The sequence below is a fragment of the Thalassovita sp. ABM4_323 genome, assembly GCF_056158665.1.
Genome location: NZ_JBSWTS010000007.1, coordinates 2,071,353 through 2,184,608, shown reverse-complemented (window position 1 = coordinate 2,184,608; position 113,256 = coordinate 2,071,353). Strand labels below are relative to the sequence as shown.

Annotated in this window: 108 protein-coding genes, 4 tRNA genes and 1 other RNA gene (2 of these 113 running past the window's edge); 29 read left to right on the top strand and 84 right to left on the bottom strand. The window is 60.6% G+C overall.

The window, feature by feature from the left end:
- Positions 1-2,028, bottom strand: partial view of a malate synthase G gene (locus tag ACXADQ_RS13240; RefSeq protein WP_475321242.1) — the 5' portion only. It extends 129 nt beyond the left edge of the window; 2,028 of the gene's 2,157 nt are visible here — the first part of the coding sequence; its start codon is at positions 2,026-2,028; its stop codon lies beyond the left edge, outside the window.
- Between the two features lie 201 nt (positions 2,029-2,229).
- Between ACXADQ_RS13240 and pepN the strand changes: the two genes are divergently transcribed.
- The 7 genes from pepN to ACXADQ_RS13205 all read left to right on the top strand — a co-directional run bounded on the left by pepN (position 2,230) and on the right by ACXADQ_RS13205 (position 10,733).
- Positions 2,230-4,782 carry an aminopeptidase N gene (pepN, locus tag ACXADQ_RS13235; protein ID WP_475321238.1) on the top strand — a complete coding sequence of 851 codons (2,553 nt, stop codon included), beginning with the start codon at positions 2,230-2,232 and terminating at the stop codon, positions 4,780-4,782.
- Positions 4,783-4,909: 127 nt separating this feature from the next.
- Positions 4,910-5,353 carry a hypothetical protein gene (locus ACXADQ_RS13230; RefSeq protein WP_475321234.1) on the top strand — a complete coding sequence of 148 codons (444 nt, stop codon included), beginning with the start codon at positions 4,910-4,912 and terminating at the stop codon, positions 5,351-5,353.
- 28 nt (positions 5,354-5,381) lie between these two features.
- On the top strand, positions 5,382-6,119 hold the full coding sequence (locus ACXADQ_RS13225) for an SDR family oxidoreductase (RefSeq protein WP_475321230.1): 738 nt from the start codon (positions 5,382-5,384) through the stop codon (positions 6,117-6,119).
- Positions 6,120-6,285: 166 nt separating this feature from the next.
- Positions 6,286-7,596 (top strand): hypothetical protein, encoded by a 1,311-nt coding sequence (locus ACXADQ_RS13220; protein WP_475321226.1) that lies wholly within the window; start codon positions 6,286-6,288, stop codon positions 7,594-7,596.
- 91 nt (positions 7,597-7,687) lie between these two features.
- Entirely contained in the window at positions 7,688-9,202 is a 1,515-nt protein-coding gene (gatB, locus tag ACXADQ_RS13215) for an Asp-tRNA(Asn)/Glu-tRNA(Gln) amidotransferase subunit GatB (RefSeq protein ID WP_475321222.1), read from the top strand.
- A 27-nt stretch (positions 9,203-9,229) separates the two neighbouring features.
- Positions 9,230-10,189, top strand: a complete 960-nt coding sequence (locus tag ACXADQ_RS13210) for a hypothetical protein (RefSeq protein ID WP_475321217.1) — start codon at positions 9,230-9,232, stop codon at positions 10,187-10,189.
- Between the two features lie 88 nt (positions 10,190-10,277).
- Entirely contained in the window at positions 10,278-10,733 is a 456-nt protein-coding gene (locus ACXADQ_RS13205; RefSeq protein WP_475321213.1) for a thioesterase family protein, read from the top strand.
- A gap of 17 nt (positions 10,734-10,750) precedes the next feature.
- Here ACXADQ_RS13205 and ACXADQ_RS13200 read toward each other — a convergent pair whose 3' ends face one another.
- Complete coding sequence (locus ACXADQ_RS13200; protein WP_475321210.1) at positions 10,751-11,020, bottom strand: hypothetical protein; 270 nt, start codon at positions 11,018-11,020, stop codon at positions 10,751-10,753.
- A gap of 143 nt (positions 11,021-11,163) precedes the next feature.
- Here ACXADQ_RS13200 and ACXADQ_RS13195 point away from each other — a divergent pair, with 143 nt between their 5' ends.
- Positions 11,164-11,646 (top strand): DUF4177 domain-containing protein, encoded by a 483-nt coding sequence (locus tag ACXADQ_RS13195; RefSeq protein WP_475321206.1) that lies wholly within the window; start codon positions 11,164-11,166, stop codon positions 11,644-11,646.
- 163 nt (positions 11,647-11,809) lie between these two features.
- The gene (locus tag ACXADQ_RS13190; protein ID WP_475321202.1) at positions 11,810-12,433 is read left to right on the top strand and encodes a DnaJ domain-containing protein; all 624 of its coding nucleotides are present in this window, start codon (positions 11,810-11,812) and stop codon (positions 12,431-12,433) included.
- Here the strand turns inward: ACXADQ_RS13190 and msrB are convergent, their stop codons facing one another.
- The gene (msrB, locus tag ACXADQ_RS13185; RefSeq protein WP_475321198.1) at positions 12,434-12,898 is read right to left on the bottom strand and encodes a peptide-methionine (R)-S-oxide reductase MsrB; all 465 of its coding nucleotides are present in this window, start codon (positions 12,896-12,898) and stop codon (positions 12,434-12,436) included.
- A gap of 216 nt (positions 12,899-13,114) precedes the next feature.
- On the opposite strand from msrB, the gene cobS reads away from it, so the two are divergent.
- Positions 13,115-14,086 (top strand): cobaltochelatase subunit CobS, encoded by a 972-nt coding sequence (gene cobS / locus ACXADQ_RS13180; RefSeq protein ID WP_475321194.1) that lies wholly within the window; start codon positions 13,115-13,117, stop codon positions 14,084-14,086.
- Between the two features lie 132 nt (positions 14,087-14,218).
- Positions 14,219-14,614 (top strand): hypothetical protein, encoded by a 396-nt coding sequence (locus ACXADQ_RS13175; protein WP_475321190.1) that lies wholly within the window; start codon positions 14,219-14,221, stop codon positions 14,612-14,614.
- Here the strand turns inward: ACXADQ_RS13175 and ACXADQ_RS13170 are convergent.
- Complete coding sequence (locus ACXADQ_RS13170; RefSeq protein WP_475321186.1) at positions 14,611-15,384, bottom strand: hypothetical protein; 774 nt, start codon at positions 15,382-15,384, stop codon at positions 14,611-14,613. The genes ACXADQ_RS13175 and ACXADQ_RS13170 overlap by 4 nt on opposite strands.
- A 145-nt stretch (positions 15,385-15,529) precedes the next feature.
- Here ACXADQ_RS13170 and cobT point away from each other — a divergent pair, with 145 nt between their 5' ends.
- The 3 genes from cobT to ACXADQ_RS13155 are packed head-to-tail and all read left to right on the top strand — an operon-like array spanning position 15,530 to position 19,626.
- Positions 15,530-17,407 carry a cobaltochelatase subunit CobT gene (gene cobT / locus ACXADQ_RS13165; RefSeq protein ID WP_475321184.1) on the top strand — a complete coding sequence of 626 codons (1,878 nt, stop codon included), beginning with the start codon at positions 15,530-15,532 and terminating at the stop codon, positions 17,405-17,407.
- Between the two features lie 16 nt (positions 17,408-17,423).
- Positions 17,424-19,226 carry an aminopeptidase P family protein gene (locus ACXADQ_RS13160; protein WP_475321180.1) on the top strand — a complete coding sequence of 601 codons (1,803 nt, stop codon included), beginning with the start codon at positions 17,424-17,426 and terminating at the stop codon, positions 19,224-19,226.
- A gap of 55 nt (positions 19,227-19,281) precedes the next feature.
- The gene (locus ACXADQ_RS13155) at positions 19,282-19,626 is read left to right on the top strand and encodes a DUF427 domain-containing protein (protein ID WP_475321178.1); all 345 of its coding nucleotides are present in this window, start codon (positions 19,282-19,284) and stop codon (positions 19,624-19,626) included.
- On the opposite strand, the gene ACXADQ_RS13150 is transcribed toward ACXADQ_RS13155, so the two are convergent.
- Entirely contained in the window at positions 19,623-21,311 is a 1,689-nt protein-coding gene (locus tag ACXADQ_RS13150) for a chloride channel protein (protein ID WP_475321175.1), read from the bottom strand. The genes ACXADQ_RS13155 and ACXADQ_RS13150 overlap by 4 nt on opposite strands.
- 86 nt (positions 21,312-21,397) lie before the next feature.
- On the opposite strand from ACXADQ_RS13150, the gene ACXADQ_RS13145 reads away from it, so the two are divergent.
- Complete coding sequence (locus tag ACXADQ_RS13145) at positions 21,398-22,771, top strand: FAD-binding oxidoreductase (protein ID WP_475321172.1); 1,374 nt, start codon at positions 21,398-21,400, stop codon at positions 22,769-22,771.
- Positions 22,772-22,779: 8 nt separating this feature from the next.
- On the opposite strand, the gene recN is transcribed toward ACXADQ_RS13145, so the two are convergent.
- The 13 genes from recN to ftsW form a co-directional block, all read right to left on the bottom strand.
- Positions 22,780-24,429 (bottom strand): DNA repair protein RecN, encoded by a 1,650-nt coding sequence (gene recN / locus ACXADQ_RS13140; RefSeq protein ID WP_475321168.1) that lies wholly within the window; start codon positions 24,427-24,429, stop codon positions 22,780-22,782.
- 22 nt (positions 24,430-24,451) lie between these two features.
- Positions 24,452-25,297 carry an outer membrane protein assembly factor BamD gene (locus tag ACXADQ_RS13135; protein WP_475321163.1) on the bottom strand — a complete coding sequence of 282 codons (846 nt, stop codon included), beginning with the start codon at positions 25,295-25,297 and terminating at the stop codon, positions 24,452-24,454.
- Between the two features lie 123 nt (positions 25,298-25,420).
- The gene (lpxC, locus tag ACXADQ_RS13130; RefSeq protein ID WP_475321159.1) at positions 25,421-26,341 is read right to left on the bottom strand and encodes a UDP-3-O-acyl-N-acetylglucosamine deacetylase; all 921 of its coding nucleotides are present in this window, start codon (positions 26,339-26,341) and stop codon (positions 25,421-25,423) included.
- A gap of 209 nt (positions 26,342-26,550) precedes the next feature.
- A complete protein-coding gene (ftsZ, locus tag ACXADQ_RS13125) occupies positions 26,551-28,209 on the bottom strand; it encodes a cell division protein FtsZ (protein WP_475321155.1) in 1,659 nt (552 codons plus the stop codon).
- A 362-nt stretch (positions 28,210-28,571) separates the two neighbouring features.
- Positions 28,572-29,906, bottom strand: coding sequence for a cell division protein FtsA (gene ftsA, locus ACXADQ_RS13120; protein ID WP_475321151.1), 1,335 nt, complete (start codon positions 29,904-29,906; stop codon positions 28,572-28,574).
- 6 nt (positions 29,907-29,912) lie between these two features.
- Positions 29,913-30,779 carry a cell division protein FtsQ/DivIB gene (locus ACXADQ_RS13115; protein ID WP_475321147.1) on the bottom strand — a complete coding sequence of 289 codons (867 nt, stop codon included), beginning with the start codon at positions 30,777-30,779 and terminating at the stop codon, positions 29,913-29,915.
- On the bottom strand, positions 30,767-31,681 hold the full coding sequence (locus tag ACXADQ_RS13110; RefSeq protein WP_475321143.1) for a D-alanine--D-alanine ligase: 915 nt from the start codon (positions 31,679-31,681) through the stop codon (positions 30,767-30,769). Before ACXADQ_RS13110 ends, ACXADQ_RS13115 begins: the two co-directional genes overlap by 13 nt.
- 96 nt (positions 31,682-31,777) lie before the next feature.
- Positions 31,778-32,701, bottom strand: a complete 924-nt coding sequence (gene murB, locus ACXADQ_RS13105) for a UDP-N-acetylmuramate dehydrogenase (protein ID WP_475321138.1) — start codon at positions 32,699-32,701, stop codon at positions 31,778-31,780.
- Complete coding sequence (locus ACXADQ_RS13100; protein WP_475321134.1) at positions 32,688-32,951, bottom strand: DUF2484 family protein; 264 nt, start codon at positions 32,949-32,951, stop codon at positions 32,688-32,690. Before ACXADQ_RS13100 ends, murB begins: the two co-directional genes overlap by 14 nt.
- Entirely contained in the window at positions 32,948-34,135 is a 1,188-nt protein-coding gene (locus tag ACXADQ_RS13095; RefSeq protein ID WP_475321131.1) for an APC family permease, read from the bottom strand. Before ACXADQ_RS13095 ends, ACXADQ_RS13100 begins: the two co-directional genes overlap by 4 nt.
- Before the next feature lie 87 nt (positions 34,136-34,222).
- The gene (gene murC, locus ACXADQ_RS13090; protein ID WP_475321128.1) at positions 34,223-35,623 is read right to left on the bottom strand and encodes a UDP-N-acetylmuramate--L-alanine ligase; all 1,401 of its coding nucleotides are present in this window, start codon (positions 35,621-35,623) and stop codon (positions 34,223-34,225) included.
- A 4-nt stretch (positions 35,624-35,627) separates the two neighbouring features.
- Complete coding sequence (locus ACXADQ_RS13085) at positions 35,628-36,722, bottom strand: UDP-N-acetylglucosamine--N-acetylmuramyl-(pentapeptide) pyrophosphoryl-undecaprenol N-acetylglucosamine transferase (protein WP_475321126.1); 1,095 nt, start codon at positions 36,720-36,722, stop codon at positions 35,628-35,630.
- The gene (gene ftsW, locus ACXADQ_RS13080) at positions 36,719-37,885 is read right to left on the bottom strand and encodes a putative lipid II flippase FtsW (protein WP_475321124.1); all 1,167 of its coding nucleotides are present in this window, start codon (positions 37,883-37,885) and stop codon (positions 36,719-36,721) included. The genes ACXADQ_RS13085 and ftsW overlap by 4 nt, the downstream gene beginning before the upstream one ends.
- A gap of 157 nt (positions 37,886-38,042) precedes the next feature.
- On the opposite strand from ftsW, the gene ACXADQ_RS13075 reads away from it, so the two are divergent.
- The gene (locus ACXADQ_RS13075; RefSeq protein ID WP_475321121.1) at positions 38,043-39,218 is read left to right on the top strand and encodes a BaiN/RdsA family NAD(P)/FAD-dependent oxidoreductase; all 1,176 of its coding nucleotides are present in this window, start codon (positions 38,043-38,045) and stop codon (positions 39,216-39,218) included.
- A gap of 42 nt (positions 39,219-39,260) precedes the next feature.
- Here the strand turns inward: ACXADQ_RS13075 and murD are convergent, their stop codons facing one another.
- The 9 genes from murD to ACXADQ_RS13030 all read right to left on the bottom strand — a co-directional run bounded on the left by murD (position 39,261) and on the right by ACXADQ_RS13030 (position 50,248).
- Positions 39,261-40,691 (bottom strand): UDP-N-acetylmuramoyl-L-alanine--D-glutamate ligase, encoded by a 1,431-nt coding sequence (gene murD / locus ACXADQ_RS13070; protein ID WP_475321119.1) that lies wholly within the window; start codon positions 40,689-40,691, stop codon positions 39,261-39,263.
- Between the two features lie 133 nt (positions 40,692-40,824).
- Positions 40,825-41,907 carry a phospho-N-acetylmuramoyl-pentapeptide-transferase gene (mraY, locus tag ACXADQ_RS13065; protein WP_475321116.1) on the bottom strand — a complete coding sequence of 361 codons (1,083 nt, stop codon included), beginning with the start codon at positions 41,905-41,907 and terminating at the stop codon, positions 40,825-40,827.
- Between the two features lie 36 nt (positions 41,908-41,943).
- A complete protein-coding gene (locus ACXADQ_RS13060; protein WP_475321114.1) occupies positions 41,944-43,377 on the bottom strand; it encodes a UDP-N-acetylmuramoyl-tripeptide--D-alanyl-D-alanine ligase in 1,434 nt (477 codons plus the stop codon).
- Positions 43,374-44,858, bottom strand: a complete 1,485-nt coding sequence (locus ACXADQ_RS13055) for a UDP-N-acetylmuramoyl-L-alanyl-D-glutamate--2,6-diaminopimelate ligase (RefSeq protein ID WP_475321112.1) — start codon at positions 44,856-44,858, stop codon at positions 43,374-43,376. Before ACXADQ_RS13055 ends, ACXADQ_RS13060 begins: the two co-directional genes overlap by 4 nt.
- 31 nt (positions 44,859-44,889) lie before the next feature.
- A complete protein-coding gene (locus ACXADQ_RS13050) occupies positions 44,890-46,674 on the bottom strand; it encodes a peptidoglycan D,D-transpeptidase FtsI family protein (RefSeq protein ID WP_475321110.1) in 1,785 nt (594 codons plus the stop codon).
- A complete protein-coding gene (ftsL, locus tag ACXADQ_RS13045; protein WP_475321107.1) occupies positions 46,671-47,009 on the bottom strand; it encodes a cell division protein FtsL in 339 nt (112 codons plus the stop codon). Before ftsL ends, ACXADQ_RS13050 begins: the two co-directional genes overlap by 4 nt.
- Entirely contained in the window at positions 47,009-47,986 is a 978-nt protein-coding gene (gene rsmH, locus ACXADQ_RS13040) for a 16S rRNA (cytosine(1402)-N(4))-methyltransferase RsmH (protein WP_475321102.1), read from the bottom strand. Before rsmH ends, ftsL begins: the two co-directional genes overlap by 1 nt.
- A complete protein-coding gene (gene mraZ, locus ACXADQ_RS13035; RefSeq protein WP_475326078.1) occupies positions 47,986-48,480 on the bottom strand; it encodes a division/cell wall cluster transcriptional repressor MraZ in 495 nt (164 codons plus the stop codon). The genes rsmH and mraZ overlap by 1 nt, the downstream gene beginning before the upstream one ends.
- A gap of 691 nt (positions 48,481-49,171) precedes the next feature.
- Positions 49,172-50,248 (bottom strand): Mrp/NBP35 family ATP-binding protein, encoded by a 1,077-nt coding sequence (locus ACXADQ_RS13030; protein ID WP_475321097.1) that lies wholly within the window; start codon positions 50,246-50,248, stop codon positions 49,172-49,174.
- 264 nt (positions 50,249-50,512) lie between these two features.
- Between ACXADQ_RS13030 and ACXADQ_RS13025 the strand changes: the two genes are divergently transcribed.
- Positions 50,513-50,731: a DUF1127 domain-containing protein gene (locus ACXADQ_RS13025; protein WP_475321093.1), complete on the top strand. Its 219-nt coding sequence runs from the start codon at positions 50,513-50,515 to the stop codon at positions 50,729-50,731.
- 456 nt (positions 50,732-51,187) lie between these two features.
- Here ACXADQ_RS13025 and ACXADQ_RS13020 read toward each other — a convergent pair whose 3' ends face one another.
- Positions 51,188-53,812, bottom strand: coding sequence for an ATP-dependent helicase (locus ACXADQ_RS13020; RefSeq protein WP_475321089.1), 2,625 nt, complete (start codon positions 53,810-53,812; stop codon positions 51,188-51,190).
- Positions 53,813-53,929: 117 nt separating this feature from the next.
- Between ACXADQ_RS13020 and ACXADQ_RS13015 the strand changes: the two genes are divergently transcribed.
- From ACXADQ_RS13015 to ACXADQ_RS13000, 4 genes are all read left to right on the top strand, one after another.
- Positions 53,930-55,060 carry an alpha-hydroxy acid oxidase gene (locus tag ACXADQ_RS13015; protein ID WP_475326077.1) on the top strand — a complete coding sequence of 377 codons (1,131 nt, stop codon included), beginning with the start codon at positions 53,930-53,932 and terminating at the stop codon, positions 55,058-55,060.
- 277 nt (positions 55,061-55,337) lie between these two features.
- Complete coding sequence (locus tag ACXADQ_RS13010; RefSeq protein ID WP_475321084.1) at positions 55,338-58,775, top strand: pyruvate carboxylase; 3,438 nt, start codon at positions 55,338-55,340, stop codon at positions 58,773-58,775.
- A gap of 166 nt (positions 58,776-58,941) precedes the next feature.
- Positions 58,942-59,016 (top strand) — tRNA-Gly (locus ACXADQ_RS13005).
- Positions 59,017-59,194: 178 nt separating this feature from the next.
- A tRNA-Gly gene (locus tag ACXADQ_RS13000) sits at positions 59,195-59,269 on the top strand.
- Positions 59,270-59,389: 120 nt separating this feature from the next.
- Here ACXADQ_RS13000 and ACXADQ_RS12995 read toward each other — a convergent pair.
- The 5 genes from ACXADQ_RS12995 to ACXADQ_RS12975 all read right to left on the bottom strand — a co-directional run bounded on the left by ACXADQ_RS12995 (position 59,390) and on the right by ACXADQ_RS12975 (position 64,344).
- Complete coding sequence (locus tag ACXADQ_RS12995; protein WP_475321080.1) at positions 59,390-59,899, bottom strand: CarD family transcriptional regulator; 510 nt, start codon at positions 59,897-59,899, stop codon at positions 59,390-59,392.
- Positions 59,900-60,177: 278 nt separating this feature from the next.
- Positions 60,178-60,516 (bottom strand): ferredoxin FdxA, encoded by a 339-nt coding sequence (gene fdxA / locus ACXADQ_RS12990; RefSeq protein WP_420566943.1) that lies wholly within the window; start codon positions 60,514-60,516, stop codon positions 60,178-60,180.
- A 49-nt stretch (positions 60,517-60,565) separates the two neighbouring features.
- Positions 60,566-60,940 (bottom strand): RNA-binding S4 domain-containing protein, encoded by a 375-nt coding sequence (locus ACXADQ_RS12985; protein WP_475321075.1) that lies wholly within the window; start codon positions 60,938-60,940, stop codon positions 60,566-60,568.
- A 7-nt stretch (positions 60,941-60,947) separates the two neighbouring features.
- Complete coding sequence (locus ACXADQ_RS12980; protein WP_475321073.1) at positions 60,948-63,740, bottom strand: helicase-related protein; 2,793 nt, start codon at positions 63,738-63,740, stop codon at positions 60,948-60,950.
- A 31-nt stretch (positions 63,741-63,771) separates the two neighbouring features.
- The gene (locus ACXADQ_RS12975) at positions 63,772-64,344 is read right to left on the bottom strand and encodes a tetratricopeptide repeat protein (RefSeq protein ID WP_475321069.1); all 573 of its coding nucleotides are present in this window, start codon (positions 64,342-64,344) and stop codon (positions 63,772-63,774) included.
- Between the two features lie 70 nt (positions 64,345-64,414).
- Between ACXADQ_RS12975 and ACXADQ_RS12970 the strand changes: the two genes are divergently transcribed.
- Both ACXADQ_RS12970 and ACXADQ_RS12965 read left to right on the top strand, forming a co-directional pair.
- Positions 64,415-64,705: an SCP2 sterol-binding domain-containing protein gene (locus ACXADQ_RS12970; protein ID WP_475321065.1), complete on the top strand. Its 291-nt coding sequence runs from the start codon at positions 64,415-64,417 to the stop codon at positions 64,703-64,705.
- Positions 64,706-64,709: 4 nt separating this feature from the next.
- On the top strand, positions 64,710-65,672 hold the full coding sequence (locus ACXADQ_RS12965; protein WP_475321060.1) for an alpha/beta fold hydrolase: 963 nt from the start codon (positions 64,710-64,712) through the stop codon (positions 65,670-65,672).
- Positions 65,673-65,675: 3 nt separating this feature from the next.
- Here ACXADQ_RS12965 and ACXADQ_RS12960 read toward each other — a convergent pair whose 3' ends face one another.
- Positions 65,676-66,503 (bottom strand): fumarylacetoacetate hydrolase family protein, encoded by an 828-nt coding sequence (locus ACXADQ_RS12960; protein ID WP_475321056.1) that lies wholly within the window; start codon positions 66,501-66,503, stop codon positions 65,676-65,678.
- Positions 66,504-66,617: 114 nt separating this feature from the next.
- Between ACXADQ_RS12960 and ACXADQ_RS12955 the strand changes: the two genes are divergently transcribed.
- The gene (locus ACXADQ_RS12955) at positions 66,618-68,438 is read left to right on the top strand and encodes a M3 family oligoendopeptidase (protein ID WP_475321052.1); all 1,821 of its coding nucleotides are present in this window, start codon (positions 66,618-66,620) and stop codon (positions 68,436-68,438) included.
- 18 nt (positions 68,439-68,456) lie between these two features.
- Here the strand turns inward: ACXADQ_RS12955 and ACXADQ_RS12950 are convergent, their stop codons facing one another.
- Complete coding sequence (locus tag ACXADQ_RS12950) at positions 68,457-68,885, bottom strand: YqaA family protein (protein WP_475321047.1); 429 nt, start codon at positions 68,883-68,885, stop codon at positions 68,457-68,459.
- Between the two features lie 147 nt (positions 68,886-69,032).
- Between ACXADQ_RS12950 and ACXADQ_RS12945 the strand changes: the two genes are divergently transcribed.
- On the top strand, positions 69,033-69,482 hold the full coding sequence (locus ACXADQ_RS12945) for a YHS domain-containing (seleno)protein (protein ID WP_475321043.1): 450 nt from the start codon (positions 69,033-69,035) through the stop codon (positions 69,480-69,482).
- A 3-nt stretch (positions 69,483-69,485) separates the two neighbouring features.
- On the opposite strand, the gene ACXADQ_RS12940 is transcribed toward ACXADQ_RS12945, so the two are convergent.
- The 4 genes from ACXADQ_RS12940 to ACXADQ_RS12925 form a co-directional block, all read right to left on the bottom strand.
- The gene (locus ACXADQ_RS12940; protein WP_475321038.1) at positions 69,486-69,839 is read right to left on the bottom strand and encodes a VOC family protein; all 354 of its coding nucleotides are present in this window, start codon (positions 69,837-69,839) and stop codon (positions 69,486-69,488) included.
- A gap of 3 nt (positions 69,840-69,842) precedes the next feature.
- A complete protein-coding gene (locus ACXADQ_RS12935; protein WP_475321033.1) occupies positions 69,843-70,145 on the bottom strand; it encodes a DUF4389 domain-containing protein in 303 nt (100 codons plus the stop codon).
- A gap of 75 nt (positions 70,146-70,220) precedes the next feature.
- Positions 70,221-71,117, bottom strand: coding sequence for an RNA polymerase sigma factor RpoH (gene rpoH, locus ACXADQ_RS12930; RefSeq protein ID WP_475321029.1), 897 nt, complete (start codon positions 71,115-71,117; stop codon positions 70,221-70,223).
- Positions 71,118-71,298: 181 nt separating this feature from the next.
- Positions 71,299-72,324: an RluA family pseudouridine synthase gene (locus ACXADQ_RS12925; RefSeq protein WP_475321025.1), complete on the bottom strand. Its 1,026-nt coding sequence runs from the start codon at positions 72,322-72,324 to the stop codon at positions 71,299-71,301.
- Between ACXADQ_RS12925 and ACXADQ_RS12920 the strand changes: the two genes are divergently transcribed.
- Positions 72,323-72,634: a DUF6476 family protein gene (locus ACXADQ_RS12920; RefSeq protein ID WP_475321020.1), complete on the top strand. Its 312-nt coding sequence runs from the start codon at positions 72,323-72,325 to the stop codon at positions 72,632-72,634. The two genes, ACXADQ_RS12925 and ACXADQ_RS12920, sit on opposite strands and share 2 nt — an antisense overlap.
- A 21-nt stretch (positions 72,635-72,655) precedes the next feature.
- Here ACXADQ_RS12920 and ACXADQ_RS12915 read toward each other — a convergent pair.
- Positions 72,656-72,732: transfer RNA gene (locus tag ACXADQ_RS12915), tRNA-His, on the bottom strand.
- An 81-nt stretch (positions 72,733-72,813) separates the two neighbouring features.
- Complete coding sequence (locus ACXADQ_RS12910) at positions 72,814-73,296, bottom strand: GNAT family N-acetyltransferase (protein ID WP_475321015.1); 483 nt, start codon at positions 73,294-73,296, stop codon at positions 72,814-72,816.
- A gap of 77 nt (positions 73,297-73,373) precedes the next feature.
- Here ACXADQ_RS12910 and ACXADQ_RS12905 point away from each other — a divergent pair, with 77 nt between their 5' ends.
- A complete protein-coding gene (locus ACXADQ_RS12905) occupies positions 73,374-73,562 on the top strand; it encodes a DUF6324 family protein (RefSeq protein WP_475321011.1) in 189 nt (62 codons plus the stop codon).
- Here the strand turns inward: ACXADQ_RS12905 and ACXADQ_RS12900 are convergent.
- From ACXADQ_RS12900 to ACXADQ_RS12875, 6 genes are all read right to left on the bottom strand, one after another.
- Positions 73,559-73,990 carry an MmcB family DNA repair protein gene (locus ACXADQ_RS12900; protein WP_475321007.1) on the bottom strand — a complete coding sequence of 144 codons (432 nt, stop codon included), beginning with the start codon at positions 73,988-73,990 and terminating at the stop codon, positions 73,559-73,561. The two genes, ACXADQ_RS12905 and ACXADQ_RS12900, sit on opposite strands and share 4 nt — an antisense overlap.
- 310 nt (positions 73,991-74,300) lie before the next feature.
- Entirely contained in the window at positions 74,301-74,630 is a 330-nt protein-coding gene (locus ACXADQ_RS12895; RefSeq protein WP_475321002.1) for a hypothetical protein, read from the bottom strand.
- A 165-nt stretch (positions 74,631-74,795) separates the two neighbouring features.
- Entirely contained in the window at positions 74,796-75,290 is a 495-nt protein-coding gene (gene nusB, locus ACXADQ_RS12890; protein ID WP_475321000.1) for a transcription antitermination factor NusB, read from the bottom strand.
- Positions 75,287-75,838: a 6,7-dimethyl-8-ribityllumazine synthase gene (locus ACXADQ_RS12885; RefSeq protein ID WP_475320996.1), complete on the bottom strand. Its 552-nt coding sequence runs from the start codon at positions 75,836-75,838 to the stop codon at positions 75,287-75,289. Before ACXADQ_RS12885 ends, nusB begins: the two co-directional genes overlap by 4 nt.
- Position 75,839: 1 nt before the next feature.
- On the bottom strand, positions 75,840-76,982 hold the full coding sequence (gene ribB, locus ACXADQ_RS12880) for a 3,4-dihydroxy-2-butanone-4-phosphate synthase (RefSeq protein WP_475320991.1): 1,143 nt from the start codon (positions 76,980-76,982) through the stop codon (positions 75,840-75,842).
- Positions 76,983-77,078: 96 nt separating this feature from the next.
- Positions 77,079-78,044: an MBL fold metallo-hydrolase gene (locus ACXADQ_RS12875; protein ID WP_475320987.1), complete on the bottom strand. Its 966-nt coding sequence runs from the start codon at positions 78,042-78,044 to the stop codon at positions 77,079-77,081.
- A 384-nt stretch (positions 78,045-78,428) separates the two neighbouring features.
- Between ACXADQ_RS12875 and ACXADQ_RS12870 the strand changes: the two genes are divergently transcribed.
- A tRNA-Cys gene (locus ACXADQ_RS12870) sits at positions 78,429-78,502 on the top strand.
- A gap of 226 nt (positions 78,503-78,728) precedes the next feature.
- Here ACXADQ_RS12870 and ACXADQ_RS12865 read toward each other — a convergent pair.
- From ACXADQ_RS12865 to ACXADQ_RS12845, 5 genes are all read right to left on the bottom strand, one after another.
- Complete coding sequence (locus ACXADQ_RS12865) at positions 78,729-79,709, bottom strand: class I SAM-dependent DNA methyltransferase (protein WP_475320983.1); 981 nt, start codon at positions 79,707-79,709, stop codon at positions 78,729-78,731.
- Complete coding sequence (locus ACXADQ_RS12860; protein ID WP_475320978.1) at positions 79,681-79,881, bottom strand: Com family DNA-binding transcriptional regulator; 201 nt, start codon at positions 79,879-79,881, stop codon at positions 79,681-79,683. The genes ACXADQ_RS12865 and ACXADQ_RS12860 overlap by 29 nt, the downstream gene beginning before the upstream one ends.
- A 149-nt stretch (positions 79,882-80,030) precedes the next feature.
- A complete protein-coding gene (locus ACXADQ_RS12855; protein WP_475320974.1) occupies positions 80,031-84,254 on the bottom strand; it encodes a hypothetical protein in 4,224 nt (1,407 codons plus the stop codon).
- A gap of 12 nt (positions 84,255-84,266) precedes the next feature.
- Positions 84,267-87,605 carry a host specificity factor TipJ family phage tail protein gene (locus ACXADQ_RS12850; RefSeq protein WP_475320972.1) on the bottom strand — a complete coding sequence of 1,113 codons (3,339 nt, stop codon included), beginning with the start codon at positions 87,603-87,605 and terminating at the stop codon, positions 84,267-84,269.
- On the bottom strand, positions 87,602-88,045 hold the full coding sequence (locus ACXADQ_RS12845) for an NlpC/P60 family protein (RefSeq protein WP_475320967.1): 444 nt from the start codon (positions 88,043-88,045) through the stop codon (positions 87,602-87,604). Before ACXADQ_RS12845 ends, ACXADQ_RS12850 begins: the two co-directional genes overlap by 4 nt.
- A 117-nt stretch (positions 88,046-88,162) precedes the next feature.
- On the opposite strand from ACXADQ_RS12845, the gene ACXADQ_RS12840 reads away from it, so the two are divergent.
- Positions 88,163-88,447: a hypothetical protein gene (locus ACXADQ_RS12840; protein ID WP_475315706.1), complete on the top strand. Its 285-nt coding sequence runs from the start codon at positions 88,163-88,165 to the stop codon at positions 88,445-88,447.
- Between the two features lie 93 nt (positions 88,448-88,540).
- On the opposite strand, the gene ACXADQ_RS12835 is transcribed toward ACXADQ_RS12840, so the two are convergent.
- The 32 genes from ACXADQ_RS12835 to ACXADQ_RS12680 all read right to left on the bottom strand — a co-directional run.
- Positions 88,541-89,068 carry a hypothetical protein gene (locus ACXADQ_RS12835; RefSeq protein WP_475320962.1) on the bottom strand — a complete coding sequence of 176 codons (528 nt, stop codon included), beginning with the start codon at positions 89,066-89,068 and terminating at the stop codon, positions 88,541-88,543.
- Positions 89,065-89,487, bottom strand: coding sequence for a hypothetical protein (locus ACXADQ_RS12830; protein WP_475315700.1), 423 nt, complete (start codon positions 89,485-89,487; stop codon positions 89,065-89,067). The genes ACXADQ_RS12835 and ACXADQ_RS12830 overlap by 4 nt, the downstream gene beginning before the upstream one ends.
- Positions 89,484-93,134: a phage tail tip lysozyme gene (locus tag ACXADQ_RS12825; RefSeq protein ID WP_475320957.1), complete on the bottom strand. Its 3,651-nt coding sequence runs from the start codon at positions 93,132-93,134 to the stop codon at positions 89,484-89,486. Before ACXADQ_RS12825 ends, ACXADQ_RS12830 begins: the two co-directional genes overlap by 4 nt.
- Complete coding sequence (locus ACXADQ_RS12820; protein ID WP_475320952.1) at positions 93,131-93,406, bottom strand: DUF1799 domain-containing protein; 276 nt, start codon at positions 93,404-93,406, stop codon at positions 93,131-93,133. Before ACXADQ_RS12820 ends, ACXADQ_RS12825 begins: the two co-directional genes overlap by 4 nt.
- A 98-nt stretch (positions 93,407-93,504) precedes the next feature.
- Positions 93,505-93,876, bottom strand: coding sequence for a hypothetical protein (locus ACXADQ_RS12815; protein WP_475320947.1), 372 nt, complete (start codon positions 93,874-93,876; stop codon positions 93,505-93,507).
- A gap of 155 nt (positions 93,877-94,031) precedes the next feature.
- A complete protein-coding gene (locus ACXADQ_RS12810) occupies positions 94,032-94,958 on the bottom strand; it encodes a phage tail tube protein (RefSeq protein ID WP_475320945.1) in 927 nt (308 codons plus the stop codon).
- 183 nt (positions 94,959-95,141) lie between these two features.
- Positions 95,142-95,573, bottom strand: a complete 432-nt coding sequence (locus ACXADQ_RS12805; RefSeq protein ID WP_475320943.1) for a phage tail terminator protein — start codon at positions 95,571-95,573, stop codon at positions 95,142-95,144.
- The gene (locus ACXADQ_RS12800; RefSeq protein WP_475320941.1) at positions 95,573-95,998 is read right to left on the bottom strand and encodes a gp436 family protein; all 426 of its coding nucleotides are present in this window, start codon (positions 95,996-95,998) and stop codon (positions 95,573-95,575) included. Before ACXADQ_RS12800 ends, ACXADQ_RS12805 begins: the two co-directional genes overlap by 1 nt.
- Positions 95,998-96,264, bottom strand: a complete 267-nt coding sequence (locus ACXADQ_RS12795; RefSeq protein ID WP_475320938.1) for an Acb2/Tad1 domain-containing protein — start codon at positions 96,262-96,264, stop codon at positions 95,998-96,000. Before ACXADQ_RS12795 ends, ACXADQ_RS12800 begins: the two co-directional genes overlap by 1 nt.
- A gap of 65 nt (positions 96,265-96,329) precedes the next feature.
- A complete protein-coding gene (locus tag ACXADQ_RS12790; RefSeq protein ID WP_475320934.1) occupies positions 96,330-96,800 on the bottom strand; it encodes a hypothetical protein in 471 nt (156 codons plus the stop codon).
- A gap of 64 nt (positions 96,801-96,864) precedes the next feature.
- Positions 96,865-97,818: a major capsid protein gene (locus tag ACXADQ_RS12785; RefSeq protein ID WP_475320930.1), complete on the bottom strand. Its 954-nt coding sequence runs from the start codon at positions 97,816-97,818 to the stop codon at positions 96,865-96,867.
- 11 nt (positions 97,819-97,829) lie between these two features.
- Entirely contained in the window at positions 97,830-98,168 is a 339-nt protein-coding gene (locus ACXADQ_RS12780; RefSeq protein ID WP_475320925.1) for a hypothetical protein, read from the bottom strand.
- A 12-nt stretch (positions 98,169-98,180) separates the two neighbouring features.
- The gene (locus tag ACXADQ_RS12775; RefSeq protein WP_475320921.1) at positions 98,181-99,317 is read right to left on the bottom strand and encodes a hypothetical protein; all 1,137 of its coding nucleotides are present in this window, start codon (positions 99,315-99,317) and stop codon (positions 98,181-98,183) included.
- 270 nt (positions 99,318-99,587) lie between these two features.
- The gene (locus ACXADQ_RS12770; protein WP_475320916.1) at positions 99,588-100,166 is read right to left on the bottom strand and encodes a phage virion morphogenesis protein; all 579 of its coding nucleotides are present in this window, start codon (positions 100,164-100,166) and stop codon (positions 99,588-99,590) included.
- Between the two features lie 103 nt (positions 100,167-100,269).
- Positions 100,270-101,793, bottom strand: a complete 1,524-nt coding sequence (locus tag ACXADQ_RS12765) for a PBECR2 nuclease fold domain-containing protein (RefSeq protein WP_475320914.1) — start codon at positions 101,791-101,793, stop codon at positions 100,270-100,272.
- A 62-nt stretch (positions 101,794-101,855) separates the two neighbouring features.
- Complete coding sequence (locus tag ACXADQ_RS12760) at positions 101,856-103,205, bottom strand: phage portal protein family protein (RefSeq protein WP_475320912.1); 1,350 nt, start codon at positions 103,203-103,205, stop codon at positions 101,856-101,858.
- Positions 103,202-104,860 (bottom strand): phage terminase large subunit, encoded by a 1,659-nt coding sequence (gene terL / locus ACXADQ_RS12755; protein ID WP_475320910.1) that lies wholly within the window; start codon positions 104,858-104,860, stop codon positions 103,202-103,204. Before terL ends, ACXADQ_RS12760 begins: the two co-directional genes overlap by 4 nt.
- Positions 104,857-105,360, bottom strand: coding sequence for a DUF1804 family protein (locus ACXADQ_RS12750; protein WP_425094272.1), 504 nt, complete (start codon positions 105,358-105,360; stop codon positions 104,857-104,859). The genes terL and ACXADQ_RS12750 overlap by 4 nt, the downstream gene beginning before the upstream one ends.
- Positions 105,347-105,586 carry a hemolysin XhlA family protein gene (locus tag ACXADQ_RS12745; RefSeq protein ID WP_475320908.1) on the bottom strand — a complete coding sequence of 80 codons (240 nt, stop codon included), beginning with the start codon at positions 105,584-105,586 and terminating at the stop codon, positions 105,347-105,349. The genes ACXADQ_RS12750 and ACXADQ_RS12745 overlap by 14 nt, the downstream gene beginning before the upstream one ends.
- 12 nt (positions 105,587-105,598) lie before the next feature.
- Positions 105,599-105,823, bottom strand: a complete 225-nt coding sequence (locus ACXADQ_RS12740; RefSeq protein ID WP_475320904.1) for a hypothetical protein — start codon at positions 105,821-105,823, stop codon at positions 105,599-105,601.
- Positions 105,823-106,593 carry a glycoside hydrolase family 19 protein gene (locus tag ACXADQ_RS12735; protein ID WP_475320900.1) on the bottom strand — a complete coding sequence of 257 codons (771 nt, stop codon included), beginning with the start codon at positions 106,591-106,593 and terminating at the stop codon, positions 105,823-105,825. The genes ACXADQ_RS12740 and ACXADQ_RS12735 overlap by 1 nt, the downstream gene beginning before the upstream one ends.
- Before the next feature lie 73 nt (positions 106,594-106,666).
- Positions 106,667-107,041 carry a helix-turn-helix domain-containing protein gene (locus tag ACXADQ_RS12730; RefSeq protein ID WP_475320895.1) on the bottom strand — a complete coding sequence of 125 codons (375 nt, stop codon included), beginning with the start codon at positions 107,039-107,041 and terminating at the stop codon, positions 106,667-106,669.
- On the bottom strand, positions 107,031-107,732 hold the full coding sequence (locus ACXADQ_RS12725; RefSeq protein WP_475320891.1) for a hypothetical protein: 702 nt from the start codon (positions 107,730-107,732) through the stop codon (positions 107,031-107,033). Before ACXADQ_RS12725 ends, ACXADQ_RS12730 begins: the two co-directional genes overlap by 11 nt.
- A gap of 2 nt (positions 107,733-107,734) precedes the next feature.
- Positions 107,735-108,184 carry a phage protein GemA/Gp16 family protein gene (locus tag ACXADQ_RS12720; protein WP_475320888.1) on the bottom strand — a complete coding sequence of 150 codons (450 nt, stop codon included), beginning with the start codon at positions 108,182-108,184 and terminating at the stop codon, positions 107,735-107,737.
- Entirely contained in the window at positions 108,184-108,387 is a 204-nt protein-coding gene (locus ACXADQ_RS12715) for a hypothetical protein (protein WP_475320883.1), read from the bottom strand. Before ACXADQ_RS12715 ends, ACXADQ_RS12720 begins: the two co-directional genes overlap by 1 nt.
- A 152-nt stretch (positions 108,388-108,539) precedes the next feature.
- Positions 108,540-108,731, bottom strand: a complete 192-nt coding sequence (locus ACXADQ_RS12710) for a hypothetical protein (RefSeq protein ID WP_475320880.1) — start codon at positions 108,729-108,731, stop codon at positions 108,540-108,542.
- 8 nt (positions 108,732-108,739) lie between these two features.
- Positions 108,740-108,812, bottom strand: an RNA gene (locus ACXADQ_RS12705) — hammerhead ribozyme type II.
- 1 nt (position 108,813) lies between these two features.
- Positions 108,814-109,464: a DUF3164 family protein gene (locus ACXADQ_RS12700; RefSeq protein WP_425094264.1), complete on the bottom strand. Its 651-nt coding sequence runs from the start codon at positions 109,462-109,464 to the stop codon at positions 108,814-108,816.
- Positions 109,448-109,831 (bottom strand): MarR family transcriptional regulator, encoded by a 384-nt coding sequence (locus ACXADQ_RS12695; protein WP_475320878.1) that lies wholly within the window; start codon positions 109,829-109,831, stop codon positions 109,448-109,450. Before ACXADQ_RS12695 ends, ACXADQ_RS12700 begins: the two co-directional genes overlap by 17 nt.
- Positions 109,816-110,406: a hypothetical protein gene (locus ACXADQ_RS12690; RefSeq protein ID WP_475320874.1), complete on the bottom strand. Its 591-nt coding sequence runs from the start codon at positions 110,404-110,406 to the stop codon at positions 109,816-109,818. Before ACXADQ_RS12690 ends, ACXADQ_RS12695 begins: the two co-directional genes overlap by 16 nt.
- Complete coding sequence (locus tag ACXADQ_RS12685; RefSeq protein ID WP_475320868.1) at positions 110,403-111,176, bottom strand: AAA family ATPase; 774 nt, start codon at positions 111,174-111,176, stop codon at positions 110,403-110,405. Before ACXADQ_RS12685 ends, ACXADQ_RS12690 begins: the two co-directional genes overlap by 4 nt.
- 35 nt (positions 111,177-111,211) lie before the next feature.
- Positions 111,212-113,256, bottom strand: the 3' portion of a protein-coding gene (locus ACXADQ_RS12680; RefSeq protein ID WP_475320864.1) for a transposase. It continues 220 nt past the right edge of the window; 2,045 of the gene's 2,265 nt are visible here — the last part of the coding sequence; its start codon lies off the right edge, out of view; it ends in the stop codon at positions 111,212-111,214.

Sequence of the window (113,256 nt, the reverse complement as noted above, 5' to 3'; positions counted from 1 at the left end):
CATCGGGCGATAGGACGGATCACCGGCGTTCTGTTCATCCACAACCACAGCCATCTTTTGCAGCGCCTCCATCACACGCGATTCGGATACGATTCCGTGGTGCAACCAATTGGCCAGCGCCTGAGAGGAGATCCGGCAGGTCGCGCGATCCTCCATCAAGCCAACGTCATTGATGTCGGGCACTTTCGAGCACCCAACCCCCTGATCGACCCAGCGCACCACATAGCCCAGAATGCCTTGGGCGTTGTTTTCCACCTCACGCGTGATCTCGTCATCGCTGAAGTTGCGCCCCGTGGCGACGGGAATGGTCAGCAGATCCTCTAGCGTGCCGCGCGCACCACCGGCCTTCAGCGTGTCCTGACGGGCCAGAACATCGACCTTGTGGTAATGCGTGGCGTGCAGCGTGGCGGCAGTGGGCGACGGCACCCAGGCACAATTCGCGCCCGACCTCGGATGGCCGATCTTGGCCTCCAGCATGTCCGCCATCAGGTCGGGCATCGCCCACATCCCCTTGCCGATCTGGGCCTTCCCCTGCAACCCGCAGGCCAGACCGATATCGACATTGCGATCCTCATAGGACGTGATCCAGGGGGTCGATTTCATCTCGCCCTTGGGCAAGAAGGGGCCGGCCTCCATACTGGTGTGGATCTCGTCGCCCGTCCGGTCCAAAAAGCCGGTATTGATGAAGGCGACCCGCGATTTGGCGGCCCGAATGCATTCCTTGAGGTTGGCCGAGGTGCGACGCTCTTCGTCCATGATGCCCAGTTTCACCGTATATTGCGGCAGGCCCAGGATTTCCTCGACCATGGTGAAAATCTCGTCGGCAAAGGCGACCTCTTGGGGGCCATGCATCTTGGGTTTGACCACATAGACCGACCCGGCGACCGAATTGCGCGGCCCATCGGTTTTCTTCAGGTCATGCATGGCGATCAGCGTGGTGCAGAGCGCGTCCATCAATCCCTCGCCGATCTCAAGCCCGTCGCGATCCAGAATGGCCGGATTGGTCATCAGGTGGCCAACATTGCGCACCAGCATCAGGCTGCGGCACTTGACCAACAGAGGCGCGCCGTTGGGGTCGGTATAGGTGAAATCGCCGTGCATTTCCCGGGTAACCGTCTGGCCACCCTTTTCAAAGGTTTCAGACAGATCGCCCTTCATCAGGCCCAGCCAGTTGCTATAGGCCAGCACCTTGTCGGCCGCATCCACGGCGGCGACGCTGTCCTCGCAATCCATGATCGCGGACATGGCGGATTCAAGGTTCACGCTGGCGATGCCCGCCGGATCGGTCTCGCCGATCTGATTGTCGGGATTGACCAGAATTTCGATGCCCAGACCATTGTTTTTAAAGAGGAACATTCCCCAACCGTCAGGCTCGGCATGGCCGGCATATTGTGTGGGGTTCTGCAAGGCCACCGGGCGGCCCTTGGCCTCGATCACCAGCGCATCCCCATCGACGGCCAGCTTGTCGACATCCGCCCAGACCGCCCCCGCCAGGGGCAGCGCCTGATCCAGAAACGCCTTGGCCCATGCGATCACACGGGCGCCGCGATCCACGTCATAGGCCCCGCCCACAGGCAAATCGCCCAGCGCATCCGTGCCATACAGCGCATCATACAACGAGCCCCACCGCGCATTCGCCGCGTTCAGCGCAAAGCGCGCATTCATGATCGGCACCACCAGTTGCGGACCGGGGATTTGGGCGATCTCGGGGTCTACATTCTGGGTTTCGATCTGAAAATCAGGGCCCTCGGGGACAAGGTATCCGATCTCGCTCAGATAGGCCTGATAGGCCGCGGGATCATGGGCCTGCCCGCGCCGCGCGATGTGCCACGCATCCAGTTTTTGCTGCATTTCCTCGCGTTTTTGCAGCAAATCGCGGTTTTTCGGTCCCAACTCATGGGTGAGACGCGACAATCCGGCCCAGAAATCGTCTGATGAGACACCCGTCCCCGGCAGCGCATCACGCTCGATGAATTCCACCAGCTCGGGCGCGACGTGCAGCCCGTATTTATCGATGCGATTGTCCATTGTGATCCCCCATGTCAGCCATGTTCTTGATCCTCAATAGAACGGAAGTTTCCTATAGGCAACAATTCTGGTCAAAAGTTTTTACCAATTCAGGCCAAGCTGCTTCAAAAATTGGCGAATAATCAAACCGGTGCGACCCCCATTGAAGCCCGCCCGCGTTCCTCCTAACGTCGCTCCAAAATCATGCATCCCGAGGCCCCGATGAAAGACGCAGCTCCCCAGACCATCTATCTGTCCGATTACACGCCCTTCGGGTTCATCGTGGACAGTGTCGCGCTGACATTCCACCTGTCCCCCACGGCAACCCGCGTGCAATCGCGGATCGCGTTCCGCCCCAATCCCGAAGCTTCTGATTGCGACTTCTTTTTGCATGGCGAACAGTTAAAGCTGATCAGCGCGGCGATTGATGGCACCCCGGTGACGCCCGAACTGACTGATCAGGGCCTGCGTTGCGACGTGCCCGACACGCCCTTTGTCTGGGAGGCCGAGGTCGAGATCAGCCCCGCCACCAACACCGCGCTGGAAGGGCTGTATATGTCCAACGGCATGTACTGCACCCAATGCGAGGCCGAGGGCTTCCGCAAGATCACCTATTACCCCGATCGCCCCGACGTCATGAGCGTTTTCACCGTGCGGATCGAAGGCACCGAGCCTGTTCTGCTGTCCAACGGCAACCCCACGGGTCAGGGCGAGGGCTGGGCCGAATGGCACGATCCGTGGCCCAAACCCGCCTATCTGTTCGCTTTGGTTGCGGGCGATCTGATCAACCATCCCGACCGTTTCACCACCAAATCCGGCAAGGATGTGGAGCTGAACATCTGGGTCCGTCCCGGCGACGAGGGCAAATGCGCCTTTGGCATGGACGCGCTGAAAGCCTCGATGGAGTGGGACGAAGATGTTTACGGGCGCGAATATGATCTGGACATTTTCAACATCGTCGCGGTGGATGATTTCAACATGGGCGCGATGGAAAACAAGGGGCTGAACATCTTCAATTCGTCCTGTGTGCTGGCCTCGCCCGACACCTCGACGGATATGAATTTTGAACGGATCGAGGCGATCATTGCCCATGAATACTTCCACAACTGGACCGGCAACCGCATCACCTGCCGCGATTGGTTCCAGCTGTGCCTGAAAGAGGGGCTGACGGTGTTCCGCGATGCGCAGTTCACTGCTGACATGCGCTCGGAACCAGTGAAGCGGATCGAGGATGTGATCGCCCTGCGTGGCCGCCAGTTCCGCGAAGACAATGGCCCCCTGGCCCACCCCGTGCGCCCCGAAAGCTTTGTCGAGATTAACAACTTCTACACGGCCACCGTGTACGAAAAGGGTGCCGAACTGATCGGGATGCTGAAAACGCTGGTCGGGGACGCGGCCTATGCCAAGGCGCTGGACCTGTATTTTGACCGCCACGACGGCGACGCCGCCACGATCGAGGATTGGTTGCAGGTGTTCGAAGACGCCACCGGCCGCGATCTGACCCAGTTCAAGCACTGGTACAGCCAGGCCGGCACGCCGCGCCTGTCTGTCAGCGAAGATTTCGCCGATGGCACCTATACCCTGACCTTCCGGCAGGACACACCGCCCACCCCCGGGCAAGATGTCAAAGACCCGCGCGTCATCCCCATCGCTGTGGGTCTGTTGAACCCCAACGGGGACGAGGTGCTGCCGACCACCGTGCTGGAGATGACGCAGGCCGAGCAGTCGTTCCAGTTCGAAGGGCTTAGCGCGAAACCGGTGCCCTCGATCCTGCGCGAATTCTCGGCTCCGGTGATCCTGCAACGCCAGACCAGCAACGCCGAACGCGCGTTCCTGATGGCGCACGACACCGATCCTTTCAACAAGTGGGAGGCCGGGCGCGCGTTGGCGCGGGACGGTCTGATCCGCATGATCCAAGAGGGCGCGGCCCCGGATGACGCCTATCTGGAATCGCTGACGGCCGTGCTGCGCGACGACACGCTGGACCCGGCCTTTCGCGCGCTGGCCACAGGGCTGCCCAGCCAGGACGAACTGGCCCAGACCCTGTTTGACCTGGGCCAGACGCCTGACCCGCAGGCGATTTGGCAGGCCGTAGAGACCCAGAAACAGGCCATGGCGCAGCATATGCAGGACCTGCTGCCGCGCCTCTATGCGCAATACCAGGTCGAGGGGGCCTATCAGCCGGATGCCACTCAATCGGGCGCGCGGGCGCTGGCCAACACGGCCCTGTCGTTGATCACCCGCCTGGATGGCGGCGCACAGGCGCAGAAGCAATACGACTCGGCCGACAACATGACTCAGCAATTGGCCGCGTTTGGGTGCCTGTTGTCCGCGGGCAAGGGCAAGTCCGCCACGCAGGCCTTTTACGATCAGTGGAAACATGACCGTCTGGTGATTGATAAATGGTTCTCGATGCAGATCGTGCAGGCAGATCCCGATCAGGCCGTGCAGGTCGCCGCGTCCCTGACCCAGCACCCGGACTTTACCATGAAGAACCCCAATCGGTTCCGCGCAACGCTGGGGGCGCTGGCCATGAGCCCCGCAGCGTTTCACCATGCCAGTGGCGCAGGCTATGCTCTGCTGGCCGACTGGTTGATCAAGCTGGACCCGCTGAACCCGCAAACCACCGCCCGGATGTGCACCGCTTTCGAGACCTGGAAACGCTATGACACGGATCGGCAAGCTTTGATCGGGGCGCAACTGGACCGGATCCTGGCCCAGCCCGATCTGAGCCGGGACACGCAAGAGATGGCCGAACGTATACGAAAGGCGTAGACCCCGCCAAACCATACGCAATCGAACTGAAGCAAGCCTGTCACATTCGCGTCAAAAAGCCCTGAAACCGGGGTTCAGAGCTGTATCTTAACCACATCTTTTCCATCGCATCTGTCATAATTTCATCATGAATTGGCTACACGAATATCATTGGCGCGGGTTGGATCCGCTGCATTTGGGGGCGGGCCTCGTGATTGCTCTGCTCTGGGTGATGTTGTTCGCCGTGGCAAAGCTGTTGCCTGTCTGGCAGATGATGCTGTTGATTGGCGGGGTTGCCGTGCTGACGGCGTTCTATTGGCAACGCCTGCTCAGCCGGAAACGCTCGGGGGCGTGGCTGACCGAAAGCCATCTGAATGTGTATTACGGCAGCAAGCATTGGTCCTTTCCGCTGTCGGGCATCCATGCGGTTGGTGCGCGCTCGGCGCCGTTTTATGCGCGCCCGCCGCATCTGGAGCTAACGGGGGGGCGGCGCGTACATCTGCCGCTGACCTGCTTGCCCGCCGCGCATGAATTGCGCCGTTGGTTTGATGGAAAACCCGTGCGGGTTGACGCCAAGGTGACTTTGTCCTGAACTGCGCCCCAGGCGCGAGGACACGACCATGACCAAACACAGCATTCTGATCACTGGTGGCAGCACTGGAATCGGCGCAGCGACCGCCCGGATGGCGGCCCGGCGCGGCCATGACGTGATCCTGACATACCGCAGTGACCAAGCCAGTGCCCAAGCCGTGGCAAACGAGGTGCAGGCCGCGGGACAGTCGGCTCAGGTCATTCGATGCGACGTGGCTGACCCCGACCAGATCGAGGCCATGTTCGAGGCCATCGCACCGCACACTCCGCTTCATCTGGTGAATAACGCCGGGATCGTCGCCCAGGCCGCGCCCGTTGCCGAAATGACCGCCGCGCGCGTCAACGCCATGTTTCAGATCAATGTGGTCGGGGCGATGATGGTGGCCAAAGGCGCCATCGCGCATATGCGGCGCGCCGGTCAGAGCGGCCATATCGTCAACCTGTCATCGGTTGCGGCCCAGTTGGGGTCGGCCAATCAATACGTGGACTATGCGGCCTCGAAGGCGGCGATCGACACGTTCACCATAGGATTGGCAGACGAGCTGGCGCCCGAAGGCATTCGTGTCAACGCGGTGCGTCCCGGCCTGATCGAAACCAGCATCCATGCCAAAGGCGGCCAGCCCGACCGGTTGGAGCGCCTGTCACATATGGTTCCCATGGGCCGATCCGGCGGCGCGGACGAGGTCGCCGAGGCCATTTTGTGGCTGCTGAGTGATCAGGCCTCGTATGTGACGCGCACCCTGCTGGACGTGGCGGGCGGGCGCTAGGCGCCTGATCGGCGACATGACCTTAGGGCAGCTTCGCCCGAGAGTTGCTACGCTATTTCCCGAAAACCAGCCACACTTGGCCATGTTTCGGCCAAAAACATGCGGCCATATAGGGGGAAATCACAGGCAAGGCGACTCTGCTATCGCCTCCCAACCGGAAGACCGAATGAAGCATCTGCTGCCCAAACGCACAAACCTGAAGCTGCGCGCCCCCAAGATCCTGCGGCGCTCGCAGCAGCCCGAGGCCCCGGCCTTGCAGGTGGCGCCCGCGTCGGCACCTCCGGGGCCGATGCCGATCCGGTTGCAACGCGCGCTGGACATTCCGGTCACCGATACCAGCACCGAACAGTCGCGTCGTGAATACGTGATCTCGCGCGGGCAATTCCTGGCCCGTCAGGACATGTGGGACGAACTGGGCACCGAGCTGCGCCACCACGACCGCACCCGCGCCCGTACCAAGGCCGATATGCCGCTGGCGGACCTGCTGGCCTATGGCGCGCGCTCGGATGTAGTGGAACCGTTGGTGCGTCAAATCCGGTCGGGCCGCGTGAACCCGGGGGAGGTCGAAAGCCTGCCCGCGCTCGAGCATCTGGAATTCGCACTGGACGACAGCCCCAAGGATTACGGCGTTGCGCTGGTGGTGCTGCATGCGCTGATGGATGTGGCCTGGGCCTTTCATGCCGTCGAAACCAACACGGGACTAAAGACCTCGGGCCTGTCAAAACACAGCTCGAAGGCTTTTCAGGCCTGTATGATCAGCGCCGGGGACATTCTGGATCGCTTTGATGCGTTCGAACAAAACAGCCCCGCCCTGGCGGCGGCGCGTTGCAAACTGCTGCCCAGTCAGGAAAGCCCAGAAAGCCGCGTGGTGGACGATTACGAGGACCTGATTGATCTGGATCCCCACAATCCCAACCACATGCGCGAATTTGGCCGGTTTATGCTGCCGCGCTGGTTTGGCTCGCATCAACAGCTGGAAATTCAGGCCCGCCGCATGTCCGCCCTGACCCAGGACATCTGGGGCGCTGGCGGATATACTTGGACCTGTCTGGACGCGCTGAAACTGGACCCGGACGTTCTGGAAATGCTGGAACCGGACCTGTTCATCGAAGGCATGCGGGACATCCTGGACCGTCGCCAGGATCAGCACACGGCCAACCTGTTTGCGGCCTTCTGCTCGATCACGCTGAACGCACGCAAACTGCGCAACAGCCCGTATCAGGATCAGCTGACCGCCCTGCGCGAGGCCTTTGACTGGATTTTGCAGAACCACCTGCGCGAGGTACATCCGCTGGTCTGGGCGCTGGCCGAGCAGGATCAGATGGCCGAAGAGGCGCTGATCTATAGTGAAAAGCTGGCCGAAGAGGGGCGCGGCAGCGCGTTCCGCCGGATCTCGCGTCATTTCGAGACCGAAATCCGCAACGGCGCCCGTGTGGTGTTTGGCGAACAAGGCCCACAAATTGTGCCGCGCGGATAGGCGCAAGGCGCAAACCTCGCCTTGCCCTCTTGCCCCTTGCGCACCCCTGCCCTAGAACGCGGTGGAATTGCTGTGACAAAGGGCGGATACGATGCTGGACCTGACCTATGAGACCCCGAAACCCAAGGTGATTGCCGGAGCCAAGCACGATTGGGAACTGGTGATCGGTATGGAGGTGCACGCGCAGGTCAGCTCGAATGCGAAACTGTTCTCGGGCGCGTCGACCAAATTCGGGGCTGAACCCAACTCGAACGTGGCCTTCGTGGACTCGGCCATGCCAGGCATGTTGCCCGTGATCAACGAATACTGCGTGGAACAGGCCGTGCGCACGGGTCTGGGCCTGAAGGCCGAGATCAACCTGTGGTCCGCCTTTGACCGCAAGAACTATTTCTATCCGGATCTGCCGCAGGGCTATCAGATTTCGCAGCTGTATCACCCCATCGTGGGCGAAGGCGAAATTCTGGTCGATATGGGCCCCGGCGTCGCTCGTATTGTGCGGATCGAACGCATTCACCTGGAACAGGACGCCGGGAAATCGGTGCATGACATGGATCCGAACATGTCGTTTGTGGACCTGAACCGCACCGGTGTGGCCCTGATGGAGATCGTCAGCCGCCCCGACATCCGTGGCCCCGAAGAGGCCGCCGCCTATGTCACCAAGATGCGCCAGATCCTGCGCTACCTGGGCACCTGTGACGGCAACATGCAAAACGGCAACCTGCGCGCGGATGTGAACGTGTCGATCTGCCGTCCCGGCGCCTACGAGAAATACCAGGAAACGCAGGATTTCTCGCATCTGGGCACGCGGTGCGAAATCAAAAACATGAACTCGATGCGCTTTATCCAGGCCGCGATCGAGGTCGAGGCCCGTCGCCAGATCGCCATCGTCGAAGCCGGCGGCGAGGTCGAACAGGAAACCCGCCTGTATGACCCGGACAAGAACGAGACGCGCTCGATGCGGTCCAAGGAAGAGGCGCATGATTACCGCTACTTCCCCGATCCCGACCTGCTGCCTCTGGAGATCGAACAGGGCTGGGTCGATGACATCGCCGCCTCGCTGCCCGAACTGCCGGACGAGAAGAAAGCCCGCTTCATGGGGGATTTCGGTCTGTCCGAATATGACGCCAGCGTGCTGACCGCCGAAGTGCCCAACGCGGCCTTTTTCGAAGAGGTCGCAGGTGAGGCAGGCGACGGCAAGCTGGCCGCCAACTGGGTCATCAACGAGCTGTTCGGACGTCTGAAAAAAGAAGATCACGACATCACCGAAAGCCCGGTCTCGCCCGCGCAACTGGCCGCGATCATCAAGTTGATCAAGTCCGACGCCATCAGCGGCAAGATCGCCAAGGACCTGTTCGAAATCGTCTATACCGAAGGCGGTGACCCCGAACAGATCGTTGAAGAGCGTGGCATGAAGCAGGTCACGGACACTGGCGCCATCGAGGCCGCCGTGGACGAGATCATCGCCGCCAACCCCGCGCAGGTCGAAAAAGCCAAGCAAAACCCGAAACTTGCAGGCTGGTTCGTGGGTCAGGTGATGAAAGCCACCGGCGGCAAGGCCAACCCCAAGGCTGTGAACCAGTTGGTTGCGCAGAAACTGAGCCTCTGAGCCCAAAGGCCTGTTCTGGGGAAGGGTTTGAAGATAATCCTGCATCTGGGCCCGCATAAAACCGGGTCCACCACGATTCAGAGGAATTTTTTCGCCCTCAAGAAGACCTTTGCGAATCAAGGTATTCAGTTTGTTGACAACGACGCGGCATTTGATCATCTGTACTCGGCCTTCTTGAAGAATCCTGAAACATACTTTGGGAACAAGTCCTCGGGGCTTTCGCCAGAACAGCTGCGTGAGCGCGATGCGAAAGTTCTTGAAACGCTTTATGCGCGACTGAACACGTTGCGGTCTACCGCCATCCTTTCCAATGAATTTCTGTGCATGCTGGACCCGGAGGAGCACGCAAAACTGCACCAGTTTCTGGCTCAGCATGGAGAGGTCCATGCGCTCTATTATTATCGGGAATTGCTGCCGTGGATGTCATCCAACTGCCAGCAGATGGCCAAAATTGGGCTTTTCTCTCGCCCCTCTCGCTATCAAGAAGCTGTTAAACGCTTGCACGAATTTCCGCTGCGAGTCGCACGCGAGTACGGTGACAAAGCGCATTTTATCAAGTTCGAGGATGCCACCAGGCAGGGGATCTGCAACAGCTTGCTTCGCGAGTTCGGATTGATTGATTTTGACAGTCTGGGCCTGACCGAAACGCATGAAAACGAGTTTCATTCCGACAATGCCGTGCGGGCAATGTATTTGTATATCTTGCAGAACCCGATTGGATCTGAGTGCTGCGACCCCGAGAAAATCGCCGAGCTTTGCGCACTGCCTGGCGAGAAGTACCAGGTCGATGGACTGCGCAAGGTTGAAATCCGAGACTATGCGCACAAACGCTTAGAAATCTCCGAGAAACTTGGATTTCGGTTAGCCCCACCAGAAGGCATCCCGGTGGCAAAAAATATGGACCTCAAAAACGCTCGCCAAATCTGGCCATATTTGTCGATATCACAACGCCTGAAAATGCTGGTGCGACCCTTTCTGCGCAGATGATCAAGCTCTGGCCTTGTGTGTCTCACTTGGCTAGGTTGTCTTGCAGACCCCCAGCGAGGAACTGAGAAAGATGCCCCAAGCGCCATTCATGTCATCAGCGTTGGAAGTCCTTCCCGAATGGATCGACTATAATGGGCATCTGAATATGGCCTATTACAACGTTCTGTTCGATCGTGGGGCAGATCAGGCCTTTGAGCTGATGGGCTTTGGCCCCGATTACGCAGCCGTCCGCAAACACACCACCTATAGCGCTGATTTTCGGGTCCGCTATCTTCGCGAGCTGCATGTCGGCGCCAAGGTTCGGGTCGGTTTTCAACTTCTGGACAGCGATGGGCGCAAGTTCCATTTCTGCCAATGGCTGTACCACGAGGATGGCTGGCTATCGGCGACGGGCGAAGGGATCGGCCTGCATATCGACATGAGCGGCCCACGCGTGGCCCCCTACCCGTCCGATGTCGCCGAAAAAGTCGAAACGATGTTAGCGGCCCATCAATCCGCGCCTGTGCCCGATTTCGTAGGCAAGCCCATGACCATTCGGAAATGATCCCTCGCTTGGGGTCATCAGCCCTTCATTTGTCGGGTCAGACGCCGCAATTTGGCCCTGGCCTCGTCATCTGACAGCTTTTTCCCGTCCTGCATCACCGCCAGGCCGAACTTCAGAATGCAGCTAGAGCCCACCCACATCCGATGCCCGTTGCGCCGGTTGCGCACCTCGAAAATGTAGCGCAGATTTCGGTGATCGCATAAACCACAACACGCCCGGGCGCTTCCGCGGTCCTGGACTTTTTCGGTGAACACCCAATCCGTGAATGAGTCGATCTGTCTGGCCATGTCTCACCTTTTGATTTGCAGGTGCGACCGTCTCAGACGGGTATTGAAAGACCCCTTATCGACCGTACGCTGTGGGCGTTGGGGCTTTGGACATTTTGCAAATCGCTGATAGTGTTGACCTGATTTCGAGAGCGGACATTGTAATGCCAAAATACGAGTACAAGGTGGTTCCGGCCCCGGCCAAGGGAAAGAAAGCAAAAGGCGTGCGCGGGGTCGAAGCGCGCTTTGCCTTTGCGCTTGAGGACCTGATGAATCAGATGGGCGCCCAGGGCTGGGAATATCAGCGCGCCGAAACCCTGCCCAGCGAGGAACGCCACGGCCTGACGACGGTTTCCACCACCTATCGCAATGTGCTGGTCTTTCGCCGGCCAAGCCAGGACACAGCAGAAATACCGGAACCCCAGCTATTGCCCGCGCCTCCCCCCGAACAGCGCGCGCCCGAGGCAGAATCAGCGGACACGCCCGAAGGTTTCTTTGCAGTTGTCGGCGACAACGGTGTCGAGGATGCCCAAGACCTGAACAGCCCCGCCGCCTCTTTGCTGATGGAAAGAGCCGCCCGCCTGAAGGCGGCTGATGACGCAGAGCTTGTGGACGAGCCAGAGGAGGCCCAGAACAAGACTGCCTGATCTTTGTGCTATTTTTTTGTTATTTCTTTCCAATAGTTAGATGGCTTTTGCGGGCGTTTTTTCGCCAATTGATCGAGTTGTTCACAGTTTTTTTCCTGCTCCCCCCCTTCAACTCGGCGCCAGAAAGTCTACAATCCACCGTCCGAGTCGAATAGGTGATCTCATGACTAAATCTGACCCGTTTGGTTTTGATATGTCGGTCAAATCCGCAAAGAAGAAAAATCCCCGCGGACGACGGGGAATGAGTGGTGCGTCGGAAACCTCGACACGCCTGTGCGAGCACGAAGGCTGTCAGGAGCCCGGAAAATACCGCGCCCCCAAAGCGCCCGACGTGCTGGATGAATTCTATTGGTTCTGCAAGGAACACGCGCGCGAATATAACCAGAAATGGAGCTTCTTCGACGGCACCACCGAGGCCGAGATGAATGCTCAGATGTCCAAGGATAAGGTCTGGGAACGCCAGACCCGTCCGATGGGCGACCCCGAGGCGCGCGCCTGGGCCCGCCTGGGTATCGAAGACCCGCACCAGGTGTTGGGTGAAAACGCCACCAAGAACCCGGGCAAAGCCAACACCGGCGGGCGCCGCCTGCCTCCGACCGAACGCCGCGCCATCGACATTCTCGAGGCGCAGGATAGCTGGTCCAAGGCCGAAATCCGCAAGGCCTATAAGAAACTGATCAAAGTGCTGCACCCCGACATGAACGGCGGCGACCGCAGCCAAGAAGAGCAGCTGCAAGAGGTCATGTGGGCCTGGGATCAGATCAAGGACAGCCGCAGCTTTAAGTGATCAGGCGGCTTTGAAAACCAGGGACACGCCGTTCAGACAATGGCGTTTCCCGGTGGGGCGCGGTCCATCGTTGAATATATGCCCCAGATGGCTGCCGCAGCGGCGGCAGTGGCATTCTGTGCGCGCCACCAGCAGTTTGCGATCAGTTTTGGTGCCGATCGCCCCGGGCAGGGATTTCCAGAAACTGGGCCATCCTGTGCCGCTGTCATATTTGTGCTTGGATGAATACAGCGGCAGATCGCAGCCACGGCAGTGATACACCCCCGGATCATACAGCTTATCCAGAGGTGAGCTGCCAGCGCGCTCGGTCCCCTCTTCGCGCATGACCTTGTATTGCAGCGGGGTCAGCATCGCGCGCCATTCGGATTTGCTGCGCGTGATTTCAAAGGTCTCGGCGGCCCCACGCCCCGCGATCCATGCGCCCAAGCCTCCCAGCCCGGCGATCATCATCATGCGTCTGTTCATTGGCTCCCCTCCGTCATTTGTGCCCAGTCTATCACCCGGCCCCGCAGATTGCGCCCCGCCCATCGTCACGCCAAAACACGATCAGGTGAGCCGCCCCCGGGCACAGACGCGGCGGAAAAGCCCGCAAGCTCTTGCCCTTCGCGCATTTATGTTGCACCACACAGGAGTTGGGCAATCCGGCCCCGATTTCAGCACGCAGTCAAAGGCACCCGCACTATGGAAACGAGCGCAAAACCCACCGAAGACATCTCTGTTCGCGAGATCTTTGGCATCGACACCGACATGACCGTTAAGGGCTTTGCCGAGCGTACCGACCGCGTGCCCGAAATCGACCCCACATACAAATTTGACCCGGACACCACGCTGGCCATTCTGGCTGGATTCTCGCGCAATCGTCGTGTGATGGTTCAGGGCTATCACGGCACCGGCAAATCCACTCATATCGAGCAAGTGGCCGCGCGCCTGAACTGGCCCTGTGTCCGTGTGAACCTGGACAGCCACATCAGCCGGATCGACCTGATCGGTAAGGACGCGATCAAGCTGAAAGACGGCAAACAGGTCACCGAATTCCACGAGGGCATCCTGCCCTGGGCCCTGCGCAACCCCACCGCCATCGTGTTCGATGAATACGACGCGGGCCGCGCGGACGTGATGTTCGTGATTCAGCGGGTCCTGGAACATGACGGCAAACTGACCTTGTTGGACCAAAACGAAGTGATCACCCCGAACCCCTATTTCCGCCTGTTCGCCACCGCGAACACGGTTGGTCTGGGCGACACCACGGGCCTGTATCATGGCACGCAGCAGATCAACCAGGCCCAGATGGACCGTTGGTCGCTGGTGGCCACGCTGAACTATCTCAGCCATGACGCCGAGACCCAGATCGTTCTGTCGAAGAACCCGCATTACAACACCGAAAGCGGTCGCAAAACGATCGCGCAGATGGTGACCCTGGCCGATCTGACCCGGACCGCCTTTATGAATGGTGATCTGTCCACGGTAATGAGCCCTCGAACCGTGATCAACTGGGCCCAAAACGCCGAGATTTTCCGCAATGTCGGCTATGCCTTCCGCCTGTCCTTCCTGAACAAATGTGACGAGCTGGAGCGCCAGACCGTGGCCGAATTCTACCAGCGTTGCTTTGACGAAGAGCTGCCGGAAAGCGCGGCCTCGATGGCGATGGTCTAAGACCCCATTAGAATATTTTTCGCGAAGCGGCCCCAATTCGGGGCCGTTTTTCGTTGTGTTAACAAAGTCGCAAAAGGATAGTTTTTATACTGCCCACTTGATACGCCGTTTTTTGACCGTAAAGTCTAAATCATGAGCAGTTTAAAAACTTATCTGGCAGGGCTTTTGCTGGGGGGTGCTTTAACCGCCCACACGTCGTCCGTGCAGGCGTTTTCAGCGGACGAACAGCTTAGATTCTTTGCGCAATGCGCGGGGCGGCTGTCTGCTCAGATGGAGTTTCAATGGATGTTCGACGGGGCTGCCTCGGAGCGCACCAAGATCGAGCGTCAAAACGTCATCGACATTCTGGACACGATGATCCCCGATGATCGCGGTCGCGAGGTGCTGCATTGGCGGATCGAGGCAAAACACGCGCAGGCCGTGCTTTTGCACACCAGCACATTTGGCCAGAATCAACGCCAATCACAAATGGCGGCCAAACTGGCCTTGCGTCACATGAATGAATGCCGCGCGTTGATGATCAGCTAGAACATGCGCTTGCCGTCACTTCCAGCGGGCGCCAACACAAAATCACTGCCTTCGCTCACAATCTGCCGCAACCCCTGCTCGGCATTCAAAATACGTTCGATATCAGATAGTTGCGGATGGTCTGCATGCAATATGCGGATCTGGCCATAGACCACAGGCGTGGCTGGCAGGCGGCAGTTATACGTCGCGGGCAACACATGCAAACGCGCGCCACTGTCCCACAATGCCTGCGCCAGAGGCCATTGATCGCCCCCCCCGGGGATGCGCATTTCCAAGACCTCCAGCCATCGCTTCGTGATGCGGCGCGCCGCCTTAGAGCCAGCGAAAAACAGCACCCCACCATTCCATTCTGGAAAAACCTGGGGGGCGGCGCGGTGCAGCCCCGGCGCCGGGTCCAGTCCCAGGAATCCGCGCTGGTCCGGGATCGAGGACTGCACGCCCAGACAATCAAAATGCTCCAGCAGCGCCCAAGCTTCGCTGAGCGCCCCAGCCACATAGGTGTCGTTGTCCAGATAAACGAACGGAGCGCCTTCATTCGCGGCCTCGCAAACCGCCCGGACTTTCATAAACGGATCATGCCAATCGCTGCTTTGGGCCTGTTGTTCCAAAATGCGCGACTCGACCGGCAAATCTGACAGGAAAGGTCGAAAGGGCGCGGTCGTATAGACGACAATCTGCGCCTCGGGGTGCTGGGCACGCACCGAGCCAACGGATTGCGCCAGCTGATCGGCGTATTTTTGCCCCCCATAAGCGCAATAAACGATTTTCATGGTTGCTCCTTGCGTGCTGGTTCGCAGCATAGGGGCATGGGGCGAAATGTGAAATATACGACCCAACGGGACATGCGCGGCCACTGGTCAATCTGCTCGGCCCGGATTAGGGTGCGGCGGTAGAAACTCGTAACCTCCGGCGCGCATGATGAAGAAATCAGACAACCCCGCAGATCCGTTCAAGAAAGCCCTGGCCGAAGCGACCAAGGTGCTGGCGGATGATGCCGATCTGAATGTGAATTACTCGGTCGATCCTGCTGGCATCGCCGGGGACACGATGCGCCTGCCGCAAGTGACCCGCCGCATGACCCGCGACGAGGTGCTGATCGCCCGTGGCACCGCCGATGCTCTGGCGATGCAGCGCAAATATCACGACAACGCGGTGCATGACCGCTATGCCCCGCCCGGCGACATGGCACGCAGCCTGTACGAGGCGATGGAAACCGCCCGCTGCGAGGCCATGGGCGCGCGCGACATGCCCGGCACGGCGGGCAATATCGACGCCAAAATTGATACCGAGGCCCGTCGTCTGGGCTATGATCAGATCACCCAGACCGCCGACGCGCCGCTGCATGTGGCGGCGGGCTATATGATCCGCCATCTGGCCACTGGCCGCGACATGCCTCCTGCTGCGCGCAATGTTCTGGATCTGTGGAGCGGCTTTATCGAGGATCAGGCCGGCGGCACGCTGGAGGACCTTCAAGACAAGCTGGCCGATCAGGCTGAATTCGCCAAATTCGCCCGTCAGATCATCGAGGATCTGGGCTATGGCGACCAGCTGGGCGATGATCCGGACGAGCCAGACGAAGAAGATCAGGACGATGCCGAGGACAGCGCGGAAGAGGAAGAAGATCCCGATTCCAGCGGTCAGGACGATCAGGAAGATCAGGACGCCGAGGCCGATCCCGAGCAATCTCAGGACGAAACCCAGGACAGCTCGGAGGCTCAGGTCACCACAGACGACATGGCCGATGACGAGATGTCGGACGAGGCCGAGCTGCCCGAGGGCGACGCTCCGCTGGAACCGCCGCCCCCTGCCCCTTTATCCGACGCAGACCCGAATTATTCGGCCTATAACACCGAACATGACGAAGAAATCCCCGCCGAAGAACTGGCCGAACCGGCCGAGCTGGAACGTCTGCGCGCCTATCTGGATCAACAGCTGGAGCCGCTGAAAGGCGCCGTTGGACGTCTGGCGAACAAGCTGCAACGCCGCCTTCAGGCGCAACAAAACCGTTCGTGGTTGTTCGACATGGAAGAGGGCATTCTGGACGCTGGCCGCCTGGCGCGCGTGGTCGCCAACCCCACGACGCCGCTGTCCTTCAAGGTCGAAAAAGACACCGAATTCCGCGATACCGTGGTGACGCTGCTGCTGGACAACTCGGGCTCGATGCGGGGGCGTCCGATCTCGATCGCGGCGATCTGTGCGGATGTTCTGGCCCGCACGCTGGAACGCTGCGACGTCAAGGTCGAGGTGCTGGGCTTTACCACCCGCGCATGGAAAGGCGGGCAAAGCCGCGAAAAATGGCTGGCCGAAGGACGTCCGCAAACCCCCGGTCGTCTGAACGATCTGCGCCACATCGTCTATAAAAAGGCCGATGCGCCCATGCGTCGGACCCGCAACAATCTGGGCCTGATGATGAAAGAGGGCCTGCTGAAGGAAAACATTGACGGCGAGGCGCTGGAATGGGCGCATCGGCGGATGCTGGCGCGGCCCGAACAGCGCAAGATCCTGATGGTGATCTCGGACGGGGCGCCGGTGGATGACTCGACCCTGTCGGTTAACCCCGCGAATTATCTGGAAAAACACCTGCGCGACGTGATCGCCATGGTCGAGAAAAAGAAATTCGTCGAACTGATCGCCATCGGCATTGGCCATGATGTGACGCGCTATTATCAGCACGCCGTCACCATCACGGATGTGGAACAATTGGCCGGGGCCATGACCGAACAACTGGCCGCTTTGTTCGATCAGGATCCACGCGCACGGGCGCGGATGATCGGGATCAAGAAGGCCGGCTAACCCCTTCGGAGGAGCGATGTTTCAAAGTTTCGAGGAAAGCTCGGACCCCAGTCAGGGGCCAGCGCGACTGGCGCAATTGCGCGCCCAGATGGTGCGCGAAGCTCTGGCCGGTTTCCTGATCCCGCGCTCGGACGTGCATCAGGGTGAATATGTCGCCCCGCGCGATGACCGGCTGTCCTGGCTGACCGGCTTTACTGGCTCGGCCGGGTTCTGCGCCGCCTTGCAGGACAAGGCGGGCGTGTTCATCGACGGGCGCTATCGCACCCAAGTCAAGGCGCAGGTCGATCCAGAGCATTTTCAACCCGTGCCCTGGCCAGAAACCCGCCTTGGCGATTGGCTGTTGGAACACCTGCCCCAGGGCGGCCAGATCGGATTTGACCCCTGGCTGCACACGGTTGAGGAGATCGAAGAGCTTGGCACCGTCCTGACCGGTTCTGGCATCACCTTGACACCTCAGGCCAACTTGGTGGATCGAATCTGGCCAGATCAACCCGCAGCGCCGCAAGGCCAGATCACCCCCTACCCCCAGCATCTGGCCGGGCAAGCCCACCACGACAAGCGCCACAGCATTGCGGCGGTTCTGGCCGAGGCCGGGCAGGAATTGACGGTGCTGACCCTGCCCGATTCCATCGCCTGGCTTCTGAACATCCGAGGCGCTGATATCCCGCGCAACCCGGTGCCGCATTGCTTTGCCATTCTGCACGACACCGGGCATCTGTCGCTGTTCGTGGACCCAGCCAAGCTGGATGATGCCGCGCGCTCCCATCTGGGTGCGCAGGTCACACTGCGCCCACCGTCGGCCTTCGCGGCGGCGCTGCGCTCGCTGACCGGGCCTGTGCGCCTGGATCGCGGCTCGGTCCCTGTGCAGGTCCAACGAGAACTGACCGAGGCCAACGTCCCGATCATTTGGGCGCAGGATCCTTGCGTATTGCCCAAAGCCTGCAAATCAGACGCCGAGATCGCCGCCACGCGCGAGGCTCACCTGACCGATGCCGCCGCGATGTGCGAATTCCTGAGCTGGTTTGATGCGCAACCCGCCGGCAGCCTGACCGAAATCGATGTCGTTCAGGCGCTTGAAGGATACCGGCGCGCCACCAACGCCTTGCTGGATATCAGCTTTGATACGATCTCGGGGACGGGACCGAACGGTGCTGTGATCCACTATCGCGTTACGCAGACCACAAACGCCCGGCTTGAGGACGGGCAGTTGCTGGTACTGGACAGCGGCGGGCAGTATCTGAACGGCACCACAGACATCACCCGCACCCTGCCCGTCGGGACGGTGGGCGCCGAGGAAAAAGCCTGCTTTACCCGCGTGCTGAAAGGCATGATCGGCATCTCGCGCCTGCGCTTTCCGCGCGGGCTGGCGGGCCGAGATCTGGATGCGATTGCCCGCTATCCGCTGTGGCTGGCCGGATTGGATTACAACCACGGCACCGGGCATGGCGTCGGCGTTTACCTCTGCGTGCACGAGGGACCGCAACGGCTGAGCCGCGTGTCTTCGGTGCCGCTGAAACCAGGGATGATCCTGTCGAACGAGCCAGGCTACTACCGCGAAGGGGCCTTTGGCATTCGCATCGAAAACCTGATCGTCGTGCAAGACGCACCTGCCATGGACGGCGCAGATGACCGTCCGATGCACAGCTTTGAAACGCTGACATGGGTGCCGATTGATCGCCGGCTGATCGACACGACCCTTTTGTCTTCGGACGAAATTTCATGGCTGAACGCCTATCACGCGGCCTGCCGCGACAAAATCGTCCCTCGGTTAACCGGGGACGCTGCGATATGGTTGCGCCAAGCGACAGAACCGCTGTGACATCTGCCTGTCACAAAAGCGGTCGATAACCCAAAAAACTCCGGGGAGACGGACAATGGGCAAAGATATGACAATTCGCAACGCCGAAGGCACCTGGGTGGTGCGCGCAGGTGGTGCCGTGCTGGGCGAAACCCGTAACGCCTTGGAAGTAAACGAAGAAGGATTGGCCTCGGTGGTGTATTTCCCGCGCGATGACATCGCCATGGCGTTCCTGGACAAGACCGAAAAGGTAACCCACTGTCCTAAAAAGGGCGATGCCACGCATTATTCGATCGTGACGAAATCCACCACCTTGAAGGACGCCGCCTGGAGCTATGAGGCCCCGTTTGACGCGGCGGATCGGATCAAGGGCTATCTGGCCTTCTACGAATTTGACACGCTGGCTGTTGAGCGCCTTTAAGAATGTTCCTCGGCCGCGGTGGCGGCCAGGGCACGGTTAAACGCCTTCAACGCATCCACATGGAACAGGGCGCCCCGAATATGGGGCGCTTCATCGTTCTGGCCCTTGTGAATGACTGGCAGGAAGGGCGTTCCGGCCTTTTCGAACAGGGGCATGGCCTGTTCCAGCGTTGCTTTGCCCTCGATGAAAATCCCGTCCTCAACCATCTCGGCGCATCTGGTTGGATCGGCGGCGCCCGGCTCCTCGGGTTTGCGCATCAGCGTGTCGGCGCGGAACATGGCCAGCAAGTAGGCCTGCGGGCCAGCGGCCAAATGGATGTCGCGCCGTTCCAGCTGGGTCAAAAAGAACGACCGGTCCACCAAACGCGAGGCCAGCGCCGTGGACAGCGACACCGCCACCATCACCGCCAGCCCAGTTTGCCAATCCCCGGTCAATTCGAACACGATCATGGTGGTCGATATCGGCGCGCCCAGAACGGCGGCGGCCACGGCCCCCATCCCGGCCAGGGCGTATAACGTATGCGACCCCGAGACCTCGGGGAATATGCCGGTGGCGATCAGGCCAAAGGCCAGGCCCGTCAGCGCCCCCACCATCAGCGCGGGCGAGAACATGCCGCCCCCCATCCGCCCCGCCATGGTGATCGCCACGGCGATCACCTTGAGAATGGCGAACACGATGGCCTCGTGCCACAACAACTGACCCGTCAGCGCCGCCGAGGTTGTTTCATACCCGACCCCAATAATATGCGGAAACGCGATGGCCAGCGCCCCCAGCAGTGCTCCTGACAACGCGGGCCGCAACCATCGGGGCATTTTGGTGCCCGCCTGGATCTGATTGGCCATGTCCTCGGCGATGAAAACGGTGCGCATCAGGATGAACGCCACAAATCCACACAGCAGACCCAGCATCAGGAAGGCGGGCAATTCCACGTAGAATTCCAAGGTGTTGCCCTCGGGCAGGTGAAACTCGGTGACCCCGCCAAACTCGATCCGATTGATGATCGTTCCGGCCACGCTGGCGATCACGATGGGGGCAAAGGCGTGCACAGCAAAATGGCGCAAAACGACCTCGAGCGCGAACAGAGCCCCGGCAATGGGCGCGTTGAAACTGGCCGACACGGCGGCGGCCACCGCGCAGCCCAACAAGTCGCGCCCGGTGATCCCATCCGCATGCAGCCGTTCGCTGACCCAGGACGAAATAACCGAGGCCATATGCACAACCGGCCCCTCGCGCCCGGTGGATCCGCCGGTGGACAGCGTGATCAGCGACGCAAAGGCCGAGGCGACGCCCGCCTTGCCCTCGACCCGGCCGTCATGCATGGCCGCGCCCTCGATCACATCCGCGACCGAGCGCACCCGCCCATCCGTCGTGAAAACATGCAAGATCACGCCAGTGATCAGCCCGCCCAGGATGGGCAAAAGCAGGATCCAATACCACGGCAAGGATTCCGCATGACTGTGCAAATGCGCCACGTCATCGGTGCGATACAGCGTGGCCTGTATCCAATCGATGCCTTTGCGAAAAAACAGCGCCGCAAAGCCGGCTGCCACCCCAATCGCCAGCGCGATCAGCCAAAACTGGAACTGGCTGGGCCCCTGTCGGCGTACCAGATCAATCGCATCGCGCCCGGCCTGAACCGTCTGCCCGGCGGCGCTGGCCAGCACTTTTCCCAGTTGTAGCGGCATTAACCTTCCCCGTGCTAGAGGTGATATTCCCTTTTCGGCATCGCCCGCATAGCCTAGTGTTTCAACGCACCATCCGGAGGAACGTCATGACCATCCAGACCGCGCTAGTCGAGCTTTCGAACTTACTAGGCCAACGCCTCAGCCGGTCCAAGTCCGATCTGGAACAACACGGTGCTTCGGAAACGCATTTTCCGCTGACGCCCCCGGATGGGGTAGTGTATCCCGAGACTGCCGAAGAAGTCAGCGAGATCGTGAAGATTTGTGCCGCGAACGGCTGTCCTGTTGTTGGGTGGGGGGCAGGAACCTCGCTCGAGGGACAGGCGCAGGCGTTTTCGGGCGGAATCTCCATCGATTTTCGGAACATGAACAAGATCTTGCGCCTGTCGCCCGAGGATATGGATGTCTCGGTGCAGCCCGGCATTACCCGCGAAGAGCTGAACACCGAACTGCGCGCAACGGGGCTGTTTTTCCCGGTTGATCCGGGCGCGAATGCGTCGATCGGGGGGATGGCCTCGACCCGCGCCAGCGGCACCACGGCAGTGCGCTATGGCACCATGCGCGACAATGTTCTGGGCCTACAGGTGGTCACGGCGGACGGACGCATCATTCGCACCGGAACACGCGCGCGCAAATCCAGCGCGGGCTATGATCTGACGGGCATGTTTGTCGGCGCCGAGGGGACGCTGGGCCTGATCACCGAGCTCACCCTGCGCCTGCGCGGCCAGCCCGAAGCCATCACCGCCGCCGTCTGCGCCTTTGACCGGATCGAGGACGCGGTGAACGCGGTTATCGACACCATCCAGATGGGCATTCCCATGGCGCGGATCGAATTCGTGGATGCCGCGACCGCCGCCGCCTTCAACGGCTATTCAGGATCCCAGATGCCCGAAAGCCCGCATCTGATGGTCGAGTTCCATGGCTCAGAGGCCGGCGTTGAAGAGCAAGCCGAGACCTTTGGCGAAATCGTTGCTGACCATGGGGGCAAAGGGTTCGAATGGGCCACCAAGCCCGAGGATCGCACCGCGCTGTGGACCATGCGCCACCACGCACATTGGGCGGTTTTGGCCTCCAAACCCGGGGCCAAAGCACTGGTCACCGATATCTGCGTGCCGATTTCGCGCCTGGCGGATGCGGTCAATGAAACCCGCGCTGACATCCAGGCCTCGCCCATCACCGGGCCGATCCTGGGCCACGTGGGCGATGGCAATTTCCACGCAATCCTGCTGTTTGACGATCAAAACCCGACCGAGGTCAAAGCGGTCGAGGACCTGTCTCACCGCATGGTGGAACGCTCTTTGTCGATGGGGGGCACCGCCACCGGGGAACACGGCATTGGTGTGGGTAAGAAACGATACATGGCCGCCGAACATGGCGACGCCTGGGACATTATGGGCGATTTGAAACGCGCGCTGGACCCTCAGAACATCATGAACCCGGGTAAGTTGGTTCCTGGCAACTGATAGGGAAATTAGCCCGCCAGCAGGGCCTTTGCGGCACCGCGCGCCTCGGGGGTGATGGTGTCGCCGGACACCATGCGCGCGATCTCGTCCACGCGGTCATCCTGTGTCAAAGGCACAACGGTCGAGGTGGTCACGTCGTTTTCCACGCGCTTTTCCACGCGCCAATGATGGGCCCCCAACGCAGCCACTTGCGGCGAATGGGTGACAACCAGCACCTGACCGTCAGCCGCCAATGCCGCCAACCGACGCCCTACAGCATCGGCTGTGGCTCCGCCAACTCCGCGATCGATCTCGTCAAAAATCATGGTGATGCCCGATTGCTGCTGGCTCAGGCAGACCTTCAGCGCCAACAGGAACCGGCTAAGCTCGCCGCCCGAGGCGATTTTGGCCAGCGGCCCCGAGGGCGCGCCCGGGTTGGTCGCAACGGTGAAGGCCACCAGATCGGTGCCGTCCGGCCCGGCCTCGGTCGCGTCAATCTGGGTGCAAAACACTGCGCGCTCCATCTTCAGCGGCGCCAGTTCCGTGGCGACGGCTGCGTCCAGCGCTTTGGCGGCTTGGTTCCGGGCCGTGCTGAGGCGTTTCGCAGCGCCAGCATAGCCCTCTTCGGCCGCGGCCAATTCGGTGCGCAACCGGCCCAGATCGGCGTCGCCCTGATCAAGTGCGTGCAATTTGCCCCGTAAATCATCCGCGAAACCGCCCAGATCATCGGGCAACACGTTGTGCTTGCGGGCTGCGGCGCGGATGGCAAACAGGCGCTCTTCGGCCTGCTCCAGTTCGTAGGGGTTGAAGTTCAGTGCATCCAACGCGCTTTCCACGCCCGAAACGGCCTCGGACAGCTCGGCGAACGAGCGCCCAAGCGCCTCGATCGGTGTATCCAGCGTGCCTTCGGCCTTGTCGGCAACCCCTTCCAACCAGCGCATCGCGTCGCCCATCGCGCCCTCGGCCCCGTCATGACCCAACGCAGCCAGAGCCCGCGCAACATCTTCGCGGATCTTTTCGGCGCCCTGCATCATGCGCCGCTGCGTGTCCAGTTCGCTTTCCTCGCCGGGTTCTGGCGCCAGTTTGTCTAGTTCGTCCACGGCGTGACGCAGGAATTCCTCTTCCTTGCGCACCTCTTCTAACGCAGCCTCGGCCTGGCTTAGGGCCTTGCGCCGTGCCGAGACATCCCGCCAGGCCGCGCGAACCTCGGCCTGCAGCTCGGCATAGGCGCCGAATTCATCCAGCAGCGCCCGGTGGCCGCGCGGATCCAACAACCCGCGATCATCATGCTGGCCATGCAGTTCGATCAGCGTATCTGACAGCGCGCGCAGCACCTCGCCCGAGCAACGCCGATCATTCACCCAAGCAGTTTTCCGCCCGTCCTTGCGATTCACGCGGCGCAGGATCAACTCGTCCCCGGCGGGCAGGCCAGCCTCGTCCAGCACCGCATGGGCAGCGTGGTCTGCGGGCAGGTCAAACTCGGCTATGACCTCGCCCTGCTCGGCCCCGCTGCGCACCAGTTCAGCCCGACCGCGCCAGCCCAGAACAAACCCCAGCGCGTCCAGCAGGATGGATTTCCCTGCGCCCGTTTCCCCGGTCAGCACGTTCAGACCCGGCTGGAACTCGAGCTCCAACCGATCAATGATCAGCAAATCGCGGATTTCCAGGCTGCGCAGCATTCCGTCACCTTTCGCTGGTGGGTCAGAGCCACTCGCCCTTGATCATCTGACGATAGACCTGGGCCAGCCAGTTATTGCCGAAGGATTTCAGTTCCAGCCCCTGCGCGGTCAGCAGCTTATAAGAGGCTTCGTACCACTCGGTCGATCTGAAATTGTGCCCCAGAATGGCCCCCGCGGTTTGCGCCTCGGCGGTCAGGCCCAGCGACAGATAGGCCTCGACCAGACGGTGCAGCGCCTCGGCGGTGTGGCTGGTGGTCTGGAAATCCTCGACCACAACGCGGAACCGATTGATCGCAGCAGTATAGTGATCGCGGCGCAGATAGTAGCGCCCGACTTCCATTTCCTTACCGGCCAGATGGTCAAAGGCCAGATCGAATTTCAGAATGGACGAGCGCGCATATTCCGTATCCGGATAGCGTTCAATCACAGTGCGCAGGGCTTGCAGCGCCTGAAAGGTCAGGCCCTGATCGCGCCCCACGTCGTCGATCTGATCGTAATAGCTGAGCGCCAGGATATATTGCGCATAGGCCGCATCATCCGATGCCGGGTAAAAATCCACATAGCGTTGCGCGGCGGCGCGGCTTTCTTCGTATTGCTTGGCCCCGTGATGGGCAAAGGCCTGCATGATCAACGCCCGCTGCGCCCAATCTGAATAGGGGTACAGGCGCTCGATCTCGCCGAAATAGCGGGCGGCATCCTCGGGACGGTTGCGTTCCAGTTCAAACTCGCCACGGCCAAAAATCTGTTCGGCAGTGTAAAGTTCCAGGTCAACATCGCCTCTGTTGACGCGTCCTGCACCGCTGCATCCCGCCAGCACACTGGCCAGAACCAAGCCCAAGAGAATTTTCCGGGATCCGACGCCTGTCATGCCTTGTTATTCCTCGTCTGAATTAGTGAGGCAATTTGCCCACTGCTCAGACAGGTCCTAGCACAGAATTTTCCGGTGCAAAACGCCTTTGGCAGGAAATGGCCGCTTGACGCGTGCATGACGTCAGGCGACAGCGGGCATCTCGTTTAGATGCGCACCAACACCGGGCAGACGCGCCATTTTACCCGCGTCACAGGCCACCATGCGGTAGGTGCTGACATCTGCATACATCGCGCGCAGCAGATCATTCGTCATCGCGTGCCCCGCACGATACCCGGTATAGCGCCCAAGGATCGGGGCCCCGGCCAAAGCCAGATCCCCCAATGCATCCAGCATTTTGTGGCGCACGGGCTCGTCCGAGTGCCGCAATCCACCGGGGCTGAGCACCTTGTCCCCTTCGACCACAACCGCATTCATCAGCGTGCCGCCCAGAGCCAGGCCGTTTTCGCGCATGTAATCCACGTCTGCCTTGCGGCAGAAGGTCCGGCTGTCGCACAGCTCGCGCACAAAAGACCCATTGGCCATTTTCAGCGTCTTGTGCTGAACGCCAATGGCGGCGTCTTCGAAATCGATGTGAAAATCGATGGTTAGATCCAGGCCCGGTTCCAAACGCGCCCAGGCCTCGCCTTTGCGCACCTCGATGGGTTTCAAAATCTCGATGGCCTGAACCGGCAGGCCCTGGTCCACCAGCCCGCGTTGCAGGATGGCCCGCACAAAGATGGCCGAGCTGCCGTCCAAGATCGGAACTTCGGGGCCGTTCACTTCGATCAGGGCATTGTGAACACCGCATCCGGCCAAAGCGGCCATGATATGTTCGACAGTGGACAGGCTGACGCCATCCGCATTTTCCAGCCGGGTGCACAGCGGCGATTGATTCACCGCGTCCCACAGCGCCGGGATCATTGCATCCCGATCAGAAACATCACTGCGCTTGAACCAAATTCCGTATTCCGGCGCGGCCGGATGTACGATCATCTTGGCGGGTTCACCCGAGTGCAGGCCCGTCCCCGTAAAGGTGATCGGTGATTTCAACGTGCGTTGCAATGTGTGTCCCCAGACATAATGCGGCAGCTTAACTTAACGTGTGCATATCATTAGAGCGCGCGCCCGAGTCCCTCAACTCAATCTTTGTAACGCATTGAAACATGGCTGAAACACACTGGCGCATTTCTGCCTACGCCATGAATAAGCCATTGAATTACAATAAAAAAGGCCACCCAACGGGCGGCCTTTCAGATCATATGAACCTAAGGTCAGTTGGCCTGACGGCGCAGGAATGCGGGGATTTCGATGCGTTCCTGATCCGGGTCAACGGCCTGTTCTGCATCAGGGGCCTTAACCTCGGGCTGCTGACGCGCGGTGGCCTGGGGGGCCTGCTCATGGCCGTGGCCAGTCATGCGGTTGATCAGCGAGTTGATACCAAAGCGCGAGCGATCTGCCTCGGGCTGCGGTGCCGGAGCCTCGGCCGCGGGGGTCACAACAGGGGTGCGCGGCGCGGGGTTGGAGGGTGCTTTTTGCACAGCGGCTTGCAGACGGGCCAGTGCCTCGGGCGACGGGGTGCCAGCTGCCGGAGCCTTGGGCGCGACAAAGCTGTCGGGCGTTTCCTCGACCACATCAGGCTGCGGACGGAACTCGGACGCTTGCGGGCGATAGGCCGGCGGCGGCAGGTCGTCGCTGCTGGCGTAATCCTCTTCATAGGTTTCGTCCATCGCCACGGAAGCCGCCGGAGCTTGCGGCGCTGCCGGAGCAGGCGCGGGCGCAGGGGTTTCCATGCCAGTGAACAGCGAAGGCTCTTCGACCGGTGCCGCCGGGGCGACAGGCGCGGCAGGCGCTGCGGCCACAGGTGCCGGTGCAACGGGCTCGGCCGGTTTTTCTTCGGCGCTGACGGTCTGGGTCAGCGGCGCGGCCATCGAACGGCGCGGGACCGGGATGTCCGAGACCACTTCCGAGGCATCGATACCCGTGGCGACAACGCTGACGCGCATCTGGCCGTCCATCTCGGTGTCCAGAGTCGAGCCAACGATGATGTTGGCATCGGGATCCACCTCTTCGCGGATGCGGTTGGCGGCTTCGTCCAGTTCGAACAGGGTCAGGTCGTGGCCACCGGTGATGTTGATCAGAACGCCCTTGGCGCCGTTGAGGCTGATTTCGTCCAGCAGCGGGTTGGCGATGGCCTTTTCCGCAGCCTGGATGGCGCGATCTTCGCCGTCTGCCTCGCCGGTGCCCATCATGGCCTTGCCCATTTCATCCATGACCGAGCGCACATCCGCAAAGTCAAGGTTGATCAGGCCGGGCTTGACCATCAGGTCGGTCACGCCCTTCACACCTTGGTACAGCACGTCATCGGCCAGGCTGAACGCTTCGGTAAAGGTGGTTTTTTCATTGGCCAGACGGAACAGGTTCTGGTTTGGAATGATGATCAGCGTGTCGACCATCTTTTGCAGGGTTTCCACGCCTTCCTCGGCCTGGCGCATCCGTTTGGCGCCTTCGAACTGGAAGGGTTTGGTGACAACGCCCACGGTCAGAACACCCAGCTCGCGTGCGGCCTGAGCGATGATCGGCGCGGCCCCGGTGCCGGTGCCCCCGCCCATTCCAGCGGTGATAAAGCACATATGCGCGCCCGCCAGATGATCGACGATCTGTTCGATGCTCTCTTCGGCAGCAGCAGCCCCAACACTGGCACGGGCGCCCGCGCCCAGACCTTCGGTAACCTTCACGCCAAGCTGCACCCGGCTTTGCGCCTGGCTTTGTTGCAGCGCCTGCGCATCCGTGTTGGCCACGACGAAGTCAACACCGGCCAGTTCCTGCCGGATCATGTTGTTCACTGCGTTGCCGCCTGCCCCGCCGACACCGAACACGGTAATACGAGGTTTCAATTCTTCCTGACCGGGCACCGAAAGGTTCAATGTCATTGATCTGTCCGCCTGATGTTGTCCTGCCTTGAGCAGGTGGTTTTTCTGCCTATTAACGCCCATTGTTACCGACAACCATAGGGATCGTCACGCAAAAAACGCAAAAAGCCCACAAAATATGGGCTCTGAGGCGCATTCATTCGCGGGATTTTGCCGATTCCCCAATATTTCGCGGGTGATCCGAATCCCAACACAAAAGATCCCAGTGCCCGCACCAGAACTATGCCGGAGAACCGTGTGGATATGGGGGCATGCTCGATCGCCCGAATGTCCGGCGTCAGGCACCGGTTGTGCAAATTCTAGACCGCGCGGCGGCGCGCGTCACCCCCCAAATCACTCAGAGCGACGCCAATTCCAAGCACTTACCAATTATCGCGGAACCATTTGACCGCGCGACGCAGGGACCGGGCCGGATAGCCTTCAACCGGCAAATCAAAATCCCACCACTCGTCCTGAGGATGCGCGGCGAACAGGCACAGACCCACGGCGCTGGCAAATCCCGGGCCAGTTGCCGCCTGCGGCAAACCATGAACGCGCAAAGGACGCCCCAAGCGCACCTGATGACCCAGAACACGGCTGGCCAGCCCGTCCAATCCCGGGATCTGACTGCCTCCGCCGGTCAGCACGATCTGTTGGCTGGGCAGATGATCAAATCCGGCCGCATCCAAGCGCGCGCGCACCTCTTCCAGGATTTCCTCGATCCGAGGCCGCATGATCCCGATCAATTCGGCCCGGCTGACGGTGCGCCGGTCGTGTTCCCAGTCTCCGGTATCGCCTTCCAGATCGATCATTTCACGATCATCCATACCCGTCGCGACGACCCCGCCATAAAAGGTCTTGATCCGTTCGGCCGTGGTAAAGGGCACAGACAACCCCATCGAAATGTCACCGGTCACGTGATCTCCGCCCATGCGCACGGTGTCGGCATAGATCATGTGTTTTTTCATGAAAATCGACAGGCTGGTCGCCCCACCGCCCATGTCAATGCAGGCGGCGCCCAGCTCTTGTTCGTCCTCGACCAGCGCCGAAATTCCCGCCACATAGGCCGAGCTGGCGATCCCAGCCAGTTCAAGATCGCAGCGTTTCACACAATGCGCCAGGTTGCGCACAGCCGTTGCGTCCACGGTCAGCATATGCATGTCGGTGGACAGCGTATTGCCGATCTGCCCGCGCGGATCCGACAGGCCCGAGCGATGATCCAGCGCAAAGTTCACCGGCTGCGCGTGCAGCACTTCGCGCCCTTCGCCATAGTCAGGCACGTCACACGCAGCCATCACCCGGCTGACGTCATCTTCGGAAACCACGTTGCCCTCGACATCAATTGCCCCGGCCAGACCATAGCTGCGCGGCTCGGCCCCGGCAAAGGCGGCAATCACGTGATCCACGCGGATATTGGCCATTTTCTGTGCCGCCTGCACCGCCGTGCGGATCGCGCGTTCGGTTTCCTGCATGGCGTCGATTTCACCAAAACGCACCCCGCGCGAGCGGGTTGTCGCCGCGCCGATCACCCGAAATCCGGCCTGTCCCGCCATGGGGCCCACGCCCTCGGCCTCTTTCAGGCGGTCCGAGCCGTCAAAGCGCAGCACCAGACACCCGATCTTCGAGCTGCCAACGTCCAGAATGGCAATCACGCCGCGCTGCATGGCCGCCTTTCGCATGTTCCGCATTGCGCGTTGCGCTTCGTATAGCTGGGTCATGGTCCGTCAGTCTCCTGCACTGATCTTCTTGATTTTCCACCATTGCTGCACGGCCTCGGGGTTCATCCGAATGGTCGGCCGCGCGGCGATCCGCATATCCACATGGGCCAGATCGCGCGCCATCATGTCCTGGGATTGGTTCAGCACCAGAACCCGCTCCAGCGCCTGCACCGGGTTTTCAACCGGCAGCAAAATGCGCTGGCCACGGTCCAGAACGACGTCCCAACGGCGTTGACCGATCCGCTCCAGCCCGCGCACACGCGAGGCCAGAGGGCCGGTTGCCGCCAAAATCTGCTTGGCCTCGGCAACGGCTAGGTCAGCCCCCGCACCGGCCACAACGGGCAAATCCGCATGGATCGCACGCGACGTTGCTTCGCCCACATAGTGGCCATCAATGTCCAGTTGCACCAACCCCTGCGCCGAGCGCCACAGGATCACCGGGACCCGCTCGCTCAGATCCACCTGCAAAACGCCACCGGGTTTGATGCGCACGCTGGCATCGGCGATGGCGGGCAGTTGCAGGATGGTTTCGCGGATCTCGGACAGCGACAGATCAAACGAGCTGATCGGGAAATCAATCGCCACGATCTCGCGGATGTCTTCGGCGATTTCGGGACCAGCGCCGTCGATGGCCATCAGTTTGACCTCGAATTCGGGACGCGATTCAATCTGTTTGCGCACGTCCAGAACGGCCAGCCGGATGGAATCCACGCGGTCTTCGTCGGACAGGTAGATTGTTGTTGCGCCCGCCGCGATGGCAAAGGGCAAACCAATACGCAGCAGTCCGCGCACCAAGGGCGTCAGCATCATCCGCTGCATCCGGTACGCCAGACGCGAGGGCGCAGGATCGGCCTTGGGCATCACCTGTTGCATGAGGCATCCTCCACCAACCAGCGACACAGCGCGCCGAAACTGATCCCGGCCTTTTCGGCCTGTTCAGGCGACAGAGATGTGGGCGTCATCCCCGGTTGCGTGTTGGTTTCCAGCAGGATCAACCCGTCCAACCCGCGGCGTTCATCCCAGCGGAAATCGGTGCGGCTGAGCCCCTTGCAGCCCAAGGCATCATGCGCGCGCAAGGCATAATCCAGGCAGGCATCGAAAATCTCGGCCGGAATATCAGCGGGCACAACATGGTGCGATCCGCCCTCGGCGTATTTGGCGTGATAGTCATACCAGCCATCCGTCACGATATCGGTCACGGTCAGCGCGCGGTCGCCCATCACCGTGGTCGTCAGCTCGCGCCCGGGCACGTATTGTTCCACCATCACCGTGTCGGGCATGTCTTCGTTCAAACTGGGCGGCGCGTTGGCGGCCTCTTGCACGATATAGACCCCGACCGAGGAGCCTTCGTTATAGGGTTTCACCACGTAGGGCGGGGCCATCACGTGGCGCGCCTCGACCTCGGGTTTTTCGGCCAGAATGCTGTCGGCCACGGGCAGGCCATGGGCGCGATACACCTGCTTGGTACGCTCTTTGTCCATCGCCAGAGACGAGGCCAGCACCCCAGAATGGGTGTACGGGAGGCCCATCCATTCCAGCATCCCCTGCACACAGCCATCCTCGCCCCAGCGGCCATGCAGGGCGTTGAACACCACATCCGGTTTGATTTCAGACAGTTGCGCAGCCAAGTCGGGGCCGGCATCGACCTCGATCACTTGGAATCCTTCATCCCGCAAAGCAGCTGCGCATTCGCGCCCAGAGGACAGGGACACCTCGCGCTCAGCCGAGGGACCGCCCATCAATACCGCCACTTTCGGGGTTGCCCTGCTCGACATACCCACACTGTGCCTCAAGTTTCAGGCCGTCATTGCGGCCCATTTATTGCTTTGATGACCTGTCTTTGCAGGCCTGAAACGGGGTTTTGGTGCCCCTTAAACTGCGGCCGGTTCGCCGACACGCATGATTTCCCATTCTAGCGTGATCCCTTGAGAATCGTAAACCTTTTTTCGCACCTCTTCGCCCAATCCTTCGAGGTCCGCCGCCGTGGCTGCCCCCGTATTGATCAGGAAGTTCGAGTGTTTTTCGCTCATCTGGGCACCGCCGCGGGTGGCCCCGCGCATCCCGGCGTTGTCGATCACCTTCCAGGCCTTCAGGTCATGCACATCATCCGCGCGCCCCGTACTGGAAAAGCCCGCCGGGTTGCGAAAGGTGCTGCCTGCGCTGCGATCCTTGGTGGGTTGGGTTTCGTCGCGTTTTTGCAGCTGCGCCTGCATCCGGTCCGCCAGTTCCTGTGGATCGCCTGCCGGTCCCTCGAACGTGGCTTCAAAGATCACCATGCCGTCGGGCAGGTTGGATTGACGGTATTGAAATTGCAGATCCTCGGCGCCAAGCGTGACGATCTGGCCATCCCGCGTCACCGCGCGCGCCTGCGCGAACACATCCGCTACGTACGATCCATAGCACCCCGCGTTCATCCGCACCGCGCCGCCGATGCTGCCCGGAATGGTGCGCAAGAAGGTCAGGTCCACGCCCGCCTCGGCCGCTTTGCGCGCCACATGCGCATCCAGCGCGGCTGTCCCGGCGGTGACGCGATTGCCCGTTACCTCGATGCTATTGAAACCGCGCCCCAGCCGGATCACCACGGCGCGCAAGCCACCATCACGCACGATCAGGTTTGAGCCCACACCCATCGGAAACACCGGAACCTCAGGATCCAAAGAGGCCAGAAACGCCTGCAAATCCTCAACATCCGCGGGCTGAAACAGCCAATCCGCCGGACCGCCCACACGCAGCCAAGTCAGCTCGGACAGGGGTTTGCCGGGGGTCAGACGACCGCGCACCTCAGGCATCTGCATCTTTGGTCTTTCCTTTTCGCTTGATCCAGCGGAACAGATAAATCACCGGCCAGCGCAACACGGACATGGCCGCGATCAGAAGCACCCCGCCGATCCAGGGACCATGCAGATAAACCACCGCGCCCAGAATGGGAATGCCCACCGCGATCAACACATAGGCAAAGGGCCAGTGATGGCGTTTGCTGGGCACCATGGCGCCCAGATTGGCGACCACGAACCACAATAGTGCAAGGGTTAGGGCCCAGGTCATCCCATGCCTCCGATGCTGACAATCAACGCAGCGCCGGCCAGGATCACACCCACAACCGGCACATAGGTGGGCACGCGAAATGGCGCGTCGGGCTCGGCCCGTTTGACGGCGATCAGCGCCAGGTTCACCAGAACGAACACGCTGAGTAGCAGGGTCGAGGTCATCTCGGCCAGCGAGGCAATCGGCAAGGTGGCAGCGGCGAAAATCACAATCGCCCCCAGCAATCCGGTGGCCAAAACTGGTGTGCCGAACCGGGAATGCGCATGATGGAACGGGCGCAAGATCACATAGCGTTTGCCCAGCCCGAACAGCACCCGGCTGGCCATCACAATCTGCGCCAGCACACCGTTCAGCGCGGCCACAACCGCGATCAGCGCAAAGTAATTCGCGCCGGTGTCGCTATGGGCCTGCCAGACCAAAACCAAGGGGCGTTCCGAGGCGGACAGCTCTTCAAGCGGGACAGCGCGGATGGCGGCAAAGCTGACCAGCGCATAGATCACGCTGGTGACGACCAAGGACAACAAGATCGCGCGGGGCATGGTGCGGGTGGGGTTTTCCACCTCTTCGGCCATGTTCACGATGTCCTCGAAGCCGATAAAGGCAAAGAAGGCCAGAACCGCCGCCGCGCCGATACCCGACCAGACCGGAACATCAGGCACCGTGAAATCCGGCGTGGCCTCGGCGCCGAAACCGGCCCAGACCACCAGCGCCAGACCCGCCAGCTCGACCACGGTAAAGATCGCGGCGAGGGCCATGCTTTCCAACACACCCAGAATCGCGACGATGGTCAGCGCCGCACCGACCCCGATGATGGCCCAGACGCTGGGCACCTCGAGCACCGAAGTCAGATAGCCCACCCCGCCGCGCAGCACAGCCGCAGCCGACACCGTGCCCGCCATGACGATGGCCAGCCCCACGATCAGCGCGACCAGGGGAATGCTGAAGCCCTTGGCGACATAGGCTGCCTCGCCCGCGGCCTCGGGGATGCGCGTGGAAAATTCGGAATAGCTAAGCGCCGTGGGGGCCGCGATCAGCCCCGCGATCACAAAGGCCAAGGGAGACCAGATCCCCGCCTGATCGGCCACGGCACCCACCAGAACATAGATGCCGGCCCCCACCATGACGCCCACGCCATAGGCCGTCAGCAGCCCAAGCCCGATCCGTCGTTTCAATGCGTCCGCCATTTGCGCCCCCTTTGATCAGATCGCGCGGGTCTATTCATGCCGATCCCGCGCGGTTGGTCCAGAGTTTCCAAGGCGCAGAGTGTCGCGTTACCCCTGCCCCAAACGTGCGGGCAGCCCATGCGCCCAAGCGCTGATCGTGCCCGCGCCCAGACAGACGACCATGTCGCCGGGTTTTGCTTCGGCGCGCACCAGCGCCTCCAGATCATCTTCGGAGGTCACGGCCAACGCGTGCCGGTGCCCATGTTGGACCAGCCCCGCAACCAGATCATCGCGGCTGGCGCCCTCGATGGGGTCCTCACCAGCAGCAAAAACCTCGGCGATGCCGACAACATCCGCATCGTTGAAACAAGCGCAGAAATCCTCGAACAGGGAATGCAGGCGGCTGTAGCGATGCGGCTGGTGCACGGCGATCACCCGGCCCTCGGTGGCTTGACGCGCGGCTTTCAGAACGGCCGCGATTTCCACAGGGTGGTGGCCGTAATCGTCGATGATGGTGACGCCGTTCACCTCGCCCACCTTGGTAAAGCGACGGTTCACGCCCTTGAACGCGTCCAGCGCGTCGCGGATTTCCTCGGCCTTCATGCCCAGATGACGGGCGACGGCCACGGCGGCCAAGGCGTTGGACACGTTGTGATCCCCCGGCATCGGCAGACGGCAGTTTTCAATCGTGATGCCTTCGGCCTGCAACTGGATATCGAAATGCGCGACGCCTTTTTTGTAGGTCAGGTTCGCAGCGCGGACATCCGCCTGTGCGTTAAACCCAAAGGTCACGACGCGGCGATCGGTGATCTTGCCGACCAGGGCCTGCACCTCGGGGTGATCAGTGCAGCACACGGCCAGACCGTAAAACGGGATGTTGGAGACGAAATCCAGAAAGCCCTGACGCAGGTTTTCGATCGTGCCCCAGTGTTCCATATGCTCGGGGTCGATATTGGTGACGATGGCGATGGTGGCGGGCAGACGGTTGAAAGTGCCGTCAAATTCGTCAGCCTCGACCACCATCCATTCGCCCTCGCCCATGCGTGCGTTGCTGCCATAGGCGTGGATGATGCCGCCATTGATCACGGTCGGGTCCACGTTGCCCGCATCCAGCAGGGTCGCGACCATGGTGGTGGTCGTGGTTTTGCCATGCGTCCCGGCAACGGCGATGTTGGATTTCAGGCGCATCAGTTCGGCCAGCATTTCAGCGCGGCGCACGACGGGCAAGCCCAGGCGGCGGGCCTCGTCCAGTTCAGGATTGCCCGGTTTGATCGCGGAGGAGATCACGATGACCTCGGCCCCTTCCAGATTGTCAGCGCGCTGGCCTTCGAAAATGGTGGCGCCCATGCCAGCCAGACGGTCGGTGATTTTGCTGGTCTTCAGGTCGCTACCCTGAACGATATAGCCATGGTTCAGCAGCACCTCGGCGATGCCGGACATGCCGATCCCGCCGATGCCCACGAAATGGATGGGGCCCACATCGGTGGGCAGCTTGGTTGCTGCGTTCATCGTATCAGTCCTTCTTTGCCAGCGCCGTGACCATCTGCACCAGCTCTTCGGTCGCTTCGGGTTTGCCACAGCTGAGCGCGGCATTCGCCATCATCTGTGCGCCTTGGGGGTTGGTCAGCACGGTGGCTATTTGCTCTGCCAGCGCGGAAAGCTCAAGCCGCTTTTCGGGGATCAGGATCGCCGCACCGGCATCGACCAGCCCACGAGCATTGGCGGTTTGGTGGTCCCCGGTGGCCGCTGCAAAGGGCACCAGAATGGACGGGCGCCCGATTACGCTGATATCGGCTACGCTGGACGCGCCCGAGCGCGAGATCACCAGCTGCGCCTCGCTCATCCGGGTGGGCACGTCGTTGAAAAAGGGCTGCACATCGGCGGCAATGCCGTGATCAGAATAGAATTGTGTGACGCGGTCGAAATCCTCGTCGCGGGCCTGATGACTGACACGGACATATTGCAACAGCTCGGGCGGAAGCGCAGCAATCGCGCCTGGCACCACGTCTGACAGGATACGCGCGCCCTGAGATCCGCCCATCACCAGGATCGACATCGGATAGTCACCGGGGCTGATATAGCCCGCGCCCGCGCGGTCATGCACAGCCTTGCGCACCGGGTTGCCCGTGTGGTGCCCTTCGATCCCGTCGGGCAGATCGGTGGGCCAGGTGCCACAGGCCACGGCGTCCACCCGCTTGGCGAAAATCTGGTTCACACGGCCCAGAATGCCGTTCTGTTCATGGATCATCCGCGGCAGTTTCAGAAGGGTCGCGGCGCCAATCGCCGGGATCGACGGATAGCCGCCAAAGCCCACCACGACGGCTGGCCGGTCGCGCTTCATCCGCCAGACCATGCCCAGAACCCCGCCCAGAATGCGAAAGGGCACGACCGCCTTGGCTAGCAGCCCCCCACGCGCAAACGTCGCGCTGGAAACCTGTTCAATTTCAACCGAGTGCGGGAAACCGCCGGTGTAGCGGGCACCACGCGCATCGGTGGACAGTTTTACGCGCCAGCCCCGGCGCAGCATGGCCTCGGCCAGGGCCTGCGCAGGAAACATGTGGCCACCGGTCCCCCCGGCAGCGATCACCAGCAAAGGCTGCGTGCTCATTTGTAGCGTCCTCGTAGAATATCACCGATCTCGCCCTGCGGACGGGTGCGGGTAAAGGCCAGCAGCATCCCCACGGCAATCCCGCCCGCAATCAGGGACGAGCCCCCATAGCTGACGAATGGCAGGGTCATGCCCTTGGCGGGCAGCAGGCGCACGGCCACGCCCATGTTGATCATCGCCTGCACACCGAACATCGCGGCCAGACCAGTGCCGGCCAGACGGATGAACGGGTCACGTTCCTTCATCAGGCGGAAGAAACTGCGCAGCACGATCACCGAGTAGAGCGCGATGATGCACAGCACCAGGATCAGCCCGTATTCCTCGGCCGCGACGGCGATGATGAAATCGGTATGCGCATCAGGCAGCGACCATTTCACCGCGCCTTCGCCCACGCCGACGCCGAAAAAACCGCCCTCTTGGATGGCGTTGGTGGCATAGCCCAGCTGCGTGGTCGGATCGACCTCGGGGGACAGAAAACCATCGATGCGGCGGGCAAAGTGTTCCGAGTTGTTATAGGCGAACGTCCCCGCCAGCACGACCAGCCCGGCCATGCCCACCAGCAACAGCATCGGTGCCCCGGCAACGAAATACATCACGCCCCAGCCAAACAAGACCAGGCTGGCCTGCCCGAAATCAGGCTGCAGCGCCAGAATGGTGACGATCACCACCGCCAACCCAAAGGACCACATCCGCCCCGGAGGGCCGTTGATCTCTTGCGCGGCCGCCAACAGCCACGCAGCCACGATGATAAAGGCGGGTTTCAAAAACTCAGAAGGCTGCACGCTGGCAAAGCCCAGCGAATACCATCGCACCGCGCCCTTGCCGAAATCCGTGCCGAAAATCGGCAGCCCCAGCAACGCGATGAAGGACAAAACAAAGCCCAGCACGGCCAGACGGCGCACCATCACCGGCCCCATCATCGAGGTGATCAACATCACCGACAGGGAAATTCCGCCGAAAAAGGCTTGGCGCTGCACATAGTGAAAGGGCAGAAATCCGTTCTTTTCGGCCAAGGGTGGCGAGGCCGCAAAGCCCAGCAACAGCCCGACCCCAAACAAGATCAGAACACAGGACATCGACCATTTGTCGATCGTCCGCCACCATTTGGGAAGTACGGGCTCGCCCTGCCTTACAGGCACCGAGCCATAGACCATCTCAGTCATGGGATACCGCCGTTTCTGCCTCTGCTTCGCCCCTTTGCGGGGTCTGATCCCATAAGTGTACCGAATCACGCGGGTTTGGGCCAGCGATAAAAGCCCGCGATGACCCGCCGATCAGCAAGCCCTTGCCAATTTGCGTCAGTTCAGGCAGGCGAGGCGCATGGACTATAACACGCTGATCCTTGGCGCCGGAGCCGCCGGCCTGATGTGCGCCGCCCATGCAGGGGGGCGTTGTCTGGTGTTGGATCACGCCAAATCCCCAGGCGAGAAGATCCGCATTTCCGGCGGCGGGCGCTGCAATTTCACCAACATGTATGCCGAGCCGGGAAATTTCCTGTCCGCCAACCCGCATTTCGTGAAATCCGCACTGGCGCGCTATACCCAGTGGGATTTCATCGATCTGGTCGGGCGCCACGGCATCGCCTGGCATGAAAAAACGCTGGGACAGCTGTTTTGTGATGGCTCGGCCAAGCAAATCGTCGCCATGCTGCTGGAGGAAGCAGCCAAAGCAGATGCCACCGTCTGGCTGGAGGCCAGCATCATCGAGGTCGCCCGCGACGAAAGCGGGTTTCGCGTGATCACCGAAAACAACGGTCGGCGCAAAACCGTGACCGCCCGCAATCTGGTGGTGGCCACGGGCGGGAAATCCATCCCCAAAATGGGCGCGACCGGGCTGGCCTATGATATCGCGCGCCAGTTCGGGCTAAGCGTGACCGAAACCCGCCCCGGATTGGTGCCGCTGACCTTTCCGCCCGAACGTTTCGCGGGTCTGGCCGGGGTTGCGCTGCCCGTGCGTATGATGGCTGGCAACACCAGTTTTGACGAAAACATGCTGTTCACCCATCGCGGCATTTCGGGGCCTGCGGTGTTGCAGATTTCTTCGTTCTGGCGCGAGGGACAGGACATTTCCGTGAACCTGCTGCCCGGTGCGGTCGCGTTTGATACGCTGCGCGCCCTGCGCCAATCGGCGGGGCGCAAGAACCTGTCCACCATGCTGGGCCAGATCCTGCCCGCGCGCCTGGCCGATCATCTGAGCACAGACTGGAATCTGACCGGAAACCTGGCCGATCAAAGCGACAAATCCCTGCGCGCGCTGGCCGACCAGCTACACAGCTGGACGCTCACCCCTGCCGGTTCCGAGGGCTATCGCACCGCCGAGGTGACATTGGGCGGCATCGATACCGACGGGCTAAACTCGGCCACGATGGAGGCCAAAACCGTTCCGGCGCTGTATTTCATCGGCGAGGCGGTGGACGTGACCGGCTGGCTTGGCGGTTTCAATTTCCAATGGGCCTGGTCATCGGGATGGGCCGCCGGACAGGCGATCGCAAAATAATGGGCAAAGCAGGGGCGCTGCCCCTCTGCGCCTTTGGCGCATTCACCCCGGGGTATTTGAGCCAAGAAAAAGCGCGTCGAGTGCCGCCTGAACACGGGCGGTGAAATCTTCGCCGCGCTGCTCGAAGCTGTCGTACTGATCGAAACTGGCTGCCGCGGGAGCGAGAAGGACCGTATCACCCGGCTGGGCCTCGGCTACGGCGCGGGCGACGGCAAATTCCATATCGGTGCAGACTTCGGTGTCGATACCGTCCAGCTGCATCGCGAAATGAGCGGCCTCGCGACCGATGACATAGGCTTTGATCACGTTCGCGGCCGCTGCGGGCAGTTGGTCCAGACCGCCCTCTTTTTCCAGCCCGCCGCAGATCCAGCGGATATTCTGGAAGGCTTGCAGGGCCTTGGCGGCGCTATCCACATTGGTGGCCTTGGAGTCATTCACGTAGCGCACGCCATTTGCTTCGGCGATGGTCTGGCTGCGATGCGGCAGGCCCTGGAAGGTGTGAAAAGCGTCCTCGATCAGGCGCGGCGCCAGGTTCAGCGCCCGACAGGCCGCATAGGCAGCGCAGGCATTCTGATGGTTATGCGCTCCGGGCAAGCCCGTGATCTGGCGCAGGTCAATCGAGCCAGCTTGCCGCCCCTTGCGATACTCGCTGAGGAACCCTTTGCGTGTCCAGACCTGCCAGCCGGGACCGGTGAGTTTGCGATCTACCGACACTTGAATGACGCGCGCGTCCGCTGCCCCTTCGGCCAACTGGTTGGCCAGGTACTGCCCTTCGGGCTCGTCCACACCGATGATGGCGCGATCGGGGCCGCCTTCGGCGAACAGGCGTCGCTTGGCCGCGAAATAGCCCCCCATGCCGCCGTGCCGATCCAGATGATCGGGGCTGAGATTGGTGAAAACGGCCACATCCGGTGTTAAAGCGCGGGCCAGATCGGTTTGATAGCTGGACAGCTCCAACACCACCACGCCGCCATCTTCGGGCGGGTCGATATCCAGCACACCGCGCCCGATATTGCCCGCCAATTGCGAGGGACGTCCGGCCTCGCTCAGCACATGATGGATCAAGGCCGAGGTGGTGGATTTCCCGTTCGAGCCCGTCACCGCGATCACCCGCGGCGGCGTGTCGAAATTGTCCCATTCCCCATTGGCGACCGAGCGGAAAAATAGCCCGATATCATTGTCCACAGGCACACCAGCAACCCAGGCCGCCGCCACCACCTTGTTGGGTTCGGGGTACAGATGGGGAATGCCGGGGCTGACGATCAGACTGGCGATGCCCTCGAACGCGCCCGGTTTCTTCAGATCCCGGGTGGTGAAACCCTCGGCCTCGGCGGCCTCGCGCGCCGCTGGGTTGTCATCCCAGCAAACGGGCGTAGCCCCCCCTGCCCGCAACGCTCGCGCGGTTGCCAGCCCCGAGCGTCCAAGCCCCAGAACCGCCACATCACGCCCTTCGAAACCTCTGACCGGAATCATACCGCCCACTCCTGCGCTTGCCCCCCTAACCGCCGTGCGCGACGGTGAGAACGGGGCGCATCATCTTGCTTTTTCTTGGCCCAAATACCCACTGCGGACCCGCGCCACACACATGACGCTGCGGCACAAACGCCTACCGAACCTTCAGCGTCGCCAGCCCGATCATGGCCAGGATCAGCGCGATGATCCAGAACCGGATCACGATCTGAGGCTCGGCCCAGCCTTTTTTCTCGTAATGGTGATGGATCGGCGCCATCAGAAACACGCGCTTGCCCGTGCGCTTGAAATACAACACTTGGATGATCACCGACAGGGCCTCGACCACGAACAGACCGCCGACGATGGCCCAGACGATCTCGTGTTTGGTGGCAACGGCGATGGCGCCCAAGGCCCCGCCCAGCGCCAGCGATCCAGTATCGCCCATGAACACCGCCGCGGGCGGCGCGTTATACCACAGGAATCCCAGCCCTCCGCCGATCAGGCCAGCCACAAAAATCAGGATCTCGCCAGTGCCGGGCACATAATGCACGTCCAGATATTCGGTAAAGTCGACACGCCCCACCGCATAGGCAATCACACCCAGCGTCCCGCTGGCGATCATCACCGGCATGATGGCCAACCCGTCCAAACCGTCGGTCAGGTTCACCGCATTGGCCGAGCCAACAATCACGATCATCGCGAAGGGAATGAAAACAAAGCTCAGGTTGATCAGCGTGTCTTTGAACACTGGCAGCGCCAGTTGGTATTGCAGCGCTTCGGGGTGGTACATCGTGGCCCAGTATCCTGCGATACCCGAAATCAGAAAGCCCAGCAAAAGCCGCACTTTACCGGGCACACCGGCGGTATTCTGTTTGCTGACCTTGGCGTAATCATCGGCAAAGCCAATCAGGCCAAAGGCCATGGTCACGAACAGCACCAGCCACACAAACGGATTGTCCAGCCGCGCCCACAGCAGGGTCGAGCTCAGCAGCGCCCCCACGATCAGCAACCCGCCCATGGTGGGGGTGCCTGCCTTAACGAAGTGCCCCTCGGGGCCGTCATCGCGGATCGGTTGGCCTTTGCCCTGCTTGCGGCGCAGCACGTTGATCAGAGGCTGCCCGAACATAAAGCCGAACAGCAGCGCCGTCATGAAGGCCCCGCCCGACCGGAAGGTGATGTAGCGAAACAGGTTGAAAAAATCGCCACCATCCGACAGCTCGGTCAGCCAATACAGCATATGTTCAGTCCTTCCACTCCGACCAGCCGTCGGCAGTTATTCCGATTGGGGGGTCCCTTGGCGCAGTTTCTTGATGGCGTCAACAACCAGAGACACTTTGCTGCCCTTGGAGCCCTTCACCAGCACCACGTCACCGGCATCAATCAGCCGATGGGCGCGTTTTGCCATGGGTTTGGCCTCTTCTGTCCAGTCTCCGCGCTTGGCCGGGGGCAGTTTCGACCAAAGCTTGTTCATCCGCGGCCCGACGCAATGGATGATGTCGATGCCCTGCAAAAAGGGCAGATCGGCGATGGCTTCGTGCAGCTCCATCTGATCGGGACCCAGTTCCAGCATATCGCCCAGAATGGCAACGCGCCGCCCGCTGGCAACGCGCCCCACACCGTCAATCGGTCGGGCGGCGGCCAGGACCTCCAGCGCGGCGGCCATCGAGGTTGGGTTGGCGTTGAACGCGTCGTCGATCAGCTCAAGCGCCTGATCCTCCATCACCCGGTCCAGCTGGATGCGTTCGCGGAACCCCCGGCCTGCGGGCGGCAACCACAAAGCGATGTCGCTGGCGGCCATGGTCGTGTCCATCCCCAGCGCCTGCGCCACGGCCATCACCCCCATCGCGTTGACGGCAAAGTGGCGCCCTGCGGCCATCACCTTATAGAGCACAGGTTTGCGCCACGCGCGCCCTTGCGCGACGGTGACGTCATCCACCAGTTTCACATCCGTCAGCCTGTGATGGTTGCGCGACGCCTCGCCAAAGGTGATCAGTCGGGCCCCATAGCGGCGCGCGGTGTCTTCCAATATGTGACTGGTCGGCAGATCGCCATTCACCACGGCCACGCCACCCAATTCAAGCCCTTCGAAAATGCTGGCCTTTTCGTGGGCGATGCCCTCCAGGTTTTCGAATGCCTCCAGATGGGCGGCAGCGACGGTGGTGATCATTGCCACATGCGGGCGGGCCAGCCGCGCCAGCGGAGCAATCTCGCCCGGGTTGCTCATGCCAATCTCGATCACGGCATAGTCCGCATCGGCGGGCATCCGCGCCAGTGTCAGCGGCACGCCCCAATGGTTGTTATAGCTGGCCTCGGCGGCGTGGGTCTTGCCCTGCCCGCCCAGCACCGTGCGCAACATTTCCTTGGTCGAGGTTTTCCCAACCGATCCCGTCACGGCCACGACCTGCGCCTTGGTTCGCGCGCGGGCGGCAATGGCCAGGGCCTCCAGCCCCTCAAGCACGTCAGGGACGATCAACAGCGGCGCATCGTCCGCCACCCCCTCGGGAACGCGGCTGACCAAGGCGGCACCAGCGCCTTTTTCCAGCGCCTGAGCAACGAAATCATGGCCATCGCGCGCGGCCTTCAGCGCCACAAACAGATCACCGGGCTGGATCGTGCGCGTGTCGATGGATACGCCCTCGACGGTCCACTCTCCGACGGCGCGCCCGCCTGTTGCGGCGGCAGCATCTGCGGCTGTCCAAAGGCTCATGCCAATCCCCCGTCCAGCGCCATTACGGCCACGCTGGCTTGTTCCACATCATCAAAAGGCAGCACGTCGTCGCCGACAATCTGCCCGGTTTCATGCCCCTTGCCCGCGATCAACAACGCATCGCCCGGGCCCAATGCATCCACGCCGCGCAGGATCGCCTCGGCCCGATCGCCGATTTCCAGCGCCTCAGGGCAGCCCAGCATCACCGCTTGCCGGATCACCGCCGGGTCTTCTGAGCGCGGATTGTCATCGGTCACGATCACCAGATCGGCATTTGCCGCCGCCGCCTGCCCCATCAAGGGCCGTTTGGTCGCGTCACGATCCCCGCCCGCCCCAACGATGGCCACCAGACGCCCCATCACATGCGGGCGCATCGCCTTCAGTGCGGTCGAAACTGCGTCTGGCGTGTGCGCATAATCGACAAAGACCGAGGCCCCGTTTTCGCGCGCTGCGGCCAGTTGCATCCGGCCCCGGACCCCCTTGAGATGCGGCAGGGTTTCAAACACGCGCTCGGGGTCCTCGCCACAGCCAATCACCAACGCGGCGGCCAGCAAGACATTTTCCGCCTGAAACCCACCGATCAACGACAGATGACACATATGCACCTGATCTTCATAGGAAAAACGGATTTGCTGGCCTGTGGCCTCGAACCGCTGCCCCAACAGGCGCAGGCGCGCCTGATCGCTGCGCCCGACGGTTAGAACAGCCTGCCCGCGCGCGCCTGCGATCCGGGCCATATCCGGCCCGCGCGGATCGTCGATGTTGATCACGGCCACGCCGTCCTCGGACAGGACGCGATCGAACAGCCCTGCCTTGGCGTCGAAATATTCCTCGAAGGTTTTGTGGTAGTCCAGATGGTCCTGTGTGAAATTCGTGAACCCGGCCGCGCGCAGATGCACGCCATCCAGACGGCGCTGTGCCAACCCGTGCGAGGAGGCCTCCATCGCGGCATGCGTCACACCAGAGTAGGTGATCCTGGACAGCATCCGATGCAGGATCACGGGTTCGGGCGTGGTATGCGCCAACGGAGCCTGGAACGCGCCCTCCACTCCAGTGGTTCCCAAATTGACCGCATCATGGCCCAGTTCCGTCCAGATCATCCGCGCAAAGGTGGACACCGAGGTTTTCCCGTTGGTCCCCGTGACCGCGATCATGATTGGCGGCTGCGCCCCGAACCACAGTGCCGCGCTATAGGCTAATGTCTGGCGCGGGTCTTCGGCGATGATCAGCGCCGCATCGGACATGGCCAGATCCTCGGCCGCCAATTGCGCCCCTTCGGCATCGGTCAGGATAGCGGTGGCCCCATATTCCAGCGCGGACTTAATGAATTTGGCCCCATGCACCGCTGTTCCGGGCAGGGCTGCGAACAGAAAACCAGGAGCAACCTCGCGGCTGTCTACCGCCACGCCCGAGACCACAGCATCACGCCCGGCCTGCGCGGTCAGCCCAAGTTCTGAAAGTGATTTGACCTGTCCCGACATGCGCGTGCCTTTCCCGGCCCTGAATTCCGGCCTAGTTCGATGTCAGCGTTATATCAGCCCGGCCCTCGGGTTCAATCGTGGGCCGCAGCCCCAACATCGGCGCGATCCGGCGGATCATCTCGGCGGCGACTGGCACGGCGGTCCAGCCCGCTGTGCGGCGCGGTTTGGGGCCCGTGGTGTCAACGGGTTCGTCCAGCGTCACCACCAGAACATATTTGGGATCATGCACGGGAAAGAGGCTGGCAAAGGTGGCGATCACCTTGTCATCATAATAGCCGCCCCCGTTTTCCTTGGGCTTGTCGGCGGTGCCGGTCTTGCCCGCCACGCCATAGCCTTCGACCTCGCCAAAGCTGGCAGTGCCTTCGGTGACCACCTTGCGCAGCATATAGCGCGAGGCCTCGGCGGCTTGCGCAGAAATCACGCGCTCGCCCTTTTGCGATTCAGTCTGGCGCAGGATCGTCGGTGTGATCTGAAAACCGCCATTGGCAATCGCGGCATAGCCCGCCGCCAGATGCAACGGCGTCGCCGACAGCCCATGCCCGTAGGAAATTGTCATGGTCGACAGTTCGGACCAGTTGGGCGGCAGCAATGGTTTGCCACCGCTGGCCTCGGTGATCTCCAGCGGAGTCGGTTTGAAGAAGCCCAGGCGGTTCAGGAATTCCTTTTGACGCTGCACCCCGATCATCTGGGCAATCCGCGCCGTCCCGATATTCGAGGACTTCACGATCACCTTGGTCGTGCTGAGGGACGAGCCATAATCGTGGAAGTCGCGAATGCGGTGTTTGCCCCAGCGCAAGGGGCCACGCGTGTCGATCTCGGTATTCGGGTTGACCAGCCCCAACTCCATCGCCTGTGCGGCCGCGAAAATCTTGAAGGTCGAGCCCAGCTCGTACACCCCCTGAACCGCGCGATTGAACAGCGGGCTGTCGGCGGCGTGGCCCTGAATCGGCGGACGCGGCCGATCGTTGGGATCAAAATCCGGCAAAGAAACCAAAGAGATAACCTCGCCCGTGTGCACATCCATCAGCACGGCCGCGGCCCCTTTGGCATTCATCAGGCGCATCCCGCCCGACAGAACGCGTTCGGCAGCGTCCTGCACCGCCAGATCCAGCGAAAGCTGCAAGGGTTTGTCCGCCCGCGCCGGATCGCGCAGATAGTCATCAAAGGTGCGCTCGATCCCGGCCACGCCGATCACCTCGGCGGCATTCACATCCTCGACGCCGAAACTGGCCCCACCCAGCACATGCGCCGCCAATTTGCCATTCGGGTACAGGCGCATTTCGCGCGGGCCAAACAACAGGCCGGGTTCGCCGATATCATGCACGGCTTGTTTCTGTTCCGGGCTCAGCTTGCGGCGCAACCACAGGAATTTCCTCTTGCCAGTGAATTGCTTCAGCAGCTTTTCCTCGGTCAGCTCGGGGAACATCAGCGCCAGTTCGCGCGCCGCGCGTTCCGGTTCGATCATGATCGGCGGCTTGGCATACAGCGAATAGGTCTCGATATTCGTGGCCAAAATCCGCCCCTGACGGTCAACAATGTCGGCCCTTTGCGCACGAATATCAGCGCCGGCCACACTGGCGCGGGGCTCGGTCGGTTCGGTCGAGGCCAAAACCCCCATTCGCAACCCGATCACCGCATAGGCGCAGAAAAATGCCAGCGCCAGGATCAGCAGGCGGCTTTCGGCACGGGCGCGGGCCTTGTCGCGCATTTGTTCGTGGCGCAGACGGATGTTTTCGCGCTCAATCGCATCGGGGTTTTCCCCCTTGCTGCGGGCGTCCAGAATGCGGGCCAAAGGGCGCAGCGGAGTACGTATCATTCCTGCCCCCTCACCTCGATCGAGTCCGAAACACGCGCCAGCGGGTCCTGACTGGGATAGGCGACCTGATCCACGCGACCAAATTGCTTGGGCGAGAACACCATGAGCTCCAGTCGTTCATAGTTAATGACAGCCAGCTCCCGCAGACGATCCGGGCGGTTCAAATAGGCCCACTCGGCGCGCAACATGCCCAAACGCGCGCGCGATTGCGCGATCTTGCGATGCAGATCGTCCGCGCGATCCAGCGCGGCCTGGGTCTTGTAGTTTTCGTGATACGCCCAGAAAGCAGAGCCGATAACCGCCAGGGCCGTCAGGACATAAAGAACACTGCGCATTACCGTTTCCCTTTCCCCAACATTGGCATCCCCAGTTTTTTGCGATCTGTCACGCCCGCAGGGACATCCGTGCGGATGCCCACCCGCAGTTTTGCGCTGCGCGAGCGTGGGTTTTCTTCCAGCTCTTGATCATCCGGGCCGATCGCCTTGCGGCTAACCTGCTGAAATTGCGCCGGTTCCTCGTGTGCCTGGGGCGCGTATCGGTTGCCCCCTGACACCCCGGCGCGGGATTGAAAGAACCGTTTGACCATGCGGTCTTCGATCGAGTGAAACGTCACCACGGCCAGTTTCCCGCCGGGTTTCAGCGCGCGCTCTGCGGCCTCCAGCCCACCGATCAACTCGTCATATTCGGCGTTCACCGCGATGCGCAGCGCCTGAAAACTACGGGTCGCAGGATGCGATTGCCCCGGCTTTTTGCGCGGCAACAAGCGTTCGATCAGTCCGGCCAGTTGCAAGGTCGTGGTAAAGGGCTGCGTCTCGCGGTCTTTGACGATCGCACGTGCAATACGGCGACTGGCGCGTTCTTCGCCAAAGGTAAACAAAATGTCGGCCAGTTCGGTTTCAGACGCGGTATTCACAATGTCCGCAGCGGTGGGGCCAGACTGGCTCATCCGCATGTCCAGCGGGCCCTCTTTCATGAACGAAAACCCGCGCTCGGCCGTGTCCAATTGCATCGAGCTGACGCCCAGATCCAACACGATCCCATCCAGATCGCTGGTGTAGTCGTCCAGCTTGGAAAATACGCCCTGCACCAGTTCCAGCCGGTCGCCGTATTCGCCAATCCAGGGCGCGGCCATCTCGAATGCCAGCGGATCACGGTCCACGCCGATGACCTTGTCAGCGCCTTCGGCCAGCAACCCGCGCGTATAGCCGCCCGCACCAAAGGTACCGTCCAACCAAACCCCAGAGACAGGCGCGACCGCTTTCAGAAGCGGCCGCAGAAGAACAGGAATATGAGGGTTATTGGCGTCCGACATCAGTCATCCCCCAACTCGTCCAGCAGGGCCAGTGGATCAGCCCCCGGCCCCATTTCCTCGATCCAGTCCTCAGCGAATTGCGCGTTTTCTTCGTCGAAGGTTTCAGGCTTCCAGATCTCGAAGGTTTCCCCCATGCCGGCGAAATACGCGGTGCCGTCCAGGTTGATCTTGTCGCGCAGCATTTGCGGCAGAACGAACCGGCCATCGCCATCCAGCTCGGTGGTGCGGGCCAGGTTCAGGATCATGCGCTCCATGATCTTGCGGCGCTTCGAGCCACGCGGCAGCGCGCGAATTTCTTCGGCCAGCGCTTTGAAGCCGTCGAACGTGTAGACAATCAGTTGTTTTTGGGTGGTGTGACCATACACGATCACCATGCGGGGACGGCCAGTGCTGGCGGCCAGCGGGTCGCCTTCGGAAAGTTCATGACGAAAATCGGAAGGGATCGACACGCGTCCCTTTCCGTCCACCTTGAAGGTGTGCTCGCCTATGAACATGCCGGCCAAAGCGGCGCTCCTTTACCTGTCCCTGCCCGTTTCCGGGCCTTTTCACGGAAAACGGCGAATTGAGCTGCTGCCACTGCCCAATTCGCCGCCCTCGTCCCGCCTTGCGGGGTGTGTCCAGCTGCGCGCGCCACCTGGGGGGATGTCTGCTCGCCCGCGCGCCGGATCTCTTGGTTCGATGAAAGCGGAGCCTGTATGAAACCTGCTTTTTATTGATTTGGTTCGGGGTCTTGCTGCCCCTATGCCCGTTCTCATTCGATGAACCATGGATGCCATGGGAATTCATGGAAATCAACAGGAATTCGAGGGATAGATGTGGCATCCGAGCGAAATCAGCCCCGGTCGATTCGATGTGACTCCCATAGAAACACGCAAATTCAAGCACAAATTGCCGCAACCCGAATCACAGGCACTAGATATAGTGGCAGCACCTCTCACCCATCGGATTTGAGAATTCCCAAAGTTTTTTTGTGAGTTGGTCGGCGTTTCGACCCTCGAATGCCCCGAAACAGAGCTGAATCCATGGAAATCCCGCCAATTCCCGTGACCTCACGCCGAGTCACAGCGTGTTCAGCCAAAGTGATTCGCGCCCACCCTCGTCATCCGAAGGCAGGCGCGCTGCAATTCCCGTGAATTCCCAAGGGTTCCATGTAATCCCGCACCGATCCGGTGCGGCCCCATGGAGTTAGGCCATTCCGCCCTGAACCAAACGGTCCGCCAGCTGCGCATAGGCCTGCGCCATCGGGCTGTCCCCCGTCGCGATGGGCGTTCCTGCGTCCCCGGCCAGGCGCGTCTCCAGATCGATGGGCAGTTGCGCCAGCAAAGGCACGCCCAGTTTGTCGGCCTCGTCCGCGACACCCCCATGACCAAAGATATGCGCCTCGTGCCCGCATTTGGGACAATGATAGACCGACATGTTTTCAACCAACCCCAATACCGGCGTTTTCAGCGTGTTGAACATGTCGATGGCCTTGCGCGCATCAATCAGCGCCACGTCTTGCGGCGTCGAGACCACAATAGCGCCGGTCAACAAGGTTTTCTGACACAGGCTCAGCTGCACATCCCCGGTGCCCGGCGGCAAATCGATGACCAACACGTCCAGCTCGCCCCAGTCCACCTGGCCCAGCATCTGCTGCAAGGCCCCCATCAACATGGGCCCGCGCCAGATCACAGCCTTTTCCGGGTCCATCATCATCCCGATCGACATCAGCGTCACCCCGTGATTGTGCAACGGCGTGATGATCTTACCATCCGGGCTGGCGGCGCGTTTTGTCGTGCCCATCATGCGTTGTTGCGAGGGGCCATATATGTCGGCGTCCAGCAGGCCAACCTTGCGCCCCTGCTTGGCCAGCGCCACCGCCAGGTTTGACGAGACAGTGGATTTGCCCACGCCCCCCTTGCCCGAGCCCACGACAATGATCTTGTCAATTCCGGCGGGTTTGGTGGGGCCGGCCTGTGGCTTTGGATGACCCCCGACCTTGAGACTGGGGGCGGGCTGTTGCGGGGCCTGCGCAGGACCATGCGCCGTCAGCGCGACCGAGGCCTTTTCGACACCCGGCAGGGCCATCACCGCAGCCTCGGCCTGATCCCGAACCGCGGACAGAGCTTGGGCCGCCTGGGCATTCGGAGCCTCGATGACAAAGCTGACAACAGGGCCGTCGATTCGCATGGCCCGCACCAGGTCTTGCGTCAGCAAGGTCCCTCCGCCGGGGATCTGGATCTGGGTAAGCGCCTGCTGTACCTGTTCGCGCGTGACTGCCATCTGGGCCTCCTGTGCAAAAAGTCGCCGCAATAGGTGATGTATTTCCCCCGGGAAACAAGCCCCAAAACACCAAGAAAGCAGCCATTCTGGGAAAAGGTGGAAATACCCAGTTTCCACAATTGGTTCAGCGCTTTACGATAGGTCAACAATACTTATGCATTTCGCGCATAGCTGCAATGCAGCAAAAAGTATTGTGCAGATGCAGCAATTAGCTATCTTAGTCTCAACAGCGCAGGAAACGCGCAGAACAAGACGAGAAACATTATGGCTTACGCATCAGACATCCAAAGCGCCAGCACTGGCAACACTGATCGTTTCGCCGCCCTGATTAAGAACCTGGGCGCGCGTTACGCCCGGTACAAGACTTACCGTCGTACACTGAACGAACTGGCATCGCTGAACAACGCAGAACTGCGTGACCTTGGCCTGTGCCGCGCTCAGATCCGGTCGGTCGCCTACGAGCACGTCTACGACGCGCACTAAGAATTCAGTTCGGAGACCCCTCTCCTCCTCCCTGGGGTTTCTGGAAAAGCGACGACATCTCTCCTCCTCCCTGATGTCGTCGCACCAAATTCGGGCTCAACGCCCAAACGAATGCGACGCTCTCTCCTCCTCCCTGAGAGCTTCGTACTTAAGCGCGGCGATCTCCTCTCCTCCTCCCTGGGGATCGCCGCACTTACAACAGAATACGATAGGTCCGCCTCCTCCCTTGGTACCTATCGTTGTCAAGAGCGGCGACCTCTTCTCCTCCTCCCTAGAGGTCGCCGCATCCTTGACCAGAATACGACCGCCCTCTCCTCCTCCCTGGGTGGGTCGTTGATAAGACGGCGGTACCCTCTCCTCCTCCCTGGGTGCCGCCGTTTTCTATTTCAGGACATGCGAAAACAGCGGACCGCCCGGCACTGGGCTCCACTCGTGTTGGTAAATCTGGGGGGTGAATCAGAACGGGATGTCGTCATGCGCGGTCACAAAGCGCGACACAACGCGTTTGCTTCCGGCTTTGTCGAACTCGATATCCAGCTTGTCGCCGTCCACATCCACGACATTCCCATAGCCGAATTTCTGGTGGAACACGCGCGCGCCCACCTCGAAGGCCGCAACGGCCGTGGCGTCAATCGTGACATTGCGGTTCGACCGGGCGGACGCAACTGGACGCCGCGAGGCGCGTTCCTGCATCCGTTTCCATCCGGGGGAATCATAGCCGTCCGCCTCGGCGGCGCGGGCTTCGACACCTGACGCGGACCGCGCGGCCCCATAGCCACCGCCATACAGCCCCGGAGGCGTCAGCACATCCACATGGTCATCGGGCAATTCATCCACGAAACGTGACGGCATTTGTGATTGCCATTGGCCAAACACCCGCCGGTTGCTGGCAAAGGAAATCGTACACAGCTCTTCGGCGCGGGTGATGCCCACATAGGCCAGGCGACGCTCTTCCTCGAGCCCTTTCAACCCGGTTTCATCCATGCTGCGTTGCGAGGGGAACAACCCGTCTTCCCACCCCGGCAAGAAGACGGCGGGGAATTCCAGACCTTTGGCAGCGTGCAGGGTCATGATGCTGACCTTTTCGTCGCCCTCGCCCTGTTCGTTGTCCATGATCAGGCTGACATGTTCCAGAAACCCTTGCAAATTCTCGAACTGTTCCAAGGCCTTGACCAATTCCTTGAGGTTCTCCAAACGGCCCGGAGCCTCGGGCGTTTTGTCATTCTGCCACATGTTCGTGTAACCAAATTCGTCCAGAATGATCTGCGCCAATTCCACATGCGAGACCTCGGGCTCAGCAAATTGAGGCTGCGCAGCGCCATCGTCCAGCACGTCATCGCCCGCATCCCCGAACGCAAGAACCTGGCCACGAGTTATCCCGTTCCAGCGCCCCAGATCATCGACCAGCCGCCGCAAATTCGCACCGCCTTTGCCTTTGATCAGCCCATCCGCCAGCGCCAATCGCGCGCCTTCCAGCAGGGGCACGCCGTTGGCACGCGCGACCGCTTGAATGGTCTGCTGCGCCTTGTCCCCAAGGCCGCGTTTGGGAGTGTTCACGATCCGCTCGAACGCCAGATCATCGCTGGGCGAGGTCACGACCCGGAAATAGGCCATGGCATCGCGGATCTCCATCCGTTCATAAAATCGCGGCCCGCCGATCACCCGATAGGGCAAACCGATGGTCAGAAACCGATCCTCGAAGGCGCGCATCTGGTGCGAGGCGCGCACAAGGATCGCGATTTCATCTAGTCCGAAAGTCTGCGGCAATGGCAGGTTATCTTTTCCTGCCGCGGAAAATGCTTCAGCCCTTTGAAGGTTCACTTGATGGATATCACCATACTGGTTTCCGGAGACCTTCCCACCTTTAGCTAGTCGCTCAATTTCTTGGGTTGCTGACGTTGATCGTACATTTTTTCTTCGCTTGGCAATGGAAGAAGTTCCTGACTGCAAGGATTCGATCTCTTCCCCGACCCAGATCGCTTCGGCCTCGCCGTCCCAAAGGCCGATCAGCCGGACCTTTTCTCCGTCCTCGGCTTGGGTCCATAGCGTCTTGCCCAACCGTCCTTCGTTGCCCTTGATGACATTCGACGCGGCCGCCAGAATATGCGGGGTCGAGCGATAGTTCTGCTCCAGCCGGATCACCTCGGCGCCGGGAAAATCCTTTTCGAACCGCAGGATATTGCCCACTTCGGCCCCGCGCCAGCCATAGATCGACTGGTCGTCATCGCCCACACAACAGATGTTTTTGTGCCCGCCCGCCAGCAGCCGCAGCCACAGGTATTGGGCCACGTTCGTATCCTGATATTCGTCGACCAGGATATAGCAGAACCAGCGGCGGTAGCGTTCCAGAATGTCGTCATGGTTCTGGAAAATCGTGACCATATGGAGCAAGAGATCACCGAAATCCACGGCGTTCAGCTCGATCAGGCGGCGCTGGTACTGGTCATAGAGTTCCGTGCCACGATGGTTAAATGCGCTCGCTTCGGCAGCTGGCACCTGTTCCGGAGTCCAGGCGCGGTTTTTCCAGCTGTCGATGATCGAGGCCAGTTGCCGGGGCGGCCAGCGTTTTTCGTCGATATTATTGGCGCGGATCAACTGTTTCAGCAGGCGGATCTGATCATCCGTATCCAGAATGGTGAAATTCGATTTCAGGTGCAAAGAGCGTTCCAGCCCCCCCTGCGGCGCCTCAACGTCCACACTGATCAGCTCGGCATGGCGGCGCAGCAGCTTCACACAGATCGAATGGAACGTGCCCAGCCAGCCCATCCCCTCGGCGGCGTGCCCCAACAGATTACCCACGCGGTTTTTCATCTCGCGCGCGGCCTTGTTGGTAAAGGTCACGGCCAGAATCTCGTTCGGTTGAGCCCGCCCGGTATTCAACAGATGCACGATGCGCGTGGTCAACGCCTTGGTCTTGCCCGTCCCCGCGCCGGCCAGCATCAGAACGGGGCCATCCAAGGCTTCGACAGCGGCGCGTTGGGCGGCGTTCAGCTCGTCCAGATAGGACATCGGACGCGCCGCCATGGCACGCTGGGACAAAGAGGCGCCCTCGAAGGCATCGTTTTCATCAAAGTAACTCATAGCTGGCAATCTAGCGCCCCCGCGTCGCAAGATAAAGTGTTGTTCCCCGTATGTTCGCATATATTTCGTGATTGCACAGTGCTGGACATTCGCGGCATCCCGCGCCCAAATACCGCTATGGATCTGCACCAAAAATACCCTGCGATTTCCGATCTGAAAGCGCGTGCGCGTCAGCGGATGCCCTGGTTCGTGTTCGAATATCTGGACAGCGCCACCGGATCCGAGGCCACACAAGCGCGCAATCGCGCCAAGCTGGACGAGGTGTTGCTCATGCCCTCGATCCTGCACGGAGAGATCACGCCGGACCTGTCGGTCAATCTGTTCGGGCAAAGTCATCCCCTGCCTTTTGGTGTCAGCCCGGTGGGGATGTCGGGGCTGTTCTGGCCGGATGCGGAACGCCTGTTGGCGAGCGAGGCCACGCGCCAAGGCCTGCCCTATGGCCTTTCCACCGTGGCCAGCCGCACCCCCGAGGACGTGGCAGATTGTCTGGACGGCAACGGCTGGTTTCAGATCTATCCGCCGCGTGATCCCTCGATCCGATCAGATATGCTGAGACGGGCGCGCGATGCGGGGTTCCGCGTGCTGGTGCTGACCGTCGATGTCCCCGTGGCCAGCCGCCGCGAACGCCAGACACGATCCGGCCTGACCAGCCCGCCCAAACTGACACCGCGTTTGCTCGCACAGGTGGCGCGCTGTCCGGCCTGGGCGCTTGGAACCCTGAAACACGGGATGCCTCGGATGCGGCTGATTGATGGCTATGCGGATGCGGTGACGGGCCTTAGCTCGACCGAACACGTTGGATACCTGCTGCGCACCTCGCCGGATTGGGACTATTTGCAGGCACTGCGCGACGAATGGGATGGCCCTCTGGTGGTCAAAGGCGTGTTGGACGCGGGCGACGTGCCCAAGTTAGAGGCCGCAGGCGTGGACGGTATCTGGGTCAGTAATCACGCCGGCCGTCAGTTCGATGCGGCGCCCGCCAGCATCGAGGTGCTGCCCGCGATCCGGGCCGCGACGCAGCTGCCGGTGATCTTTGACAGCGGCATTGAGGGCGGGTTGGATATCTGCCGCGCGCTGACCCTGGGCGCTGATTTCGTGATGATGGGCCGCGCCTGGCACTATGCATTGGGCGCGCTTGGGTCTGCGGGCCCCGCTCATCTGACCGACATGCTGCGGCGCGATCTGCTGGCCAATCTTGGACAGCTGGGCGCCGCCACTTTGACTGATTTAGAGGCACGTTTGACCTGATTCGCCCTCTGCCTCGCCGATGCTAGCGCTAACAATACATGCAGACCACACGTTGCGCTGATAGGCTGAATGCAGCTGTGGGATGCTTGTTTTTGTCGTTATTATACAATAATGTCGTTTTTATTCCCGGGTATATGTAGGGCAAATACCTTTTATACCCCTGAATGTTACAGAAATCTTACGGACTCCGTACGACTAGGTATTGCGCTGCGACGCAGCAGAACGCTAGCAATGATCAACTTTCACCAGGACAGATGCCAATGAGGGGAGCTTTCTGATGCCTGATTTTCAAAAAATCCTGATCGCCAATAGGGGCGAGATCGCCATCCGCGTGATGCGGGCCGCGAACGAGCTAGGGAAAAAGACGGTTGCGATCTATGCCGAAGAAGACAAGCTGGGCCTACACCGCTTCAAAGCGGACGAGGCCTATCGGATCGGCGAAGGGATGGGGCCTGTCGCGGCCTATCTGAGCATCGAAGAGATCATTCGCGTCGCCAAGGAAAGCGGCGCTGATGCGATCCACCCGGGCTATGGCCTGCTGTCGGAAAATCCCGATTTTGTGGACGCCTGTGCCGCGAATGGCATCACCTTTATCGGTCCCAAGGCTGCAACCATGCGCGCGCTTGGCGACAAGGCCAGCGCCCGCAAGGTTGCCATCGCCGCCGACGTGCCTGTCATCCCCGCCACCGAGGTTCTTGGCGATGACATGGAGGCCATCAAGAAAGAAGCCGCCGAGATCGGCTATCCCCTGATGCTCAAGGCGTCCTGGGGCGGCGGCGGACGCGGCATGCGTCCGATCAACGCCGAAGACGAGCTGGAAGAAAAGGTTCTGGAAGGCCGCCGCGAGGCCGAAGCCGCCTTTGGTAACGGCGAAGGCTATCTGGAAAAGATGATCACCCGCGCCCGCCACGTCGAGGTGCAGATCCTGGGTGACCAGCACGGCGAAATCTACCACCTGTGGGAGCGCGATTGCTCGGTCCAGCGCCGCAACCAAAAGGTCGTGGAACGCGCCCCTGCGCCCTATCTGACGCAAGAACAGCGCGACGAGATCTGCGAACTTGGCCGCCGCATCTGCGCCCATGTGAACTATGAATGCGCGGGCACCGTTGAATTCCTGATGGATATGGACAGCGGCAAATTCTACTTCATCGAGGTGAACCCCCGCGTGCAGGTCGAACACACCGTCACCGAAGAGGTGACCGGCATCGACATCGTGCAGGCTCAGATCAAGATCGCCGAGGGCAAACCCCTGGCCGAGGCCACCGGCAAGACCGACCAGTCGGAAATCCGCCTGAATGGCCACGCGCTGCAAACCCGGATCACCACCGAGGACCCGCAGAACAACTTTATCCCCGATTATGGCCGCCTGACCGCCTATCGCTCGGCCACTGGCATGGGCATCCGTCTGGATGGCGGCACCGCTTATGCGGGCGGGGTGATCACGCGCTACTATGACAGTCTGCTGGTGAAGGTCACGGCCCATGCACAAACACCCGAGGCCGCGATCTCGCGGATGGATCGGGCGCTGCGCGAATTCCGTATCCGTGGTGTCAGCACCAACATTGCGTTCGTGGAAAACCTGCTGAAGCACCCGACTTTCCTGTCGAACGAATACACCACCAAATTCATCGACACGACGCCCGAGCTGTTCAAATTCGATCAGCGTCGCGACCGGGGCACCAAGGTACTGACCTATATCGCCGACATCAGCGTCAACGGGCACCCTGAAACCCAAGGACGCCCCAAGCCCGAGGATGTGAAGCTGCCCAAACCGCCCGCTAAGGGCGACGAAATCCTGCCCGGCACCCGCACATTGCTGGAGGACAAAGGCGCCAAGGCCGTGGCCGATTGGATGCTGGATCAAAAGCAACTGCTGCTGACTGACACCACCATGCGCGACGGGCACCAATCCTTGCTGGCGACCCGCATGCGCTCGATCGACATGATCCGCGTGGCGCCGGCCTATGCGGCCAACCTGCCCGGGCTGTTCAGCGTGGAATGCTGGGGCGGCGCAACGTTCGACGTGGCTTACCGCTTCTTGCAGGAATGCCCCTGGCAGCGCCTGCGCGACCTGCGCGCCGCCATGCCCAACGTGCTGACGCAAATGCTGCTGCGCGCGTCCAACGGCGTCGGTTACACCAACTATCCCGACAACGTGGTGCAGGAATTCGTGCGTCAGGCTGCTGACACCGGCGTGGATGTCTTCCGTGTGTTCGACAGCCTGAACTGGGTGGAAAACATGCGCGTTGCCATGGATGCGGTCGTGGACAGCGGCAAGATCTGCGAAGGCACGATCTGCTACACGGGCGATATTCTGGACCCGGATCGCGCCAAGTATGACCTGAAATACTATGTCGGCATGGCCAAAGAGCTGGAGGCCGCGGGCGCTCATGTTCTGGGTCTGAAAGACATGGCCGGGCTGCTGAAACCCGCCGCCGCGCGCGTGCTGGTGAAGGCCTTAAAAGAAGAGCTGTCGATCCCTGTGCATTTCCACACCCACGACACCAGCGGCATCGCGGGCGCAACCATTCTGGCCGCTGCCGATGCGGGCGTGGATGCGGCCGATGCGGCGATGGATGCCTTCAGTGGCGGCACCTCGCAGGCCTGCCTAGGCTCGATCGTCGAGGCCCTGGCCCATACCGACCGTGACACCGGCCTGGACATCGGCAAGGTGCGCGAGATCAGCGATTATTGGGAACAGGTGCGCGCGCAGTATGTGGCGTTTGAAAGTGGCCTGGCCGCCCCTGCCTCCGAGGTCTATCTGCACGAAATGCCCGGTGGCCAGTTCACCAACCTCAAGGCGCAGGCGCGCAGCCTGGGGCTCGAGGATCGCTGGCACGAGGTCGCCCACACCTATGCCGAGGTCAACAAGATGTTCGGCGATATCGTTAAGGTGACGCCCTCCTCGAAAGTGGTGGGCGACATGGCGTTGATGATGGTCAGCCAAAACCTGACCCGCGACGAGGTGGAAAGCGCCGACAAAGAGGTCGCCTTCCCTGACAGCGTCGTCGATATGATGCGCGGCAACCTGGGCCAGCCTCCGGGCGGGTTCCCCGACACCATCCTGAAGAAGGTGCTGAAGGACGAAGCCCCCAACACCGAACGCCCCGGCAAACACCTGCCCCCGGTCGATCTGGAGGCCGAGCGCACCAAGCTCAGCGCCGAACTGGACGGGATGGAGATCGATGACGAGGATCTGAACGGCTATCTGATGTATCCCAAGGTGTTCCTGGACTACATGGGGCGTCACCGCCAGTACGGCCCCGTGCGCACCCTGCCGACCAAAACCTTCTTCTATGGGATGGAACCGCGTGAAGAGATCTCGGCCGAGATCGATCCGGGTAAAACCCTGGAAATCCGTCTGCAAGCCATTGGGGAAACGGACGAAAATGGCGAAGTGAAGGTGTTCTTTGAACTCAACGGTCAGCCGCGCGTGATCCGTGTGCCCAACCGCCTGATCAAGTCCACCACTGCCGCACGTCCCAAGGCCGAGGCCGGCAACGAGGCCCATATCGGCGCGCCCATGCCTGGTGTTGTGGCCAGCGTCGGCGTCTCGGTCGGACAACAGGTCAGCGAAGGCGATTTGCTGCTGACCATTGAAGCGATGAAAATGGAAACGGGCATCCACGCCGAACGCGCAGGCACCGTCAAGGCGCTGCATGTCTCGCCCGGCGCTCAGATCGACGCCAAGGACCTGCTGATCGAGCTGGAATAACCAAGCCGACAGGACCAGGAAGGGCGCGCTTCTCGGCGCGCCCTTTTTCGTGTCAGGGCCGTGTCTGGGCAAGGTTGCGCCCGCCCGTTTGAATTTTTTCATCAAACCGTGATTTTCTGCTTGAACCCCCCGGTGATACGGCCTATTTCACGCCTCACCCAAGGAAGCGGGCGTAGCTCAGGGGTAGAGCATAACCTTGCCAAGGTTAGGGTCGGGCGTTCGAATCGCCTCGCCCGCTCCAAAATCTCCCTTCACAGGGAACACGAAAGACGCGGCTTCGGCCGCGTTTTTTCGTTTCTGCACGCAGCGATTTTGCCTCCTATCCCCCCGAAATCTATCCACAATTTTTTCGGTATTTTTGGTCGTTTTCCTCTTGCGCCGCGCGGGTCAATTTCTTATTTACCGCCTCACGAAATGGTGCGGGCGTAGCTCAGGGGTAGAGCATAACCTTGCCAAGGTTAGGGTCGGGCGTTCGAATCGCCTCGCCCGCTCCAATTCGAAATCCTCCGTAAAATTCAGGACTTTGCCGTCACGGCGCCCCTATGTCTGCGGGCATCCGCGCAGAAAAAATGGCGCCCGAAAGCGCCATTTCATCATCGGTTTGTCGCGTCGGATCAGGCCGCGCGGCTCATCAGGACATCGCCCACCTGCTTGGCGGCATCGCCTTCGTCAGCGCCCGAGACGGCGGCCACTTCGCGGGTCAGACGCTCCAGCGCTGCTTCGTACAGCTGACGCTCAGAGTAGCTCTGCTCGCGCTGATCGTCGGTGCGGTGCAGGTCGCGCACCACCTCGGCAATTGCGATCAGGTCGCCCGAGTTGATCTTTTGTTCGTATTCCTGGGCACGACGCGACCACATCGCGCGTTTGACCTTGGCCTTGCCCTTCAGCGTCTTCATCGCCTGGCTAACCACATCGGGCGAGGACAACGACCGCATGCCGATTTCCTGCGCCTTGTTGGTGGGCACGGACAGTTTCATCTTGTCCTTCTCAAAGGAGACGACGAACACCTCCAGCTTGAAGCCCGCGACGTCCTGCTCTTCGATGGACACGATTTGCCCAACGCCGTGGGCCGGGTAGACCACGTAATCGTTCGGGCTGAATTCCGATTTCTTTGCTTTGCTCATGCAATCCTTCCTTGCAAGGATCCCCATCATCAGGCGACAAGAAAACTGGCGGGGCAACGCATCGCCTCGTCAGTTTGTTTGTATTCGCATAGGCCCCCAAGGGCAGCAGCGCGAAGGCCAGATATCAAGTGATCTTCGTCATATGTCTGACATAATAGCACAAAATGCACCCAACTTAAACACTTGGGCTGCGACGCAGAAAAGCCCTTAAGAATAAGGGCTTTTGATCATATTCAGGCAGGAAAATCGGAAACGACCGCCCAAATGGCGAATTGGCCTTAGCCGCCTTCGCCCGGAGCTTCCGAGAAATACTTGGTCACCTTATCGGTTTCGCCGTCTTTCTCTTCATAGCCCGGCATGGGGTCCTTTTTGGACACGATCACCGGCCAGGCTTCCGAGTATTTGCGGTTAAACTCGACCCATTTTTCCATGTCCGGTTCGGTGTCCGGGCGGATGGCGTCGGCCGGGCATTCGGGTTCGCACACGCCGCAGTCGATGCATTCGTCGGGATGGATCACCAGCATGTTTTCACCTTCGTAAAAACAGTCCACCGGGCATACCTCGACGCAGTCGGTGTATTTACAGGCGATGCAGTTATCGATGACGACGTAGGTCATATTTCTCTTCCATCATTTTGTCTGGCCTTAGCTAGAACAATGGCCCTGATCATTCAAGTTCCCCAGCGCGACCAAGGTCGATCTTTCGTCTGTCGCGCTTGGTTGGACGCCCTTTGCCTTCAAATTTAGGCGTGGCAGGGACGTCGTCCTTGGGTTCGGTCATATCTTCGTACAGCGTTTGCGCTTCGGGTGCGGGGCCGCGCCGTGTTCCCAGGGCCAGGACCTTTACCACGCGAATCTGGTTCCCTTGCGGCAGCGTCAGCACGTCCCCCACGCTGATCCCATACGAGGCCTTGGCGATCTTGGTGCCGTTGACGCGTATATGCCCCCCCGTCACCTTCGAACTGGCCAGCCCGCGCGTTTTATAGAAACGCGCGAACCAGAGCCATTTATCGACACGCAGCTTTACGGTCGCGGTGGTCATCCCGCGATCAGCTGTTGTCTTTCAGCCCCATCAGCGCCGCTGCGAACGGGTTGTCGGGGTCGATCTGCTTTTCTTTCTTGGGTGGGCGGGATTCAAAGGTCTTGGCCTTGTTCGGACGCCCCCCCTTGGAGTTGCGACGCGGTTTGCCACCCTTGCGGTCATTGCGGGGACGGTCGCCCTGTTTGCCACGGGGGCGATCCCCACGCGGGCGGTTGCCGCCCTGACGACGCCCACCCCAGGTGAAGGTATAGAACACCTCGGTTTCGGGCTCGGCCGGAGCCGCAGCGTCTGCAGGGGCCTCGGCGGTGGCGTCAACCACGGTTTCAGCAGGCGCTTGGGCCGTTTCAGCCGTTTCCGCGGGTGTTTCTGGCTCGGTCGAGGCCTCAGGTGCCTCGGGCGCCGGGGTTTCGGCGGGGGCCGCCTTGACCTTTTCGCGCTCGCCCTTTTCGGCGGCATAACCCAGACCCTGCATCAGGTCCGCGAACTGTTCCAGCGTCATGCCGGTGATCGACAGCATGTCGGCCTTGGCTTCGAACCCGCCGCGGCTGTCTTCGGCGCGCAGCATATCCGCAAGACGCTCCAGCATATCGATCCGAATCGCGCGCTCGCCCGAGGCACGATAGCCGGACATCGCAAAGAACCCATCGGGCATGCCTGCCAGCGCCGGCACGGTCACCAGACCGGGCGGGGGCGCTTCGGGGAAGTCTTGCAGCCCCTTGGCCAGCGACCACAGCACCAGGCGCAGACGGGTCGGCGCGGGCTTCAGCAGCAGCGGCATGAAAATCGTGAACTGACCGAAACGCACACCGTGCTTGCGCAGGGTGCCGCGTGCGTCCTGATCCAGGGCTTTCACCTCGTCGGCGACCTGGCCGCGCGGGATGATGCCGAAGTTTTCAACCAGCTGGAACGCAAAACCACGCGCCATTGCGGGCAGTGCTTCATCTGCGCTCATGGCCAGCAGCGGTTCGAACAGCGCTGCGATCTTGCGATCAATGAAGTGCTGCAAACGGCGCTGCACTTTTTGCGCCACGTCCGCGCCAGCCTCGTCATCGACGAATGCGGTCACTTCGGGTTTCAGCGGATCAGCCCCCGAGACCAGCTTGCCCACGGCATGCTCGCCCCACATCAGGCCACCCTGTTCGGTAAAGTCGATCTCGGTATCGGGGGCGTTATAGAACCGGTCGGCGCGCAGATTGAAATGCGGCGCCAGCGCCTGCAGACTGGCCTGACGCAAAGTCTTTGCCTCTTGCCCAGTTGCGTCTTTATCCTGACGGAACCGGAACCCTTCCAAACGACCGACGAATTCGCCTTCGACGGTCACTTCACCCTGATCATTCACTTCGGCCAAAAGGGCCTCCTTCTGTTTGAGCCGCCGCAACAAAACCGATGTGCGCCGGTCCACAAATCTCTGAGTCAGTCGCTGATGCAGCGCATCTGACAGTCTGTCTTCTACAGCGCGAGTCTCTTCGCGCCAATGGGTTTCATCGTCAACCCAACCTGAACGCTGAGCGACATATGTCCATGTGCGAATAAAAGCCAGACGTTTCGACAATGTGTCAATGTCGCCTTCTGTCCTGTCAATCCGCTGCACCTGTTTGGCCAGCCAATCGTTGGGGACACGCCCATATTCGTGCAGATCGTTAAAGATCTGCTCCAACAAACCCACATGTTCGTTGTGACTGATCCCTCTGAAATCGGGAATGCGACAAACATCCCACAACAAACGGACAGATTGCGCATCACTGGCCCGTGCGCGGATTTCTGCCACTGATTGCAGCGATTTCAGCGCCTTCAGATCATCCGCGTCCCGCGCGCGCAGCAGCAATTCGTGTTTGGGCTGCTCTTCCAGGCTGCGGATCAGTGAATCGGTGCTGCCGAATTTCAGCGCCGCATTGCGCCACTGGATCTTGCGGATGGGGGTGAAGCGGTGCTCTTCGATGGCCTCGACGGTTTCTTCGAGCAGATCGGGGGCCTCGCCGGTGACGCCAAAGCTGCCATCCGACATGCCGCGCCCGGCCCGGCCAGCGATCTGGGCCAGCTCGTTGGCGTGCAGATAGCGCATCCGCCGCCCGTCGAACTTGATGATCGAGGAAAACGCGACGTGGTTGATATCCAGATTCAGCCCCATCCCGATAGCATCCGTGGCCACCAGGAAATCCACATCCCCGTTTTGATACAGCTCGACCTGAGCATTGCGCGTGCGCGGGGACAGAGCGCCCATCACAACGGCCGCCCCGCCCCGCTGGCGCCGGATCAGCTCGGCAATGGCATAGACGTCCTCGACCGAGAACCCCACGATGGCGCTGCGCGGTTTCATCCGGCTGATCTTCTTGGGGCCGGTATATGTCAGTTGCGACATGCGTTCACGGCGCATGAATTCAACGCCAGGCACCAGTTGGGCGATGGTGCTGCGGATGGTATCGGCGCCCAGAAACACGGTTTCGTGCAGACCGCGGGCGCGCAGCAGACGGTCGGTAAAGACATGGCCGCGCTCGGGGTCTTCGCACAGCTGGATTTCATCAATGGCCACGAAATCGGCGCCCATGCCGTCAGGCATCGCCTCGACCGTACAGACCCAGTATTGCGCGCGCGGCGGTACGATCCGTTCTTCGCCCGTGATCAGCGCCACCACCGAGGGCCCACGCGCGGCAACGATCCGGTCATAGACCTCGCGCGCCAAAAGGCGCAGCGGCAAGCCAATCACGCCGGTGCGATAGCCCAGCATCCGTTCGATGGCATAATGGGTCTTGCCCGTGTTGGTCGGCCCGAGGACAGCCGTGATCCGCGCATTCTGGGCCATGTGGGGCCGTCCTTGTCCGACTAATCCGCGCCTAAAGCTTGATCCCAGCGACCGCAGAACCAAGGCGCGCAATGGCTTCTTTGGCTTCCTCGTAGTGCGGGTAGACCGTTAGCGCAAGCTTGTAGACCTCGAATGCCAGTTTGGGCTTGCCAACCTGTTCAAGGATCGCCCCCAAACCATAGATGGCCTGAAAATTGTCCGGGTTCAGGTGCAGCGCGCGTTCCAGATCATGCATTGCCAGACCGTATCGATCCATCTGGAAATAGGTGCTGGCGCGCTGATGCCAGCCCTCGGCAAATTCCGGAGCGTGGTCAGTCAGGGCGGTCAGATGTCCGATCGCTTGGGTGAAATCTCCACGCTGCGCCGCATCCATGCCGCGTTTTAGCAGCAGATCAATCGCGGGCGACCCAGAATGCCCCCAGCGCAGCGCGATCTCTTCGGCCAGGCGCTTGGCTTCGGTCTCGTCCGCGGTCTTCAGCTGTTGCAACATGTCCGGCACCGAAACCGACGCAGAATCAGCCCAACCCTGTAAAGGTATGGAAAACGTTACTGTCAGCACGGTTGCCGCGACGATACGTTTGAGATTGTATTTCTTCACGCTCATAACAATATCAACTGTAACGCGCCGGGCCATTTTGACCACCCCCGGGCTATCAAATTAAAGGGAAGAGACCATGAGCGAGAAGATGGAAGCCGCAGTCGCCGCGCTGAACGAAAAAATGACCGACGTTGATTTTGACGGTTCGGCAAAGTTCGTGATCGAAGGCGAAGGCGCGATTGTCGTGGACGCCCAGGGCGCACGCCTGTCCGATGACGAAGCCGACGTCACCCTGACCGCAGATGCCGACACCTTCGAGGCAATGATGACCGGTGACATGAACCCAACCGCCGCCTTCATGAGCGGCAAACTGTCCGTTGACGGCGACATGGGTAAGGCCATGCAGCTGGGCGCGGCTCTGGCCTGATGAAATGACCCCTGCTCCTTTTCTGACCGATATTTCCCAGATCGCACCCGATGGTGCCGCGTATTGGTTGGAAACGCAGGACGATGTGCGTGTGCGCGCCGTTCTGTGGGGGCAAAAGGCCGAAAAGGGAACAGTGCTCTTGTTTCCCGGCCGCACGGAATATGCCGAAAAATATGTGCATACGGCGGTCGCCCTGGAACAGGGCGGCTATGCCACCTTGGCAATGGACTGGCGCGGACAGGGCTTGGCCGACCGTCTGTTAGAAGACCCCCAGATTGGCCATGTCGATGAATTTCTGGATTACCAGAATGACGTGGCCGCCATGGTCGATGCCGCCGAGGCGCTGAACCTGCCCAAACCCTATTTTCTGATCGCGCATTCCATGGGCGGAGCCATTGGCCTGCGCGCTGTGATGCAGGGCCTGCCTGTTCAGGCCTGTGTATTTACCGGTCCGATGTGGGGCATCATCATGCACCCAGCGACCCGCCCCGCTGCTTGGGCGATCACCTGGGCCAGTCGGGTTTTGGGGACATCGCATGGTTTGGCGCCGGGCACACGGACTCAGGCCTATGTTCTGGCAGAGCCCTTTGAAAACAACACTCTAACCACCGATGTGGACATGTATACACTTATGCAGGATCACATTATGGCGCATCCAGAACTGTCGTTGGGCGGGCCCAGCCTGAATTGGCTGCACGAGGCGCTAAAGGAAACGCTAGAGCTTAGCCGCCTACCCGCACCCAACCTGCCCTGCCTGACCTTCCTGGGCACCAACGAGCGTATCGTCGACCCACGGCGGATCGAAAACCGCATGGCCAGCTGGCCGGGTGGCGAGCTGATCATGGTCGAAAATGGTGAACACGAGGTCCTGATGGAAACGCCACAGATGCGACAAGACGCAATGACCCGCATCCTGCGCTTTTTTGACGATGCCCGCATGGCAGATCCCGAAAAAGTTGCCTGCTAAGGCTTAGTCCTGCCCGACCTCTTGGCGCTGAGCCCCCAGCCCCTGGATCCGCAGTTCCATCACGTCACCCGATTTCAGAAATTGCGGGGGCTTCATGCCCATTCCAACACCCGGAGGCGTCCCCGTCGCGATCACATCGCCCGGTTGCAGGCTCATCATCTCGGTCAGATGTTCGATGATCTGGGCGACGGTGAAAATCATTGACGCGGTATTCCCGCGCTGCGCCGGTTTGCCGTTCAGATCCAGTTCCAGGTTCAGGTTCTGCGGGTCAGGCACCTCGTCCCGGCTGACCAGCCACGGACCGACAGGCCCAAAGGTGTCGCAGCTTTTGCCCTTGGTCCACTGCCCGCCGCGTTCGGCCTGAAAGGCCCGTTCAGACACGTCATTGACGATCGTATACCCGGCCACATAGTCCAGCGCGTCCGCAGCCTTGACGTATTTCGCAGGCTTACCGATGACCACGCCCAGTTCGACCTCCCAATCCGATTTTAGGGACCCGCGCGGGATCAGCACCGGATCATTCGGCCCGTTCAGCGCGCTTGTGGCCTTCATGAAAACAATCGGTTCTTCGGGGATGGCCATCCCGGCCTCTTCGGCGTGATCGCGGTAGTTCAGTCCGATACAGACCAGCTTGCCAATCCCCCCCACAGGGATGCCCAGACGCGGCTCGCCCTCAACCAATGGCAGAGTTTCCGGGTCCACCTGAGGCAGCGCGCCCAACACCTCACCCGACAGATCGCTGACCACGCCAGACAGATCGCGCACGCGGCCCTTGGCATCCAGAACTCCGGGCTTTTCGGCCCCCGGTTGACCATAGCGAACGTAACGCATGATGCTCCCCTCTTGCTCGAAGGCCACCATATCCGCACGCCCGCCACGCACAAGCCCTTGAGGCCCGCGCGCGCCCGTCCTATGTCTGTTGGGCAATCAGAAAAGAGGTCTTCCATGTTCCAGCTTCCCTTCCCCGTGCGCGACGCCAATGCCGGGTCCGGCTCTGACGGTTTGGGGGATCTGCCCGAGTGGGATCTGACCGATCTGTATGCCGCCGATGACGCGCCCGAGCTGACCGCCGATCTGGACTGGCTGGAGGGCGAATGCGCCGCCTTTGCCGCCGATTACGCGGGCAAGCTGGACACGCTGGATGCTGATGGCCTGCTGGAATGCGTGCTGCGCAACGAGAAGATCAGCACCAAGGCCGGGCGCGTGATGTCTTATGCGGGCCTGCGCTATTACCAGCTGACGGTGGATGCGGAGCGGGCGAAATTCATGTCCGATTGCCAGGAAAAGATCACCAATTTCACCACGCCCTTGGTGTTTTTCACGCTGGAACTGAACCGGATCGAGGATGACAAATTGGCCGCGATGCTGGCCGAAAACGCCGATCTGGCCCGCTATAAACCCGTGTTCGACCGCATCCGCGCGATGAAGCCGCACCAACTGTCCGACGAGATGGAACAATTCCTGCATGATCTGGGGGTTGTTGGGGACGCGTGGGAAAAACTGTTCGACGAAACCATCGCCGGGCTGGAATTCACCGTGGACGGCGAAGAGCTGAACATCGAAGGCACGCTGAACCTGCTGACCGAGCAGGAGCGCGCCAAACGCGAGGCCGCCTCGCACGAGCTGGCCCGCGTTTTTGCCGCCAATATCAAAACCTTCGCCCGCGTCCACAACACGCAGGCCAAGGAAAAAGAGGTCATGGACCGCTGGCGCAAGATGCCCACGCCTCAGACCGGGCGGCACCTGTCCAACGACGTGGAACCCGAGGTGGTCGAGGCGCTGCGCAACGCCGTGGTCGACGCCTATCCGCGCCTGTCGCACCGGTATTATGAGCTGAAACGCAAATGGCTGGGTCTGGACCGGATGCAGGTTTGGGATCGCAACGCCCCCCTGCCGATGGAGGACACCAAGACCGTCGATTGGGACGCGGCCCAAGACATCGTTATGGAGGCTTATTCCGCCTTTGATCCCCGTATGGGCGAGATCGCGCAGCCCTTTTTCGACAAGGGCTGGATCGACGCGGGCGTGAAACCCGGCAAGGCCCCCGGCGCCTTTGCCCACCCCACCGTCACCGAGGTGCACCCTTACGTGATGCTGAACTATCTGGGCAAACCGCGCGATGTGATGACCCTGGCGCATGAACTGGGCCACGGGGTGCACCAGGTGCTGGCGGCTGATCAGGGCGAAATGCTGTCCTCGACCCCGCTAACACTGGCCGAAACGGCCTCGGTGTTCGGGGAAATGCTGACCTTCCGCAAAATGCTGGAAAAGGCCGAAACCAAGGAAGAGCGCAAAGTCATGCTGGCCGGTAAGGTCGAGGACATGATCAACACCGTGGTCCGCCAGATCGCGTTCTACGATTTCGAATGCAAACTCCACGCTGCCCGGCGCGAAGGCGAGCTAACCCCCGATGACATCAACGCGCTGTGGATGTCGGTGCAGGCCGAAAGCCTGGGCCCGGCATTCGATTTCATGGAAGGGTATGAAACCTTCTGGGCCTATATTCCGCACTTCGTCCATTCGCCCTTCTATGTCTACGCCTATGCGTTCGGCGACGGGCTGGTGAACGCGCTGTATGCCGCCTATGAAGCCGCGCCCGAAGGGTTCCAGGACAAGTATTTCGACCTGCTGAAGGCAGGCGGATCGAAGCACCACAAAGAGTCGCTGGCCCCCTTCGGCCTGGACGCCACCGACCCCAAATTCTGGGACAAGGGCCTGTCCATGATCGAAGGTTTCATCGACGAGCTGGAGGCGATGGAGGACTGACCTTCACAGCCACGCCCCCTATAGCCACGCCAAGGTCGCCGCAGCCAATACCAGGTAGCGCGCGCCCTTGGCGATCAGCACCAGAATGAAGAACGACGCCGGCGGCTCTTTCATCACGCCGGCGATCACGGTCAGCGGATCGCCCACGATGGGCACCCAAGAGGCCAGCAGGCTCCAACGCCCGAACCGGTGATACCAGCCCTGCGCACGCTCCAACTGCGCAGGGGACGCCGGAAACCAGCGCCGGTTCTGAAACCGCAGCAGATAGCGCCCCAGAGACCAGTTCACCACCGATCCCAACACATTCCCCGCCGTCGCCACAGCCACCAGCACCAGCGCCGGGTGTTGGCCCTGTACCAGCTGTGTCACCAAGATGGCTTCGGACTGCATGGGCAGGATCGTGGCCGCAACAAAGGCCGAGCCGAACAGCAAAACATAGGCGATCATCGGCTCTCCTTTCTGGGGTCAAACGCGATGCACAGCTATAGGGGCAAGCGCTGACACGCAATAACGCACCATCACTCTGACGTGAGGGGGATAGCGCGCGGGCAGGCTGTCCGCCACATTGGGGAAAACACACCGGAGGAAACCCCAATGTCCCTTGATCGCCGCGCCTTTCTGCTGATGTTGCCAGCCGCTGCCGCCCTGCCCCACATTGCCCACGCTATGTCGCCCAAAATCTATGCCGAAGACGGGATTGCCGTGGATGGCAGCGATGTCGTTGCCTATTTCACCGAAAGCAAACCTGTGAAGGGCAGCAAGGACATCACCCTGGATTGGATGGGCGCGACCTGGCGGTTTGCGTCAGAGGAAAACCGCGCGAAATTCCAGGCTGACCCAGCGGCCTATGCGCCTCAATACGGGGGGTATTGCGCCTATGCGGCCTCAGAAGGCTACGTCGCGCCGACCGCCCCGGATGCCTGGACGATCTACGAGGGCAAGCTGTACCTGAACTATTCCAAAGGTGTGCGTCGGCGTTGGTCCAAGGATATTCCTGGCCGGATCGCCGCCGCAGACGCAAATTGGCCCGGTATCCTGAAATAAGATCTAGCCTGTGTGGGCGACGATGTTGATCTCGTTGCCCATCGGATCGCGCACATAGAACCGGCGCACGCCCCAGGGTTCGGTTGTCAGGGGATAGGTGATGGTAAACCCCAATTCCTGCGCGCGGGCGTGGATCGCCTCGACATCGTCCACCTCGATCGACAGATGAGGCACAGGCGTCCCGCTGCCACCTTCGGTGGCCACGCTGACCTGCACCGGCGCCGGGTCGGACGCACCAAAAGTGGTGATCCAGCCCAGATCCATCAGCACATCCAGCCCCAGCAGATCGCGGTAAAACGCGGCCGCCTTGCCGGTGCCATCGGTCGGTAGATTGGCAACGATGCGCCGAACAGTCATGGCCTAGTCCAGCTCGGTCCAGGGCCAGGGTTTGACATCGCTGGCGCCGGTCATATAGCGCACGGATTTGGCCATCCAGACGCCCATGTCCGTGCCAAAATCGGCCAAGTTTTCGTTCGGCTCGCCCTTGTTCAGCGCCATGATGACAATCTGGATCAGGGTCAGTGCCCCGAGAATGGTCTGGCTGACGCTCATCATCATCCCGATGATCAGCACATGTACGATCCGCATCAGCAGCCCCTCGGTGCTGTCCGGTTCGAACTGTTCTCCGTGCAGGCGCCCGCTTACCTTGTCTTCGTCGTTCATTGCTGCCCTCGTCCTGACATCCAGACATGAAAAAACCCGGCTCTGAGATCAGAGCCGGGTTCCATTTTAACACGATCAGGCGCTGGTCAGCATCCCTTTTTCCGCGGCCAGTTCACGCATCCGGGCCTGGAGTTTTTCAAAGGCCCGGACCTCGATCTGGCGGATCCGTTCGCGGCTGACGTCATATTGGCCGCTCAGATCCTCCAGCGTTACGGTTTCCTCGGACAGGCGGCGCTGCACCAGGATGTCCCGCTCGCGGTCGTTCAGAACGCTCATGGCCTCGGCCAGCAGCTCGCGGCGGGCGTCCAGCTCGTCTTTCTCGGCATAGTCCCCGGCCTGGTCGGCGTCTTCGTCCTCCAGCCAGTCCTGCCACTGCATGGTGCCTTCGCCTTCCGAGCCGACGGTGGCGTTCAGCGACGCATCCCCGCCCGACATGCGGCCGTTCATGCTGATCACTTCTTCTTCGGTCACGCCAAGATCATGGGCGATCCGAGTGACGTTTTCAGGGCGCAGATCGCCCTCTTCAAACGCACCGATACGTGCCTTGGCCTTGCGCAGGTTAAAGAACAGTTTCTTCTGCGCCGAGGTTGTGCCCAGCTTCACAAGCGACCAGGACCGCAGGATATATTCCTGGATCGAGGCGCGGATCCACCACATCGCATAGGTCGCCAGACGGAAGCCTTTTTCTGGGTCAAAGCGTTTCACCGCCTGCATCAGGCCCACATTGGCCTCGGAAATCACCTCGGCCTGGGGCAGGCCATACCCGCGATAGCCCATGGCGATCTTGGCGGCCAGGCGCAGGTGACTGGTCACCATCTTATGCGCGGCTTCAGTGTCTTCTTGCTCGACCCAGCGTTTGGCCAGCATGTATTCTTCTTCGGGTTCCAGCATCGGGAACTTCCGAATTTCCTGCATATAACGGTTCAGACCGCCTTCGGGGGTCGGGGCGGGAAGATTTGCATAGTTACTCACCTGTTGCTCCTCCTAATGTTTAGGGGCTTAACATTCCATCTAGGAGACATGCCAGCGCCTTTCAAGACGCCCATCGTCAAAAATCTTAACGATATATGTGGCCGGTTCCGTCGAAATACGATGAATATGTCAGTGCGCTCACGCGCATGTGCTGTTTGTTACCGCCGCAATCGTGCGCAAATCAGCCCCTCAGGGCGGCAATCAAATCCTGCATGTCCTGCGGCAGCGGGCTTTCGAAGCGCAGGTTTTCGCCGGTGGCCGGATGGATGAACCCCAGAACCGCCGCGTGCAGCGCCTGACGCGGGAAATCGCGCACGGCCTGAACACCTGCTTCCGATAGGTTTTTGACCGCCAGTTTGCGCCGCCCACCATAGGTCGGATCGCCCACCAGACCGTGGCCCGCATGGGTCATGTGCACGCGGATCTGGTGCGTGCGGCCGGTTTCCAGCCAACATTCGACCAGACAGGCCACCGCCGGCGCGCCAAATGGTTCCACGATCCGCACCCGTGTCACCGCATGGCGACCGTTTTCAAAATACACCGCCTGACGCTGGCGATCGGTCTTGTGCCGCGCCAGATGGGTGGTGACCTTCATGATGTTCCCGGCCTCAAAGCTGACACCGCGCACACCGCGCAGACGCGGATCATTGGCATCGGGCACGCCATAGCACACCGCCTGGTAATACCGCTCGGCCGAGTGGGCCCGGAACTGATCCGCCAGCCCGTGGTGGGCCTTGTCGGATTTCGCAACCACCAACAACCCGCTGGTGTCCTTGTCGATCCGGTGCACGATGCCGGGGCGTTTTTCACCACCCACACCGGACAGGCTGTCGCCGCAATGATGCATCAGCGCGTTCGCCAGCGTCCCCGTGGGCGAACCAGGCGCCGGATGCACCACCATGCCAGCAGGTTTATCCACCACGATCAGGTGCTCGTCCTCGTAGACGATGGTCAGGGGGATGTCCTCGGCGATCAGGTCGGTGACCTCGGCCTCGGGCACGGTGACCTGGATCACGTCGCCCTCGGACACCTTGCCCTTTGGGCTGGACACGACCACACCGTTCAGCGTGACCTCGCCAGCCTCGATCAGTTTGGCCAGCCGGGTGCGCGACAACGAGGCCTGCTCTGGCGCATCGCGCGAAATCGCCTTATCAAGACGCGCAGGCGGATCTGCCTGAATGGCAAAGGATAGACGGTTGGACCCCATGGAAGACACCCCTCAGCACCCAGATCAGCCCGTGGATGCGGGCCTGTTGAAATTCCTTAAGGTGCTGGTCACCCTTCTGACCGTCACCATGATAGCGGGCGTTGTAGCGATCGTTGTCCTAATTGTCATCCGCTACAATCAAACGCCGCCTGACTTCCCCGAAGTGCTGACCCTGCCCCCCGGCACCACACCCGAGGCCTATACACAGACCAGCCGTTGGTACGCCATCGTCACCGACGACAACCGCGTTCTGATCTACAGCCGCACGACACAAAAACTGGTGCGCGAGATCACACTGGAACAGGACTAACGCGCTGGTTCTGAGGAAGAATGGTACCGCCTCCCTGGCTCGAACAGGGGACCTCTGGATCCACAATCCAGCGCTCTAACCAACTGAGCTAAGGCGGCACTGGGGGGCGATTTAGCTGCCCCGGCTGGGGAATGCAAGAGGGTTCATTCAGAAATCTGACATATCCCCGATTGCATTTTTCACAGGGTGACGCTCCACATCTGCTCCACCACATCCACACCGAAACTGTGGGTCTGGACGGAACTGTCCAACGACCACCCATGCGCCGCATAGAGCGCGCAGGCGGCTTTATGGCTTTCATGGGTCCACAACTCCATTCGGACGTAGCCCTTGCTGCGCGCCCACGCCATACAGGTGCTTAGCATACGATGCCCCAGCCCTTTGCCCCGCGCCTGAGGCGTCAGCAAAAATAAGCGAAGCTTGGCGGTTTGGTCAGCCAACCGCACGCAAAAGATGCTGCCCAGCCTGGTGCCGTTTTCCTCCGCGATCCAGGCGCGTTCCTTGTCGGGATCATGGGCGCGGATATAGTCGGCCAGAATCTCGGCCACTGTGGCCTCGAATGTGGCATCAAACCCCTCATCGCGCGCATACAGAATGGCGTGCTGTTCAATCAACCAGCCCGCGTCCCCGATCTGCAACCCGCGTAAAATCACCTCGCTCATGATCACAGGATGCGCCGAGGGTTCTTGCCAAGCAAGCCCGGACTCGCTAGCTGAGACAGGATCAAAGGAGAACGGCCATGGGCATCAACACCGAACGCGATATCGAGGCAAACCTGCAAATCGGCCCCACCACCGAGGGCATGGTCCGCCTGTTCATCGAAGCGGGTGAATTTGAAATTCCGATGGATTTCAGCCCGGATGAAGCCACCGAGATCGCCGAGGAAATCCTGGCGGCCGTCGCCACGGCCAAAACCGTCAAACGCTAAATCCGCGGGTCCCGCAGCGCCTGCAAGCGACGCGCTGCATGGGTGGCGAATTTGTGGGTCAGCACCTTGCGCCGCGCGGCGGGCAACTTGTCCTGCGCGGGCATGCGAATGATCTCGGCGCTGTATTGGTCGGCGATGATCAGACCCGTGTCATCGGGCAGCAGATCGGTCGGAAAATCTGCATCCACAGCCCAGAAATATCGGTCACACCATTCCAGATACCCCTGCCATTTGCTGTCTGATTGAAAATCGGCGCGGCTGGATTTGCATTCAATCACCCACAGCTCGCCTTTGGGGCCCAAACCCATCACATCGACCCGCAACCCTCGCGTGGGCACGAACTCCTCGATCGAGACGAAGCCATAACCGTTCAGGTGGCGGCACACGCCGCGCGCCAACAGTTGGCCGGGTTGAAGCAGGTCATCCATGTGGCAAGTATGAACAAAACATGAACGAATGCAAGCCCCGTGCCCCCTTGCCGTTCGCGGCCCAACGCACTAGATAGCGCAAAGGCGGGTTCTGCTCTTCTCGATACACGGTTGCATTCCGGTGGCCTTAAGCAATTCCGAGGGAGCTGGCTCTGTTCAGGCCCTGGTCTGATTACCTGGCGCCCACCTGTATATACAGGTCCTCGGGAATGAGATAACCATACGGTCGCTGCGGGCCCGCCGCCCTTCCCCATTCAGGCACAAAAAAACCGGCCCATAAGGCCGGTTCGTTGCGGGATATGAAAGGCGTTTAGCGACGCATCAAGTTCCGTTTTGCTGGCGCTTCCTGACGGACACGAACCGGTTTGGTCATGTCGATGCGGATCGGGTCACGACGGCCGCCGCCGTTGCCATCATCGTCATCCTTCATGCGCATCACGGCGATGGCGAATTGCACACCGGCAAAGACGATCCCGTTGGCAAACCACAGGATCACAACGGCCAGAATTCCCATGTCCGAATGCGTTACGAGATGCCAAAGATTGCCCAGGTTAAAATACAGCAGCATCGCAACGAAGGCCGCGGCAATGGCAAAGCCGATCAGAACGTTGGTGATATACATGCGGATGAGTTTGGGCATTTGGCAGCTCCCGTTTTGATCCTATGCCAAAAGTATAGGTCAAACAGATCGCTCAACAAGCGCGAAATGCTGCACTGCGCCGATAAATGCTCAAAACCCTATGTTTTGCGCAATATTACTACGTCAAATAGGGTTAAATCCCGCTAAATCCGCGAAATTGTCGGGTCAGAACGACTCGGGCCGGGCTTCGCGGGCCATGTGATCCAGCACGGCGTTCACGAATTTGGGCTCTTTTCCTTCGGGGAAAAACGCGCGGGCCACGTCCACATATTCGGTGATCGCGACCTTCACGGGGGCCTCGCCTTCCAGCATCTCGGCACCGGCGGCGCGGAACAAGGCGCGCAAGGTCGGGTCGATCCGCGTGATGGGCCATTTGGCCACCAGCGCGCGGTCGGTCATCTGGTCAATCTTGGCCTGCCAGTTCACCGCATCCATCATGGTTTTGGAGAACAGATCCAGATCGCCCTCGGCCATTTCGTCGCCTTCATAGACGGCGCCGAACCGGTGGTCTTTGAACTCGTACATCACAGCGTTCACGGTCTGGCCGGATTGCTCCATCTGGAACAGCGCCTGAACCGCGTAAAGCCGCGAGGCCGAGCGCATCTTGCGCTTTGCGTTATTCGACAGCTTCTTTGGCTGAGATGCAGGTTCGGTGGTCATGCCTTGGGGTTATCCTTGAGTTCGCCAGCCAGCTTGAATTCTTCGGCGTCGGGAACGAATCCCACACCTTTCCGCTGGGCGCCCCACTTACGGCTGAGCGCGACCAGATGCAAGGCCGCAGCGGCCGCACCGCCCCCTTTGTTTTGATCGGCGGGATCAGCGCGCACCTCGGCTTGCGGGCGGTTTTCCACGGTCAGGATACCATTGCCGATGCACAGACCTTGCAGACCCAGCAGTTGGATGGCGCGGCTGCTGTCATTGCAGACGGTTTCGTAATGCGTGGTTTCCCCGCGGATCACACAGCCCAGGGCCACATAGCCATCGAAATTCGACATACGTTCGGCGATGCCGATAGCCGTGGGAATTTCCAGAGCGCCGGGCACCTCGATCAGGTCCCAGGTGCCGCCGACGGCCTCGATTTCGGCCTTGGCGCCAGCGATCATATTGTCAGCGATGTCCTTGTAGTAAGGCGACACCACGATCAGGATTTTCACCGGCTTATCGAATTCGGCGCGCGGCAGGATATAGTGGCTTTCGTGTCCGGCCATGTCAGTTTCCTTCCAGAATGGGGCGAGTACCGGTGATGGTCAGGTCATAGGCGTCCAGACCCACGTATTTGGTGCGCGGGCTGTCGGTCAGCAGGATCAGTTCGTGCAGACCCAGTTTCGACAGCATCTGCGCGCCCAGGCCCACTTGTTTGATGGTTTTAACGCCGGCGTCATCGACCTCATCGCGGGCATACAGGCTGTTGCGCGGCTCGCGGAACAGGCAGACCACGCCACGGCCTTCTTCGGCGATCAATTGCATCGCGCGGGGGAGTTCCGACGAGGGTTTCGGCCCCAGCCCCAGAACGTCCGTCGCCTCGTGCAGCGCATGGGTCCGGGTCAGAACGGGTTCGGGCGTGGTGATGTCGCCCTTGATCATAACCACATGCTCCACGCCATGGGTCTGGTCGGTGAACAGCACCATTTCCCAGTCGCCGCCAAATTCCGAATTCACGGTCTGGCGCGAGGTTTCCACCACCAGGTTATCATTGCGCGAGCGGTACTTGATCAGGTCCGAAATAGTGCCGATCTTCAGCCCGTGCTCCTTGGCGATTTCAACCAGTTCGGGCAGGCGCGACATGGTGCCATCCGGGTTCATGATCTCGCAGATCACGGCGCTGGGGTGCAGCCCGGCCAGGCGCGAAATATCCACCGAGGCCTCGGTATGACCGGCGCGCACCAGCACCCCGCCCCGCTTGGCGCGCAGCGGGAATACATGCCCCGGCGTGGCCAGCGATGCCATGGTGTTTTCTTCGTTGATCGCCGTTGCGATGGTCAGTGCGCGATCCCCGGCCGAGATCCCGGTGCTAACGCCTTCGCGCGCTTCGATCGACACAGTAAAGGCCGTTTCATGGCGCGACGAATTGTTCACCGCCATCATCGGCAGACCCAGCAGGTCAACGCGTTCGGCCGTCATCGGCAGGCAGATCAGCCCGCGCCCATGGGTGGCCATGAAGTTCACCGCAGCGGCGTCTGCAAACTGTGCGGGGATGATGAAATCGCCCTCGTTCTCACGATCCTCGTGATCGACCAGAATGTACATCCGGCCCTGGCGGGCCTCTTCGATGATCTCTTCGATCGGGCTGATCGCGTCGCGCAGCGCGGCCTCGACCGGACCGGGCGTTTCAAAGGCAGAGCTTTCGGACATGGGACCCCCACTTAGGTATTACCCTCGCCGAATACCCCAGCCACGCCCCGAAGACCAGAGCCTAGGCCACACCGGCCCCATGCCATGCCTCGGTCCTCAGAACTGCCAAAGCGCGGGTACAAAGCGATAGGCCCCGCCATCGCGGGCCACATGGCCCACACCCGGGAACGGAAAGTGATAGCCCAGCACCGCAATCCGATCAGCGGCACACATGTCCAGCAGGCGTTTGCGCGTCGCCACTGTCAGCGCGCCATCCGCGTCGATGCCATTGTACCACTCGGGTCGCTGAAAGCTGAGATAGGCATGAGACATGCAATCCCCCAATGCGATCAGCTGTTTGCCCCCGTCCTCAAGCGCGACGCTCATATGGCCCAAAGTATGACCCGGTGTCGCAATCATCCGCACGCCTGGCACGACCTCGTCACCGTCCTCCAGCAGGTTCCATTCCACTCCGTCGCAATTGATCGAGTTCACAGCCCCCAGAACGAACTGCTGTTCCGTCGGGTCCACCTGATTGACCAGATCGTCCTGCATCCAGTGCGCGTGCTCGGCCCGACCCATGAAATATTGCGCATCGGGGAACAAGGCCTCGTCGAAATCATCGCGAATCCCCCAGATATGATCGGGATGTGCGTGGGTGATCACCACATGCGTGATCGAGGCCGGGTCCACGCCCGCTGCCTCAAGATTGTCCATCAGCCGCCCCACCGTATCAAAGAACCGGTTGCCCGAGCCGACATCAACCAGAATGGTCGCGTCGTCTTTCTCGATCAGCAGGTGATTGGTGTGGGAATATCCATTTTGCGGGGACAGGAAATGCTGCTCCAGGAAAGCCTGTACATCAGCAGGGTCCGCGTTCACCCCCACCCCGCTGGTCGGCAGCGAGAAATACCCATCCGAGAGGATCGTCAACTTGGTCTCGCCCAGGCTAAAGCGAAAATACGCCGGGTTTTCGCCCCCCGGCGCCCCCAATTGAGCCCGGAGCGCGCCCGGCAAAGCAAAGGCCGGCGCCATCGCAGCAAGTTTCAGCATCTCTCGACGGTTGGGTTTGAAAACGGTCATCTGGGCCTCCCTTTCCAGCGAGGATAGCGCGGGAAAGCCCTAACGCAACATCATTTATGAATATGTATGTTTCAAAGCCCTCCAAAGCCACTCTCTGCGGGTTCAGGGCGGGCCCAGGCCCCTCCTCTTCGGATTATGCGCTTACCTGAGGGGTCATCACGAAGAACCTGCTCGGCACCTCCGCCCCCGCGCGCAAAGACCCGCCAGCGAGGAACAAGACGTGGCCTTCATTGAGTAGACTGCCTTTGCTCATGGGGACGGCAGCCAAAACAAGGCCTCGCCTGCGCCCCAGTTAGCATGAACACCCCTTGCCCCCTGAAAACTGCCGCAAGCCACTTGCACCCGGCTCGGACTTGCTCTAAGTGCCTGATACCACACCACGGCGGCGAGTTGGCGGAGTGGTGACGCAGCGGATTGCAAATCCGTGTACACCGGTTCGATTCCGGTACTCGCCTCCAACACCATCCCAAAATTTCCCCAAAAAAATCAAGCACTTAGGTGGAGTTTTTGCACCCATAACATCGGGCAAGAATTTCTCACATTACTAATCACTACTTACCAATACTTCTTGAAGCTGAATAATCTGGGGAGTGTAGCGGCGCGCCAGCTTCTGGATTTTTTTGTACTAGCTTCTGGACAAAAATTTTCCCACGCCCGCTGACCTGCGCCATTTCTGACATCCCTCTACAAGGTTCCTGACAGATCTTTGCAGACAAGCAGCTCTGCCCGCTTCGGTCGGGCATTGCGGGTTTTCGAGATCGTGTAGGTCGTCTCCACCTTGACCAAATCGAACCCGCCAAAAATTTCCCGAATCTCGGGCGTATCGTTGATGGACATCAGCGCTTTGCCTTTCAGCTCCGCCAATTGATCCGCCAAGCGTTCAAAATCCTCGGGGGCGAACATGGCTTTCCCATAGTCATCCTCGCAGCCCCAGTAAGGCGGGTCCAGGTAGAACAGGGTGCCTTGGGTATCGTAGCGGCGGATGAACTCTGAATACCCGAGACACTCGATCACAACGCCAGACAGGCGCGAATGAACGTCCTCGAGCATCGGCTCCAAGGTCGACAGGTTGAACCGCGCCGGCCGATCCGGGGACACGCCGAAATTCCGCCCCGTGACCTTGCCGCCAAAGGCAGTGCGCTGGAGATACAAAAACCGCGCAGCGCGCTCCAGGTCTGTCAGGGTTTCGGGGCGCGTGGCGACCAGGCGCTCAAACTCGACCCGGGTGGTCAGTTGGAACCGCAAAGTGTCGATGAACTGCGGATAGTGGCGTTGAAGAATGCGGAACAGGTTGGCGATATCCCGGCCGAGGTCGTTGATGATGCGCGCGACCTGCGGCCATAAGTGGCGGGGGTCGTCCTCGCCTCGGCGCAACCCTGAGAGGGTGAAGGGCTGGCAGGGATATCCGGCAGAGACGAGATGAACCTTGCCGCGCCACGCTCGGCCGTCAAAGGATCGCAAATCGTCCCAGACAGGAGCCGGAGCCAAGGACGCGTCTGCCATCCGCGCCACGAGAGCGGCCGAGGCGAAACCGTTTCGCTCGACATAGCACACAGTTCGATATCCGGGTTCTGCCAGGTGCAGTCCGAGATCCAGTCCTCCGACACCGGCGCAAAGGCTGATGCCACGAATTTCGTCATGTCTTTGGGTGGTACAAAGAGCCACATGAGACCTCATTTCCGTCACGCTCGGGGCGTTTGGGTTGGGGGCTCTGGGGCCTCAGAATGTTGATCGTTTTACAACGCGGGCACTTGATTGAAAGGGTGCCGGTCAGCGCGTTGTCGTCCATTTTGAATAGCAGTCGGGCGCATTTCCCGCAACGCTGTTCATGTTTCATTTACTCAACTCAGCTCAATGTGATGCCGCCCCTAAAGGGCAGGAGCGGCCATGAGTATCTGGTGGTCGGCGGGGGATGGATTTGTCGATCGTGCCCCCGGTGTGGAGGCGCTATTTTGCGCCTCCACCTTCTTTCTGTTCAGCGCAGCCTCAGAAGAACCCGCCCTCAGAAACCTTCAGTTCAAAAAGCACCGAGGCGACGGTGTCTGCGGCGTGAATGGTTGGATCGAGGTTCATGATCGCGCCAGTGGCGGCGTCCAGGCCCGCATGGGTATCGGAAAGAACCTTCTGGCGGTTCATGTCGGCCGCAGTGCCCGTCCCGTCCGAGGATTTCCAGTCCACGATCGTCGTGTAACTGGTGTTGCTTTGGATGATGATTTCCGCGTCAAACCGGCAAACTGCGTCGCCCGCTGGCATATCAAACTGGTCCTGATAGCTTCCGAACGTATCCCATTTCAAGTTGGCTGAGGCATTGCTGCCCGTCTTCTTGAACACCTGGCGCAAATGAATGCGGCCCGATCCGATCGTTCCCAGATGATTGGCCACCTGCACCACCTTGGGAACATAGGCGTCATCGACCTCGGCGCCGGTATCGCCCGGATCCAGGTTGGTTTCGACCGCGTCAACATACAGCGTTTGCATTTCGCCCGAAGGCAGTGGCGCGAACCAGCGCACCGAGCCATCGACGGCCTCGACATTGACCCGGCGACCGACAAGGTTTGGGTTGACCGCATTGTCAGCGGCACCGTCCAGTTCGAACCGGTACAAACCCGACCCGCTGAACTCGCCTTCCGGGCCGAACAGAACGCCGTCCGACGGCAGCTTGATCCGCAACGTGCCCCGGTTCTCTACTGCGGTATCGGTTGCAGTATCGCCACAGTTAAAGCCCCGCACCGCTGTGGCGGTCGCCGCTGCAACGTCGATTGTGAAGTCCACACCGTCAAGGATTGTCACTTCGGTCTTCGGGAACCCTGCTGCGTTCTTCACAAGCGCATTAGGTTCATCGAGATCGAAAACGCCCGTGTCATCGAAGGCTTCAAGGGGTAAAGCGCCGTCGAAGTCGGACGCTTCGAACGTGCCGCTAGCGCCCCAGATCAGTTTGCCCTTGCTTCGACCTGCTGCGCCCTCAACAACATCACCAAAGAGCCTGTGCGTTGCGGCCTTGATCCGCGCGGTTCCGTTTACCTCGAGGGTGGCGTTGGAAAAGTCAAAAGGCGGGCCTTCGCATTCGATGTCGGGATCGGTAAGCTCCACCTTTGTCATGTCCTCTCGGCGCTTGCTGTTTGTGAAAAAGTCCTCATCAGCGTCCCCGCTCTGATATTCCGTAAAGCACATCACACCGTACTTGCAGTTGCGCACCTGCAGCTTATGGACGGTAACATCCCCCCGGAAAGCCGCGGCCTTGCCGGACGCACCCGCCACGTAGGGGGAGAAGAAGATTATGTCCTCACATCCTTGGTGCGTGTCGAGCGGGGCGTTCTCACCACCTTCACCATAGAACCCATACACCCGTGCGCCTCGCGTGTTCGCAGCGCCAGCTACTTTCAACAGGTCTGTTTCGCCAACAGCGATACGAACGCTGTTGGTCGTGTATACGTGTCGGTCATCAATCCCGGTCAGGCCGTAAATGTGTGTGGCCAGCCCAGTGTCCGAGACGCCGTAGCCATGTTGGTCGTTTTCGGGATCATTGGCCAGATGTTCGGCGTGACACTCACGGAGCGTCAGGTTGTATGTACCGATATTCGAAATCATGGCGTCATAGCCACGCGTCTGGCGCAGGTTTTCGACCAGCCCATGGGAGTAAGGTCCGATTTTCAAGAAAGTCCCGGTCCACAGAGCGCCCCCTTGGCCAGCCGCATGGCCATCGTCGTACCAGGCGTGGACGTTCTTGAAAGCAAACTCAGCACTCATATCGGGCACGATAATGCGTGCGTTAAATGCCGTGGTGAACGCCTCAACCAGAGCCTCATCCCCCGCGCTTACCGCTGGGTGTACGCCTCTGATCTTATCGAGAGGTCGGGAGAGCACCACGTTGGTCGTGGTGCTGCCCCGGCCCACAAAGGCGTAGCGCGCCTTGCGATACTGTGTGGTCGCGCTCCCCTTGTCGCGCTGACCGGGCTCGTTCGCATCGGAGACGACCATGATCACCTGACCGGGCCGCAATGCCGTCCCCGTGTCCACGACAGGGAGGTTGGTGCTCCCCGCGACGTAATCTTCCGCCAGGTCGTAGCTTTCTATTTCTGGAGTAAAAACAAACGTGCCACCATTCGTGGACTTGCGCACCGCAGCGCCACGCCCATCAAACTTGACCGTGCCTGTGTGGGTGATTTTGCTGGTGATGTTGTAGGTGTCACCAAGCCGACCATGCACCGTCTTGCCAGATGCTTTCGACCACGCGAACGCCTCGGCCAGGCGCATGGTGTCATCCGTCTCTCCGTCGCCAGACAGCCCAAAATGCGGGCACTCGGCTTCTCCTGACGGTTCGACACCCGGCATTGCATGTACCGGATCGCCCGCCGCGCTGTTGAACGCGTAGTTCAGGCCACCGGCGGCGATGATTTCCCCATCCGGCAGGCGCCAGTCTGCCTGCAATGCGGCGCTGGCCAGTTCGCGGCTGGGGAAATCGCGCGTGATCAGGCGGTATCCCGCAGGCGCGATACCGGGTATAACGGGTGCCGTGGCGTCCCGCTGAACCTGATAGACCCAGTCATCCTTGCGCAGATGAATGATTGAGCATTCCGCCACATCAAACCCGTCACCAATGGCGTCCGTCAGGTCCGTGACGCTGGCAAAAGCGTGCTGCTGGGTGGACCCGGCGGTGCGGCCCAGCGATTGCACGTCAATGGCGCCCCCGCGCGCCGCATTGACCGCCGTGATATCCGCGCGCACATGCTCGGGTAGGAAGCAATCATCAAAATTCAGCAAGGTCAGCCCCGCCGGCATATCCTCGGCCACGAACTTCGAAAAGTCCGCTTTGGGCGCTTTTTGCAGACGGAAAGTCGTCAGGGTTCGGGGCCACAGGCGCGGCTCGACCAACCCGCTGAACTCTGTATGACCCGCGATGTAGATCTGCGACAGCGGCGCTTTCGGACCCAGGGTCAGCCCCCTGATCTGGCCGGTGGGATCAGCATTGTTCACGGCCAACGTATAGGGCTGATCCTCCCCCGCAAAAGCTGGTAGCCAGACCTTCAGCCGCGCGGCAGGCTGTTCAACCACAAGGCTGACTGCCTTGGTGATCTCATCCGTGGCCGTCTTGGTCTGCACCCCGTCCAGATCGAACACCACAGGCGCGCCGCCCACCACGCTGCCGATAGTGACCGTATCCGCGTCCCCCGTGGTCGGATCGAACGGCATCTCGGCGGCGAGATGATACAACTCGCCATCAATGATCGTGGCGGCCTGACCAAGCCCCGCATAGTGCAGTGCATCCGATCGAATGCCGGGGTCATGACCCAACGAGACATCCGCGAAGCGCCGCCCGTATTCGTCGATTCCCAGACCCGTGGCGTGAATACCGTCGCCCTGCAGCTCCAGACCGGCCGCGCTGACCAGGCGCAGGTTGTCATAGCAGCCCGAGGCCACCAGCCGCGCCCATTCCCGGTTCGCCCGGTGAGCGGTGCCACCATCGGCCTCACGCATCACCTCGCCAAAGATCAGCCCGGTGCGCGCATCACACCAGCTTTGCGCTCGCCAGCCTTCGATCAATTCGCCGAACCGTTCCTCGCTGATGGTGTAGAGAGGCCCCAGATCCGACCAGTCCTCGCCATGGACCATCCCGATGAAATCAGCCGTATCTTTGTCCGCCACCAGCGCGCCGGATGCAGCCGCCAGCGCCGCCGTCATCGCCGCATCAAAGGTGGTGAAGTTCTCGCCGCCGGGCAGGTGCGTGGCCAGACCGGAGCCACCCACCGGCTCGTTCACGATCAGCACAGGGCGGCGCAATTCCGTTGCCAGACGCTTGGCCCAGGAAAAGGCCACGGACGCGATCTGGCCAGCGGTTGCAAAGGGTTCCGCCCCCAGCTGCGCGGGAACGATTTCTCCAGCAACATGATCCCAGGCGAAAACATCCGGGTGGGTGGACAGATCGCCCCCGGTCTGGCCTGCGTTTTCACCTGCATTGGACTGGCCGGTCATACCGATCACGATGGCTTCAGGAGCGTACCAATTTGATCCGACCTGAATTTTCTGGGTTCCCAGCGGTTCTGTGGCCCCAAAGGACACCCAGCCCAGATTGCCAATATGCTGCTCCATTCCAACAATCTGTCGGACGCTGGGCATCGACACACGGACGGTGCTGCCGTCGCGATTTCCAATGAGCTCATCAACGATCGTAACCGGATCAAGTGTTGTTGCGCGAACGCCAGCTGCAGCCATGTTCCGCTCCTCCTAGTAGATTGTGATTATGAAGGGCCCGGCCAGTGGGCCAGGCACGCCGTCCGCGTTTTGCGGTTCCAGCCAAAGAAAATGTGAGCCCTGATCCAGGCAAGCGGCTGTTTCGAGATAGGCGGTGACATCATCGACCGCGCCGTCGAAATCGGAGCTGGCCAGCAGCTCGATCGCGTCGTTTCCGGTTACCGCCTGGATACGGTCGCTATGATTGCCATCCACCGCGATATCCGCGCCAGGCCGATCTGACCCGCCCGTCAGGCGCGGGGTCACCGTGCCCGCCGTGCGGCCCGAGACAGAGAGCGCAACCCGGTAGTATTTTCCAGCCGATGCACTCAGGGCCTGGCTGATCGCATCGGCACTGCCTGCGCTATGCTGTGCCACGCCCGCACCGATGCTCCAGCCCGCACCCAACGTCCAGGACAAAGCATTGTCCATCTGCCCGCCGACCACCAGGTCGGTGCGCCCGGTATCGCCCACGCTCAGGGTATGGCTCTGCTGCGGGGCTACGGTCAGGGCCGCACCCACGGCGTCGGTCTCACGATCCAGCACGGCCGAGTTGGACCGATAAAGCTGCACTTGCGCGGTGCTTGCATCTTGGCCCGTAGCAAACTGGATCAGTGCGCCGCCCAGATGGGTTGTAACGGTGATGGCTTCCTCGTCCAGCGCTTCTGGGATGGCCGTGTCCGCCGCACCAACATTGACTGTCAGGATTGCGCTATCTGGCCCCGTCACTCCGGTCGCGCTGACACCGCGCAAGCGTAGCTCCACCACATCTCCAGTCATGTAGAGGTCCAGGCTTCCACCGCCGTTGGCGGCCGGGATCGAGACGGTTGACCAGGCCTCGGCGCCATGAAGACGGTGGTCCAGCTCATAGCTCGCGGTTGCAATCGCGCCCGCACCCGGCTCAATAAGGAAGGTGATCAGGCCCTCTTCATCAGTGCCATCCAGACCCGAGGCGACTGAGACAAAGCGCGGGGCTGACGGTTGCAACAGGTTTGCATCCAGCTCCTCTCCAACGCGGGAAGACCAGGTGGGAATTTCGGTATTCGCCAGAACGGCGTCGATCTCAGGAGCTGCATCAATCGTATGAAGGATCGAACACATATCTTCGCTCGCTTCAACGCCGCGAACGATATGCAATGCACTTTCCGACGCCAGCGGACCAAAATGTACAACATCCCACTGCGCCGGCAAAGCGCCGTTGCCCTCCAAGCTTAAAAGCTGGGTCTCTCCGATGTTCGCCCTGACCTGGCGAACAACCGACGTGCCGATCAAATCTTCTTGGCCTGCAAAAACACGAAACCGGATGGCGTAGGTTTGGCCTTCTTCAATCGTGACCAGCTCGTCCAGCTCGACCGCGTTGCCGCTGACCGCGCGGACCCGTGCGGCGAGCTGAACCCGGCTCAGCACATCATGAGACAGCATGATCGCATCCCCGCGCGTAACCACACGAACTGCGCCATCCTGTGTGGCCTGATAGGTGTCGGCGCGATAGATGGTTTCGAGCTGGCGGCGGCGGGCCTCGCGCCAGACCTCATCTGCAAAGACCTTACCCGGCAAAGCCAGCGCCTCGGTCAGTTCGATGTCGCCATCATAGCCCGGCCAGCGCACCACACGCTGTGTCTCCTTGAAGTCGTTTCCAGCGTCCTTAAAGGTGACGACAAATGCATGGGGCGGGTCTGCGTAGGCGCGCTGCCATTTAAAGGCCCAAGAATTGCGCGGATTGACGTGATCTACGATCAACGCGTTCTCGTCAGGGCGATCAATGACGACCCCCCAGGTTCGTCCGTCATGGCGCGGTGTAGCACGCCCTGCTCCTGCTACTTCGGCCAAGATGTCGCGCAGAGTTGTGCCTTTGTCCTGAAGAACTCGGTTATAGGTCAAGCCTTTCGCGGTGCAGAACTCTGCGAACTCCTCAATTTGGGCGAGATCAAGGTCCGCATCGTCAGCTGGTTTGGGGTTGGCGGGGCTTTGCAGCACATGGCGGTACAGGCTTGCAGGGCTTTGCGTTGCGCGGGCGACCCAGCTTTGCGTCGCTTCATTCCAGTCAGCGCAAATTCGACGGGCCAGCACGTTGAAACTGTCCAAAGCTCCGTTGAGTTGGTGGGTGGCCTTGATCCTGACAGCCACAAGGGCCAGTGGGCGCGGATAGGCCAGCGGGTATTCGGGGCGGTGAGTTTGCAGCGCCGCCCAGTTGGTGCGTTGTTGCACCTGGCTGCTTTCGGTCTCATCCGTCAACATGGTTAGGCGCACTTGCCACCGCGCGCGCGATGGGAAGTCCCAGGAATGCTGCCGGAAAAAGCCCTCGGTTTTGCTGGCGGCGATCTCCAGCTCCTCGACCAATTGCCACTCAGTGGCCTCTACCAGGCGCTGCTCGACGCGCACACGGACGGAGTGGGTCCGCTTGCGGCCTTTATCGTTGAAACTGACCAGGCCTGCGGGAAAGGCCAGAATGACACTGGCGCCCGAGGCATCAGCGCCTGTGGTGCGCACAACCGGGGTTTCGATAGCAGGCTCGCCCGCGATGACCTCACCCAGATCATCGCGCGGCAACGGGCGCGTCAACTCGACGCCGATCTGCTCTTCGACGATCTGATTGGGGAAAAGACTGACAGGTAGTTCGCCGGGGATTCCATAGCGCACCTCGGTTTCCACCTCGTCAAATTCTGACAGGCTGGTCTCGCCGATCCGCATATCGTCGATCGCCAGCTCGCCTTCGCCCAGCACAAACAACGCGCGCAGATACTGATCATCGCCCACGATTTCCGTGTAAGGATGCGCAGCAAAGGGCGGTGCGAAACGCACTGTTCCCAGCACCACTGGTACGGCTCCGTCGGGATCGAGCTGGTTTTTCCAGCCGGAAATCGAATAGCTTTGGCGCACATCTTCCTGGGTGGCGGGCGGGATAAGAGCATTCACCAAAAGCTGGCCAACCATGCTGGCGCCCAGCGTAACGAGCGCCGTACCGGCAGCTTTCCCGATCCCCAGGGCGGCCCCCACGGTTGGGCCGAATACGTTGCCGATCGCCACCGCCGCGACGGATACAACAATCTGGAGAACCGAGCGCAATGTGTCTTTGGCTGGGATAAGGCGGATCACGATTTGGACACCCGGCTTGGGTCGAGTTTGAGACCAATACTCGCGCGCCAGCAGGGCCGTGCCTTTAGGCGAGGTCAGCGAAACGCGCAACTGGCCCCATTGATTGTCGGGAACCGCCGGCAGCGCCTGGCGAATGATCTGGTCCACACTCAGGCCGTAAGGCATATCCCAATTGAGGCGATACTGGCCGGGGTCAATCGCCGTGGTGGCCAGAACATGGATCGGTAAATCCTTCATCGCGGGGCCTCCGAGACGATTTGAACTGGGCGTTCAACAGCCCTTGAATGGTGGCGATAATGCCCCGCGAAGCGATTGGCCCAGGGGCCCTGGCGATACTCCTGGTGTTTGGCCGCGTCCTCGGCTGCCATATGGATCATGATCCCGTGACGCACCACTATGCCCAAATGCGTGGGCAGCCGGCCGCGCCGAAACACCGCGATGTCAAACGCGATGGCCGGGCCCCTGACGGGCAGCCACAGGGGAGAAACCTGCGCCCCCTCGATCAGCGCCGAGATCTCGCCATGCTCCTCGGCCGAGCCATAGCCCAGATAGTCCGGCAAGCTGATGCCCAACTCTTCTGCGTAAATGATGCAGGCCAGGCCCCAGCAATCCGCACCCTCGCGGCTGCGACCGAGGTCTTTATGGGGGATGCCGACGAAACTGTTGGACCAGGTCATTCGGGTTTCCCCTCTTGGGACAGCGATACGCAGCTGTTACCCATCAAGTGTCGGAGGGCGCCCCAACGCCCTCCGACATTCATTCCTAAGTGATGCAACCACGAAAGAACGAACCTGATGAATGAAGAGGAAATACTCGATGAGCTTGAAGAGCTTCGGCTTACGCAGCTTGTCCACTCAACCTTTATATCCCTCGTATTGGCCGAACTGACACTTGAGCACCCCACGGTACGCGAGTCGTTGGAGAACTTGCTTTGGCAGGCCGAAGAAAATGCCAAAGTGCACATCCCGGCAGAGGTTGGACAGATGATGCCAGAGATTAACCGCATCACGAAGGATCTCTTTGCTTTGGTGAATAAGCAGCTTCCAACGCCTTTGAAGCCCGTGAAAATTTCCCGATAGAAGCCTCCACCTGAGCCGCCAAACTTGGCGGCTCTAGGCGGCGGGTTTTGGCTTTGCGGCGCAATATCCGGTTAATGAGTTTGATTATCCTCCTCATAGGTGCAGCCCCGGAAACTTGTGGCGGCTCATCCGGCCGGAGGGGAAATGCTCCAGCTCGATCTCTTCGCGCGACAGCGACAAAACAATCTGACCCGCATCTCCCTCGGCGTTCATCAACTTTAGACCGAGCCATTCGCCCTCGATGTCGCTAGGAGAGGAGGCCAGGACCACAGCCATGTGCATCTCCGCCAGCTCAGTGAAGCTGCGCAGCACTTCCGTCATGCGGACGTCCAAATTCTCAAGAACGATCTGCGAGGCAGCAGGTACGTCTTCGCTGTCGTCAGGAATGACAGCGCTCGCGATGATCCAAAGATATGGATCGCTTAGCGGATTGGCCCCGCGCCAGGCTGACCGCGTCCCATAGATCAACGGGTCCACGCTTAGGCGCTCCGTGTTGTCCGTGGAAAGTCGGATCGGACCTTCCAGAGCCGGATGGTTGATTTCGAACAGGACAACCTCGATCTCAGCCGAGTGGTGTTCATCATGCGCCTGGCGCGCGTTCAGGGAAATTCTGCGGCTCATGGCATCACCACAATCTGAAAAGATTTTCGAAACTCGACCTGGCCTGCGATGCTTTCTTGCGGGGGCTCATCGCCCCAGGCACAAAGCCATGTTGCAGCAACCAAAAGCGGCGTATTGTCATCGACCAGCAAGGGCCGATCATCCTCATCAAGAAGCGCCCAGCCGTCAGTGGTCGGGTCCGGCATCCAGAAAAGATGTGCCCCGTGCGCGCATTCCAGGCGATAGAACTGGTCAAAGACGGCCTTTTGCGTCCGCGTCAGAATAACCGACAGCGTGACAAACTCAGCCGCCGACGAAAAACGGCGGCGATAGCCCGGCGGGCCGCCATCATGCTGGCGCTTCCGGCGCGCGTCCTGGGGCTGGGCGTTCCAGGTCTTGCGCTCGGGGCGCGGGAGGGTATCGGGCCAGGTCGCAATCATCCGCGCGCGATCCCCCGAGGTTTGAGCCCATAGCGGCTGCCCATGACCTTGGCTGCCTGCCCGCCGCGCGCGCCGGTGCCGGTCGCTACCGCATCGGATAGAACCAGATCGTACCTGCGCTGCCCGCGCGCATCGGTGCTTTCCTGAACCTGCATATCCAGCATCGCCGAGCTGTTGTTGATCGGCGCAATCACTGGTGCAAAGGTGACGTTTGCTGGGGTGGCCGTCATCATTGGCCCCTGACGAGCGGTCAGTATCTGGCGGGTCAAGTCGGCGGGAATGATCGTGCTGGGGCCGGTATATTCAAGCTCGGGACCTTCTTCCCCGACGATCCTGATGCCTCCAGCATGATTGCCACCTCTGACGAACCCCGGAATTTTAAACGCGTGTAATGCCGTCCCCAAAAGGCTTGAAAGGAAAGATCCGCTCCCGCTACCTCCTGACAAATTCTGCATCAAAGCTTGCCCGAATGTATCGAATCCCGAACCCAAAGTTCCCAGGCCCTGTGACGCCGTCCCAGTCGTTGCAGTGAACTTGGCCATGGCCGCCTCAGCGGCAGCCAGGCGCTGATCCCAACCCAGACCGCCCTGTGGATTGCCGGGGCTCCACCCCGAGGGGCGCTCGAACCCGATAAACGCCTGGTTCGCCTCATAGACATTCTCGGAGGCCATCAAACGCTTAAGTACCCCATTCTCGGAGGTCAGCAGCTCGTGCCAGGCAAACTCCAGCTGCGCCTGCACATTGCCCAGGCTCTGCTGACCGCCGATAAACTCAAACAGCTTGCCCGCCCGATCATTATGCTGAAACAGGCCGAACGCATTTCCCCCATCGCCCACCGCCAGTGGGTTGAAACCGCTCTCGGCCGAGACGTTGCCAACGATCGCGGCAACCTGGTGGGGCGCGAGCCCTTTGGCCGAGTAAAAATCCCAGATCTGTTGCTGGATCGCGCTCGACCCCATCAACCCTGCGCGCGCGCCCATATCAGCACCACCAAAGCCCACAGACGGTCCAGAAACTGCACCTGCGGTGATCGTCACCATGGGCGTGGTGACCGTCATCGCAGCGGCCTGGCGGGCCAAGGAGGCGGGGCTGTCAATCGCCGCCGGGCCGGTCTTCAGCCGCTTCCAAATACCGCCCAGCCCCCCGAGGTCCTGAAGTGTGCCCAGCTCGGTGCCCAAGATGGCATTCTTCAGAGGATTCTTGATCGCAAGCTCAGCAAAGAGCCCCTTGATTTCGTCCTCGATGCTGTCCAGAGCACCGGACAAATCCCCGTCCAGCAAAGCGTCGGTCGCGCCGTCAATCGCGCCTTCGGCCGCCGAATGAACACTGCCCCAAGATTGTGCCTGGCGGGCCAGCTCGGCGCGCAGCTCCTCGGAGGCTGTCGCCTGCGCGCGGATCTGATCCGCATAAGAACTGCCTGCATCAATCCCGCGCTCGAGGATCGCAACCTCGGCCTCATAGAGCGCCAGAACACGGCGCCGCACTGCCGCGCTCTGACCGACAAGCGCGACCTCCAGTTTCAGCCGCTCGATGCTCGCTGTCTGGTTTTTCAGAATCTGCTGAGCGGCAACTGCCCGGCCAAAGGGATCGACACTGTTCTGACCGTGGGTGGCCTCCCATTGGCTGCGCAACACACCCTTGGTGGCCTCAGAGACCTTCAGGGATTTTAGCTGCAGCTCGAATTCTTCGCGCGCGGCTTGTGTCTGCAAGCGCTTGACCTGCAGGCTATCGCGTCCATGCTTCAGAATGGCCTGCGAAATCTGTGCCTCGCGCTGCAGATCGCCCAGCATGTCGGATGCCCGCTTTTTCGCCTGAACCGCCTCTACTTCGCGACGGCGCTCCCGCTCCAGCGACAAAAGCCTGACGGCCTTCTCAATCTGATCGCGCGCAACCCCGGCCTCTTTCAGCCTGGTACGCAGGGCGTTCTTTGCGTGTTCCGTCCGCAGCCGCTCGACGTTCACATGCCCCTCGCCATGACGCAGGATCGCTTCTGTGATCGCCAACTCCTGGTGCAGCGAGGTCATATTGTCCTGGACGAGGCGCGCGCGCTCTGCAGCGGCCTCGCGCGCCTTGGCGGCCTGTTGCGCATCGAGTGCAGCAAAGGCCTTCTGCGCCTCCGCGCTTTGCTCCTCGACGCCCAATTCATCCAGGCGCAGCTTCAGCGCTTCACGCGCCTGACGGTTGCGCAGCACTTCGACTTCGCGGCTGTTTTCGCCATGCTGCAGGATGGTTTGCGACAGCTCCGCCTGTTTTTCATAGTCAGCGGTCACCAGCTTGATCTCGGCCTTGCCACCGGCGTTTTCATCCTGGGCCTGTAGCTTGGTCAAATGGTCCAGAAGGGCCTGAACCTGCGAGATAAAAGCGTCCTCTTCTTTCGAAATACCATCATGCAGCGCGGCGGCCTCCTGGGCGCGTTTGTGCAGAACCTGCAATGCCTTGATCTGGCTTTCCAAAGATTGCGCATCGGCGGCCCATCGCATCGCGCTTTCGATCCCCATGGCCGTCTTGTTTTCCGCCCGGCTCAGCCCGAACTGATCCCGGATAGATCCCAGAGCAGACGAGGCAAAGTCAGCCTCCTCGCCAAACCTAACACCCTGACTGGAGGCCAGTGCCTTCAGGCTGTCAGTCGCCGAGCGTGCTGCGGCTCGGCGGTCCAGGGCGGCGATATCAACGAGCAAGTCCTTGGCAATCTGCGAGGCCGATCCGAACTCGGCGGTAAGGTCGGCTGCAGACATCCGCGCGCGATCGCTGCTTTTCGCATAGGCGTCAACCGTGCTTTCCAGCTCGCCCATCACCTCCTGCAGGCTTTTTGCCTTGGGCGTGATTGAGCCAAAAGCCTGAACGCCAGCAGCGCCCAGACCGATGATGCCGATCGTTGCAAGGCTCATCGGATTGAGCATGGATTTCGCGCCAGCAGCCATCGCCGAAAACGCCTCCCTACCACCGCCAAGCTGCGCGGTCATCTGGTTCATCTGCGTGCCCTGTTGCAGCGCCAGAACCATCGGGTTTTGACCCATCAGAGCCATCATGCCGATGTCATTGAACTGAGCTAGGTAATAGGCATTCGCCGCCCCGGCACCCCGCGCAAGCCGGGCATTCTCGGCCAGTTGATCGTTCATCGGCGCAATGATCTGCGCGGCACTGGCCCGTGCCTGAGCCGCTTCGCGTTCGGAAATTGCCCCCAGCTCCTGCGCCTCGGCAATGCGGCGCAACTGGCTCTCATACTGCTGTGAGGCCGCAAAGATCGGGTTGAACTGTGCGCGCACCTGGTTGAGCTGGTTTTGCCAGGCCTCGTTCTCGCGGCTGGCTTTCATGAGTGCATCAACCTGCGCTGACAGGCTGGTTGTGAACCTGTCCGAGCTGGCCCCGGCCTGCCCCCAGGCTGCAGCGATCGCCCGCGCCGACCCGGTCAGGCTGGCCAGTTCCGCCTCCGCAGCGGCGCTGGCTTTCGTCGCCTGGGACAGCTCACGGGTGAGTGTAGACGTAAACCCCGAAAATCCGCTCGCCCCACCCTGGACTGTCAGACGGCTTGCGTCTTCAGCCTTCTTATGAAGACCAAGGATGGCCCCCTGAACCTTGGCGATCTCGGCAATCGACTGGCTGGCATCGGCCCGGAAACTCAGCAGGACATCAATCGGCGCGGTCACGAATGTGCCTCCCCAAAGACCACCAGAGCCTCCAATTCCATGATCTGAATATCCGCGAAAACGGCCTCATCTGCGCCGCTGCGCCTCAGAACGACATCAACGCCCTGATAGTCCAACCCCAGCCAGATCAGCCCTGCCATGCCCGCAGCGACCCGCCATTGGGTCTCGCAGGCCAGAAAGGCACAGACGCTTTTCCAGTTTGATGGTAACACCTCGAACCCTCCTGCATCTTTGTCAGAACATGTCTCTTGCGCGGGCACCTCTGCCCCCATCGCGCGAAACTGTCGGGTGATTTCATCGTCAATCCTGACAGGTTCGCGATCGTCAGAGCGGCCAAGCCGGGCCGTTGCCCAGGCTCTGGCCGCGTCCCTCAGTTTCCCAGGTGAGCCCCGCCCGCCATGCTTTCGTGATAGGCGGTCCAAACCGCCACGCGCGCCCAGGGCTGGCGGAGCATCTGATCGACCTTGGCTGCGGTGAAGGGCACCGGGGTTTTGTCAGTGTCCACGATCTCGTCCCAATCCTTGATGACGGCCGCCAGGGACATCCGGTCTTCCTTCAGCTGCTCGGCGGCATCCAGAATGGCCAGGACGCGGGCGCGCTCGGCGGCTTCTGCGTCCTGGTCACGCGGCTCGAACAGAACCTTGAAGCTCAGCTCGGCAAACTGGCCGGGATTGTCCGTGTCTGGCATTTTGACAACGACGGGCCACCAGTAGCGCGGGGTATCGGCGAGGATGAATTTCATGAGGGTCTTCTCCATATTCCGTTTGTGTGATGGCTGGGGCCACAACCTGCGGCCCTCGGGTACTTCTCCTGACCATCCACGCCCGCCATCCCGGCGCGATGGTTTGAAATGTTGCGCCCCCTCACAGTGCGCTCATCAATCCCCACGGAATGGCGTCAGCGCACCGTGATCGTCAGCTCGTCACGCCCGTTCACAGGACGCAGCCCCAAAGGCAGCGAATAATTGACGATGTTGTTTTCCTGCCCTTGCGAGGGAGCGCCGATTTCCACGGCGGGCGCCGAGATCTCCACGATGTTGCCAGCGGTGGTGCCATGCTGGATGCTCAAAGCACCACGGCTGCGCGCGCGGGCGATGCCAAACCAATCCACAGTCGCGACCGATTTGGCATCCACCACGGCGGTGCCGGTCGATTTGCGATCGGTGACGCGCACCGCTTCCTCGCCGATCAGAAAGCGCGGCGTCAGCACATTGCCCAGGTCCAGCGAAAGGCTTTGCGCAACCGCTGCCCAGCCATGCAGGCTCAGGGCGGTATTGGCCTTGTTGACCGCCACCGGCGTCACCCAGCCCGCATCGGTCACGGTAGGCAGAACCGCGTCGGTCACCGTGCCAAGCAGGCCGGTCAGGCTGAAGCGGAACTTGGGAATGCGCTTGGCGGTAAAGCCCGGCTGAACATTGGCCTGCGCACCTACAAAAATATGCTGCACACCATCGCTGTTGAAATAGATCGTACCGCTTTCAACATCGTCCTCGACAATCGAATAGGTGACATCGGTGTTGGCGGTCACGGTTTCCGCCAGGCCGCAAACCCGCAGCAACGATCCATATTTGGGAATGGCGCCCGCAGCTCCGGCCCCGGCGATCTCTACATCGAACTCGATGCGGCCATGTTCGCCGGTCAGGATTGTACCCTGGTTGCCCAAATAGGGCAGCAGCAGGTCGCGGGCTTCTTCATCCGCCTGCATCGGGGTGAAGGTGATATTGGACGCGACGATCGCGTCGGCGGCGGCCGGGTTCACATCCGTGCCATACACAGCTTCGATCTTGTGCAGGAATGCCAGCTTGTTCCAACGACGAATGCTCATGCTTTGTCTCCCTTGGTCGTCGCTGCTTCAGAGGCGGCAGTTTCGGTCGTGTCCGTTTCGACAACGGCAGGGCCGGTCGGCGACGGAGGGTCTGCAGGGCGGGTTGGTTTCTGCTCGACGCTCAGGTGACCCTTTTTCGGATCACGCTTGTGGCGTCCGCCTGTCTTGGGCATTTGGTGCATGTTACTCTCCTGTCAGGAAGCGGGCGGCAGCCCAGGTTTGAACGTAGATGCTGACACCGCGCGATATCGGGCTGGTCTCGCCCCCGATCAGTTCGCAGGGTTCATCAAATCCGGGGATCTCAAAACCAAGCAAAGCGGCTTCGATATCCCCCTTCAGGCTGTCTGTTCGGGTCGCGCGCTCGGCCCCCAGACGGCCCGAGAAGTCGCGCTGCACGATACCTGTGGTGAACCGCTGCTCGACGCGCTGCAAAACACCACCCGTGGCCCGGCTGTTGGGCGCGGCCCGTTCCCCCCAGGGCATGATGATGACGGTGGCGTCCTCGACGGTGCCCGCCATCTCTTTGAGCACGTCGATATCCTCGGCGATCTCAACGCCTGCCCAGATCTCGTCTGGCAAACTGCCTGACAGGTGATTGAAGATCTCGCTCAGCATCACTTCCACCCCCGCAGTTTCTGAGCTGTGAAGACCTGTTCGGGATGTGCTGCCAAGGTCGTACCGCCTGTCACGGCCGGGGCGGTCTCACCTTCAGCAACCGGCAGGGCGATCCGTTTTGCCGCGACATCTTTCAGTGCAGAAATCGCATCCTTGTAGTCGGCCTCAACATGCTCGGGGGCACCGTTGCGGTGCAGAACATAGCGGGCGATCGAAACCGCCCATGTCCGCACCAAGGCGGGGACCGGATCAAGCGGGACCTGGTAACGGGTGCCGACATAGCCATTGATCTGGTTCTCGGCATCTTCAAGAGCCGCAGCAATGACATCGGCGTCGGCAATACCGTCCCTGTCGTGATCTGCGATCTGGCGCAGTTCGTTCTCACCGGCGCGCTCGATCAGGTCCTGGAGGGCGGCATAGGGCATCACTGCGCCCCATCTTCGGGCAGGCAGGCGCGGGAGGGCTTGAACACCGCCCGATTGACCGCCATGAACCCCTGCTCGATGCTGGTCCGGCCGATTGCAAACCAACGCGGGTCTGCAGCCAGTTCGGCATCCGCGACCAATTCATCCAGAAACCGCAAAACGCGCTCTTCGAGATACTTGCTCTCGTTCACCGTCGCGACGGCATTGTCTTTTTGAGCGGCGCAGCCCGCTACGGGCAGACCAGCGTGGGGTTTTGAAGTGGGCATGAGGGAGTTCCGAATATTGGAGTGAGGGGGCCTGGGCGACACGGGGGGCCGCCCAGCGGTGGGCGTCAGCCCTTGGCGGCGGTTTTCGAGGATGATTTGGCGGTGGGTTTCGCCGTGGGCTTGGCGGGGGCCTTTTCCTCGGATGCACCGGGAAGCTCTGCCTTCATCGCCTCAATCGCCTGGTCCGCTTTCGCGATCTCACCAGCCAGTTTGGTTTTGTCCGCTTCAGCTTCAGCCAGCTGAGCCGTCAAGTCGCTGACCTGCTCGGTCAGGCGCGCATTTTCCTTGCTCAGCGCATCGAATTCTTCGCCCAGCTCCTCATACGCCTGTTCCAAACCGAGCAATTCGGCCTCTTTGCTGAGCGCGACCTCAGCCTCCGGGTCATCCAGTTTTTCCAACTCGCCCGGCGCGACAGCCTTGGCCTTCACCAACAGGCGCAGGTCATTTTCCGCAACCTGCACGGGTTCTCCAACGCCCATGTGCTTGCCATTGATCTTGGCCGGGCCAATCAGGGTCACATCATAAAGGGTTTCCAAGGGTCTCTCCTCGTTGAGAAAGGGAAAGTGGCATGCGCCACTTTCCGCGTGATCAGATCAGCAGTTAGCTGGCATCGCCTGCGTTCTGGATCAGGAACCCACCTTCTGCACCCGTCAGATAGGGACGGCGCTCGGTCTTGGTCGGGTAGATCCAGCTGTCATTGCTGTTTTCGAAATACGGCTTAGTCACCTGCGGATAGCCATTCAGTTCGTAGGTGTAGCCATAGGACGGCACCATGAAGTTCTCGCCCTGCATAGGAACGTAGGCCAGGATCGCGTCATCGCCCCACACATCGGTTGCCAGCGTGTCGTCGTCGGCGTTCTCGGGCAGATACACCGCCTTGCCCACGATTACGCGCGCCACGTCGAAATAGGCGGCCAGCATCTCGGCCGTGATCGAATCCTTCGAGGTGTACTTGAACTGCTCTTTGACCTTCGGGTGGTTCTTGGCAGCATTGAATGCGCTCGGCCCCAGCTCCAGCGTATTGGCATACCGGCCAATTGAGCGACGGATCATTTCCTGGGCGGCGTCGATATCCGCTTTGGGGTCAGAGGCATCATCGGTCCAGCGATCAGTGCCAGCCAGGGCCGTCTTGTGATTGGCATCATAGTTGGCCGGGTCACGCGCCAATGCCGCGATATCGAACTCCAGGCCCAGATCGACCACATTCAACACCATGTTCACGGCCCCACGACCCAGATCGTTGCCCGGAACTTTTGCGGCCTCTTCCTGGTGCTCGATCGGAACCAAACCTTCCAGAGCGTCCTGCACCAGAGAGACAGGGTCGGAAGCATAGCCATACTGAACGCGCTTCTTGTCCGCGCCGGGCGCGCGACGGGTGTTCAACATGCGGAAAAATTCCTTGCCGAACTTGAGAACGCGCATCGAGCGGGTCGGCACGGTGACTCGCGGAAACAGCAGATGGCCGATGAATTCCAGATTGCGATAGCCGCGAGCATGGGTGGACAGGATCGGGTCCACGACACCTGCGGTGCGCTGATTGACGGGTTGGTTCATGTCAGAACTCCTTAGCGGATCAGGATTTGGACCAGCTCGCCATCGGCGGCAGCGGTCAGGGCGGTGGCAAAGGCATTGTCGGGATCGACGCCGGCAGCGGAGACACCGCCGTTCGCAGAGACCAGCTGATCCCCTGCGGCAATGACGCCAACAGCGGTCACGGTCTCTTCGCCGATGGCGGTCAGGCCGATGTCCAGCCCCGCTTCGGTGGCGGGAACCTGGGCGATCCCCTTGACCGGCTGATCAGCAGCGGTGATCGGAGCGTCATCGAAACCGACCAGGTCACCAGCGTTGCAGGTGGCCGTCATGGTGGCGGTCAGGGTCAAAACGGAATGATAGGTGCGCAGCATGGAAATCTCCGATCAGCTCACGGCGTCAATGGCGGCCTCGTAAGAGGTGCCGGGGTTCTTGCGCTGATAGTCCAGCGCCTGGTTGTGGGTTCTCAGACTGTCGGGGTCGACAGGTTTGCCATCGGCGGCGAAAGAAGCCGGCGCGTCGTCGCCAGCGGGACCATCGGACAGATCCAGCGCGCCATAGCTGACCACTTCGGGCTGCGCTTCGAAGATTTTACGAACAGCATCCCCCAGGGCGACATCGCCACCGCCCTCGGAAAAGCTGACGGACTGGTCGGCGGGCATGGCATCCAGAACGGTAACCAGGTCATCCTTGCTGGCCGGGATCAGTTTTCCCGCCTCGATCAGGCTTTCCGCAAACGACACATTGTCATCATGCGCAGCTTTCTTTTCACGCTTGGCCAGCTTGGCTTCGCGATCCTTCAGTTTGGCCTCGCGATCCGCGAAAGCCGCTTCGGTCAATTTGGTCACGACAGAGTCCTTTTCAGGTTTGAGGGTGGAGGGAGGGGTCGCCTGGGGAACAGGAGCGGTGAAAACCGGATCATTGCCGTCCTTCGGCTCAATCTCCGTGTCATCCAGCCATTCAATGCGCCAGGACGGCAGAACCTTGTCAGCCACTTCCAGACTGAACCGCTCGATGAAGAAATCGCGCAGCCCACGGAACAGCGAGGCGGCTTCCTCAAAGCCGCGCTCACCAAATTCAAAGGTCACGCCCTCGGCACCGGAGAAAGCCACGTTCTTCAGTCCGCTGACGGCCGGGGCCGCCGCCCCCAGAAAACCGACGTGCTTGGGATACCAGGCGCCGGGGTTGGGATTGGCCGCATGATCGGGACCAAAAAAGGACATGCTGACCTTCTTGAACCGCCCTGCTTTCACCAGGTCGCTGAACTGAGGCTCGATTTCATGCAGATCTGCGAACAGACGCTCCTGGCTTTCGTCATACTCCAGCCCCTCGATCCAGCCGTATGCCGGCGTATCGCTACCGGGATGCCCCACCACGATCGGGGCCGGGGCCGTTTCCGGATCATAGGCATCCGCCACGGCCTTCAGGTCGGCCGCCGAAAAGGTGATCTCTGCACCGACCATGGGCGAGAACGTACCAGGGCGAAAAACTTCGATCCGCGCTTTCTGAGGGGTGTTGGTCATGAGGTCCGTCCGATTGTTGACGAACCAGATTTGGCACAAGCGCCAAACAAAATCCGCCGGACAGGCGTCCGGCGGCCTCATGGGGTCTGGAATGCCCCAAGACTGGGGAAGCGACCTTGATATCGCAAGCTATAAGTTCGGGTCGCGACGAAATTGCCCCGTCCGCCGATTTTAACAGGGGGTTAACAGGCCTTCAGTGCTTTTTGCGGATCACTGGGCACGAAACCCCGCTAAGGCGTTCCTGCGGCAATTTCTGACGGGCTTGGGTTTTCAAAGGCTGAGCCAGTCACGAGCATCTTCCAAAATACCCTGTTCATCGCCCTCGGTCAGACCAACAAAGGGCCGTGCCGGGATGCGAATGACATGCGCGGGGATCGTGACTTTGGTCACATGTGCCGCTACCGATTGCCTGACGAAACGTCGCCCAGGCTGACCGGCTCCGTTGTCAGCGCGGTAGATCTCGCCCTGCCGCTCGGGAATGCGGATCTGCCCCCCGAACTGATGAATGGCGGCATAAGGCAACGGAGATCCGATCCGCACTTCGTCCGAGCTGGCCAGATAGCTCAGAGACCCCGCCAGTGCAGATCCGCTTTTGCCCTTGCTGTTCGAGCGCAGGATGGTGATGGGCGTTTGGCCAGCGTTTTGCCGCGCCTTGATCGTCGCGGGCTTCAGTGGCTCCCAGGGCGTTCCATCGGGCGCGTTCTCTTCGCGAAACCGATCCTTGGATGCGCTGATCAGCCGTTCACCAATCGTTGCATAGAACCCCTGAGGATCTCCTAGGCGCTGCAGGATGTCCTGTAATTCGTTTCGAGCGCCCTGCTCTTTGATCGTTGTACTGATCGGGATCATTGAATTCTTTCCCCAAAAACACTATGATTTCCATGCGGGCACGCGAAGACCGGCTGATGGTCCTGGAAGCTCCCCGTAAAGACGGCCAGATCGCCCTTGGCCGTCATTTTCTTTTCCACAACAGCTTTCCTCCCCGCCTCTTGTCCAAAAGCTTCAGGTCAGCATCGCCTTTCTTGTTTGTCGTCGGATAGGCCGTGATGGCCTCCCACCATTTGCGCCCGATCTGGAAGACCACAATCAAACCCGTCTCCGAATCCGTGCGGATGTAGCGGCGATCCACCAGAAGCTCCGTGGTATCGGGATCGATCCGGTTTTTCTTCTCGCTGACGCCGACCCATATTTCGTCGGGGTCCAGAAGTGTCTCGGCAATCAGCGGCGTCAGGCGCGCCCGATCCCGCTTGCCAACTTTCCAGGCACCGCTTTGATCCCTGAACAGCTCCTCAGACACTGGAAGCTTGGTGCCGGTAGGATCTTCCCACAAAACGGCCTGGCCGAGATCTGCCCCAAAGGGGAGCAGAAATGAGCGGACATAGTCTTCATCGGCCAGATGTTCCGACAGCGGAGAGGCGTTGAATGGTCGTGAGCGTTGCAGGAGCGCCTCCAGGGGCTCGGGGGCGTCGATCAGCACGCGATGGCGCCCTTCGGGCTCCAGGCCACCAGCCTCCTCAATGAGCGCTGACGGAACAAGCCCCCGTTCCCAAAGGTCACCAGGCATGTAGTCCCAGCCATAGCCGATACCCTTGGGCACCCAGACTTCCGTCCCATCCCGGCGCACGATTTTTTGCATGTCGATCAGCGGTGCGTCATCCGGCCCGTCCTTGCCCAGGCGGCGCAAATCGCCCTCGCTGAGGGTGCGCACACCGCACGAACACATCCAGTCATTGGGCGGGAAATACTTGTCCCACCACGGATCATCCCAGTGCAAAACCAAACCATCCAAGCTCAGATGGTGCGGGCGCGGCTCTTTGGGCTGACGGGTATCAGCATGAACGTACTGCCAATATGGACGGCGCTTGACCATTTTCGGGTCGCGCATCTGCTGCAACCGGCCAGCCATATAGCTGGTTCGGATATTGGTCTCGAAGATTGTCCGAATGCGCCATTCACGGCCGCCATTATAAGACCAGCCGTATTTTTCCACGATCCTGTCAAACTCGGCAGCAAAGCCCTCGATGTCGTAAGTTTCAGCACCCGCGACGATGGCCGCCTGAAACTCTTCCAGCATGGCCAGGTCGGTTGCGCCGGCCACAACGAATGCACGATCGTGATCGCCATGCATGGCATCCTTCCAGGCGCGGGTGGGTTTACCGCGTTTTTGCGTCAGGAAATCAATCTGATTACGAAATTCCTGACGCACGAACGCGGCAGAGGCATAGCCAGGCTGCGCGCCCTCCGCGTCCCCATCGGCTTCGACAAAGACAACCTCGCGCCCTTCCAGGGCCGCCAGCGTCATGGCCTGCTGAAGCTGCGCGGCCAGCACATTGGGCGTCCACGTCGCCCCTAGCTCCAAAAGGCCGCGACTGGCGGCCTCAAAGTCCTGGGCTTTTGTGATGACCTTGCGGACCGCCTCGATGCGCCGGGTGAAATGCCGCTCGGCCGCGCCCACGGACAAATCTGTAACGCGCATGACCGGACTATCGGGATCAGCAAAGCAGACATGCCCGTCAGATCCGCAGGAATGGCCGTGATCTAGTGTTTTTTTTTGAGCCGATTAGCCGAGAACTCGGGGCCTTTGTCCTGGTCATCGACAAGGAATGGATCGGGCTTTTGCCCCCCCGCGAAGGAATGGCGCGCCTGGACCAGGGCATCAATCGTGCTGTCATCCAACTGTTCGGTGACATCAAAGCTGACGATATAGTCGCGGGCGACGGCGTTGTCCGCAAAGGCCGCCGCCTGGACGACCACCGATCGGATCGCATCATTGGTTTCCTTGGCCGCTTTGGCTTTGGTGCTACGGGTCTCGGCTTCGGATTTCTCGTTCTTAGGGCGCACGCGCCAGACCTGGGGCAAGGCCGCGCCGGGGATGTTGTATTCAACAATCCAGCGAATAAGCTGATCGCGCAGAGTTTCTGACAGCAGATCCCCGTCGCTGTCCACCAGCAGATCCAGCATTTCGTGATGCACATCGCCCAGGGCGCGCGAGCCGCTTTTGTCCACCTGGGTGGTCAGCGTCTCTCCCGTCGTGGTGATCGATATCTGACGGTCCCAATATCCCAGGAACTGTTCATAGCTGACCGTGCCCGAGCGCGAGGCCTCCAGGAACTCCACATCGGTGCCGATCGGGACCGTCATGGCCGAAGCCGTGCGGCTGCGCAAAAGCTCGTTCAGCAGCTTCTGTTGCTCTTCGGGTAACGTGCCATAGGGCGTTTTGCCGACCACGGTCGGCCCGGCAAACTTCTCCAGAAAGTGCAGCCAGAAGGCAATGCCTTCACGCTTGAAAAGCACCGGCCAGAACAAGCGCGATCCAATCCCCAGCCCGTAGGGATTGTTTCCCTTGACCCCGAAACGATGGACGACGAATTTCCGATCGGGCAGTTTGATCCCTTCGGTCATCTCGTTCCAGGTCAACAGGCGCAGCTGCCAGTCCCGGTCAAAAACAAAGCGGCGCTGATCGTTCTGATGCAGGCGTTCGGGCTTGATCCGCGCCCCATCACGCGCCCAGATCACCTCGCTGGTCGCAAAGCCCTTCAGGGTGGCGTCCAGCAGATCCTCGCACAGCTTGTCAAAGGCGAGCGCCTTTAACATCTCCTCGACCAGGTCCGCCGCTTCTTTGTCGATCGGGCGGTCCCCACCTGGCAAAACCTCCCAGGTGCGAGCCACAAGGGTCTTCTTGCGTTTGGCCAGCATCGCCGCAGCATGAGTGTCGCGCTCAATCTCGTCATAGATCGCCAGGCCCTTGCCACCACCTTGCTGAATAAGCGTGTCGTCGGCGTGTTGCATCACACCGTTGAAAAACGGGATCGTGATGTCATTCTCGACCGAGGCGATCTGATAGCGTGCGTCAGCAGGCAGGTTCTTGCGATTTTTTGGCTCGCTCATCGGTGTCCTCCCAGCCGATAGCCGGCCAATTGGTCAGGTGCAGCTGCAACCAGCCCCGTCTGGGGTCGCCCGGCCGCCCCGCCACCGGCATAAATCAGGGTGTTTTGCCACAGCATATCCAGAGCATCAGGACCGTCGTCGTGATCCCCATTCGGCCATTGCTGAAGCTGGTCGATCAGGGTGGTATGTGCGGCGTTGAAACGGATCTGGCCTGCAGCAACAGGCGGCTGCAGGCGCTCGATCCGCAGATCCTTGTCCGCGTTCGGAATAATCGGAACCGCCGAGACACCCGCGCCCTGACGTGCGGCCTCGGCCATGAGGGAGGTGCGCAGGAACTCCTGGAACTGGACCGTCTCCACGAACCACAAAAGCGCATGATACTGGCGCTGCAGTGCGATCGTGTCAGCGATTATCATGTCGGGAAGCCGCTTGCGGATCGACGCCTCGACCACGTCCATGCGGGCGTTCAGACGGTCATACCCCCCGATCAGGATGGCAGACGGATCGCGGCCCTTGCCCTTTTTGCCGAGGCTGGGGTCGATGGCGCCGAAGAAAACCCAATCGGTCTGGCGCTGCACCCAATAGGTCAAATCGCCGAAGGGGTTCCCTTCGGAAATCGGTTTGTTCTGGTACTCGGTCATGAAGGCCGACAGATCGGCCGCGCGCTCAAGCATCAGGAACAAGAGCGACTGCACCGAGGGCCAGTTCACCACCGCGCCCTGGTCCATCCGGTCTTTGTTGTCCTGGTAAAACGCTTGCGCGGCCTCTTCCCCATCATTGTGATAGGCTTCCTCGAACTGGTCCCAAAGATCCATGTTGTCGGGGAATTTGACCACCGCGCGAAACTCGGTCGTGTTCCAGGTTGGGGCTTTGGCCGCACGCACGATTACTGCGTCAAAATGCAAAACCGTCCCAACCCAGATGACATCCATGGACCCATCCGGCGGCCCTACCTTCAGAGCGGCGCGATAGATCCAGTTCCAAAGCTTCTTGCGCTGCTCGGGGCTTTGGACGTTTTCATCGTTTTCGATGTCATCCAGGAACAGCAAATCCGGGCGGTAGGGCCCATGGCGCCGGCCCCGGATCTTCTTGCCGGCCCCCAGACCCTGCACCTTGATATTGTTGCAGGTGACAAACTCACCTTCCCGCCAGATGCGACCCGCGCCACAAGCCTCGGGAAAATCGTTCTGCAGGCGGGTGTTGGTGACCAGCTCAGCCTTGAGCGCCTCGATCAGCAGCGCGGCCTGCTCATAGACGTCACAGACCTCGATAATGTATTTCTTCAGGCCCCGCACGATACAATATAGTGCAAAACCGAGGCTCAGATGCGTTGATTTGGAAGCCCCGCGCGGCGCGATAAACAGATCCCTGGCACCCTGTGCCGCGCCAAGTATCTCTGGAATACGCGCAAAAATGTGCTGGTGAAACAGGCTGTGTTCGCCACGCACATAGTGCGGAAGGTAGGTTTCCATGAAGAACTGGAACCCGTCCTCGTCCTCGATGCGGCTCAGACGCTCGGCCTTGGCCTGCGGGTCCGGCTCGAAGGCTTCGACATTCAGCTCGATATGGCGAGCAAATTCGTCGGCCAGCTCCGCGATCTTATCGCGGAACTCCTTTTTGCTGACGGTGGGCTGAAGTTTCGCCCGCCGGGTCATGACGTGTAGATCTCGGCCAGGCGCTCGGCAAAGGGCTCGATAATCTCAAGAATTGCCTCGGCGTGATGCGGGAATTCGTCCTTAACAAACGCCAGCAGCTTGCCCATCACATCCTGTGCGACACCCAGTTCGGAAACCTTCGGTGCGAAGCGCTTGGCGCTCGCTGCCATCTTGGTCATCGCGTCCGACAGCGAGACCAGCATATCCACCTTTTCTTTGACGGTGTGATCACCATTCTTGATCTCGTCCAGGATCGACTGCGCCTGGATCATGAAGTCTTCGACAACTGTGGACACCACGGCCTCGACGCCTTCACCGGCGATCACATGCGCGGTACGCGCCTTGTCCCAATCATCGCCCTCGGCAGCGGCCGCCTTTTTCCAGCGCCCAACACTCGCGGCGCTGACACCATAGGCGGCCGCAATGGTTGCCATGGTGAACCGGCGATAAACATAGTCTGAACGGGCCTTGCGGCGCGTTTCTTCGTTACGGCCCGACATTCAGTCCCCCGGCAACAATGAAAGTAAGAGCAGCCGTCACCAGGCCACCAATGATCAAACGGCTCACCCACTTGAGCGTGCCCTCGATGCCGTCCAGCTTTTTGGTCGTCGCCTGGCGCCACTGCGTCGCACCGGCGTCACTCAGCTCGAGCTCGCGGATGCGACGATCATGGTCGTCCAGGCGGTTGTGCGCCCTGGAAAGGCTTGGATGTGCGGTATCGGTCACATTGACCTCCGTTTAGGTTAAACCACCCAGCCGCTTGATCCAGCGCGACCAGCCAAAGGTTCCCCCGGAAACGAGCGCCCAGATAACGCCGCCGATGGCGATAGAGACTGCGGACAGATCGACCGTCATGACGCCCGAGGCATCATCAAAGCCCACAGAGGGCAGCGCGGCTAGAAGACCGGCCAGCGGGTAAAGTACGACAATGCGCAAAAACAGCGCGAATTTGTTCTTCAGCATCAGGATGCTCCTTGTTTGAACAGCTTGGAAATAGTGACCCAGAGCGCACTCCAGAATCCGCTCCGTTGGGAAATCGGAGGCATGTTGAATAGCGCCTCGTGCAGCGCCTGAAGCGTGAGCGGGCCGCAGACGCCATCAGCGACCAAGCCAGCCTGCCCCTTCTGAAACTTCAGGACATCGTCAGGCTCGAACCCCAGCAACACCAGGGCCGCACGGTGATAGTAGCGCAGCCGGTCATCATATCCGTTCAGCCCACCATTGATCGCGCGCGTCACACCTTTGAAGGCCACCTTGAAGCGCTGCTTGCTTGCCAAAGCGTTGAGATTGCGGGTGTTCCAATACCAAATCGGCGCCAGCCCCTCCCAGGGATCTGTCAGGACCGCGTCAGGATGGGCGACGAAGTCGGGTGCCTCGGCATCCAAACCCTGAGCCCAGCGCGTGAACGCGGCATAGTTTGCAAGCCCTGTCAGCTGTAGCCCGGTCCGTCCACGATAGATGAAGCCGTCACCGTCAACTTCGGGCGAATTGCCCAGATCCGTGCGCACGTCATAGCGTTCTTGCGCAGCAGTTGGCCCCCACACTTCCTGATCATAGCGGAACCCGTGGGATTCATGGCACATCTGGGCCACATACTGCGCCAGTCGGTGCGGCAGGTTCAAACCGCACTCACCACCGAAGCGATTGAGCCCCGCCAGGAAAGAACTGGCGTTGTCGCGCCCCAGGTGCCCGCCAGTGATCTTGTCGAGTTGGGAATAGGTGAGAATGTGCATGTTTCGGCCCTTGTTTCAGACCGAGATTTCGCACACATGCCAAACAAAATCCGCCGGACAGGTGTCCGGCGGTCTAGGTGTCGTCATCAATATCGGGGAACAGCGGTAGTGGCACCGGAGGCGCTGGCGATAAGCGCCTAACGTGACGCGTCGATATCCCCAAAACGCGCCCGATTTCGGTCTGAGGCATATTTTGCCCCTGCAACCGCAAAACCTCTGCCCGCAAATTTACGGCTTTGCCATTGGGGATGTACATCTTCTGATGCTTGAGCAGCTCGTTAAGCTCTTCTGCACGCTTTTGTCCAAACAGGTCAATCATTGCGCGCTTTGGTTTGCCGCCAAAGAGCACGTCCTGCCCACCGTAGAGCGCCATAAGCTGAAACGCGACGTCCGGCCCCATGGTATCAACCACATCACGCAGAGAAGCAGGGAACCCGTCAGCGGACATCGTAGTCTCCCGGACGTGTCAGGCGCTGCCGGCAAGGAGCGATCCAGTGATAGCTGGTTCCTGAAATCGTCGCATTGAGGTCCCAGATCATCCAGCAATAAGCCGTTGCTGAGCTGGGCAGGCGCCAGACATACTTGCCTTCCTTTTTGGACCAGACGCGCAGCTTGACATCAGGATCAACCAGTCGGCCTTTGTACAAAATGACGCGCTCAGAAAACTGCAGGATTGCGGTTGGCGGGGTCTTGGAGAAAAGATCGAGGTAACGGCCAACGCTTTCAGCAAATGCGCTTCTGACAAAGACGGCCACGCCGTGCCGGCTGCTCCGCAACGCCCGCGCGATGAATTGCGCCGCCAGCCGAAAAGGCGGGTTTATGAATGTCCAGTCAACATCCTCGGGATCATGCCCAAAAAGGTAGTCTTCGACACGGAATCCCACACCATAATCGTGCACATCCAGCGCATCGACGTCGCCAAAAAACTCCATGAGGGGCCGCACCATGTGACCTCTGTTGGCGCAAGGTTCGCGCACGACCATATCGGACAAAAAGGACAAATGCGGGTCTGCAACCATCTGTCCAGCCAACCATTCGCAGGCAGCGCGGGTGGCCCAGGGAGGGGTCGGAAAGTCATCCAGGCTGTTATGGGGCTCAGCCCGTTGCTGCATCACGGCCGAGCTGGTGTTCTGCGCCATGATCAGCGGCCCCCGCCCAGTTCGGTCGGAATGCCTTTCCGCTGGCACCAGCCTTTCAGCGCCTCGATGACGTCATTGATTTCTGAGGTCTCGGTCATTGCATCAATGTCGATCGGCATATGGCCCCATTTGGGCTCAAAACGGGAGCGAATAAACGCGTTCAGGCCCTTTGCCCCGCCGATCCGAGCGTGCCCGGCCTGGTGCAGCAAGCGCCACAAAACATGGCAATAGCGGATATCCGGGCGTTTGGCCGCTGGACGTTTCTTGCCCGAGCTGGTTTTGAAACCGCGATCCTTCAGGTGTTTGACCACCAGCTGAAGCTCGGCCTCTGACATGTCCTTCAGGCTGGATTTTCCGGTCGCGGCCAATTGCAGATCGTGACGGGTCTCGCTGTCCAGCCCCAACTGACGACAGCCGACGAAAATCTGCTTGCGAAGCCGTTCAGCGCTCATCACAGCAGGACCTCCAGTTCGCGAGCGATCAGATACAAATCATGGCCGTTGCGTGTGTCGGCATATTCTGAGGTCACCCACACGTATTGGTCAGACCCATCCCATTCGACGAACATGGTGCCATCGCGGTCCAGGACCTTGCCCAAAGCCTCTTGGAGAATGTCGATACGCTGCGCGACGGTTTGCCGGTCAGTCAACTTCATGCTTGGCCTCCAAGAGTTTGCGCCAGCCTACCAGTGCTTCCTGGACCTGAGGTGAGACGTAGGTGGCATCCAGCAGCGAAATCACTGCGTAATAGAGCTCGTTCCCTGCCCGCGTTAGATCCTCGTTTAGAGGCGCACGATTGTGGTGTTTCTCAGACATCCGAACACCTCGCACAGAGATCCAGGTTCTTCGGGGAAACCGTGAATTTGCGGCCACAGGTCCGGCATTCAAACTGCTCGTTCAGCTCTTCTATGGCGGTCAAGACCGTGTTGTAGGAATTGCCTGGACAGACCGGCACCAGGGCACATGTACCGCTCGCGACTTCCTGAACTTCATATGTCATGCGTTGCTCCTTGGCTGCTCATCAGGCCGGAACCACCACGTTCCGACGACACGCCCGACCGAAGCCGCGCGCGTTTCGCAGGTCAGGCTTTCGCCAGGTCGATCGTAATTGTGTCCCAGCCAGCATCAGCGTGATCCCGGATTTGGAACCGCTGATAGGTTTTCGAGCCGACCACGCGGATCGCTTCCTTGATGGCGCGCATGGCCTCTTTCCAGCGCTCATCATCAATATCGAGCTGAAGCAGCGTAAAGATTTCCGAGCGGTTGATCTGGCCTTCCTTGTCGGTATCGAACGCTTTGGTAATCAGCGCGCGGATCTCGGGACGGCTGTCAGCGGACCATTCATTGAGGCATTCATCCACCAGCACCTTGGCCTGTTGCAGCTCAGGGCCGAACTCAATCTGGTCTGCGACGCGGATCTGAACCCGCATCAGCCCGTCATAGCTCATATAGGTGCGGTTACCCTTGGCCCCGCCGATCTTGGCCCCATATTCCTGTGCCAGCAGCGCATCGAGCGAACCCAGATCGTCAAAGACATGCCCTTTGAAGCGCGAAATCCGTTCGCTCAGCTCTTGAGCAAACCCAACCACCTTGCGAACTTCTTCATCCATCAGGCGGTCCTTGGGCTTGATCAGTTCAACGGGCATCAAAGCTCCTTTTGCGTCCCGCATGTGGGGCACCCCATCTACGTCGATCACGCCCGGATTGGGCAGGTTGTCAGCTTGTTCGTTCATCGGCTTCTCCTTTGAGTGGGTTCAGGTCGCATTTCCGGCAAGCCGCCCATTGGGACAGCTTGTCGGGATGGGATGTGGACATGGGTGCGCCCGCCAGGCGTCGGCATTCCTCGTTCGAAATGCTGACACGCTGATGGGGACAGGCCACCTTGTTGCGATAGAGCTGCACGATCCGCGCACCATGCTTTCGCGTGACCAGGTCAAGGCTCTTTGCCGGGTAAGTGCCGTTCAAAAGCATGGAAACCGAAGGGCGCTTCATGCCGGTTTCACGGGCAATCTGCGAAACCGACTTTCCCTCTTCGCGCTGCGCTCGCAGCAGGGTCAGCCATTCGGGATCAGGCCAATCCAGGGTCAGGCTTGGTCGCACGGGAAGTCCTCGCCTGAATTGAAATCGTGGATTGCGTTCTTCTTTTCGCTGTGGATCGGTGCCGTCGGACCAAGGTTTTTCAGCAAAATAAACTGTTTGAAGCCATTGGAGCCGATGGCCGTCCCTTTCAGGCGTCGCTTAATCTCGCCGACAATCCCCGCTTTGCGAAGGGCGCGCACATAACGCATGGCGTTCTCATATTCGCGTTCTTCATTGCCTCGGCCCGCATCAGCAACCAGATCCCCAAGTGTGAACCGGCGGCGAAACCGCATGGATGACCAAGCGCGCTGTCGGAACGTGTCCTTAGGGCGCGGGATAAAGTTTGAAGGGCCATTCGGGCCTGAGCCGAACTCCACGCCGTCCTTGATGGCCTGCAGCCCTGCCTCAGTCGGCAACCAGGTGCTGGTGCGTACATGGCGGATGAAACCACGCCCCTCCAAACGGGAAAGCGCGTTATAAGCTTGCCGCCGACTTAAACCAAAGTCGTCACGGACCTTCTGGACCGTGACTTCCTTATCTTTCTCAAGAGACTGCAGCAGCGCTGTGGGCGCGGCTCCGGGCTTGCTGGGGGTCATTTGCGCCCCCCTGGCACCAGAATGGGCATCCCCTTCTGACGGTCGTTCATGATCGGCTGACCGGCCATATCCAGCATGGTGACAGGATCGTCACCATCGAGGCGGCGACCGAAACGCTCAATCGCCATGATGGCGTCCAGGATTTCGCGATTCAGCCCGCGCGAGGCCCGCCAGACGAACTCGGTCAGGTCATCGGCAACGGGCACTTCGCAAAGCTGCCCGATCATTGCGGCCGTATCGTCAAGCGAGGAGGTCTCAAACTTGACCTTATTGGGTGCGCGGCTCTCGATCTGGGGGAAACGGCGCAGGTCGTCGCGCAGCTGGCCCATGCCGACCAGGATGGTGGGCAGGAAACGCAGATCAGAAATGCCCCGGATTGCTTCCATGATTTCGGCCCGGCGCGATACCAAGTCACACTCGTCAATGACCAGGCCAAAGACCTCGCCGTTCAGTGCCGCCATCGTGGCGCGGTTCTCCAGCTCCTCCATCACGCGGGCAAACTTTTCGCGCTTGCCCCGGATCGTGTGGTAGGAAACGCCCAGTTCCGTCAGCAGGTCCTTGATAAACCAGTTGTAGTCCCAGCCCTTCTGCGCGCGCATGTAGACGCTGCCGGTCTGGGCGACCCAACGGCTGAGCGTGGTTGTCTTGCCCAAGCCCGGCTGGCCGTCCACGACAACCAGGCAGGCCTCGACGGCGCCGCGCTCATCAAGCGATTTCAGTGCGCTGACAAATCGGCGATAGTTTTCTGTTTCAACAAACGTTTTCCGCATGTTATGCTCTCCTCAGTTCTGACACCTTCGGGTGCCTATGCAACGGCACGGAGGAGGTTCCAAAGCGCCTCCGTGTCGACCCCCGCCAGCTCAAGCGCCTGTGTTGCTATTGGCCGCTTCAGGCAATCCATCAGAAGCGCTGCTTGTTTGGGGGAAATCTCTTCAGGGTTTTCCAGCGCCCATTGCGCTAGTTCTTCGTCGGATTCGAATGTCCGGCGGCGGGGCGCTGCGGGCTCGATCATCTCGGGCGGGTTGACCGCCTCGACAGGCTGCGTGACCGGTTCTTCAGCTGGGGTGATGTCCACCATCGGCACTTCGTTCAGGTGTTCGACCAGGGTCGGTGCCCCACGTTCCGCCTCGACGGTTTCAGCCTTGCGCTCCAGGCGGCGCAAACGGCCCTTGGCGCGATCTTCCACGGCCTTGCGCTCATAAGACAGCGGCACATAGCGCTGCGCATTGCCCATAAACTCGGCCACGCAGATCAGCCTGCCAGGCTGGCCGGACTCCACGTCGAACTCGCGCACCCAAACTTTGTCGGCCTGGTGATAGTCGTACCCGACCATGACTTTCTGTTCGTGATAGCGCTCCAGCTCGTGGTGGAAATAGGTGTTGGTATTCCACTGCACCTCGGCGCGACGAGCCACGCGGATCTCGTAAGGGCGAAACAGGTCATCAGCCTCGTCCTGGTCAATCGTGACCGGCTCGAAACCGTCAGCGACATGAGACGCCCAGCTTTCATTGGGCGTCAGGTGGCGTTTCTTGCCTGTTTCGGGGTCGCGGAACTTGGGCAGGCCACGGTGGGGCTTGTTGTTGTACTCATCAACCATCGCCTCGCACATGGCCACGAAATCAGCCCATTCCGGCAACAGCCGGGACTGGCCAAACTGATCAAGGTCGCGGCGCGTCATCTTATGGACCTTTTGTCCGGCCTCTTTGTCCATGTCCGGCCCGATATAGGTCGGCAGGCGCTTAGCCAGAGTGTTCCAGACGCTGTCGTTCGGCTTCTCGATGCGACCCTTGGCCTGCGAGCCATAGGGCGCAGCATGCATTTTGGTGATGCCCAACCGCCCCATCAGACCGCTGACATCGGCATCCATCGCCTTGTTCTTGTAGCCTGGCCCACGGTCGACGTAGAAAATGGCGCAGATCCCGTTATTTTGACAGGACCGGCGCAAAGCCTCGGCCACAGTGATCCGGTTTTCCGACCGCGCCAGCGAAATTCCAACGATCTTGCGGGTCACAACGTCAATCACTGTCGTGATTTCCGGGCGGATCGGTCGACCCGAGACAGGGTCAGCGATCTCAGCGTCGAATGTCTTGCCATCGGCCGAGTAAATCGTGGTCGGCCACATGCCTTCAGTTGTCCTGGTCACGTAAGCCATCCGCGAGCGCAGGGTCAAAAGACCTTCTCGGCCGACGTGTTTCTCGATGTTGTTCAAACGGTTGCGCAGGATGTACTGGACCTGCGATAAGGTCAGGCGCTTTTCCCGAGGCGGGTCAGTTCTGAGGTACTGTTTCAGGGCATCAGCAGCCGACGGTTTAGAGCCAACGGCATAAAATTTGAGGAAATCCGAAAAGCCGGGATGGACCGGGGCTTGCGCCTTAGGGGGCGTCGGTGCCAGGGCAACCACTCCAGCAGTTGAGCGCGTTTTGAACCATGCATAGAGCGAGCTGCGTTTGATCGCGGCAACGCTTTTGCGGTCATTCGCCAGCTGAAGACGCTCAGGATCGAGCTGGAAGCCGCCCGACGCAGTCAGCAGCAAAGGATAGGCGAGGCTTTCGACCTCCCGATCTGTCAGGAATTCTCCGGCTTCGCGCCGCATCTCAATTTCCTGACGGGTCACATGCTCGTTTTGTGCATCCAGGAACTGTGAAATTCCCCAGGCGCGCTTTTGCCCATTGGCGATCGCGAAGCCTTCGATAGAGGACAGGATTTCGGCCCGCGCTTCCATGACGGCACGGGCGCGTGGCGGCAAAGCATGGCTGCGTACAGCGTCCAGCTTAGCCTGGTCAGCGACGGCCTGAGTCTCGTGTCGCTGCACTGCTGAAGCCCGGACGAAATTGGCGTCCAGAGAGGCGC

Bases quoted from the DNA above. Each gene is read 5' to 3' on its own strand.
- ACXADQ_RS13115 (WP_475321147.1), bottom strand. From the start codon at position 30,779: ATGCAACAGGTGATGCCCAAGGCCGATCCTGCGCCCTCGCGTCTGGCG.
- ACXADQ_RS12970 (WP_475321065.1), top strand. From the start codon at position 64,415: ATGAGCGAGAAGATGGAAGCCGCAGTCGCCGCGCTGAACGAAAAAATG.
- ACXADQ_RS12840 (WP_475315706.1), top strand. From the start codon at position 88,163: ATGAATGAAGAGGAAATACTCGATGAGCTTGAAGAGCTTCGGCTTACG.
- ACXADQ_RS12765 (WP_475320914.1), bottom strand. From the start codon at position 101,793: ATGCGCGTTACAGATTTGTCCGTGGGCGCGGCCGAGCGGCATTTCACC.
- ACXADQ_RS13095 (WP_475321131.1), bottom strand. From the start codon at position 34,135: ATGGCGGACGCATTGAAACGACGGATCGGGCTTGGGCTGCTGACGGCC.
- ACXADQ_RS12760 (WP_475320912.1), bottom strand. From the start codon at position 103,205: ATGAGCGAGCCAAAAAATCGCAAGAACCTGCCTGCTGACGCACGCTAT.
- ACXADQ_RS12750 (WP_425094272.1), bottom strand. From the start codon at position 105,360: ATGTCGGGCCGTAACGAAGAAACGCGCCGCAAGGCCCGTTCAGACTAT.
- ACXADQ_RS12785 (WP_475320930.1), bottom strand. From the start codon at position 97,818: ATGAACCAACCCGTCAATCAGCGCACCGCAGGTGTCGTGGACCCGATC.
- ACXADQ_RS13195 (WP_475321206.1), top strand. From the start codon at position 11,164: ATGCCAAAATACGAGTACAAGGTGGTTCCGGCCCCGGCCAAGGGAAAG.
- ACXADQ_RS13135 (WP_475321163.1), bottom strand. From the start codon at position 25,297: ATGACAGGCGTCGGATCCCGGAAAATTCTCTTGGGCTTGGTTCTGGCC.
- murD (WP_475321119.1), bottom strand. From the start codon at position 40,691: ATGATTCCGGTCAGAGGTTTCGAAGGGCGTGATGTGGCGGTTCTGGGG.
- ACXADQ_RS13015 (WP_475326077.1), top strand. From the start codon at position 53,930: ATGGATCTGCACCAAAAATACCCTGCGATTTCCGATCTGAAAGCGCGT.
- ACXADQ_RS13025 (WP_475321093.1), top strand. From the start codon at position 50,513: ATGGCTTACGCATCAGACATCCAAAGCGCCAGCACTGGCAACACTGAT.
- ACXADQ_RS12995 (WP_475321080.1), bottom strand. From the start codon at position 59,899: ATGAGCAAAGCAAAGAAATCGGAATTCAGCCCGAACGATTACGTGGTC.
- ACXADQ_RS12685 (WP_475320868.1), bottom strand. From the start codon at position 111,176: ATGCGGAAAACGTTTGTTGAAACAGAAAACTATCGCCGATTTGTCAGC.
- ftsW (WP_475321124.1), bottom strand. From the start codon at position 37,885: ATGACTGAGATGGTCTATGGCTCGGTGCCTGTAAGGCAGGGCGAGCCC.
- ftsL (WP_475321107.1), bottom strand. From the start codon at position 47,009: ATGCGCAGTGTTCTTTATGTCCTGACGGCCCTGGCGGTTATCGGCTCT.
- ACXADQ_RS13020 (WP_475321089.1), bottom strand. From the start codon at position 53,812: ATGAGTTACTTTGATGAAAACGATGCCTTCGAGGGCGCCTCTTTGTCC.
- ACXADQ_RS13155 (WP_475321178.1), top strand. From the start codon at position 19,282: ATGGGCAAAGATATGACAATTCGCAACGCCGAAGGCACCTGGGTGGTG.
- ACXADQ_RS12925 (WP_475321025.1), bottom strand. From the start codon at position 72,324: ATGGGGTCCAACCGTCTATCCTTTGCCATTCAGGCAGATCCGCCTGCG.
- ACXADQ_RS12730 (WP_475320895.1), bottom strand. From the start codon at position 107,041: ATGTCCGCTGACGGGTTCCCTGCTTCTCTGCGTGATGTGGTTGATACC.
- ACXADQ_RS13060 (WP_475321114.1), bottom strand. From the start codon at position 43,377: ATGAGCCTTTGGACAGCCGCAGATGCTGCCGCCGCAACAGGCGGGCGC.
- ACXADQ_RS13085 (WP_475321126.1), bottom strand. From the start codon at position 36,722: ATGAGCACGCAGCCTTTGCTGGTGATCGCTGCCGGGGGGACCGGTGGC.
- msrB (WP_475321198.1), bottom strand. From the start codon at position 12,898: ATGAACAGACGCATGATGATGATCGCCGGGCTGGGAGGCTTGGGCGCA.
- ACXADQ_RS12860 (WP_475320978.1), bottom strand. From the start codon at position 79,881: ATGAAACATGAACAGCGTTGCGGGAAATGCGCCCGACTGCTATTCAAA.
- ACXADQ_RS13230 (WP_475321234.1), top strand. From the start codon at position 4,910: ATGAATTGGCTACACGAATATCATTGGCGCGGGTTGGATCCGCTGCAT.
- ACXADQ_RS12795 (WP_475320938.1), bottom strand. From the start codon at position 96,264: ATGCCCACTTCAAAACCCCACGCTGGTCTGCCCGTAGCGGGCTGCGCC.
- ACXADQ_RS13010 (WP_475321084.1), top strand. From the start codon at position 55,338: ATGCCTGATTTTCAAAAAATCCTGATCGCCAATAGGGGCGAGATCGCC.
- ACXADQ_RS12965 (WP_475321060.1), top strand. From the start codon at position 64,710: ATGACCCCTGCTCCTTTTCTGACCGATATTTCCCAGATCGCACCCGAT.
- ACXADQ_RS13190 (WP_475321202.1), top strand. From the start codon at position 11,810: ATGACTAAATCTGACCCGTTTGGTTTTGATATGTCGGTCAAATCCGCA.
- ACXADQ_RS12720 (WP_475320888.1), bottom strand. From the start codon at position 108,184: ATGAGCGCTGAACGGCTTCGCAAGCAGATTTTCGTCGGCTGTCGTCAG.
- ACXADQ_RS12770 (WP_475320916.1), bottom strand. From the start codon at position 100,166: ATGATCCCGATCAGTACAACGATCAAAGAGCAGGGCGCTCGAAACGAA.
- ACXADQ_RS12875 (WP_475320987.1), bottom strand. From the start codon at position 78,044: ATGACCGTTTTCAAACCCAACCGTCGAGAGATGCTGAAACTTGCTGCG.
- murC (WP_475321128.1), bottom strand. From the start codon at position 35,623: ATGAACGCAGCAACCAAGCTGCCCACCGATGTGGGCCCCATCCATTTC.
- ACXADQ_RS12805 (WP_475320943.1), bottom strand. From the start codon at position 95,573: ATGCTGAGCGAGATCTTCAATCACCTGTCAGGCAGTTTGCCAGACGAG.
- ACXADQ_RS12905 (WP_475321011.1), top strand. From the start codon at position 73,374: ATGGGCATCAACACCGAACGCGATATCGAGGCAAACCTGCAAATCGGC.
- ACXADQ_RS13225 (WP_475321230.1), top strand. From the start codon at position 5,382: ATGACCAAACACAGCATTCTGATCACTGGTGGCAGCACTGGAATCGGC.
- recN (WP_475321168.1), bottom strand. From the start codon at position 24,429: ATGCTGCGCAGCCTGGAAATCCGCGATTTGCTGATCATTGATCGGTTG.
- ACXADQ_RS12735 (WP_475320900.1), bottom strand. From the start codon at position 106,593: ATGCACATTCTCACCTATTCCCAACTCGACAAGATCACTGGCGGGCAC.
- ACXADQ_RS13220 (WP_475321226.1), top strand. From the start codon at position 6,286: ATGAAGCATCTGCTGCCCAAACGCACAAACCTGAAGCTGCGCGCCCCC.
- ACXADQ_RS12740 (WP_475320904.1), bottom strand. From the start codon at position 105,823: ATGCTGAAGAACAAATTCGCGCTGTTTTTGCGCATTGTCGTACTTTAC.
- ACXADQ_RS12690 (WP_475320874.1), bottom strand. From the start codon at position 110,406: ATGACCCCCAGCAAGCCCGGAGCCGCGCCCACAGCGCTGCTGCAGTCT.
- ACXADQ_RS13110 (WP_475321143.1), bottom strand. From the start codon at position 31,681: ATGTCGAGCAGGGCAACCCCGAAAGTGGCGGTATTGATGGGCGGTCCC.
- ACXADQ_RS13205 (WP_475321213.1), top strand. From the start codon at position 10,278: ATGTCATCAGCGTTGGAAGTCCTTCCCGAATGGATCGACTATAATGGG.
- ACXADQ_RS13160 (WP_475321180.1), top strand. From the start codon at position 17,424: ATGTTTCAAAGTTTCGAGGAAAGCTCGGACCCCAGTCAGGGGCCAGCG.
- ACXADQ_RS12815 (WP_475320947.1), bottom strand. From the start codon at position 93,876: ATGAAATTCATCCTCGCCGATACCCCGCGCTACTGGTGGCCCGTCGTT.
- ACXADQ_RS12945 (WP_475321043.1), top strand. From the start codon at position 69,033: ATGTCCCTTGATCGCCGCGCCTTTCTGCTGATGTTGCCAGCCGCTGCC.
- ACXADQ_RS13150 (WP_475321175.1), bottom strand. From the start codon at position 21,311: ATGCCGCTACAACTGGGAAAAGTGCTGGCCAGCGCCGCCGGGCAGACG.
- ACXADQ_RS12700 (WP_425094264.1), bottom strand. From the start codon at position 109,464: ATGAACGAACAAGCTGACAACCTGCCCAATCCGGGCGTGATCGACGTA.
- ACXADQ_RS12885 (WP_475320996.1), bottom strand. From the start codon at position 75,838: ATGGCCGGACACGAAAGCCACTATATCCTGCCGCGCGCCGAATTCGAT.
- ribB (WP_475320991.1), bottom strand. From the start codon at position 76,982: ATGTCCGAAAGCTCTGCCTTTGAAACGCCCGGTCCGGTCGAGGCCGCG.
- ACXADQ_RS12800 (WP_475320941.1), bottom strand. From the start codon at position 95,998: ATGCCCTATGCCGCCCTCCAGGACCTGATCGAGCGCGCCGGTGAGAAC.
- ACXADQ_RS13145 (WP_475321172.1), top strand. From the start codon at position 21,398: ATGACCATCCAGACCGCGCTAGTCGAGCTTTCGAACTTACTAGGCCAA.
- ACXADQ_RS12830 (WP_475315700.1), bottom strand. From the start codon at position 89,487: ATGATTGCGACCTGGCCCGATACCCTCCCGCGCCCCGAGCGCAAGACC.
- ACXADQ_RS12935 (WP_475321033.1), bottom strand. From the start codon at position 70,145: ATGAACGACGAAGACAAGGTAAGCGGGCGCCTGCACGGAGAACAGTTC.
- ACXADQ_RS12715 (WP_475320883.1), bottom strand. From the start codon at position 108,387: ATGAAGTTGACTGACCGGCAAACCGTCGCGCAGCGTATCGACATTCTC.
- ACXADQ_RS13170 (WP_475321186.1), bottom strand. From the start codon at position 15,384: ATGAAAATCGTTTATTGCGCTTATGGGGGGCAAAAATACGCCGATCAG.
- ACXADQ_RS12835 (WP_475320962.1), bottom strand. From the start codon at position 89,068: ATGAGCCGCAGAATTTCCCTGAACGCGCGCCAGGCGCATGATGAACAC.
- cobT (WP_475321184.1), top strand. From the start codon at position 15,530: ATGATGAAGAAATCAGACAACCCCGCAGATCCGTTCAAGAAAGCCCTG.
- murB (WP_475321138.1), bottom strand. From the start codon at position 32,701: ATGCAGATGCCTGAGGTGCGCGGTCGTCTGACCCCCGGCAAACCCCTG.
- ACXADQ_RS12950 (WP_475321047.1), bottom strand. From the start codon at position 68,885: ATGATCGCCTATGTTTTGCTGTTCGGCTCGGCCTTTGTTGCGGCCACG.
- fdxA (WP_420566943.1), bottom strand. From the start codon at position 60,516: ATGACCTACGTCGTCATCGATAACTGCATCGCCTGTAAATACACCGAC.
- ACXADQ_RS12855 (WP_475320974.1), bottom strand. From the start codon at position 84,254: ATGGCTGCAGCTGGCGTTCGCGCAACAACACTTGATCCGGTTACGATC.
- ACXADQ_RS12780 (WP_475320925.1), bottom strand. From the start codon at position 98,168: ATGCTGCGCACCTATCATTCCGTTTTGACCCTGACCGCCACCATGACG.
- ACXADQ_RS13175 (WP_475321190.1), top strand. From the start codon at position 14,219: ATGAGCAGTTTAAAAACTTATCTGGCAGGGCTTTTGCTGGGGGGTGCT.
- ACXADQ_RS13075 (WP_475321121.1), top strand. From the start codon at position 38,043: ATGGACTATAACACGCTGATCCTTGGCGCCGGAGCCGCCGGCCTGATG.
- ACXADQ_RS12940 (WP_475321038.1), bottom strand. From the start codon at position 69,839: ATGACTGTTCGGCGCATCGTTGCCAATCTACCGACCGATGGCACCGGC.
- terL (WP_475320910.1), bottom strand. From the start codon at position 104,860: ATGACCCGGCGGGCGAAACTTCAGCCCACCGTCAGCAAAAAGGAGTTC.
- ACXADQ_RS12845 (WP_475320967.1), bottom strand. From the start codon at position 88,045: ATGACCTGGTCCAACAGTTTCGTCGGCATCCCCCATAAAGACCTCGGT.
- ACXADQ_RS12895 (WP_475321002.1), bottom strand. From the start codon at position 74,630: ATGCCCAAACTCATCCGCATGTATATCACCAACGTTCTGATCGGCTTT.
- ACXADQ_RS12725 (WP_475320891.1), bottom strand. From the start codon at position 107,732: ATGGCGCAGAACACCAGCTCGGCCGTGATGCAGCAACGGGCTGAGCCC.
- mraZ (WP_475326078.1), bottom strand. From the start codon at position 48,480: ATGTTCATAGGCGAGCACACCTTCAAGGTGGACGGAAAGGGACGCGTG.
- cobS (WP_475321194.1), top strand. From the start codon at position 13,115: ATGGAAACGAGCGCAAAACCCACCGAAGACATCTCTGTTCGCGAGATC.
- ACXADQ_RS12960 (WP_475321056.1), bottom strand. From the start codon at position 66,503: ATGCGTTACGTTCGCTATGGTCAACCGGGGGCCGAAAAGCCCGGAGTT.
- ACXADQ_RS12820 (WP_475320952.1), bottom strand. From the start codon at position 93,406: ATGGGGGCAGAGGTGCCCGCGCAAGAGACATGTTCTGACAAAGATGCA.
- ACXADQ_RS12955 (WP_475321052.1), top strand. From the start codon at position 66,618: ATGTTCCAGCTTCCCTTCCCCGTGCGCGACGCCAATGCCGGGTCCGGC.
- ACXADQ_RS13055 (WP_475321112.1), bottom strand. From the start codon at position 44,858: ATGTCGGGACAGGTCAAATCACTTTCAGAACTTGGGCTGACCGCGCAG.
- ftsA (WP_475321151.1), bottom strand. From the start codon at position 29,906: ATGACCCAGCTATACGAAGCGCAACGCGCAATGCGGAACATGCGAAAG.
- ACXADQ_RS13050 (WP_475321110.1), bottom strand. From the start codon at position 46,674: ATGATACGTACTCCGCTGCGCCCTTTGGCCCGCATTCTGGACGCCCGC.
- ACXADQ_RS12980 (WP_475321073.1), bottom strand. From the start codon at position 63,740: ATGGCCCAGAATGCGCGGATCACGGCTGTCCTCGGGCCGACCAACACG.
- ACXADQ_RS13200 (WP_475321210.1), bottom strand. From the start codon at position 11,020: ATGGCCAGACAGATCGACTCATTCACGGATTGGGTGTTCACCGAAAAA.
- ACXADQ_RS13030 (WP_475321097.1), bottom strand. From the start codon at position 50,248: ATGGCAGTCACGCGCGAACAGGTACAGCAGGCGCTTACCCAGATCCAG.
- ACXADQ_RS12910 (WP_475321015.1), bottom strand. From the start codon at position 73,296: ATGAGCGAGGTGATTTTACGCGGGTTGCAGATCGGGGACGCGGGCTGG.
- ACXADQ_RS13100 (WP_475321134.1), bottom strand. From the start codon at position 32,951: ATGACCTGGGCCCTAACCCTTGCACTATTGTGGTTCGTGGTCGCCAAT.
- ACXADQ_RS12975 (WP_475321069.1), bottom strand. From the start codon at position 64,344: ATGAGCGTGAAGAAATACAATCTCAAACGTATCGTCGCGGCAACCGTG.
- ACXADQ_RS12775 (WP_475320921.1), bottom strand. From the start codon at position 99,317: ATGACCAACACCCCTCAGAAAGCGCGGATCGAAGTTTTTCGCCCTGGT.
- ACXADQ_RS12710 (WP_475320880.1), bottom strand. From the start codon at position 108,731: ATGACATATGAAGTTCAGGAAGTCGCGAGCGGTACATGTGCCCTGGTG.
- rsmH (WP_475321102.1), bottom strand. From the start codon at position 47,986: ATGTCGGACGCCAATAACCCTCATATTCCTGTTCTTCTGCGGCCGCTT.
- ftsZ (WP_475321155.1), bottom strand. From the start codon at position 28,209: ATGACATTGAACCTTTCGGTGCCCGGTCAGGAAGAATTGAAACCTCGT.
- ACXADQ_RS12810 (WP_475320945.1), bottom strand. From the start codon at position 94,958: ATGAGCATTCGTCGTTGGAACAAGCTGGCATTCCTGCACAAGATCGAA.
- ACXADQ_RS12985 (WP_475321075.1), bottom strand. From the start codon at position 60,940: ATGACCACCGCGACCGTAAAGCTGCGTGTCGATAAATGGCTCTGGTTC.
- ACXADQ_RS12920 (WP_475321020.1), top strand. From the start codon at position 72,323: ATGGAAGACACCCCTCAGCACCCAGATCAGCCCGTGGATGCGGGCCTG.
- mraY (WP_475321116.1), bottom strand. From the start codon at position 41,907: ATGCTGTATTGGCTGACCGAGCTGTCGGATGGTGGCGATTTTTTCAAC.
- ACXADQ_RS12900 (WP_475321007.1), bottom strand. From the start codon at position 73,990: ATGGATGACCTGCTTCAACCCGGCCAACTGTTGGCGCGCGGCGTGTGC.
- pepN (WP_475321238.1), top strand. From the start codon at position 2,230: ATGAAAGACGCAGCTCCCCAGACCATCTATCTGTCCGATTACACGCCC.
- gatB (WP_475321222.1), top strand. From the start codon at position 7,688: ATGCTGGACCTGACCTATGAGACCCCGAAACCCAAGGTGATTGCCGGA.
- ACXADQ_RS12850 (WP_475320972.1), bottom strand. From the start codon at position 87,605: ATGAAGGATTTACCGATCCATGTTCTGGCCACCACGGCGATTGACCCC.
- nusB (WP_475321000.1), bottom strand. From the start codon at position 75,290: ATGACCACCGAACCTGCATCTCAGCCAAAGAAGCTGTCGAATAACGCA.